General features: G+C 45.3%; 104 protein-coding genes, 1 tRNA gene and 1 riboswitch (2 of these 106 only partly in view). Of the genes, 50 read left to right on the plus strand and 55 right to left on the minus strand.

The window, feature by feature from the left end; all coding sequences use genetic code 11:
• Window positions 1-117, minus strand: the start of a protein-coding gene (folB, locus tag L3V32_RS15320) for a bifunctional dihydroneopterin aldolase/7,8-dihydroneopterin epimerase (protein ID WP_005395977.1). 243 nt of this gene lie to the left of the window's left edge; 117 of the gene's 360 nt are visible here — the first part of the coding sequence; the start codon lies at window positions 115-117; its stop codon lies off the left edge, out of view.
• 250 nt (window positions 118-367) lie between these two features.
• Here folB and plsY point away from each other — a divergent pair, with 250 nt between their 5' ends.
• A complete protein-coding gene (plsY, locus tag L3V32_RS15325) occupies window positions 368-979 on the plus strand; it encodes a glycerol-3-phosphate 1-O-acyltransferase PlsY (protein WP_005379857.1) in 612 nt (203 codons plus the stop codon).
• Window positions 980-1013: 34 nt separating this feature from the next.
• On the opposite strand, the gene L3V32_RS15330 is transcribed toward plsY, so the two are convergent.
• Both L3V32_RS15330 and tsaD read right to left on the minus strand, forming a co-directional pair.
• On the minus strand, window positions 1014-1829 hold the full coding sequence (locus tag L3V32_RS15330) for an alpha/beta fold hydrolase (protein ID WP_237284645.1): 816 nt from the start codon (window positions 1827-1829) through the stop codon (window positions 1014-1016).
• A gap of 175 nt (window positions 1830-2004) precedes the next feature.
• Window positions 2005-3021, minus strand: a complete 1017-nt coding sequence (tsaD, locus tag L3V32_RS15335; RefSeq protein WP_046874179.1) for a tRNA (adenosine(37)-N6)-threonylcarbamoyltransferase complex transferase subunit TsaD — start codon at window positions 3019-3021, stop codon at window positions 2005-2007.
• A gap of 230 nt (window positions 3022-3251) precedes the next feature.
• Between tsaD and rpsU the strand changes: the two genes are divergently transcribed.
• The 5 genes from rpsU (at window position 3252) to L3V32_RS15360 (ending at window position 8047) form a co-directional block, all read left to right on the plus strand.
• The gene (rpsU, locus tag L3V32_RS15340; RefSeq protein WP_001145625.1) at window positions 3252-3467 is read left to right on the plus strand and encodes a 30S ribosomal protein S21; all 216 of its coding nucleotides are present in this window, start codon (window positions 3252-3254) and stop codon (window positions 3465-3467) included.
• 27 nt (window positions 3468-3494) lie between these two features.
• Window positions 3495-3938 carry a GatB/YqeY domain-containing protein gene (locus tag L3V32_RS15345; protein WP_005395984.1) on the plus strand — a complete coding sequence of 148 codons (444 nt, stop codon included), beginning with the start codon at window positions 3495-3497 and terminating at the stop codon, window positions 3936-3938.
• A gap of 149 nt (window positions 3939-4087) precedes the next feature.
• Window positions 4088-5854, plus strand: a complete 1767-nt coding sequence (dnaG, locus tag L3V32_RS15350) for a DNA primase (protein ID WP_005379719.1) — start codon at window positions 4088-4090, stop codon at window positions 5852-5854.
• Window positions 5855-5953: 99 nt separating this feature from the next.
• The gene (gene rpoD, locus L3V32_RS15355) at window positions 5954-7816 is read left to right on the plus strand and encodes an RNA polymerase sigma factor RpoD (protein ID WP_005395986.1); all 1863 of its coding nucleotides are present in this window, start codon (window positions 5954-5956) and stop codon (window positions 7814-7816) included.
• 155 nt (window positions 7817-7971) lie between these two features.
• Window positions 7972-8047 (plus strand) — tRNA-Ile (locus tag L3V32_RS15360).
• Between the two features lie 222 nt (window positions 8048-8269).
• On the opposite strand, the gene L3V32_RS26095 is transcribed toward L3V32_RS15360, so the two are convergent.
• The 3 genes from L3V32_RS26095 to L3V32_RS15370 all read right to left on the minus strand — a co-directional run bounded on the left by L3V32_RS26095 (window position 8270) and on the right by L3V32_RS15370 (window position 10151).
• The gene (locus L3V32_RS26095; protein WP_017634400.1) at window positions 8270-8401 is read right to left on the minus strand and encodes a hypothetical protein; all 132 of its coding nucleotides are present in this window, start codon (window positions 8399-8401) and stop codon (window positions 8270-8272) included.
• A gap of 67 nt (window positions 8402-8468) precedes the next feature.
• Window positions 8469-9344, minus strand: a complete 876-nt coding sequence (locus tag L3V32_RS15365) for a phage integrase N-terminal domain-containing protein (protein WP_017634401.1) — start codon at window positions 9342-9344, stop codon at window positions 8469-8471.
• Window positions 9345-9893: 549 nt separating this feature from the next.
• A complete protein-coding gene (locus L3V32_RS15370; protein WP_237284646.1) occupies window positions 9894-10151 on the minus strand; it encodes a hypothetical protein in 258 nt (85 codons plus the stop codon).
• Window positions 10152-10520: 369 nt separating this feature from the next.
• Here L3V32_RS15370 and tssD point away from each other — a divergent pair, with 369 nt between their 5' ends.
• From tssD to L3V32_RS15390, 4 genes are all read left to right on the plus strand, one after another.
• A complete protein-coding gene (gene tssD / locus L3V32_RS15375; protein WP_237284647.1) occupies window positions 10521-10973 on the plus strand; it encodes a type VI secretion system tube protein TssD in 453 nt (150 codons plus the stop codon).
• Window positions 10970-11755: a DUF4225 domain-containing protein gene (locus tag L3V32_RS15380; RefSeq protein WP_237284648.1), complete on the plus strand. Its 786-nt coding sequence runs from the start codon at window positions 10970-10972 to the stop codon at window positions 11753-11755. Before tssD ends, L3V32_RS15380 begins: the two co-directional genes overlap by 4 nt.
• Window positions 11756-12139: 384 nt before the next feature.
• Window positions 12140-12388: a hypothetical protein gene (locus L3V32_RS15385; RefSeq protein ID WP_206225468.1), complete on the plus strand. Its 249-nt coding sequence runs from the start codon at window positions 12140-12142 to the stop codon at window positions 12386-12388.
• 345 nt (window positions 12389-12733) lie between these two features.
• Window positions 12734-13054, plus strand: a complete 321-nt coding sequence (locus tag L3V32_RS15390) for a hypothetical protein (RefSeq protein WP_206225466.1) — start codon at window positions 12734-12736, stop codon at window positions 13052-13054.
• 139 nt (window positions 13055-13193) lie between these two features.
• Here the strand turns inward: L3V32_RS15390 and L3V32_RS15395 are convergent, their stop codons facing one another.
• The 5 genes from L3V32_RS15395 to L3V32_RS15415 form a co-directional block, all read right to left on the minus strand.
• Complete coding sequence (locus L3V32_RS15395) at window positions 13194-13388, minus strand: AlpA family transcriptional regulator (RefSeq protein ID WP_134990532.1); 195 nt, start codon at window positions 13386-13388, stop codon at window positions 13194-13196.
• 194 nt (window positions 13389-13582) lie between these two features.
• Complete coding sequence (locus L3V32_RS15400) at window positions 13583-14851, minus strand: virulence-associated E family protein (RefSeq protein ID WP_237284649.1); 1269 nt, start codon at window positions 14849-14851, stop codon at window positions 13583-13585.
• A complete protein-coding gene (locus tag L3V32_RS15405; protein WP_017634407.1) occupies window positions 14835-15035 on the minus strand; it encodes an AlpA family transcriptional regulator in 201 nt (66 codons plus the stop codon). The genes L3V32_RS15400 and L3V32_RS15405 overlap by 17 nt, the downstream gene beginning before the upstream one ends.
• A gap of 608 nt (window positions 15036-15643) precedes the next feature.
• Window positions 15644-17389: a leucine-rich repeat domain-containing protein gene (locus L3V32_RS15410; protein ID WP_237284650.1), complete on the minus strand. Its 1746-nt coding sequence runs from the start codon at window positions 17387-17389 to the stop codon at window positions 15644-15646.
• Between the two features lie 476 nt (window positions 17390-17865).
• Window positions 17866-19161 carry a site-specific integrase gene (locus L3V32_RS15415; RefSeq protein WP_237284651.1) on the minus strand — a complete coding sequence of 432 codons (1296 nt, stop codon included), beginning with the start codon at window positions 19159-19161 and terminating at the stop codon, window positions 17866-17868.
• A 516-nt stretch (window positions 19162-19677) separates the two neighbouring features.
• On the opposite strand from L3V32_RS15415, the gene L3V32_RS15420 reads away from it, so the two are divergent.
• Window positions 19678-20493 carry a MetQ/NlpA family ABC transporter substrate-binding protein gene (locus L3V32_RS15420; protein ID WP_237284652.1) on the plus strand — a complete coding sequence of 272 codons (816 nt, stop codon included), beginning with the start codon at window positions 19678-19680 and terminating at the stop codon, window positions 20491-20493.
• A 94-nt stretch (window positions 20494-20587) separates the two neighbouring features.
• On the opposite strand, the gene L3V32_RS15425 is transcribed toward L3V32_RS15420, so the two are convergent.
• Window positions 20588-20863, minus strand: a complete 276-nt coding sequence (locus tag L3V32_RS15425; protein ID WP_237284653.1) for a D-fructose-6-phosphate amidotransferase — start codon at window positions 20861-20863, stop codon at window positions 20588-20590.
• 229 nt (window positions 20864-21092) lie between these two features.
• Here L3V32_RS15425 and L3V32_RS15430 point away from each other — a divergent pair, with 229 nt between their 5' ends.
• A complete protein-coding gene (locus tag L3V32_RS15430) occupies window positions 21093-22142 on the plus strand; it encodes a DUF4382 domain-containing protein (RefSeq protein WP_046874012.1) in 1050 nt (349 codons plus the stop codon).
• Between the two features lie 53 nt (window positions 22143-22195).
• Here the strand turns inward: L3V32_RS15430 and L3V32_RS15435 are convergent, their stop codons facing one another.
• Window positions 22196-22915 (minus strand): SIMPL domain-containing protein, encoded by a 720-nt coding sequence (locus L3V32_RS15435; protein ID WP_237284654.1) that lies wholly within the window; start codon window positions 22913-22915, stop codon window positions 22196-22198.
• Window positions 22916-23078: 163 nt separating this feature from the next.
• Between L3V32_RS15435 and L3V32_RS15440 the strand changes: the two genes are divergently transcribed.
• From L3V32_RS15440 to dhaR, 6 genes are all read left to right on the plus strand, one after another.
• A complete protein-coding gene (locus L3V32_RS15440) occupies window positions 23079-23345 on the plus strand; it encodes a hypothetical protein (RefSeq protein WP_031780245.1) in 267 nt (88 codons plus the stop codon).
• Window positions 23346-23481: 136 nt separating this feature from the next.
• Window positions 23482-25230, plus strand: coding sequence for a lysophospholipid acyltransferase family protein (locus L3V32_RS15445; protein WP_237284655.1), 1749 nt, complete (start codon window positions 23482-23484; stop codon window positions 25228-25230).
• A 603-nt stretch (window positions 25231-25833) separates the two neighbouring features.
• The gene (locus L3V32_RS15450; protein WP_237284656.1) at window positions 25834-27786 is read left to right on the plus strand and encodes a PTS mannitol transporter subunit IICBA; all 1953 of its coding nucleotides are present in this window, start codon (window positions 25834-25836) and stop codon (window positions 27784-27786) included.
• Between the two features lie 112 nt (window positions 27787-27898).
• A complete protein-coding gene (locus L3V32_RS15455; RefSeq protein WP_237284657.1) occupies window positions 27899-29047 on the plus strand; it encodes a mannitol-1-phosphate 5-dehydrogenase in 1149 nt (382 codons plus the stop codon).
• Between the two features lie 57 nt (window positions 29048-29104).
• Complete coding sequence (locus L3V32_RS15460) at window positions 29105-29635, plus strand: MltR family transcriptional regulator (protein ID WP_012841150.1); 531 nt, start codon at window positions 29105-29107, stop codon at window positions 29633-29635.
• Between the two features lie 148 nt (window positions 29636-29783).
• The gene (dhaR, locus tag L3V32_RS15465) at window positions 29784-31709 is read left to right on the plus strand and encodes a dihydroxyacetone kinase operon transcriptional regulator DhaR (RefSeq protein ID WP_114323117.1); all 1926 of its coding nucleotides are present in this window, start codon (window positions 29784-29786) and stop codon (window positions 31707-31709) included.
• A gap of 80 nt (window positions 31710-31789) precedes the next feature.
• Here the strand turns inward: dhaR and ptsP are convergent, their stop codons facing one another.
• From ptsP to dhaK, 3 genes are read right to left on the minus strand one after another with little or no spacing between them, the layout of a single operon-like run.
• Entirely contained in the window at window positions 31790-34189 is a 2400-nt protein-coding gene (gene ptsP, locus L3V32_RS15470) for a phosphoenolpyruvate--protein phosphotransferase (protein ID WP_237284658.1), read from the minus strand.
• A gap of 1 nt (window position 34190) precedes the next feature.
• On the minus strand, window positions 34191-34826 hold the full coding sequence (gene dhaL, locus L3V32_RS15475) for a dihydroxyacetone kinase subunit DhaL (protein ID WP_005379705.1): 636 nt from the start codon (window positions 34824-34826) through the stop codon (window positions 34191-34193).
• A 15-nt stretch (window positions 34827-34841) separates the two neighbouring features.
• A complete protein-coding gene (dhaK, locus tag L3V32_RS15480; RefSeq protein WP_005383055.1) occupies window positions 34842-35900 on the minus strand; it encodes a dihydroxyacetone kinase subunit DhaK in 1059 nt (352 codons plus the stop codon).
• Window positions 35901-36253: 353 nt separating this feature from the next.
• Between dhaK and L3V32_RS15485 the strand changes: the two genes are divergently transcribed.
• Complete coding sequence (locus L3V32_RS15485) at window positions 36254-37336, plus strand: glycerol dehydrogenase (RefSeq protein ID WP_005379703.1); 1083 nt, start codon at window positions 36254-36256, stop codon at window positions 37334-37336.
• Between the two features lie 54 nt (window positions 37337-37390).
• Here the strand turns inward: L3V32_RS15485 and L3V32_RS15490 are convergent, their stop codons facing one another.
• From L3V32_RS15490 to L3V32_RS15510, 5 genes are all read right to left on the minus strand, one after another.
• Window positions 37391-38776: a heavy metal sensor histidine kinase gene (locus tag L3V32_RS15490; RefSeq protein WP_237284659.1), complete on the minus strand. Its 1386-nt coding sequence runs from the start codon at window positions 38774-38776 to the stop codon at window positions 37391-37393.
• Window positions 38769-39461 (minus strand): heavy metal response regulator transcription factor, encoded by a 693-nt coding sequence (locus tag L3V32_RS15495; protein ID WP_046874021.1) that lies wholly within the window; start codon window positions 39459-39461, stop codon window positions 38769-38771. The genes L3V32_RS15490 and L3V32_RS15495 overlap by 8 nt, the downstream gene beginning before the upstream one ends.
• A 102-nt stretch (window positions 39462-39563) precedes the next feature.
• On the minus strand, window positions 39564-39941 hold the full coding sequence (locus L3V32_RS15500) for a DUF3316 domain-containing protein (protein ID WP_031815906.1): 378 nt from the start codon (window positions 39939-39941) through the stop codon (window positions 39564-39566).
• 203 nt (window positions 39942-40144) lie between these two features.
• The gene (gene glmS / locus L3V32_RS15505; RefSeq protein ID WP_005392238.1) at window positions 40145-41977 is read right to left on the minus strand and encodes a glutamine--fructose-6-phosphate transaminase (isomerizing); all 1833 of its coding nucleotides are present in this window, start codon (window positions 41975-41977) and stop codon (window positions 40145-40147) included.
• A 114-nt stretch (window positions 41978-42091) separates the two neighbouring features.
• Window positions 42092-42853 (minus strand): DeoR/GlpR family DNA-binding transcription regulator, encoded by a 762-nt coding sequence (locus L3V32_RS15510; RefSeq protein WP_005392240.1) that lies wholly within the window; start codon window positions 42851-42853, stop codon window positions 42092-42094.
• Between the two features lie 433 nt (window positions 42854-43286).
• Between L3V32_RS15510 and pykF the strand changes: the two genes are divergently transcribed.
• On the plus strand, window positions 43287-44699 hold the full coding sequence (gene pykF, locus L3V32_RS15515) for a pyruvate kinase PykF (RefSeq protein WP_005392243.1): 1413 nt from the start codon (window positions 43287-43289) through the stop codon (window positions 44697-44699).
• Window positions 44700-44856: 157 nt separating this feature from the next.
• On the plus strand, window positions 44857-45543 hold the full coding sequence (locus L3V32_RS15520) for a GntR family transcriptional regulator (RefSeq protein ID WP_006742739.1): 687 nt from the start codon (window positions 44857-44859) through the stop codon (window positions 45541-45543).
• A gap of 64 nt (window positions 45544-45607) precedes the next feature.
• Here L3V32_RS15520 and L3V32_RS15525 read toward each other — a convergent pair whose 3' ends face one another.
• The 8 genes from L3V32_RS15525 to L3V32_RS15560 all read right to left on the minus strand — a co-directional run bounded on the left by L3V32_RS15525 (window position 45608) and on the right by L3V32_RS15560 (window position 56434).
• The gene (locus tag L3V32_RS15525) at window positions 45608-47488 is read right to left on the minus strand and encodes a GGDEF domain-containing protein (RefSeq protein ID WP_237284660.1); all 1881 of its coding nucleotides are present in this window, start codon (window positions 47486-47488) and stop codon (window positions 45608-45610) included.
• A gap of 109 nt (window positions 47489-47597) precedes the next feature.
• Window positions 47598-48092, minus strand: a complete 495-nt coding sequence (gene ilvN, locus L3V32_RS15530; RefSeq protein ID WP_005392253.1) for an acetolactate synthase small subunit — start codon at window positions 48090-48092, stop codon at window positions 47598-47600.
• A 1-nt stretch (window position 48093) separates the two neighbouring features.
• A complete protein-coding gene (locus L3V32_RS15535; protein WP_005392255.1) occupies window positions 48094-49818 on the minus strand; it encodes an acetolactate synthase 3 large subunit in 1725 nt (574 codons plus the stop codon).
• A gap of 449 nt (window positions 49819-50267) precedes the next feature.
• On the minus strand, window positions 50268-52076 hold the full coding sequence (locus L3V32_RS15540; protein WP_124007415.1) for a long-chain fatty acid--CoA ligase: 1809 nt from the start codon (window positions 52074-52076) through the stop codon (window positions 50268-50270).
• Between the two features lie 293 nt (window positions 52077-52369).
• Window positions 52370-53329: a LysR family transcriptional regulator CalR gene (calR, locus tag L3V32_RS15545; protein WP_005379693.1), complete on the minus strand. Its 960-nt coding sequence runs from the start codon at window positions 53327-53329 to the stop codon at window positions 52370-52372.
• Between the two features lie 556 nt (window positions 53330-53885).
• On the minus strand, window positions 53886-54932 hold the full coding sequence (locus L3V32_RS15550) for an MJ1255/VC2487 family glycosyltransferase (protein WP_005392259.1): 1047 nt from the start codon (window positions 54930-54932) through the stop codon (window positions 53886-53888).
• 3 nt (window positions 54933-54935) lie between these two features.
• Window positions 54936-55484, minus strand: a complete 549-nt coding sequence (locus tag L3V32_RS15555) for a phosphatase PAP2 family protein (RefSeq protein WP_005392260.1) — start codon at window positions 55482-55484, stop codon at window positions 54936-54938.
• A 152-nt stretch (window positions 55485-55636) separates the two neighbouring features.
• Window positions 55637-56434, minus strand: a complete 798-nt coding sequence (locus L3V32_RS15560; protein WP_237284661.1) for an SH3 domain-containing protein — start codon at window positions 56432-56434, stop codon at window positions 55637-55639.
• Between the two features lie 514 nt (window positions 56435-56948).
• On the opposite strand from L3V32_RS15560, the gene leuA reads away from it, so the two are divergent.
• From leuA to L3V32_RS15585, 5 genes are all read left to right on the plus strand, one after another.
• Window positions 56949-58496 (plus strand): 2-isopropylmalate synthase, encoded by a 1548-nt coding sequence (leuA, locus tag L3V32_RS15565; protein WP_237284662.1) that lies wholly within the window; start codon window positions 56949-56951, stop codon window positions 58494-58496.
• 82 nt (window positions 58497-58578) lie between these two features.
• Window positions 58579-59670 (plus strand): 3-isopropylmalate dehydrogenase, encoded by a 1092-nt coding sequence (gene leuB, locus L3V32_RS15570; RefSeq protein ID WP_237284663.1) that lies wholly within the window; start codon window positions 58579-58581, stop codon window positions 59668-59670.
• Window positions 59671-59780: 110 nt separating this feature from the next.
• Window positions 59781-61181, plus strand: a complete 1401-nt coding sequence (leuC, locus tag L3V32_RS15575) for a 3-isopropylmalate dehydratase large subunit (RefSeq protein ID WP_109168754.1) — start codon at window positions 59781-59783, stop codon at window positions 61179-61181.
• 11 nt (window positions 61182-61192) lie between these two features.
• The gene (gene leuD, locus L3V32_RS15580) at window positions 61193-61795 is read left to right on the plus strand and encodes a 3-isopropylmalate dehydratase small subunit (protein WP_104971226.1); all 603 of its coding nucleotides are present in this window, start codon (window positions 61193-61195) and stop codon (window positions 61793-61795) included.
• A gap of 349 nt (window positions 61796-62144) precedes the next feature.
• On the plus strand, window positions 62145-62927 hold the full coding sequence (locus L3V32_RS15585; protein WP_237284664.1) for a DUF547 domain-containing protein: 783 nt from the start codon (window positions 62145-62147) through the stop codon (window positions 62925-62927).
• 100 nt (window positions 62928-63027) lie between these two features.
• Here the strand turns inward: L3V32_RS15585 and djlA are convergent, their stop codons facing one another.
• Window positions 63028-63882, minus strand: a complete 855-nt coding sequence (djlA, locus tag L3V32_RS15590; protein WP_005379675.1) for a co-chaperone DjlA — start codon at window positions 63880-63882, stop codon at window positions 63028-63030.
• 266 nt (window positions 63883-64148) lie between these two features.
• On the opposite strand from djlA, the gene lptD reads away from it, so the two are divergent.
• From lptD to L3V32_RS15620, 6 genes are all read left to right on the plus strand, one after another.
• On the plus strand, window positions 64149-66494 hold the full coding sequence (gene lptD, locus L3V32_RS15595; RefSeq protein ID WP_006742729.1) for an LPS assembly protein LptD: 2346 nt from the start codon (window positions 64149-64151) through the stop codon (window positions 66492-66494).
• 60 nt (window positions 66495-66554) lie between these two features.
• The gene (gene surA, locus L3V32_RS15600; protein ID WP_006742728.1) at window positions 66555-67838 is read left to right on the plus strand and encodes a peptidylprolyl isomerase SurA; all 1284 of its coding nucleotides are present in this window, start codon (window positions 66555-66557) and stop codon (window positions 67836-67838) included.
• Window positions 67828-68826, plus strand: a complete 999-nt coding sequence (gene pdxA / locus L3V32_RS15605) for a 4-hydroxythreonine-4-phosphate dehydrogenase PdxA (protein ID WP_005392286.1) — start codon at window positions 67828-67830, stop codon at window positions 68824-68826. The genes surA and pdxA overlap by 11 nt, the downstream gene beginning before the upstream one ends.
• Window positions 68823-69632 (plus strand): 16S rRNA (adenine(1518)-N(6)/adenine(1519)-N(6))-dimethyltransferase RsmA, encoded by an 810-nt coding sequence (gene rsmA, locus L3V32_RS15610; RefSeq protein WP_005379669.1) that lies wholly within the window; start codon window positions 68823-68825, stop codon window positions 69630-69632. Before pdxA ends, rsmA begins: the two co-directional genes overlap by 4 nt.
• Window positions 69633-69707: 75 nt before the next feature.
• A complete protein-coding gene (apaG, locus tag L3V32_RS15615) occupies window positions 69708-70088 on the plus strand; it encodes a Co2+/Mg2+ efflux protein ApaG (RefSeq protein ID WP_005379668.1) in 381 nt (126 codons plus the stop codon).
• 15 nt (window positions 70089-70103) lie between these two features.
• Window positions 70104-70910 carry a symmetrical bis(5'-nucleosyl)-tetraphosphatase gene (locus L3V32_RS15620; RefSeq protein ID WP_109168751.1) on the plus strand — a complete coding sequence of 269 codons (807 nt, stop codon included), beginning with the start codon at window positions 70104-70106 and terminating at the stop codon, window positions 70908-70910.
• 266 nt (window positions 70911-71176) lie between these two features.
• On the opposite strand, the gene folA is transcribed toward L3V32_RS15620, so the two are convergent.
• The 6 genes from folA to rplU all read right to left on the minus strand — a co-directional run bounded on the left by folA (window position 71177) and on the right by rplU (window position 75106).
• Window positions 71177-71656 (minus strand): type 3 dihydrofolate reductase, encoded by a 480-nt coding sequence (gene folA, locus L3V32_RS15625; protein WP_005392293.1) that lies wholly within the window; start codon window positions 71654-71656, stop codon window positions 71177-71179.
• A 9-nt stretch (window positions 71657-71665) separates the two neighbouring features.
• A complete protein-coding gene (locus L3V32_RS15630) occupies window positions 71666-72139 on the minus strand; it encodes a threonine/serine exporter family protein (protein ID WP_005392295.1) in 474 nt (157 codons plus the stop codon).
• Complete coding sequence (locus L3V32_RS15635) at window positions 72139-72939, minus strand: threonine/serine exporter family protein (RefSeq protein ID WP_048626598.1); 801 nt, start codon at window positions 72937-72939, stop codon at window positions 72139-72141. Before L3V32_RS15635 ends, L3V32_RS15630 begins: the two co-directional genes overlap by 1 nt.
• Window positions 72940-73134: 195 nt before the next feature.
• Window positions 73135-74310, minus strand: coding sequence for an Obg family GTPase CgtA (cgtA, locus tag L3V32_RS15640; protein WP_109168750.1), 1176 nt, complete (start codon window positions 74308-74310; stop codon window positions 73135-73137).
• 206 nt (window positions 74311-74516) lie between these two features.
• Window positions 74517-74774 carry a 50S ribosomal protein L27 gene (rpmA, locus tag L3V32_RS15645; protein WP_005383095.1) on the minus strand — a complete coding sequence of 86 codons (258 nt, stop codon included), beginning with the start codon at window positions 74772-74774 and terminating at the stop codon, window positions 74517-74519.
• A gap of 20 nt (window positions 74775-74794) precedes the next feature.
• A complete protein-coding gene (gene rplU / locus L3V32_RS15650; protein WP_005383096.1) occupies window positions 74795-75106 on the minus strand; it encodes a 50S ribosomal protein L21 in 312 nt (103 codons plus the stop codon).
• Between the two features lie 256 nt (window positions 75107-75362).
• On the opposite strand from rplU, the gene ispB reads away from it, so the two are divergent.
• Window positions 75363-76334 (plus strand): octaprenyl diphosphate synthase, encoded by a 972-nt coding sequence (gene ispB / locus L3V32_RS15655; protein ID WP_005392297.1) that lies wholly within the window; start codon window positions 75363-75365, stop codon window positions 76332-76334.
• A gap of 88 nt (window positions 76335-76422) precedes the next feature.
• Here ispB and L3V32_RS15660 read toward each other — a convergent pair whose 3' ends face one another.
• Together L3V32_RS15660 and mdh are read right to left on the minus strand one after the other, a co-directional pair.
• Window positions 76423-76614: a hypothetical protein gene (locus L3V32_RS15660; RefSeq protein ID WP_005392299.1), complete on the minus strand. Its 192-nt coding sequence runs from the start codon at window positions 76612-76614 to the stop codon at window positions 76423-76425.
• Between the two features lie 113 nt (window positions 76615-76727).
• Window positions 76728-77663 (minus strand): malate dehydrogenase, encoded by a 936-nt coding sequence (gene mdh, locus L3V32_RS15665; protein ID WP_005392300.1) that lies wholly within the window; start codon window positions 77661-77663, stop codon window positions 76728-76730.
• A gap of 359 nt (window positions 77664-78022) precedes the next feature.
• Here mdh and argR point away from each other — a divergent pair, with 359 nt between their 5' ends.
• From argR to L3V32_RS15685, 4 genes are all read left to right on the plus strand, one after another.
• On the plus strand, window positions 78023-78493 hold the full coding sequence (gene argR / locus L3V32_RS15670; protein WP_031780246.1) for a transcriptional regulator ArgR: 471 nt from the start codon (window positions 78023-78025) through the stop codon (window positions 78491-78493).
• Window positions 78494-78898: 405 nt separating this feature from the next.
• The gene (locus L3V32_RS15675; RefSeq protein ID WP_005392302.1) at window positions 78899-79867 is read left to right on the plus strand and encodes a TAXI family TRAP transporter solute-binding subunit; all 969 of its coding nucleotides are present in this window, start codon (window positions 78899-78901) and stop codon (window positions 79865-79867) included.
• 295 nt (window positions 79868-80162) lie between these two features.
• Window positions 80163-82742 (plus strand): TRAP transporter permease, encoded by a 2580-nt coding sequence (locus tag L3V32_RS15680; RefSeq protein WP_065644958.1) that lies wholly within the window; start codon window positions 80163-80165, stop codon window positions 82740-82742.
• A gap of 44 nt (window positions 82743-82786) precedes the next feature.
• On the plus strand, window positions 82787-83224 hold the full coding sequence (locus L3V32_RS15685) for a universal stress protein (RefSeq protein WP_005392306.1): 438 nt from the start codon (window positions 82787-82789) through the stop codon (window positions 83222-83224).
• A gap of 63 nt (window positions 83225-83287) precedes the next feature.
• Here L3V32_RS15685 and L3V32_RS15690 read toward each other — a convergent pair whose 3' ends face one another.
• On the minus strand, window positions 83288-84364 hold the full coding sequence (locus tag L3V32_RS15690; protein ID WP_005392308.1) for an alkene reductase: 1077 nt from the start codon (window positions 84362-84364) through the stop codon (window positions 83288-83290).
• Between the two features lie 92 nt (window positions 84365-84456).
• Between L3V32_RS15690 and L3V32_RS15695 the strand changes: the two genes are divergently transcribed.
• The gene (locus L3V32_RS15695) at window positions 84457-85404 is read left to right on the plus strand and encodes a LysR family transcriptional regulator (RefSeq protein ID WP_237284665.1); all 948 of its coding nucleotides are present in this window, start codon (window positions 84457-84459) and stop codon (window positions 85402-85404) included.
• An 18-nt stretch (window positions 85405-85422) separates the two neighbouring features.
• On the opposite strand, the gene thiQ is transcribed toward L3V32_RS15695, so the two are convergent.
• From thiQ to mpl, 5 genes are all read right to left on the minus strand, one after another.
• Window positions 85423-86127: a thiamine ABC transporter ATP-binding protein gene (thiQ, locus tag L3V32_RS15700; RefSeq protein ID WP_046874040.1), complete on the minus strand. Its 705-nt coding sequence runs from the start codon at window positions 86125-86127 to the stop codon at window positions 85423-85425.
• Window positions 86127-87713 carry a thiamine/thiamine pyrophosphate ABC transporter permease ThiP gene (thiP, locus tag L3V32_RS15705; RefSeq protein WP_237284666.1) on the minus strand — a complete coding sequence of 529 codons (1587 nt, stop codon included), beginning with the start codon at window positions 87711-87713 and terminating at the stop codon, window positions 86127-86129. The genes thiQ and thiP overlap by 1 nt, the downstream gene beginning before the upstream one ends.
• 41 nt (window positions 87714-87754) lie before the next feature.
• The gene (thiB, locus tag L3V32_RS15710; RefSeq protein ID WP_237284667.1) at window positions 87755-88747 is read right to left on the minus strand and encodes a thiamine ABC transporter substrate binding subunit; all 993 of its coding nucleotides are present in this window, start codon (window positions 88745-88747) and stop codon (window positions 87755-87757) included.
• Window positions 88748-88818: 71 nt separating this feature from the next.
• Window positions 88819-88955: riboswitch (TPP riboswitch) on the minus strand.
• A gap of 37 nt (window positions 88956-88992) precedes the next feature.
• Complete coding sequence (locus tag L3V32_RS15715; protein ID WP_046874042.1) at window positions 88993-89628, minus strand: flavin prenyltransferase UbiX; 636 nt, start codon at window positions 89626-89628, stop codon at window positions 88993-88995.
• Window positions 89629-89632: 4 nt separating this feature from the next.
• Window positions 89633-90991, minus strand: a complete 1359-nt coding sequence (mpl, locus tag L3V32_RS15720; protein WP_170902406.1) for a UDP-N-acetylmuramate:L-alanyl-gamma-D-glutamyl-meso-diaminopimelate ligase — start codon at window positions 90989-90991, stop codon at window positions 89633-89635.
• Window positions 90992-91303: 312 nt separating this feature from the next.
• Here mpl and fbp point away from each other — a divergent pair, with 312 nt between their 5' ends.
• Window positions 91304-92320 (plus strand): class 1 fructose-bisphosphatase, encoded by a 1017-nt coding sequence (gene fbp / locus L3V32_RS15725; protein ID WP_005392321.1) that lies wholly within the window; start codon window positions 91304-91306, stop codon window positions 92318-92320.
• Window positions 92321-92447: 127 nt separating this feature from the next.
• Entirely contained in the window at window positions 92448-92978 is a 531-nt protein-coding gene (ppa, locus tag L3V32_RS15730; protein ID WP_237284668.1) for an inorganic diphosphatase, read from the plus strand.
• A gap of 74 nt (window positions 92979-93052) precedes the next feature.
• Here ppa and L3V32_RS15735 read toward each other — a convergent pair whose 3' ends face one another.
• From L3V32_RS15735 to L3V32_RS15750, 4 genes are read right to left on the minus strand one after another with little or no spacing between them, the layout of a single operon-like run.
• A complete protein-coding gene (locus L3V32_RS15735; RefSeq protein ID WP_237284780.1) occupies window positions 93053-93415 on the minus strand; it encodes a DUF2799 domain-containing protein in 363 nt (120 codons plus the stop codon).
• A gap of 49 nt (window positions 93416-93464) precedes the next feature.
• Window positions 93465-93812, minus strand: coding sequence for a gamma-glutamylcyclotransferase (locus tag L3V32_RS15740; RefSeq protein ID WP_012841162.1), 348 nt, complete (start codon window positions 93810-93812; stop codon window positions 93465-93467).
• A gap of 45 nt (window positions 93813-93857) precedes the next feature.
• On the minus strand, window positions 93858-97622 hold the full coding sequence (locus L3V32_RS15745) for a translocation/assembly module TamB domain-containing protein (protein ID WP_237284669.1): 3765 nt from the start codon (window positions 97620-97622) through the stop codon (window positions 93858-93860).
• Window positions 97619-99331 (minus strand): autotransporter assembly complex family protein, encoded by a 1713-nt coding sequence (locus L3V32_RS15750; RefSeq protein ID WP_053809466.1) that lies wholly within the window; start codon window positions 99329-99331, stop codon window positions 97619-97621. The genes L3V32_RS15745 and L3V32_RS15750 overlap by 4 nt, the downstream gene beginning before the upstream one ends.
• Window positions 99332-99498: 167 nt before the next feature.
• On the opposite strand from L3V32_RS15750, the gene msrA reads away from it, so the two are divergent.
• Window positions 99499-100137: a peptide-methionine (S)-S-oxide reductase MsrA gene (msrA, locus tag L3V32_RS15755; RefSeq protein WP_005392333.1), complete on the plus strand. Its 639-nt coding sequence runs from the start codon at window positions 99499-99501 to the stop codon at window positions 100135-100137.
• A gap of 87 nt (window positions 100138-100224) precedes the next feature.
• Here msrA and L3V32_RS15760 read toward each other — a convergent pair whose 3' ends face one another.
• A complete protein-coding gene (locus L3V32_RS15760) occupies window positions 100225-100425 on the minus strand; it encodes a DUF1107 domain-containing protein (RefSeq protein WP_012841164.1) in 201 nt (66 codons plus the stop codon).
• Between the two features lie 214 nt (window positions 100426-100639).
• Here L3V32_RS15760 and L3V32_RS15765 point away from each other — a divergent pair, with 214 nt between their 5' ends.
• The 7 genes from L3V32_RS15765 (at window position 100640) to L3V32_RS15795 (ending at window position 106292) form a co-directional block, all read left to right on the plus strand.
• The gene (locus L3V32_RS15765) at window positions 100640-101191 is read left to right on the plus strand and encodes a YtfJ family protein (RefSeq protein WP_167426968.1); all 552 of its coding nucleotides are present in this window, start codon (window positions 100640-100642) and stop codon (window positions 101189-101191) included.
• A gap of 237 nt (window positions 101192-101428) precedes the next feature.
• Window positions 101429-101728, plus strand: a complete 300-nt coding sequence (locus L3V32_RS15770; protein ID WP_005392338.1) for a DUF2607 family protein — start codon at window positions 101429-101431, stop codon at window positions 101726-101728.
• A 134-nt stretch (window positions 101729-101862) separates the two neighbouring features.
• Complete coding sequence (locus tag L3V32_RS15775) at window positions 101863-102528, plus strand: DUF2796 domain-containing protein (protein ID WP_104969024.1); 666 nt, start codon at window positions 101863-101865, stop codon at window positions 102526-102528.
• Window positions 102529-102580: 52 nt separating this feature from the next.
• Window positions 102581-103309 carry an ABC transporter ATP-binding protein gene (locus L3V32_RS15780; protein ID WP_182036214.1) on the plus strand — a complete coding sequence of 243 codons (729 nt, stop codon included), beginning with the start codon at window positions 102581-102583 and terminating at the stop codon, window positions 103307-103309.
• Window positions 103306-104565 (plus strand): ABC transporter permease, encoded by a 1260-nt coding sequence (locus tag L3V32_RS15785; RefSeq protein ID WP_182036215.1) that lies wholly within the window; start codon window positions 103306-103308, stop codon window positions 104563-104565. The genes L3V32_RS15780 and L3V32_RS15785 overlap by 4 nt, the downstream gene beginning before the upstream one ends.
• 4 nt (window positions 104566-104569) lie before the next feature.
• Entirely contained in the window at window positions 104570-105064 is a 495-nt protein-coding gene (locus tag L3V32_RS15790; RefSeq protein WP_012841166.1) for a DUF3299 domain-containing protein, read from the plus strand.
• Between the two features lie 322 nt (window positions 105065-105386).
• Window positions 105387-106292 carry a TIGR03899 family protein gene (locus L3V32_RS15795; protein ID WP_164666526.1) on the plus strand — a complete coding sequence of 302 codons (906 nt, stop codon included), beginning with the start codon at window positions 105387-105389 and terminating at the stop codon, window positions 106290-106292.
• Between the two features lie 89 nt (window positions 106293-106381).
• Here the strand turns inward: L3V32_RS15795 and cysC are convergent, their stop codons facing one another.
• The 5 genes from cysC to cobA form a co-directional block, all read right to left on the minus strand.
• A complete protein-coding gene (cysC, locus tag L3V32_RS15800) occupies window positions 106382-106999 on the minus strand; it encodes an adenylyl-sulfate kinase (protein ID WP_005392350.1) in 618 nt (205 codons plus the stop codon).
• A 24-nt stretch (window positions 107000-107023) separates the two neighbouring features.
• Complete coding sequence (locus L3V32_RS15805; RefSeq protein ID WP_005392351.1) at window positions 107024-108748, minus strand: SLC13 family permease; 1725 nt, start codon at window positions 108746-108748, stop codon at window positions 107024-107026.
• Between the two features lie 252 nt (window positions 108749-109000).
• On the minus strand, window positions 109001-110431 hold the full coding sequence (gene cysN / locus L3V32_RS15810; protein WP_046874053.1) for a sulfate adenylyltransferase subunit CysN: 1431 nt from the start codon (window positions 110429-110431) through the stop codon (window positions 109001-109003).
• Between the two features lie 18 nt (window positions 110432-110449).
• Complete coding sequence (gene cysD / locus L3V32_RS15815) at window positions 110450-111358, minus strand: sulfate adenylyltransferase subunit CysD (protein WP_005379592.1); 909 nt, start codon at window positions 111356-111358, stop codon at window positions 110450-110452.
• 59 nt (window positions 111359-111417) lie between these two features.
• On the minus strand, window positions 111418-112293 hold the full coding sequence (gene cobA, locus L3V32_RS15820; RefSeq protein ID WP_237284670.1) for a uroporphyrinogen-III C-methyltransferase: 876 nt from the start codon (window positions 112291-112293) through the stop codon (window positions 111418-111420).
• A gap of 275 nt (window positions 112294-112568) precedes the next feature.
• Here cobA and cpdB point away from each other — a divergent pair, with 275 nt between their 5' ends.
• Together cpdB and L3V32_RS15830 are read left to right on the plus strand one after the other, a co-directional pair.
• Window positions 112569-114530: a 2',3'-cyclic-nucleotide 2'-phosphodiesterase gene (gene cpdB / locus L3V32_RS15825; protein WP_237284671.1), complete on the plus strand. Its 1962-nt coding sequence runs from the start codon at window positions 112569-112571 to the stop codon at window positions 114528-114530.
• Between the two features lie 97 nt (window positions 114531-114627).
• Window positions 114628-115206: a Crp/Fnr family transcriptional regulator gene (locus tag L3V32_RS15830; RefSeq protein ID WP_237284672.1), complete on the plus strand. Its 579-nt coding sequence runs from the start codon at window positions 114628-114630 to the stop codon at window positions 115204-115206.
• 52 nt (window positions 115207-115258) lie between these two features.
• Here the strand turns inward: L3V32_RS15830 and dbpA are convergent, their stop codons facing one another.
• Window positions 115259-115343, minus strand: partial view of an ATP-dependent RNA helicase DbpA gene (gene dbpA, locus L3V32_RS15835; RefSeq protein WP_047009023.1) — the 3' end only. It continues 1295 nt past the right edge of the window; only the last 85 of its 1380 coding nucleotides appear in the window; its start codon lies off the right edge, out of view; it ends in the stop codon at window positions 115259-115261.

A 115343-nucleotide genomic window follows, 5' to 3' on the forward strand; every position in this document is an offset into this window, starting at 1 on the left:
GTCGTGCGCCATTTCGATATCCAGAACCAACTTTTGTTTAATTTGTTGTTCCCAGTCGTACACGCCAATCGTGGTGATTACTTCTAATTGTTCAATAAAAACTTTATCCAGAGCCATCTTATGTCCTTCTATTACAGAGGTCGGATACCCGTGAGGGGTAATTTGATCGTAGTATTCTATACCTAAGTAACATTTACTTGGGTCATCACAATGTTACTTAGGTATAAACTGCGAAAGCATCTTTATATACAAGAAATCACATAATGCAAGCTCTATCACAGTGAGGATTTCTGCATTATGTGAATTCGAGGTATGATAGCAACTACGCGGGAACCGAGCATTAAATTCCAATCCATCAAGGACTTCTATGGACGCACTGGCACTGATAATGACAATGGCCGCCTATTTACTGGGTTCGGTTTCCAGTGCGGTTTTGATCTGTCGACTCTTAAAACTGCCAGATCCACGCAGTGTAGGCTCCAACAACCCTGGAGCAACGAACGTATTGCGTATTGGCGGACGAGGAGCCGCTGTTTCAGTCTTGTTGTGCGATATGCTCAAAGGCACCATCCCCGTGTGGGGCGGATACTTTCTTGGTATCGACCCTATCATTCTTGGCGTCATCGCCATTGCTGCCTGTCTTGGGCACATGTACCCCATCTTTTTCCACTTTAAAGGCGGAAAAGGTGTTGCAACCGCGCTTGGCGCTATCGCTCCAATTGGTTTGGACTTAACAGGATTAGTGATGTTAACTTGGCTGTCAGTAGCCGCGCTATTCCGCTATTCATCCTTAGCGGCTCTCGTCACGGTTTTGGTCACTCCGTTTTATACTTGGATGTTTAAACCGCAATACACGTTACCTGTTGCTATGCTGTGTTGCTTAATCGTATTTAAGCATCATCAAAATATTCGGCGGCTTTTGTCTGGCGACGAGCCAAAAATCGGCGAAAAGAAACTGACACAAAAAAACTCGGCTTAATGCCGAGTTTTTCGTTTAAAGAGGGATGCATTGGTTATGCATGAACTCGATTCAGGAAGTTCAACAACATTTGGTTGACGAACTCCGGCTGTTCTAAACAACTGATGTGTCCCGCTTGCGGAATTTCTACCAACTCACTGCCCGTGATACAGTCTTTCATTAAATACGATTCGAAAACCGGGCGAGGCTTATCTTCACAGCCCACTGCAATTAACGTCGGCAGAGCAAATTTTTCCGAATCTTCAATCACATCACGGCGACCAAACACCATACGACCAATGCGAGCCACTTCCGCCGCACGCTCACCGTTGAGGTCTTCTAAACTGCGTTTGAATGAAGCGACAAGTTCAGGGTTATCCTGATCGACGTTGTTGGCAAAGAACAGCGGCACAACGGCTTCAATAATTGGCGCAGGCACCGCTTGGACTTGGCTAATGGTATCAAGCATTGCAAAGTACTTTTTATACGTAACTTCTGGCTCCCAGCCAATGAAGGTATCCATCAATACCAGTGATTTCACACGTTGCGGTGCTTGAGCCGTCAGTTCCGCTCCCCACATGCCGCCAACAGATAAGCCCACTACAGAAAACTCTTCAATATCCAAATGATCCATCAACGCCAACATATGTTGTGCATAATCAACTAATGACTGTGTCGATGCAGGGGCCGCTTCTGACTCACCATGTGCCCACAAATCTGGCACAATACAACGATATGACTGGCTTAAAACTTCAATTTGTGGCGCCCACATTTGGCTATCCCACAAATAACTGTGACCAAACAGTAATACTGGACCATCACCTTTATCAAGGTAAGCAAGTTGCTGACCTTCAATTTCAAACTTATTCATTGTTATATCCATTTCTTATTCTTCCGCACCATCCTATCACTGAAACGATACCGAACTGCTCGCATCAGTCAGAGTGTAAACGAAGCTTTTCATTGCATAGCTAAAAATAAAGGCCTCTGATGAGCAGAGACCTTTATCGTAGTGAATCTATTTCAAACCTACCGCATAAGTTTGATTAAGCGACTGGCGTCAGTTGGTCAATCGGCCAACGTGGGCGAGCCTCTACCGACATATCGGCCACTTCGCCATTCTTCAAACGCTGCATACCAGCGTAAGCGATCATCGCACCATTATCCGTACAGAACTCAGTTCGTGGGTAGTAAACCTCGCCGCCAACTTTCTTCGCTAGCTTCTCTAACTCTGCACGTAAACGACGGTTAGCACTCACACCACCAGCAATAACAATACGCTTCATGCCTGTTTGCTCAAGCGCGCGTTTACATTTAATCGCCAATGTTGCACACACGGCTTCTTCAAATGCCAGTGCGATGTCTGCGCGAGTTTGCTCGTCATCGCCATTCGCAGCAATCGTATTTGCTGTAAAGGTTTTCAGGCCAGAGAAACTCATATCCAAGCCAGGGCGATCAGTCATTGGGCGCGGGAACTTAAAACGGCCCGGTGTACCTTTTTCCGCCAGTTTAGATAATAGTGGGCCGCCTGGGTAATCCAAACCCATTAGCTTCGCTGTTTTATCAAACGCTTCGCCCGCCGCATCATCAATCGACTCACCCAGAATTTTGTACTCACCGATGCCTCTCACTTCGACCATCATCGAGTGACCACCCGACACCAACACTGCCACAAACGGGAATGGCGGTGGGTTATCTTCCAGCATTGGAGCCAACAGGTGACCTTCCATATGATGAACAGGTACCGCTGGCACTCCCCAAGCATAAGCAATACTGCGACCAATAGTAGCGCCCACTAATAGTGCACCAACGAGACCTGGCCCCGCGGTGTACGCGACACCATCAATGTCTTTCGAAGTTAAGTTCGCTTCTTTTAGTGCCTCTTTAATAAGAGGAATGGTTTTCTTTACATGGTCACGTGAAGCCAACTCAGGCACCACACCACCGTAATCTGCGTGCAGTTTTACTTGGCTGTAAAGCTTGTGTGACAGCAGACCTTTTTCATCGTCATAAATCGCGATGCCAGTCTCGTCACAAGAGGTTTCAATACCGATAATGCGCATGGTTTTCTCAGTATGCTTTCTGTATAGAGGAAATTTGGGCGTCATATTACCTCGCCTTGGTGCTGCAAACAAATTTTGTACAGACAATAATCGACAAAAGGCTTTACAAAGTAGTTGTGATCGGATTAAAATTCCGCACCATTTTTGATCAAGCTGGTAAGAGACCAAACAATTGTGATTTGGTCTGTTGAATGCCAGCGTTAACGAATAACCCCTGAGGTGAAAGGCATATGCCAGTAGTTAAAGTACGTGAAAACGAACCGTTCGACGTTGCTCTACGTCGTTTCAAGCGCTCTTGCGAAAAAGCAGGTATCCTTTCTGAAGTGCGTCGTCGTGAGCACTACGAAAAACCAACTACAGTTCGCAAACGCGCTAAAGCAGCAGCTCAAAAGCGTCACGCTAAGAAGCTAGCTCGCGAAAACGCTCGTCGCGTTCGCCTGTACTAATAACTGAGCTCCAAAAGGAATTTAGTTATGGCTCTGATTGATCAACTCAAAGAAGAGCAAAAATTAGCGATGAAAGCCAAGGACAAATTACGCCTTGGTACTATTCGTTTAGCCCTATCAGCAATCAAGCAACGTGAAGTTGACGAGCAGATCACTCTGAACGATGACGACATTCTTGCAGTATTGACCAAAATGGTTAAACAACGTCGCGACTCTGTAGCGCAGTATGAAGCAGCGGGTCGTCAAGATCTTGCTGATGCGGAACAAGCAGAAATTACCGTTCTTGAGGACTTTATGCCTCAACCACTGACAGACGAAGAAGTAGCGGCTCTTATCGAGAACGCGATTGCTGAATCTGGCGCAGCTGGCATGCAAGACATGGGCAAAGTAATGGGCGTTCTGAAACCGCAAATTCAAGGGCGCGCAGATATGGGTAAAGTAAGCGGTTTAGTTCGCGCTAAACTGGCTTAAGATACCCCACCCAATTGCAGCAAGCCGTGCTATCCTTTGGAACGCACGGCTTGTTTGTATCTGGATGAATGGAATGAAATAAGTGAGCAACACGCTTATTCTTTTAAAGCATTCACTCCACTCATCATCTTCTTTTTTTGTTAGGTTTTATGGCTGGACACATCCCTCGCAGTTTTATCGATGACCTTCTAGCTCGACTTGATATTGTCGATATCATCGACGCACGTGTGAAACTTAAGAAAAAAGGCAAAAACTACGGCGCATGCTGCCCGTTCCACAACGAAAAGACGCCGTCATTCAGCGTCAGTCAAGAAAAACAGTTCTACCATTGTTTTGGTTGTGGTGCGCACGGAAATGCCATCGACTTTTTGATGGAATTCGACCGGCTAGAATTCGTCGAAGCCATTGAAGAACTCGCTTCATACTTGGGCTTAGATGTTCCTCGCGAACAACGTAGCGGCGGTAATGGTTCGTTCCAGTCAGGCCCACAAGCAAGCAGCAGTGAAAAACGTAATCTATACGACTTAATGGGCAGCATTGCTCAATTTTATCGTAACCAACTCAAGCAGCCAGCAAGTAAAGTGGCGATTGAGTATCTAAAAGATCGCGGCCTGTCTGGTGAAATCGTCCAGAAGTTTGGCATCGGCTATGTGGCTGATGAATGGGATTTAGTTCGTAAGAACTTTGGCCAGAATAAAGAAAACCAAGACATGCTCGTCACAGGCGGCATGTTGATTGAAAACGATAAAGGCAACCGCTACGACCGATTCCGTGGTCGAGTGATGTTTCCTATTCGAGACAGACGCGGCCGAGTAATAGGCTTTGGTGGTCGAGTATTAGGTGATGGGACACCGAAATATCTCAACTCACCCGAGACCCCGATATTTCATAAAGGTAAAGAATTGTATGGCCTTTATGAAGTACTACAAGCGTACCGTGAGCCACCACAAATTTTAGTGGTTGAAGGCTATATGGATGTTGTCGCGCTTGCTCAATATGGCGTAGATTATTCCGTTGCCTCATTGGGTACCTCTACAACGGGCGATCACTTGCAAGTATTATTCAGGCAAACAAGCACTGTCGTATGTTGTTACGACGGTGACCGCGCAGGCCGTGAAGCAGCGTGGCGTGCCATGGAAAATGCATTGCCTTACCTAACTGATGGTCGCCAGTTAAAATTCATGTTTTTGCCGGATGGAGAAGATCCCGACTCTTATATCCGACAAAACGGAAAACAAGCATTTGAACAACAAGTGTCTAATGCGATGCCCTTGTCTGAATTCATGTTCAGCTCATTGACTCAGCAAGTCGATATGAGCACGAAAGAAGGCATGGCAAAACTGAGTACCCTTGCTGTTCCTCTCATCGACAAAGTCCCTGGCGGCACTTTAAGACTATACTTGAGAGAACTGCTTGGCCGCCGTTTGGGTTTGGTTGATGAACGCCAACTACAGCAGCTAATTTCAAAACAAGGTAAAGAGGATAAAAGGCCTCAACCTCATAAAGAAATCAAGCGAACGCCGATGCGAGAAGTGATCGCGTTACTGATTCAAAACCCACAATACGTAAGTATGGTGCCAGATCTAACTAGCGTTAGAGATTTACCCATTCCTGGTCTAAGTTTATTTGTTGATGTACTTGATAAATGCCAAGCGCATCCCCATATCAACACAGGCCAATTATTAGAGCATTGGCGAAACAGCCAAAATGAGACCCTTCTGTCTCGTCTCGCGAGTTGGGACATTCCACTCGATGAGGACAACCAAGAAGAAATATTTTTAGACTCACTGGATAAAATTATTGCCCAGTGCGTAGAAAAACAAATTGAAAACCTGCAGGCCAAAGCAAGAAGTGTCGGTTTATCAGCCGAAGAGAAAAGGGAGCTGCTAGCACTTATGCTAGATTTAAAAGCGTAACCCTGTTTAATTAGTCAGCAACGATTTAATTTGTTATAGTAAGTGGTTTGCATTTCGCATACTGATTCCTTCACCAGATTACGAAGTTGGATACCGTCTATGGATCACAATCCGCAGTCACAGCTAAAGTCACTTGTTATTAAAGGCAAGGAACAAGGCTATCTGACCTACGCCGAAGTAAATGACCACCTACCTGCTGAAATCGTAGATTCAGAACAGGTAGAAGACATCATTCAGATGATCAACGACATGGGCATTAAGGTAGTAGAAACTGCTCCTGATGCTGATGATTTAGCACTGAACGATGACACAAATATTACCGATGAAGATGCAGCCGAAGCTGCAGCCGCTGCACTGTCTAGCGTAGAGAGTGAGATTGGTCGTACAACAGACCCAGTACGTATGTACATGCGTGAGATGGGTACTGTCGAACTTCTAACTCGCGAAGGCGAAATCGACATCGCAAAACGTATTGAAGAAGGTATTAACCAAGTTCAATCGTCTGTTGCTGAATACCCAGGTACGATTCCGTACATTCTTGAGCAATTTGACAAAGTTCAAGCTGAAGAACTACGTCTTACTGACCTTATTTCAGGTTTTGTAGACCCAGATGCTGACGACACCGCTGCCCCAACAGCAACACACATCGGTTCTGAACTGACTGAATCTCAGTTAGAAGAAGAAGACGATGAAGACGTTGATGACGACGAAGATAGCGATGACGATTCAGATGATTCTGAAGAAGATGTAGGTATCGATCCAGAATTAGCGCTAGAGAAATTCAACCAACTACGCAGCACCTATCAAAATCTTCAATTAGCAATCAACGAGTACGGCTATAACAGCCCGAAAGCAACCGTTGCTAATGAAATGATGCTAGACGTATTCCGCGAGTTTCGTCTAACGCCTAAACAGTTTGATCACCTAGTGAATGAACTGCGTACTGCTATGGATCGCGTTCGTACTCAAGAACGCCTGATCATGAAGTCTGTGGTTGAATACGGCAAAATGCCGAAGAAATCATTCATCGCGCTGTTCACTGGTAATGAATCAAGTGAAGCTTGGTTGGATGAAGTTCTTGCTTCAGACAAGCCATACGCTGAAAAGATCAAACGTAACGAAGAAGAAATCCGTCGTTCAATCGCTAAGCTAAAAATGATTGAAGAAGAGACTTCTCTAAACGTACAGAACATTAAAGACATCAGCCGTCGTATGTCTATCGGTGAAGCAAAAGCTCGCCGTGCGAAAAAAGAGATGGTTGAAGCGAACTTGCGTCTTGTAATTTCTATCGCGAAGAAATACACCAACCGTGGCCTACAGTTCTTGGATCTTATCCAGGAAGGTAACATCGGTCTGATGAAAGCGGTAGATAAGTTCGAATACCGTCGTGGTTACAAGTTCTCGACTTACGCAACGTGGTGGATCCGTCAGGCAATCACTCGTTCAATCGCAGACCAAGCTCGTACGATTCGTATTCCGGTACACATGATCGAAACGATCAACAAGCTAAACCGTATCTCTCGTCAAATGCTGCAAGAGATGGGTCGTGAGCCATTACCGGAAGAACTGGCTGAGCGCATGCAGATGCCAGAAGACAAGATTCGCAAAGTTCTGAAAATCGCTAAAGAACCTATCTCAATGGAGACACCAATCGGTGACGACGAAGATTCGCATCTAGGTGATTTTATCGAAGATACAACGCTAGAACTTCCGCTAGATTCTGCAACAGCAACTAGCCTTAAAGTGGCAACGAAAGACGTGCTTGCAGGTCTAACGCCACGTGAAGCGAAAGTACTTCGTATGCGCTTTGGTATTGACATGAACACTGACCATACTCTAGAAGAAGTTGGTAAGCAGTTCGACGTTACTCGTGAGCGTATCCGTCAGATCGAAGCAAAAGCACTACGTAAACTTCGTCACCCAAGCCGCTCAGAGACTCTGCGCAGCTTCCTAGACGAATAATCGCAGCGCATACAAGCTTTTAGAAATCAAAAAAGGTGACTTTAGGTCACCTTTTTTATTATCTACTGTGCTAAGTGGATAAAAACTAAGCGCAATTGCCCTAGTTGGTATCTAGACACCTTGCAACGCTTCCCCTATAATCGTTGTCCTATTAAGGCCCCTTAGCTCAGTGGTTAGAGCAGTCGACTCATAATCGATTGGTCCGCAGTTCAAGTCTGCGAGGGGCCACCATATTCTAGAAGGCGTAGCAGGTTAGTACCTGCTAGGCTTTTTTTGTACCTAGTGATTTTGGGTGTAGTTGTGGGTGTAGTTAGGAAGTTGCTTAGCTCACAATTTTGGACGCTTTGCTGAGCTTGCCAACATTTTTCCATCACGAGCAGAACAGAAAATTCGATAAGATAATAAAAAGCGCCCCCTTATATGAAAGGGGGCGCTTTTTATTATCTGCCTATTTTACTCAATTCCGTGTTTGCGATCATACCAAATAGCTAACAAAGGCAAACCGATTGTACCAACGGTAACTAGAGCTAAAAATAAAAGTTGAGCTAAAGTCATACCCGTTACATCCAAAAGTTGTACTAACATATTGAAACCCGCCCTAGTGTTCTTGTGGTTATATTTTAACCTAACAATACAAAACTTGATAATGTGCTTACCGGCCAAGATAGATAACTGTAATCTCTTCTCGCTCATGCCCTAACTCTCTACTAATAATAAGGCGAGCTTCTTTATCTGCACTTTTTTGTTCTCTACTCAGTTCTCTGCTAGTTAAACCACCCGCTTTAGGTGCATTCATTCCTGTCAGTTCTATGTATCGCTGTTGAGCATATTGATGGCGTAGACCATGGTTCTTGCATAACCCAACCTTCCTACAAGTATTTTCGTAGTGCTTTAGCTGTTGAATGTACTTTTTGCCTGCGGGAGTCAGAGAGCCTCTTGGGGCAATAGCTATAGCTCGTTCTAATACCTGCTTTTGATATTCGTTTCTGATTGGTACCTCTCGCGCCTTGCCACCTTTAGTCCAAGAACCCATTAAATGAATTCTATCTACTTTAATAGCTATACTGGGGTTAAACTTCAAAGCTTCTTCCCGCCTCAGACCGAATGCAGATTGTAGCTCTAACGCTATTTTTATATATGGGTCTGAGATTGCGTTAAACTTTACTTCATCAAGCTCTTTCGCCTTGTTGGTACTATTGTCACTGAAAACTCTCTTTCCTATCCCCAACTCTTCATTGGACTTGGGTAACAAATGCTCACGTCCAGTCTTTTCGAATACCCAACGAATATGTGCCATTCGGTTTTTTATAGTTCCAATGCTTAATCGTTGACTTTGCCAATGCTCAACCAAAAATTTTACGTGCTTTAACTTAAGTGTATTTGGAGTTAAGTGCCTGTACCCTCCTCTCTTTAATTGTTTTTCGATTTGGATGAGGATGTTTTTACGTGCAGCTTGAGAGGCATAACTCCCATCAATGTTGCGCTTCATTAACAAAACTAGGCCGTGTCGTAAATTTGGTTTGCTCATGACTCTTACTCCTAAACAAATAAGAGCCATATAGCTCATATGGCTCTATCTACTTGAAAAAATGATGGAGAAAACGTAATCAAACCACGTGAACCTGATGGTTAGTGATAAGCCCAATTCAAACTTATGGTTAGTAAGATGAATGCCTCAGAGACGATTAGGGCAAGAGTGATGGTTTGTGTATCGATAGTTACGAATGTCGTACATGATCTACTTGAAGAAGCGTGAGCATCTACGAGAAGAGCATTGTGACATCACAATGCTGGTTACGTTTCTTTCTCCTGTTGAACATTTATGATTTATGAAGAGTCTTTATAGCGACAGCTACTTTTTTATTTACGTGATGAGACTACCAATCTGTCACTTGGCTGTCACCAAGTGACCCCGCTTAAAAGAAATAACGAGAATATAGAAAAAATAAGGTGATGCGCTCGTGGTATACCTCCTGTCACTACCTATTTCACAGCTAGTGACAGGAGGGCTTTAACGTGCGTTCTTTATGCTGTTGAGCAGTGGTTCTTTGATATTATCGATACATAGAACAGCTTCTTACAAAGACGATTCGAGGCGTGGATCAAAGTAACCATACTGAACGAATATCTGACGTTTGATGTCATCAGGAGATTTCAAGTAATTGATTATGTTTTCATCTGTAAGCTTAAATGGTGGCTCTTGAATTAACATGGCCGTAATTGCTTTAGCCATGACGGCGCGATGCTGCAAGTCCAAACTCGTGACAGCATCTCTAAACATACCTTCTATGTCTTCCATGTAGCGCTTCCAAATAAATTCGTCCATCTGCACCATGCATCCCCCTTTACGTTGTTTTGTTCGCACTGCGAACATTCACTTACAGTATCACTATAAGCGAATCAGAAAATCTTAATGTGAACAAAGCCAAGAGCAATGAATAAAAAGTAATGAGATGCTCTTCTAAGCAGTAATTAGATTAATACTAAGGCCTTCTATAGAGCCTAACTAAAGAATGCGGCTGACCTTCACGAATTTGATAATACCTGCTTTTAGATCGTCTTCACGGACATTTCAACTAATAAGAACATCGATATGCAAGGTGACCCACTTAGTTTAGTTTGCTAACATTTTTTGCACGTTTAATATTCAGGAAAAACCAATGAGTACAAAAACTTACCTATCTATAGAGAGCATCATGAGTGGTTGTCTATCAACAGGCTGCAATACTTTCTATTCTATGGGAAACAGCTAGGTCATGAGGATGAGATTACCGTCCTATCTTTCTCTCATTCGATTGCACACGACAGCCGCTCGATCCATGCTCCAATTCAAATTGTTAAGAAAATTGATAAATCTTCACCAGTATTGGCTCAAGCGTGCTCCGATGGGGAAGAGTTAAAATGCCGCCTGACTTTTTATAGGCCAAATCATAAAGGTGGGGATGAGCTTTTTTATGAGATAACGTTGAGTGGTGCCCTAATTAGGTCAGTTTCATCTCATATGCCACATGTCGTCGACTTCAACGAAAGCGAGATGACAGAAACTATCGCTATTTCATACAGGGATATTAACTGGCGTCATGTTGGAGCAAACACTGCTGCTTTTGCATCTTGGATACAGCCACTTTCCGAACTTAAGGAAAAAGTAACCCAATGAGCAATATTCCTACGCACATAGAAGAAGACGAAGTAAGAGTTGCAGTTAGAGGCTTGCTTCGTCAAGCTAACATGTACAGCATGAGTCACTTGCAAGACCCAACCGTCCAACATCAATTTCGGGAAGAATATCGTTTTCTTGGTCAATGCCTATTGAATGATTACAGAGATGGGATTCTAGTAGGGAGCAAAATTGTTCGTCTGGTAAAGCAAGAACGACAAAGCTTGATTGATCAAGCTCTTGAACTGGGCAAATATGGTATTGGTCTTATAGCTGGAGTAGGACAATTATCTGCTGGATATGGTATCTGTGTTACAAGCTCTGTTTTTTCTATAGCTGGCGCATCTTGGTGCAGTGGCGTTGGTACTCCAATGATTACTCACGGGGGAAACAACATTTATGAAAACTCATACAATATAACTGGTAATATCGTTCAGAACTGGAAAGGGCGATATACCGGTGATTATGGTGACAATAATAGCTTTATACGAAAAGGGTATCACTTAGCAGCAGAACAGATGGGAATGGCACCGAGAGATGGTGATGCCGCATACGCTGCCGTAGATATCGCAACAAGCTTATATGGATTAAAAAGCACTTTAAAGGCCATCCCACATGCGAACGTGCCGAATGCTCGCCAATTTAAACTTTTTTACTACTCATCTAAAGATTTTTCGAAAGGGTGGAGAACAATGTCTAGTGGTGCATTACTCAACGAAACGTTTGGTAATTATAATACTGTGGAAGGTGCGATCTCCCCCTACCTTGAAGAGGGCCAATAATGTCAGTAGTGCAATACGCATTCATTAGTCTAATTGGACTAGGAACAAGTCACTTTTTGTCAGAGCGTTACAGAAAAAAAAATACTAATATAAGATTTATTTTATATGTTGCTGCGGCATGTGCATTTGGCCATCAGCACTACAGCATTTTGTTTGAAAAAACCATTGTCGACAATTGGTTATTCTTCATTAATTCTAACTCCGAAACTGTATCAGGCTCTCTGAGGTTTATGAGTTTTGTTTTCCTAGTGTCCACTACTGCTACATTACCACCATCTAAGTTTAGCAAGCTCTTTAATCACTTCTCTCGTCGTTATTGATTAAAGCGCTTCACAAAGTTCGGAAGCCTTATCTATAATTTGAAAGGCAATGTGAGGACGGAACATGGAAGATAAAAAAGCCCTCAGCCCACTATCAATACTCAGCATGACTTGTATTTCAATAATCGAAAGCATCATTTTAATTCTAGACGCCTCAAGAGATAGTGAAGATAGTGAGCATATAAGCTTTGACGATGGGCTATCAGACAACATCTACTTTGATGTTATCGGATGTGAGTTCGAGCGGGATTTAGAGGGTAAGTTGAGGAATAGGGTTACAGAAAAACGCCATAGAGATAATTCAGATTGGTAGCTGGGGAAAAGTGACTCAACATTTACTGTACATTAAGTCACTTCATTCTAATTATATGCTTCAGTCAAGTGTATTTGTTTGGTGATAAGAGAAAGACCATAACCAATCGCCAGCTCCCGCTTCATCTAAAGGCACTGGCTCTTGGTTTAAGCCAAAGATCATCAATTTACCGCTTCTTCCATCTACACTATGAACCAGTTTAAGGTCAACAAGCTCAACTTTCCCATTAAATCTGCAAACGTAGTAAGAGCCTTCATTTGTAGGTTGGCTCATAAACCAAGGTGAGCGCTCTGGCCCTACTGCACTAAAACAATGGATAGAGCCGTACTTTAAGGAAAAGGAATAATGCCTTTATTGGAATATATTTTACTGAGTGTTCTCGGGGTATTGATTTGCCATTATTTTTCAGGTTTCTATTCTAAAAAAAATCATATTATTGCCTTCTTGGGATACTTATTTATTTTAGGCAACTTTGGTGGGCAGCATTATAATGTATTGTTTAATAAAGAATTTATTGATAACTGGCTGTTTTTCATTGAAACAAACAATAGCTACTACACTGATACCTACAGATTTGTCGCTATGCTTTTCTTATTCTTAACAACTCTGACGTTACCACCATCTAAGTTTGGCAAACTCTTCAAGCGTATCTCTCGTCGCTCTTGATTAAGGTTCCTCGTAAATAGTAACCCTATACATTGGTCCAATATTTAACTGATGCGGAACCAAACTGCCTATCCCAACAAGTGGAATTCACGTTCGCAGTGAGAAAAAAAGCGAGGCCTATAGCCTCGCGTACATAAATTTAATCTTTAAAAGTCTGTTCTTGCTCTACTAACCAATCAACAAAGTCTCGCTCACGCCATCCCAAACAACGTCCGTTGATTTGAATTGGTTTGGGAAAACATTTGTCTTTGGCCCACCAACGCCAGATCGTCCTCGGACTCCGACCTAGTGAATCTGAAACTTCTTTAAGGGACATAATTCGCTCTCTTGCCATGAGCGTCCTCCTTTTCTCATTTGATGACTGAACCAGTATCTTTGATAAAAAGAGGCGTAACGGTTTTAAGAGGTCGATTGATTGAATTGATCAGATGTTCGCAGTGCGAACGACATAAACTTGGTTTTTCTCAATTTACTTCACTTACTCCACTTTAAGTGAGGTAAGTGAAGTAAAGTTATGAACATACAATCTCAGAAATGTGAACGATAGATGCTTGGAAACAAATACAGCCTGTAGCCATCTTTGTAACGAGTTTCAATTTTCCCCTCATCAGCTAATCGCTGTAGAGCTCTGCCGACATGAGCAACATAGTTACATGGTATGCCTAAGATCTGGCTAATTTGGCCAGGTGCAAGCCATTCAGTCTGGCTTCGATTATCATCAGCCTCCATTGATATTCGCTCCTGAAGCATTTTATACCAACGCCCTTTATCCAAATATTTATCTGATACCGTATCAACCAGAGCCTGCTCGTCCATTGACAGTACCCAAGGCTCACCAGCTTCATACATGTGCTTGACCTCCAACCAAAACTGCCGCAATGACTCGGGCTCTTCTTGGCGAAGGCTGCCAGTTCCGTTGTATTGCCACCCGAGAATCCGATTCACAGTAGTCATATCAATGGGTTCATTTAGTTCAATCACACCAAACCGAGTATTACCCGTTCTGTCCTTCAAGAAATCTTGGCCGTTTACCGTCGCTATCAAAAGCGTTTGCCTCGGTTTTTTGAGGTCGGTACGCGCATAGGGCAACCTGATTGTGTCTGCCTCTTGGGATATAAATGCTTTCAGCTGACCTTGACTGTGCTTTGTTGAAGACTCCAGTTCACCGAGTTCAACAATCCATGACTTAATAATAGGTAACACGCTATCTTTACAACGAGGATCTAAAGCCCGACCTCCAAGAAATGCCCCTTGTACGATGTCACCTATTCTTGATAAGAAAGCAGTTTTTCTAAAAGACTGCTTACTCTGAAGCACTGGCACTAACTTACTGCTAAACCGAGGCTCGTACAACGCCGCAATACAACCAACAAGCCACCTCCGCATAATTAGCTCCGTAACTTCAGGTCTCTTAGAACGGATGCACCCAATAACTTTTTTCACTCGTTCGACGCCATCCCATTTAGAGTCAGCCAGATACAAAACAATAGGGTGATATGAACGCTCTTTTGCCAAAACATGTAGATGATCACCAATTGCTGCTTTTGGTACATCGAATCTTGCACATTCGCTTATCAGCTTACTCATTAACACCTCATATTCCATAACCTTACCGTTATGGATCACTTCTATCTCAGTGTTCATCGCATTTAAGTAAGGGATATACCCTTTGTGCTCTAACAGTACCCTTAGGTTGTCATCTGTATTCAGAATAAGCTTCTTAAGCCCTTCTTTTTTCTTGTCTGGAAAATCGAGTTGATGCTCGCTCGGCTGACTTTTATCACTTGCTGCTGTCACTTTTCCCCCCTTGATTCTCCATCCAGTTATCTAGCTCAGACTCTCGCCACCCAAGGCAGCGTCCATTAATCAGAATGGGTTTCGGAAAGGTTTTCTCTTTTGCCCACCATCGCCAAATAGTTTTGGGAGTTCGTCCTAAGGCTTCAGAGACCTCTTTCAAGGACATGATTCGGTTATGTGTCATCAACTTTCTCCTTATCTCATCAAATGACAGGAGTTAGTATCTTGGAAAAAAAAGGAGGGAACGGTTTTAGGAGGCCGATTGCTTTAATTGTTCTTGTCAACAAACTGCAACCAGAGAAAACTGCTCGCAGTGCGAACAGAAGATGAAACTCGGAGCCAAAAGATTTGCTAATAAAAAGTTTGTCGTGATCGACTCAGGCTCCTTCTGGACATAAATTAATTTAGGGTTTCAGTAGCGCTTTCGCTTTCGGATAACTCTTAGTATTGCAAAACGCAATCAGGCTCCCCTTACAGCAGTACTTTAGATAGAAGAAATTGGACAATTCTGAGTCAGTGATTTTACTAATTTAGCATTTCACGGATAACTTTTAGCACCCCAAAGCACAAGCAGTCGTCGCTTCTTACAATCGAACATTAGCAAAACATGAATAAATTAAGGTATGGCAAAGTGAGTTTGCAAGTACTTGACGATTAGTTAAATCGCACTAGTTCGAAGGTTATGTTTAGGTACAGATTGTTAAACACCATTGCGTTAAATACCCATACATCTGATGAAAACACCTAATATCCAGAAACGTTGGGTACTGCCTTATGTTAAAATTTAAACTGTTAATTTCCATTAATTTTTACACCAATATCAAACGGCGCTGCCCAATGAGAAGACACCGTAGCTGGGAGAGTCACGCTGGTGAGCTGGTTGTTATAAAACGCACGACTTCCAATGGTGGTCACAGAGTCTGGTATAACCACACTGGTGAGCTTGTTGTTCATAAACGCAGTATTTTGAATGGTGGTCACCGAATCTGGTATAACCACGCTGGCGAGCTGGTTGTTCATAAACGCCCCATTTCCAATGGTGGTCACAGAGTCTGGTATAACCACACTGGTGAGCTGATTGCCTTTAAACGCATCATTTCCAATGGTGGTCACCAAATCTGGTATAACCACACTGGTGAGCTGATTGCCTTTAAACGCCCTAGTTTCAATGGTGGTCACCGAATCTGGTATAACCACATCAGTGAGCCTGTTATTAGCAAACGCCCGCTTCCCTATCGAGGTCAATGTATCAGGGAGAATTACGCTGGTGAGCATATTATCAGCGAACACACTGTCACCAAGGGAGGTCACCGAGTCAGGGATTGTCACTCTGGTGAGCTGATTCTCTCCAAACGCATACTCTCCAATTGTGGTCACCGAATTTGGGATGGTTACGCTGGTGAGGTTGTTTAAAGAAAACGCACTATTTCCAATTGTGGTCACCGAATTTGGGATGGTTACGCTGGTGAGGTTGTTTAAAGAAAACGCACTATTTCCAATTGTGGTCACCGAAGTTGGGATGGTTACGCTAGTGAGATTGTTAGAAGAAAACGCATACTCTCCAATTGTGGTCACCGAGTCAGGAATAACAATCTCCTTTCTTACTCCACCATAGGAAATTATTATCTTTTTGTTATCAGTGCCATCATCATTACGAGCAAAAATAAAACCATCTGATGGGACATTGTTAACTATTGATATTGCATTTTTATTAAATGCCCGCTCCCCAATGGAGGTCACTGAATCAGGAATAGTAACGCTGGTGAGCTGGTTGTCAAAAAATGCCCGCTCCCCAATGGAGGTCACTGAATCGGGAATAGTAACGCTGGTGAGCTGGTTGTCATGAAATGCCTTGTACTCAATAGCTGTCACCGAATCTGAGATAGTCACGCTGGTGAGATTATTTTCAGCGAACGCCCGCTCCCCAATGGAGGTCACCGAATCAGGAATAGTAACTCTGGTGAGCTGACTTTCAGCAAACATCCAACTATCAATAGTAATCACCGAATCTGGTATAGCAATCTCTTTTCTTGCCCCACCATAGGAAATTATGATCTTTTTGTTTTCAGTGCCATCATCATTACGAGCAAAAATAATACCATCTGATGGGACATTGTTAACTATTGATATTGCATTTTTATTAAATGCCCGCTCCCCAATCGAGGTCACTGAATCAGGAATAGTAACGCTGGTGAGATTATTTTCAGCGAACGCCCGCTCCCCAATGGAGGTCACCGAATCTGGTATAACCACATTAGTGAGTTTATTGTTTTCAAACGCCTGTCTTCCAATTATAGTAACCGATTTTGGGATGACCACGCTGGTGAGCTGCTTGTCATAAAATGTCCCCCCATTAATAAGTTCGACCGAATCTGGGATGACGACATCTGTGTCGTTACCGTTGTAGCCAATAAGTATTGACTTGTCATCTGAACCATCACGATTTTTGGCATATTGCAACCCTTCCGTTGCTCGTTCACAGCCAGTAAGAAAGGCTAAACAGAGTAAAGTGCCAAGAATTTGGGCTGTTGCTTTCATGAGCCTTGTTCTTGATAATGTCATGGCTGTTCCCGTATTTTATTAAGACCGTCAAATACCCTCTACCAACGCATAAAAGCGTTCACAGGTAGTCAGCTTTATTTTGAGATAAACGTAAGGTAGCAATACTTTCCGCAGTTAGTCCACTTCCAACAAGTTGTTTAGCTAGTTTCGCTACTAAAACGGACGCTTTGACAAGCAAAACATACATATAAAAGGCCCAAATCGTGAAAGTTTCATTCTACTAAATGACTTTTTGTAGGGTAAAACGCAGGCTCTTTAACTTTATAGGGTATTTGACCTAACGAATTTTGGGGCACTTCTGAGTTACGGAGTGCCAACTGTGAAAGTTCTGGACATAATCGAGTGAGAATCAATTGAGCATGAAATCGTAAGACGTTATTTACAACTCTACGATACATCAATAAAAAGAAACAAAATAATGCAGCGTTCGCAGTGCGAACATCAATCCCACTTCACCAAAGACTAACCACGTTTGAATCTGTTTCCTCTGCTCTAGATAACTTGCTTTCCCATAACTCCAAAGCATAACGCTTCTCAGCCAAATATTCGTATCTATCGTAATGTTTTGAGCTAACGTCGTTTAGAGCATGGTTTTGTAGCCTGTCTCTCAATGCCTTACTTACCCCAATCTCTCCCATCAATGTTTTACAGGTTCGACGTAAATCCCTAGGGATAAAATACTCAAATTGCGGGTGATCATCTCTATAACGAGCAATGACTTGGCTCAATGAATCTAAGCGAACGTGGTCATTGTCATCTTTATGATGCGGGAAAATAAATGGACTAGCTGAGTTGCTTTCTCTGAGCCTTTCTAAGATAGACATCGCTGATTCAGTTAAAGGGACCAAGTGGCTACGCTTGTTTTTCGAAAGGTCCGGAGTGACAAGTAACGTTCGTTCATCCCAATTGATTGCCGTCCATTTTGATGCTGCAATCTCATAAGGTCTTTGTCCACCAGTATGAATACAAAGAAGAATAAGGCATCGCATCATTTCTGAGGATCGAACTCCTTCTATATCAAACTCAATATCATGCATAAACTGATGTAATTCCGTGAACGTTAGATAGCGCTCCCCTACTCGTTCTGCATCTTTTTGTTTTGGTATAGAAGATACTGGATTAAAGACGAGACCAAACTTAGCGTCTCTCAAGTAATTCGCAGGATCATTGTCATGTGAAAGGCCATAATTAAATGCGGCATGAAGGTAGCTTCTGACTCGATTACTTTGTGTAGCGGCACCACGTTGTATCATGTGAGCTAATATCGTAACGATTTTAGACGTCGTCACATCACAAGCCTTTGTTTCTTTGGAGATAAATGGATAAACCTCTTTCTCCAGTGACCGATAAACGTTTTGATAAGTCCGCTTCCCCTCTTTTTTCATTTGGTTTACATAACTTTGAAACAGCAACTCTAAGCTTCCCTTGCTCTCCTCCTCTCTTCGAGCTACTTCACGCTTTTTCTCTGCGTTGGCTAATTCAAATTTAGGATCGAGTCCCTGCTTTAACATTAAGCCCAGTTTATGCGCCTCCTTCCGCGCATCAACAAGACTGAGCGCCGGAAATCGCCCTAACTGAATAAAGAGACGTTTACCCTCGCGGTAGTAGCGAAAGACAAACCCTTTATTTCCACTAGCAAACACTTTCACTCCAAGACGTCCAGCGCCTTTAGTTCGGTCATCATCCCAAACGTAATACGCATTACTTTTAGGCTTTAAACCCACAATTTCTTTTTGCGTAATTGCCATAACAGTTCCTTTGTTGCGCAACTACACCCAGAGTTAAATTGGGTGTAGTTGTGGGTGTAGTTAGGAGGTCTCTTAATGACAGTTTGTGAGATATCACAAGATAAGGCAAGCTAAAAAATCCACTAATTATCAATAATTTAAATACAATTTGAGATAACATGGAATTTGATAAAACAAATATTATCACGACTCATAATCGATTGGTCCGCAGTTCAAGTCTGCGAGGGGCCACCAAATTTTGAAAGGCGTAGCAGGTTAGTACCTACTACGCCTTTTTTGTGTCTGCTGACTTTGGGTACAGTTGTGTGTGTAGTAATTCGTTGCTCATATCCTCAACAACTTCAAACTTATCATCTTCCTCGATTCTACCCTCTCTTTCTTTTCGCTTATTACCAAGCTTCTATATAGTCGTAGAAACAAAATGTCTGCTCGCTATTTAAACCATTGACCCTTTTTCGGCTTCTGATAGGATGGACATGTAAACGTATGGACGTCTAAAACAAAAATGGAGTTACAATGAAAAGTATTCGTCACCTAAAGAAACTAGCTTTGGTTCTCACGGCAGTAGTTGGCTTAAGTGCTTGTGGAGAAAAAGATGACTCTGTCATTAAAGTGGGAGCAACCGTAGGGCCTCATGCTCAAGTAGTTGAAGCAGTAGCGAAGGAAGTAGCGAAGGAAGCAGCGAAGCAAGGCTTGAATGTAGAAGTCATCGAGTTTTCTGATTACGTGACACCCAATGCCGCGCTTAGCGATGGTAGCATCGACATTAACAGCTATCAGCACCAACCATTTTTAGACAACTTCAACAATAGTCATGACGCCCAATTAGTGTCGATTGGTCAATCCATTCTGATGCGCATGGGGTTTTATTCTAACAAGTATCGCTCATTACAAGAGCTTCCAAACAATGCACGCATAGCAATTCCAAACGATCCAACTAATGGTGGTCGTGGTCTATTGCTACTCGCCGATGCAGGTTTAATTGAGCTTAAACAAGGTGTTGGCCACAAAGCAGCCCTAACTGATATTAAAAAAAATGCAAAGTCGTTTGAATTTGTCGAGGTAGATGCCGCCCAGTTACCACGAACATTGGATGATGTAGACGCGGCTGCGATCACAATGAACTACGTAATGTCTTCTGGTTTAGACCCGAAGAAACAAAGTATCTATCTTGAAGCAAAAGACGCACCGCTGGCCGTCATGGTCATCGCTACTCGTGACGCAGACAAAAATAATGAAGCGTATAAAAAATTCGTTTCTATTTACCAATCTCAAGCAATTCGTGATTATCTCGATCGTACGTTCAAAGGCACAATAGAAGCAGCTTTTTAATCAATAAAGCAACGAATACTTTGCCCACGAATCAGATAGAAAAGAGGCTAATGTTTTCTCATAGCCTCTTCTTTTCATTACTCACTAAATCGACTCATTGTCGACTTTCAGCCTCTAACTTCATTGCCAAATAAGCTTGGTCAGCAGAAACCAGTTCAGGACGGTTAATCAACTTCCAGAGGAAATATGGTGGAATTAAAAATACGATGAAGTAGAGAGATTCATGGAAGAAAACATCGGCTATCGTTTGCTGATGCTCCCAAAGTGCCGTCAGTGCACAGAGCTCTAACATCACGCCTAATACGCCAAAGACGACAGAGACAACAATCGCTAAACCCAGTAGTTCTCTAATAAAGTGCTTGTATGCCATGATACTAATTCCTTCTAGCAATAAGTCATACTAACTTACGCTCATAAGAAAGAAGCCAGCTTGACTATCATCAAACTCCCCTCATCACAGTTAAGAACTTAGTTTTATAAAAAAGGACTTGTATATAGCACCATTGAAGATTGACCTCTCTATCACAATACAATGACATCATTTCTCGACTTTGAGACTAGCCTTTTACATTTATCAGCAGTGTAAACAAGAGGTCATAATGAAAAAATATACTTATCCTTTACTTGCTATCTCAGGTGGTCTTTTATTGACGGGCTGCGGTAGCGACGACTCTTCATCCGATACAGAAGCAGCCACTTTTTCTCTCAGCGTTTCCGATGCGCCTGTCGACGATGCCAACAAAGTCGTCTTAGCGTTTAAAGATGTTGTCCTTGTACCATTTGACCCAGAAACTGGCGAACAAACTGGAGAACATATTCTGTTAGATGTTAGTGACAATGGAGCACTACACCAAGTTGATCTAATGGAATATCAGGGAAGTAACGCTAAAACGATCATTAGCGAGCAAGACATCGCTCCTGGTGATTATGCTATGTGTGTGTACGCTAAAGACGGCAAACAATTAAACGATACAACGCTGTCATACGTAGAGAAGACAGACGGCAACATCAAAGGCTTAGTTGTGCCTAGCCGAGGCAGCTGTTTTGGTTTTAAACCAGATACGAGCGATCAAGGTCGCTTGAAGTTTTCGCAAAAAGGTCAGTATGTAAAAGTTCATACTGGTCATAATAGCTATGTTGTCGAGTTTGATTTGCGTAAAGGTCTGGCAGATCCAACGGGCAAAGATTACATGAACATGAACTCTAATGCGGTAAGCTTAGTAAACGCATCAGAATCAGGTCATATCGGTGGTGAAGTCAGTGAAATTCAGTATCAAGCGTGTGAAGCAGACAGTGCAGCATCAAATGCAATAAATGACGTTCCTGCCGTTCATTCAGTCTATCTTTACGCTGGTTCGATGGATCGCTCAACCATGGGCGATATGGGCGCGATGGAACCACTCCAAGCGCCAGTTGCGGTAGCTAACGTGAATGAATCGCAAGACGAAGAAGGTAATACAACCTACAGCTACGAGTTTGGTTACATGGGCCCAGGCACCTACAGTATTGGGTACACCTGTACCGCGTATGTTGATACACCAGATAACCATGAAACATCAGAAGATGGCTTCCTGATTTATCAACATTACACACCTGTTGATGTGGTCGAAGGTGAGCATACAGAGCAAGATATTAATCCTATCCTATAGCTCTCATCTTATAGAAAGCCGCTCACACGATGAGCGGCTTTTTGACTATTATTTTAATCCGATAAGTAATACTGAACGGTTGAGACCACTCGTACTTTCTTAATGTAAGGCGTGTTGCTATCTCGGTCATAAATCGAGAACTGCCCTTGCGTGGCACGTTTGATCTTACCCAGTGAACTCTGTGAGTCTTTCGCAAACTTTTGCGCCACTTCGCGGGCGTTTTTCGTCGCCTCTTCGATCATGTCTGGCTTTACATCATTTAGCTTAGTAAAGCTGTACTCAATGCGGTTCGCGTACGGGTCCTGATTCAGCAGTACACCTTGTTTTCCTAGCTCACCAATCTCATTAATTGCCGCTCGAACCACATCGACACTTTGACTATAAACCGTAACCGTCCGCGAGGCTAAATAACGAAACTCGATATCTTGCTCACTCCCGTATTGCTGTGCTTTTCGGTCAATGACAGCAGGAGAAGAAAGGGAAACGCTCGTTTCAGGGAGCCCTTTGGCACTTAAGAAATCCAGAATCAAACGCGTTTGCTGATCGATGTCATCAAACATAGCCCCCATATCAGTACTCGCTAAGGTGAACTGAATTGGCCAGATCACTGTATCGGCAGAGTACTCTCGTTCAGACAATCCCTTCACCGTTACCACTCGTTCATAGGCTTTGTATTTGACTGCCGTTTGCTGAATAAAAAAGCCCAATACTCCTAAACCAATTATCAGACACAGCCCGAGCCATATTGACGCTTTATTGGAAATCTTCTCCATTCATCCTCCTAATTTCGCCAAAAGTAACAATTCGTCGTATCGATAACATAGCTCAACTATGGCCAGAAAATGGCGACCTAAAGCCAAGTTTTTGTCATGTCGTTCGAAATGGTGAATAGAATAAATTACAATTGAACAGTGTTTTATTATGATTTTTAAGATTATGTTGAAAATAAAATGGCTGGTAGTTCTGAGCGGATTATTTGTCTCAACGGCTTGTTTGAGTACTGACGACTTAGTAATGGATGACAACTCAACACAAGCCCCCCAAGCGGGTATGTGCGATGAAGATCAATGCGAAGGGAAAAGCTTTGATGGTCGCATTCTGCTAGATAATGAACCGACCAAACAGGTCTTGAGCTCACTAGAAAGTCTCGGTGAAACGCTCAACTCTCTGAGTATCCTGATGTTTGCTGGCGACAAAACGTAACGCTAATACGTCCCTATCCCCTCGCCTTTGGTCAACAAAGCTTCACCAGTTTGTCACCAAAGGCTCATGGATTTGCCTCTGAACTGTCATCTGTAATTTCTACTATCCGATCAGCCACTTGTACGCTGAGGTAAATATGGATAGTTCGACCCCTTTTCGTCTCCCTCGTAAAACGCCGTTTGGCATTGGTGAAAACGTTGCAGAATGGGCAACAGGTTTAAGTCAGCTCGATAAATTCTACGCCCAACGCCCCGTGAATGCGGATACCAAAACTTTCTTGCGATTTACGCTGGATATTTTGGGGATCGACTATCGCATTGCCCATGGTTCGCTCGACGCAGTGCCAAAGCAAGGCGCAACCGTCATTGTGGCGAATCACCCTCTCGGTTGTGTTGAAGGCGTGATTCTCGCCGAGCTACTATTGATGATACGAGACGATATCCAAATTTTAGCGAATCAGTACCTAAAAACCGTACCAGAGCTCGACCAACTTTTTATTGGTGTCGACGTATTCGAGGGCAAAGATGCGGTCAAGTCGAACATGAAGGCACTTAGAGCAGCCAACAAACACCTTGCGAATGGCGGCTTGTTATTGGTTTTCCCTGCGGGTGAAGTGTCGCAGTTGGTGGATGCCAAACAACAGCGTTTAGAAGACAAAGAATGGAGCCGCAGTGTCAGTGCGTTAATTCGTAAGAACAAAGCCGCCACTGTTCCCATCTTCATTAGTGGGCAGAACTCAAAACGCTTCTACATGGCAGGTAAAATCCACCCTCTTTTACGCACCTTGATGTTAGGAAGAGAGCTACTCAACAAGAGCGCAAAAACCATTGAATTGTCCTTTGGGCAAGCAATCAAGTTTAAAGAACTCAATAACCTCAACGATGATCAGATCGTCAATTATCTAAGGCTCAACACCTATCTGCTTAACCGCGATGTAAGTGCCACTCAGCAAACGGTCTCAGACAATGAACTCTTACCTATTGCGGCAGGGTTACCCATAGGCCAATTGCTTGAAGAGCTGCACAGCTTACCGACAGAAACCCAATTGCTTCAAAATGGCGAGTTCGACGTGTACTGCGCCAACGCACAGCAGATCCCATCTATCCTGCATGAAATTGGCCGCTTGCGAGAACATAATTTCCGTCAAGTTGGCGAAGGGACCGGACAAGCGATAGACATCGATCATTTCGATCATGATTACCTGCACCTATTTGTGTGGGATCGTGAGAACCAATGTATGGTAGGTGCTTACCGTCTTGGATTAGTTGATCAATTATTGGCGAAATATGGCGTAGAAGGATTGTATTCGCGCACATTGTTCAACTATGACCAACGCTTTCTCGATCAAATGGGTAAGTCGATTGAAATGGGTCGTTCTGTGATTGCCGAGCAATATCAAAAAAGCATGAGTGCCCTACTCTTACTCTGGAAAGGCATAGCGACTTTTGTCCATCAACATCCCGAATACACGCACTTGTTTGGCCCAGTGAGCATCAGCAACGATTACAGCCATACCGCGCGTCAGTTGCTGGCACAATCGATGACCCTACACCACTGCGACAACGACTGCGCCGAATACGTCACTCCGTCAAACCCACTGCCAGAAACCAACTTAAACTGGAATACCAGCATGCTAACCGCATTGGGAGATTTACAGTTGCTATCTCGCGTGATCGCTCGAATTGACGAAGGCAAAGGCGTTCCGGTATTACTGCGCCAATATTTGAGTTTGAATGGTAAGTTGGTGTGTTTTAACGTCGATCCGGCGTTTAACAACGCACTGGATGGATTGATTATGGTGGATTTACGCGATGTGCCTGAGAAAACGCTTGCACGTTACATGGGCAGTGGAAACGCGCGCGAGTATTTAGCTCTGAACCATTAACCGTCGTCGGAGGTATCGCGCTGCTCAAAATCGCTCTAAACAACACAACGCGAGCAGCGTGATGCGTTATTTACCCATAAGACATTAAAAACAAAGTGTTTAGTTAAACTCATCGCAAAAAGGCCAGTCATCTCAAGCTTTAATCCACAAAACGCCAACATCGCACAAACGTTCACGTTATAAACTTTCACAAAACCTCAAAATGGTCATAGATCACATTTTCAATCAAACCTAACGTCAAACAAAATGTGACATTGATCATTTCGAGTATTTAATTTGAGTTGAAAAAGAAATTAAAGGTGATCTTAATCACAATGAATTTTAATTTTATATTTGTCAGAAGATCGAATTGATCACTAATATTTTTATTGACAGATTTGAAAGTCATTTTTTGTTATTAAGTTACATATCAATTAATTGATCATCATCACTTAAAAAATGCTTTTCATCCGAAGAAATGCGGGGGTTGATCACGAAAAACCCGTCGTCAGTTCCAATTGGAAAATGTGTGGTAAATTGATTGGGTACTAAGCAATCAAACAAGCGGTTTTGGCGAACCGTTTACGACAACATATTCATCAGAACATCGAACGGGGAATTGTTATGATATCACCAGATGCCAAGATCAAGATACAAAATTTTGGTCGTTTTCTGTCAAACATGGTAATGCCTAACATCGGCGCGTTTATCGCGTGGGGCTTTATCACTGCTCTATTTATCCCAACCGGATGGCTACCAAATGAGACGTTAGCTTCCATGGTTGGTCCTATGATCACTTACTTGCTGCCACTACTGATCGGTTACACCGGTGGTAAATTAGTGGGCGGCGATCGCGGCGCGGTCGTTGGTGCAATCACTACCATGGGTGTGATTGTCGGTACCGACATCCCAATGTTTATGGGTGCAATGATGGTCGGCCCAATGGGCGGCTGGGCAATCAAAAAATTCGATAACTACATCGACGGTAAAGTAAAAAGCGGCTTCGAGATGTTGGTGAACAACTTCTCTGCGGGCATCATTGGTATGCTGTGCGCCATTTTGGCTTTCTTCCTTATCGGTCCATTTGTCAAAGTGCTTTCAGGCGCATTGGCAGCAGGCGTAAACTTCCTTGTTTCAGCGCACCTTCTGCCACTGACTTCTATTTTTGTTGAGCCAGCGAAGATCCTGTTCCTAAATAACGCGATCAACCACGGCATCTTCTCTCCACTGGGTATTCAGCAAGCGTCTGAAACTGGTCAATCGATCTTCTTCTTGATCGAAGCGAACCCAGGTCCTGGTCTAGGTATTCTGCTGGCTTACATGGTGTTTGGTAAAGGTACGGCTCGCCAAACGGCTGGCGGTGCATCCATCATCCACTTCTTCGGCGGTATCCACGAGATTTACTTCCCTTACATCCTAATGAACCCTCGCCTAATCCTTGCGGCTATCGCAGGTGGTATGACGGGCGTATTCGTTCTAACTATGTTTAACGCAGGTATCGTTTCTCCAGCATCACCAGGCTCAATCTTCGCAATCTTGTTGATGACTCAGAAAGGTTCAATCGTTGGTGTACTAGCGTCTATCGCAGCAGCAACAGGTGTGTCATTCGCCGTAGCAGCACTGCTAATGAAGACACAAACGTCAACAGAAGAAGACGGTGATGAAGCAGCACTAGAGAAAGCAACATCACAAATGAAAGACATGAAATCTGCATCTAAAAACGATGCGGTGGTAAACAGCCAAAGCAAAGGTGACATAGACCTAGCGACAGTACAAAGCATCATTGTCGCTTGTGATGCGGGCATGGGATCGAGTGCAATGGGCGCGAGCATGCTACGCAAAAAGGTTCAAGACGCAGGTCTGAACATCCACGTAACCAACCTTGCCATTAACAGCTTACCAGAGAGTGCAGATATCGTGATTACTCATAAAGACTTAACGGATCGTGCACGTAAGCATGCTCCAAACGCACACCACATTTCATTGACTAACTTCCTAGACAGTGAAATGTACAACCAGCTAGTCACCAAACTACTAGCAGCACAAAACCAATCCGCAGCCAATGACGACCAGATGGTAAAAGTGTCAGTCATGGCGGCGAACGACGACAGCTTTGAGCCACAACAACCATCGGTATTCCAAATCCAGCGTGAGAACATTCACCTAGGTTTGAAAGCAGCCAACAAAGAAGAAGCCATTCGCTTTGCAGGCAACAAATTGGTTGAACTTGGCTACGCAGAACCAGAATACGTAGACGCGATGTTTGAGCGTGAAGCGTTGGTTCCAACTTACCTAGGCGAATCTATCGCAGTACCTCACGGTACGGTAGAAGCGAAAGATCGCGTGAAGAAAACCGGCATTGTAATCTGCCAATACCCATCGGGTATCCAATTTACTGAAGATGACGACGATGTCGCGAAACTGGTTATCGGCATTGCCGCTAAGAACGATGAGCACATCCAGGTGATCACAACCATTACGAACGCGCTCGATGAGCCGGAAGCAATTGAGAAGCTAACCAGCACCAACGATGTAGAAGAAATTCTAAACATCCTTGGCGGCCAGCAAGCGGCTTAATCACTCCTTTAATTTGCTCCTGAGGCAAACGAGGTCAGCTGTCACCCCCTATGCGGTTGGCCTCACCCTAGTTTCGTAAATCAACATTTTCAGATATTGGTAGGTAAGAATTATGAAAAACGCAGTTCATTTTGGTGCAGGTAACATCGGTCGTGGTTTCATCGGTAAACTCTTAGCAGACGCAGAAGTCGAGGTCACTTTCGCTGACGTTGATGTACCGCTAGTAGACCAGCTCAGCCACAAACAAGAATACAAAGTAAAAGTGGTCGGTACTGAGTGTCAAATCGACACCGTTACCCATGTCACAGCGGTAAACTCAGCCAGTGAAGACGTGATTGATCGCATCGTCAAAACCGATTTAGTCACCACAGCAGTTGGTCCAAACGTATTAGACATCATCGCGAAAACCATCGCGAAAGGTATCGCCAAACGTTTTGAAGCTGGCAATGACGCGCCACTTAACATCATCGCCTGTGAAAATATGGTGCGTGGCACAACGCACCTAAAAGGTGAAGTGTACAAACACTTGGATGAATCACTGCACGCAAAGGCAGACGAGTTGGTTGGCTTTGTTGATTCAGCGGTAGACCGCATCGTGCCACCAGCAGAAGCCGCCAACGATGATCCACTAGAAGTCACGGTAGAAAGCTTTAGTGAATGGATTGTGGATGAGCAACAGTTTAAGGGCGATATCCCAAATATTGCTGGCATGGAAAAAACCAACAACCTAATGGCCTTTGTCGAACGTAAGCTGTTCACCCTAAACACAGGTCACTGCATTACCGCTTATTTAGGTTGTTTGAAAGGGCACCGTACCATTCGTGAAGCAATTGAAGACCCAAGCATTCATGCCGAAGTAAAACAAGCAATGCACGAAAGTGGTGAAGTGCTGATCAAACGTTACGGCTTCGACCGCGACATGCACAATGCCTACATCGAAAAGATTTTAGGTCGCTTCGCCAACCCATATTTAGTGGATGAAGTGGATCGCGTTGGACGACAACCAATTCGTAAATTGGGTGCAAATGATAGATTAGTGAAGCCATTACTCGGTACAATCGAGTATGGCACTGAAAATCAAACACTTTTGAAAGGGATCGCGGCGGCGTTGAAATACACCAACGACACCGACCCACAAGCGGTGGAACTACAGACCTCATTAAAAGAGGTTGGCGTGACAAAAACGCTAGCAAAATACACCGGTCTGGCTGAAGACAGTGTTGAAGTGGCTCAAATAGAAGCGATTTACCACCAGCTTTAATCGAATCAAGGGGAGCTCTGCTCCCCATAAATATAATTTTAAACAGTTACTCAGTATATGGCAGATAACATCAACGAAACCGAGATCATTGAACGATTAAACAGCGCGCCATCGGTACGAGGCTTTTTTATTGCAGCAGTCGATGTGTTCAACGATTCCATCGACGGGCTAATACAAAGGATCTTTCGTAAAGATAACTTCGCCGTGCAATCGGTTGTTGGTCCCCTACTGCAAGACTCCGGACCGCTGGGCGATCTCTCTGTTCGTTTGAAACTCCTATTTGGCTTAGGCGTCCTCCCAGACGATATTTATCATGATATTGAAGACATCATTAAGCTTAAAAACCGACTCAATAGCGATGCATCCGACTACGAGTTCACTGATCCAAATATTCTAGAGCCAATCAAAAAGCTGCACCTGGTAAAGAAAATGGGCATGGTGCAATTAGAAGTCAACGAACCTGATGACGACATCGACCTTGAGTTTTATCAACTCCAACTTCAACGCCAGCAACAAATAATAAAATCAGGTCTCTCGCTCGCCATTGTCGAGATCTGTAACGAACTGGGCAAAGACAGCCCTTTTTAACCCAACCTCCGGCAAGGAACGCCTTCTCTACTAGCCTCTTTTCTTTGCGTATCCTTTCTGTATGACGTGCGTGAAAGCCATCACAGTCCATATTCGTATGTCTCTGTAATATCAGACCAATCTATCGCTGGTATTGAAACGGTATGGCATGCTTTCAATCGAAGACACTAAAACCAAATGGGAGTTTTTCCAGAAACACCATTGGGTATCTCCAGAATTTTCCCGCACTCCCGTACTTGAGTCGTGGGAGCGTTGCATAAAGCAATGCAGTCCTTACACCTGGTCAAAGCCACACATTGCCTCTGGATTTACCTTCTCATCTCTGATGAAACGCAACGAGCACCTCATCGAATGCGCCACGACCGTACTTGAAGACACTTACGACATGCTAGGGGACGAAGACCTGCTATTGATGGTGACTGACGGCAACGGCTGCGTTCTTTCCGTTGTGGGACATGACTCAATGCAACAAGAGATGCAGGTACTCGGCATTAAACAAGGCTGTTTTCTATCTGAAGGAAAAATTGGCACAAATGCGGTCAATCTTTGTATTAGTACTCATATCCCGTGTGAAGTATTCGCAGCAGAACATTTCAATCGCCACTTACATTCTTATGCCTCTGTAGCAGCACCTGTTTTCGACCAATTTGGCAAGTTACGCGGCACAACATGCCTTCTCAAAAAAGCAGAGAGCTATAAGAAAGAAAACTTGGTCATCATCGCGTCGAGCGCGAAAGAAGTCAGTTTGCAAATCCATATTCAGTCGGAACAAGAAAACATTAACCGCCTCACTTGTGCGCACAACGCAACGTTAGAATGCATGGATGATGGCCTTCTGGCCTGGGATGAAGAAAGCCGTATCACGATGGTAAATCATCAATCAGAGCGCTTGTTAAACATTGAAGCCAGTCAGGTCTTGGATAAAGAAGTCTTTTCTGTTTTACGCTTCCCGCCAAATGTCCTCAATAGTATTGAGTCGGGTGCAAGCATCAACCGAAAACTCACAACGGTAGAGGTTCGTGGAGAGTTTGTTGAGGCAATCATTACCTTGCGTCCACTCAACGACGGCACACACTTATTGTTTTTGCACCCTATCGATAAAATTCGCGAACTTGCTCAACAACAAATAGGTGGCAGTGCGCGCTATACGTTCAGTACTTTGCCTGTTATTTCACGAAAAATGAAGCATGTCATTACCGTGGCAAAACGGGCCATAAAGTCCAAATCACCGATTCTAATTACAGGTGAAGAAGGTGTAGGAAAAGCCACTCTCGCCATGGCGATTCATAACGAAAGCACCTACAAAGAAGGGCCATTCATTACGCTCAACTGTCGCTCTATCAATACAGAGCAACTGGTCAAAGAAACCCTAGGCTACGACGAAGGACAAGGCATGCCTTCTAAGTTTGAACTCGCCCATGGCGGTACGCTCTTTTTAGAGAAGGTGGAATATCTGTCGCCCGATTTACAAGCCGTGTTACTTAAGTTGTTAAAAACTGGGCTCGTCAGCCGCAGCGACAGTTTGCGATTGATCCCCGTAGACTTTCAACTTATTACGAGCACCGCTTCAGAGATCAGCGAGTATGTCACTCAGCGCTCATTTGGTCGGCAACTTTATTATGAAATCTCCTCGAACGAGCTGCATATTCCGCCACTACGAAAGCGTAAAGAAGACATTGAATTTCTCGTCCAGCAGCTTATCAGCCATTATGAACGCCGCCACAATGTGACGATCTCGATAGAGCCAGTCGCACTGGAAGCGTTGATGAATTTTCGTTGGTCAGGCAACAACTCTGAATTAAGAAACCGAACTGAGCGAATTTTGCTGAACCGCAGTTCCAACTTAATCAAGCTGAACGATATTCCTGAAGACATTAAACTGAATTCTCGCCATACCGCAGAAAATACGCCAGTAATCACGTTAGAAGAAGCCGAGAGAAGAGCTATCGTTCAGGCTTGGAATCAGTGTGATGGCAAAATGCATGATATGGCGAAAGCATTGCAAATTGGCCGCACGACCTTATGGAGAAAAATTAATAAGTTTGGGCTGCAGGAGCAAATGAAGCTGTATTAAGCCAAGAAGTGGCGTTCCTATAACAAAAGTAAAACCGGCGTAAGCACGCCGGTACACATGTACTAACGATAAGGTATCGATTAAACATCAACAGACAACTGACGAATCTGCGCTTTTAGTCCCGGTAGCAGACTAGAACTGGCGCTGAATTTTCGTAACCCCACGCGAAGCAATGTTTCTGTAGCATTTGGATCGCCAGCCATCTCACCACACATACTGACCGGTATGCCCGCGCGATCGCCTGCTGCACACGTGAGTTCAATGGCTTTTAGTACCGATGGTTCAAAGTAGTTCACCAATTCGGCAACGGCGGCGTTGCCTCGATCAGCTGCCATAACATATTGAGTCAAGTCATTGGTGCCAATAGAGAAAAAGTCGACTTCTTGGGCTAACGCATCTGCATTTAATACCGCGGCGGGTACCTCAATCATAATACCAACAGGCAAATGAGTCGCATCCAAGCCGAGTTGGGTTGCTTGATGTGCCAACAGCGCTTTTACTTTTCTCACTTCTTCAACCTGAGCCACCATCGGTATCATCAATTGAATATTCGGTTGCTCGTGAAAAGCTCTCAGAATGGCTCGAAGTTGGGCGGTAAACAATGACTCATGTTGAAGGCACAACCGCACCCCTCTCAAACCTAAAAATGGATTATCTTCCGATGGCATAGGGTAAGCGGCTAAAGGCTTATCACCGCCAACATCTAGACTACGAATCGTAAGTGGCTTATCACCAAGTGCGGCGGCAATATCACGATACACTTGGTATTGCGCTTCCTCAGTCGGCAACTCATCACTGTTTTGAAACAGAAACTCAGTCCGGAATAGACCAACCCCCTCAGCTCCTGATGTTAGTGCATCATCAATATCTTTCGGTCCACCAATATTGGCGAATACTGGAATATGGACGCCATCACAGGTGACTGCGGCTTGCTGAGCACTCGCTAGCGCACTTTGTCGGGAGATTTGCCACTCAATTTGTTGCGCTTCTAATTCCTGCTGTACGGAATCCGAAGGAGAGAACCATAAATGTCCTCGGAAGCCATCAATAGTCACCACTTGACCAGCACGCACAGCATCAAGGCAGCCCTGAGCTTTAACGATGGCAGGAATCCCCATCGCACGAGCAAGAATCGCACTGTGAGAGGTTTTCCCTCCTTCACTCAAACAGATACCAAGCACTTTCGATTTATCAAGCCCGGCCACATCAGAAGGCATCAGGTCGCGGGCCAACAAAATACTCGGTTCCTGAATGTCGATGGCATTAGGCGTTACGCCTGTCATTTCGACCATAACTTGGCGTGCGATATCATGCACATCTGCTTCGCGTTCCCGCATGTACTGACTTTCTGCCTGGCGAAACTCTTCGGCCAACGTTTGCAGTGATTCTACCCAAGCTTGCTCGGCTATCATGCCCGTTTGAATTCGCGACTCGACCGATGCCCATAATTCTGGGTCACTGAGCATCATGCTATGAGCGGAAAATATTTCCCCTTTCGGCTGCTTCGCTTGCTCCTGCAAATGTTGAACAACCACGCCTATCGCACGCTTAACCCGTTCAATTTCATCTTGTTCACTTTGGAAATCACGTTCAGGCACAGCTGGCATTTCATGAGTAAAAAGGACAACTGGAGCAGTAGCGATACCGTCATTGACTCGAATACCAACAACAGCACCTTCAATCTGATTTGGGACCATGTCATCGAGCAAAGTATCCGTGCTCTCTTCAGATTCGATAATGCCTTGCTCAACCGCCTCTTTTTCTCCGAAGTGCTCACTAGCTAAGGCTTCAAATTCCTTGATTGCTTCACTGGATTGAGAGCCGAGTGCGCACAGCGTGATCGTCTCTTGGCTACGAACGCCAAGTTTCGCAATGCTGTTTAAGCTTTTCGCGTTTACACGGCGCTCGCCTTTTTTCAACCATAATTGGCAGTCAAAAGGCGCGAGTGCACCAACAATGGCCGCAGCGGGACGAGCATGTAATCCATGCGGATTTTGCACTACCCAATCAAATGTCCGTTCTTGCTCAAAGTTCTCTGATACTGGCGCTATCTCAGCGGATGTTAGTGGCTGATCACCAAGGTGCTCCCGTTTTACGCTTAACGCATTCTGTGCCTCTTCGACTACCGTCGATAAAGGTAGCCCGGCAGCAGCAGCCACCGACGCCGCCATGGTCCCTTCAACAATGGGGGCCGAGATAAGGGTGACATTTTCCCTCACATGATCATCAATCAGATCCAGAGCCATTTCCGTGCTAAGCAACGCGCTGCCAAGATCCATCAACACAACAACCCCTTGTTGATCATGTACCTGCTCAATCGCTTCCATCACGGCTATGGCATCGGTTCCGATCGGGTTCTCTGGATCATCAATCCCAGCCGCAATCGCAAGCTTGGCTTTGCCTTGCGTCATTTGGGTGGCAAGTTCGGCCACCCCTTCCGCAAGGCGACGACTATGAGATACAACTACAATTCCCACCATCTTAATTACCTGCTATTGCCTGCTGTAGTGCTTTAATCATTAACAAAGAAGAGGTTGCGCCGGGGTCTTGGTGACCAATACTACGTTCACCTAAATAGCTTGCTCGCCCTTTTTTCGCCAACATTTCAATCGTGGCAACCGCGTTCGTTTCTGCTAGCTCAACCATTTCATTCAATAAATGGTCAGCGCTCATGCCATTTTCTAACGACGCCTTCACGCTAACTAAAACGGGTAACCAAACATCACACATGGTTTTATCACCCAGTTCTGCTTTACCACGAGACACCACGCCATCCACACCGCTTTTTAGTGCATCAACCAACTCTTCAAACGTTAGTTGCTCTCGAGTTCCGACAGCGGCAGCCGTGCGAATAAACAGCGTGCCATACAGCGGGCCACTTGCCCCACCGACACTAGAAAGCAAGGTCATGCCCGTATTCTTGAGAATGCTGCCGATATTTTGGTCCGCAAATTGCGGCAGTTTTTCAGCAACTTTTTTAAAGCCTCGGTTCATATTGAGACCATGGTCTGCGTCACCAATATCACGATCAAGGTCGGTCAGAAAATCTTGATTCTCTTGATACGTTTTTGCACATAACTCTAACCAGTGAACGATATGTTGTTTTTCAATTTGCATGTTTGCTCCCCCCTGTTACCACTTGATCGCGGCCGTATCGACAGGAGCATCAAACAGCTCCAACATCTCTTTATCTGCTTTCAGCAACGTAATTGAAACGCCTTCCATATCGAGTGATGTACAGAAGTTACCAACCATATTACGCACGATACGGAACCCCGCTTGCTCGCAGTTATGAGCAAGACGGCGATACACTCCGTAAAGCTCTGAAGTTGGCGTACCGCCCATACCATTCACCATCACAATGTAGTCGTGTTCAGCGGCGAAAGGCTCAATGCTGGACTCCACTTCATCCCATTCACCTTCGTCACGATTCCAAATACGCAATGTGCGCTGATAAGGCGTGTTTTCAGCAACTTCAGCAAACATTTCATCCACTAACGTATCGACATCGGTGTATTTCACTCGCTTGATACCTGGTTCACCATGGATACCAACACCAAACTCCACTTCATCATCTTCCAGAACAAAAGATGGTTTACCCGCCGCTGGCACAACACAAGCATTAAGCGCCACGCCAAATGAGCGACAGTGATTATTAACGCGACGAGCCAGAGCTTCACATTGCTCCAGCGAATAACCTTTGTTCGCGGCAGCCCCAACTAACTTCTCAACCAATACCGTTCCAGCAACGCCACGGCGACCAGCGGTATACAAGCTGTCTTTGACCGCAACATCGTCATCCACCAACACCGACCCAACTTTGATGCCATCGGTATGAAGCAGCTCCACGGCCGTTTCAAAGTTCAACACGTCTCCGGTGTAGTTTTTAATGATAAATAACACGCCTTCACCAGTATTCACTTGGTTGCCACATTCGTACATTTGATCAGGCGTAGGTGAAGTAAATACCTCTCCTGGGCAGGCACCTGTCAGCATGCCTTTACCAATAAAACCTGCGTGCAAAGGTTCATGACCACAGCCACCACCAGAAACCAATGCCACTTGCCCCGGCGTTTCCTCGTGCCACATGTAACGAGGCTCGTAGTTGGCTTTTAGCTCAGGGCGGGACAATGCCAGGCCTTCCATTTGCTGCAATACAACATCATCGACTTGGTTAATTAACTTTTTCATCGTTCTATCTCATTCCATTTATATTTTTATGTAGGGTATGAATTCATCTTAAACAGAGAAAAAGCGTGCTCAACAAAAATCAATCCGTTTCATATTGAAACAAAAACTTCGGCATTATTGTTTCAATATGAAACGAAAAACGACAAATTTTCTTGAATAGTGATCGTCGCCATAAAGCATGCTGATGCTTATTACTTCTGACAGTCGGTTTGACACAGAGGTCATAAAAGCATGGAACAAAACCAGAGATATCCTTCACCACTTACCACACCAAACCTAATATAAACCTTATCCCTACAATGGATATTCATTGCAGTCCAAAACACACATAAAAAAGGTTAAAGGTTTGAATTATGGACAAAATTATTATCAGCCCAAGCAAATACGTCCAAGGTGAACAAGTACTTACATCTATCGCTCACTATGTGAAAACATTGGGTGAACGTCCGTTAGTCATTGCCGATGAGTTCGTGACTAACCTGGTTGGTGATGACGTCAAACAAAGTTTTGCTGACGAAAAGCTTCCACTCACTATGAACATTTTTGGTGGCGAATGTTCGCGCGTTGAGATTGAACGCATCACGGACATTTGTGCCACTCAGAAACACGATGTCATTGTCGGTATTGGTGGTGGTAAAACGTTAGATACAGCAAAGGCTGTTGCGTTTTACACCAAAATTCCTGTCGTGGTGGTTCCTACGATTGCCTCGACTGATGCGCCAACCTCAGCGCTTGCGGTGATATACACACCTGAAGGTGAATTTGCAGAATATTTGATGATCCCTAAAAACCCAGACATGGTCATCATGGATACGTCAGTCATCGCCAAAGCCCCTGTTCGCTTACTTGTATCTGGGATGGGCGACGCGCTTTCCACCTACTTTGAAGCTCGTGCCAATATGACTTCTGGTAAGGCAACAATGGCTGGTGGGTTAGCGACGCGTTCAGCACAAGCGCTTGCGAAACTTTGCTATGAAACCTTGCTTGAAGATGGTGTAAAAGCAAAAGCTGCGGTAGAAAATGGTGTGAGCACCAAAGCGGTAGAAAACATTATTGAAGCCAATACATACCTAAGCGGTATCGGTTTTGAAAGCAGTGGTCTAGCAGGCGCTCACGCTATTCATAACGGCCTAACTAAGCTTGAAGAGTGTCATCATCTCTATCATGGTGAGAAAGTCGCGTTCGGCACACTAGTTCAGCTGGTACTAGAAAACGCAGCGATGGAAGAGATTAATACGGTTCTTGCATTCTGCCGCTCTGTAGGTCTACCAACCAACTTATTTGATATGGGCGTTAAAGAGCTTAATCACGCTAAGTTGCGCGAGGTCGCCGAAGCTTCAACGGCCGAGGGAGAAACCATCCACAATATGCCATTCCCAGTGACGGCAGAAAATGTCTACTCTGCTATTCTAACCGCTCATCAACTGGGCCAATAACCCAAATAACTTCAAACGAGTTTGAGTCTCAAAAGGCAAGCCAAGGTTTGCCTTTTATACTTCAACTGACTTATCACTTCCATTGACACCTGCCGATGGCAACATCATAACAAACCGCGTCTTGTCTTTATCTGATGTTACTTTTATCTGTCCTTCATACGCTTGCACGATAGATTGGGTAATCGGCAAACCTAGCCCTGCACCGACGCTACCTACATGTTGGCGAGATTTATCTGCGCGATAAAACCGGTCGAAAAGGTACGGTAAGTTTTGCTCGGCAATGGTGTCACCTTGGTTGCTGACCGATATCGTAACCTGTTCATCAACCGCTTGAACGTCAATCTCAATGGTTGAATCAGCATACGCATGACGAATCGCGTTGGAGAGCAAATTGCCCACTGCACGCTCAAACATGTTTTTGTCCATATAGAGCTGACCGTCGCCTGAGCTCACGATTTGCACATCGGCATCTTCGGCCAATATTTCAAAATACGCGACCAAACGGTCGATTTCCTCCTGCACCGCAAACACTTCGTCATGGCGATGAATGAGCTTGTTTTCGGCCTTGGCAATGTAGAGCAAATCGTTGATGGTTTTCGTGATGCGGTTGAGTTCTTCCAACGTTGAGGCAATCGCATCCTGATACTCTTCAGGCGTTCGACACGCACCTAAAATGACCTGATTTTGCGTAGTAATGTTGGTGAGTGGCGTTTTTAACTCATGTGCTATATCAGAAGAAAACTCGCTCAAGCGGCGAAAACCAGTTTGCAACCTATCGAGCATCGCGTTGTGTTTGTTGGATAACTCGCGCAGTTCTATTGGCAACGAATCGGGGTCGAGACGAATGCCCATTTGCTCTGGGGATATCTGTTGAATGTGCTGATTCAACCCCACAATCGGCTTCAACCCACGTTTTACAATCCAACCGCTCAACGCGGAAGAAATCACAAACGCCAAACCGAGCGCCCAAAACAAAATCCAGTCGAGTTTATCCAAAAACAAAATATGGTGGTTGATACTCATGCCGAGCACCACCTGATACTCCCCAGCTTGAAACGCAAACGCGCGGATATTCAGCGAGTCCTCACTCCATTCGATGGCGCGCTCGTGATTTAAAACCTGAGGTGAGCTAATGCTATAGGCTCGGTTCTGAGGAATCGTCAGGCTCGAATTCTGATATACGTTCTGCTTGCCTTCAAACACCCACATGTAGAGCGTGCTGTTATTCGCTTGCTTGAACACATCCTCTGGCGAGCGTTTTAACGCTTTCTCAATGGCATTGAACTTACTGGAAATATAGCTGAAATCTTGCGAATAAAAGTGGCGCTCAATGGCGTACTGTAGGATGAAAGCCAAAGAAAAATAGGTCACGAACGTCATGCTAACAAACATCAGCACGAGCTTATTTTCCATGGAAAAAGGCAGCGAAAACTTAGGCATCACAACTCTCTTCGAGTTTGTAGCCCATCCCTCTGACTGTGTGAATCAGTGGTTTATCGAACGGTTTGTCCACTTTGCTACGCAGACGTTTGACCGCCACATCAATCACATTGGTATCGCTGTCAAAGTTCATATCCCACACTAACGACGCAATAGTGGTACGTGAAAGCACTTGGCCAGTTTTGCGCATCAACAACTCAAGCAGGGCATATTCTTTGGCGGTAAGCGATATCGACTGCTCCGCGCGCGTGGCAACGCGTTTGATCATATCAAGTTCTAAATCTGCCACACGTAATGTTTGCGGCGATGCGACCACTTGCGCGGTAATATGATGACGAAATACGTTTTGAACACGCGCCAGTAGCTCCGCAAACGCGTAAGGTTTTACCACATAGTCATTGGCACCCAGCTCAAAACCGCGCACGCGATCTTCCACTTGCTCCTTCGCTGTCAGCATGATCACTGGGGTGTGAATCCCACTACTGCGCAATGTGTTAAGCACCTGCCAACCATCGAGTTTAGGCAACATAATGTCGAGGAGGATTAAGTCATATTCTTCACTGGTAGCGTGATAAAGCCCATCGACCCCATCATGCACTAAATCCACCACATACCCAGATTCAATCAAACCTTTTTGCAGATATTCTCCGGCTTTGTGCTCATCTTCGACGATCAATATTTTCAACTTTACTTACCTAGTGTGTTAGCGGGAGGATGAGAACCCAGTATAAAGCTCGAAAAAGAGCATGATGTGAACCACACCATACTCTTCCCCATTGGCAAACCATTATCGATTGTTATCGCGTTCGGCATAATGCACTTTGACATTCACTTTGCCCAAATATTCCAACTGACCATCTTCATTCATGCGTTCTTGCACGGTCACGAAGCCACCATCTTTTAAATGCGTACTGCGAGACTTCACATTAAACGTCAGGATATTGAGCTCTTTATTCAGTTCACGAGCCGTCATGGTTTTAAGTGAATTGAGTTCAGACAGTGCCTGTTGATAAGCCTCATCTGACGTTGCTGTCGGCGTAACTGAGATGGTTTTCATCTCTTCGCGGCTCACGTAGTTGCCACCAGTGAAAAGTGGTTGAGCGAATGCAGATGCGCTAGTGATTGCCATTACCGTTACAAAAAGAGCAGTTTTGATTGCGTTCATGTTGTTAACCTTTGAGTGCTTGTTTTCAATGAGGTCATTATTGAACACCGCCTCTGACACCACCCTTTCAACAACATGACATTTTTGTCATGAAAGCAACCTACTGGCGAAGGCTCTTGAGCGTTCCATTACGCTTAGAATAAGAAAAAAAAGCGGCACATACTCTCGCATGTGCCGCTTGGGATTTTTGCTGTTAAGCGTAATTACTCAACCGTTACCGCTTTCGCTAGGTTACGTGGTTGGTCTACGTCCGTACCTTTGATCAGTGCTACGTAGTAAGACAGCAACTGCATTGGGATGGTGTAGTAGATCGCCGCCGTGATTTCACTAACGTGAGGCATCGTGATGATCTTCATTGTTTCATCGCCTTCGAAGCCTGCGTCTGCATCTGCGAATACGTATAGAAGGCCGCCACGTGCACGTACTTCTTCAACGTTTGATTTTAGCTTTTCAAGTAGGTCGTTACTTGGTGCAACCACAACAACAGGCATGTCAGCGTCAATCAGAGCTAGAGGACCATGTTTCAGTTCACCCGCCGCGTAAGCTTCTGCGTGGATGTAAGAGATCTCTTTCAATTTTAGAGACGCTTCCATCGCGATTGGATAGAATTCACCACGACCTAGGAACAATGTGTGGTGCTTGTCTGCGAAATCCGTCGCTAGTGCTTCAATGTCTTTCTCGAAAGAAAGTGCCGCGTTGATTTGCTTAGGAAGTGCGTGTAGCGCTTCAACAATCTCTTTTTCTTTCTCTTTGCTAACGCGACCTTGCTCTTTACCTAACGCCGTAACCAGCATCAATAGTGCAGAAAGCTGAGTCGTGAACGCTTTGGTTGAAGCGACACCGATTTCAACACCAGCGCGAGTCATGAATGCAAAATCTGACTCACGAACCAAAGAAGAACCTGCTACGTTACAAATAGTCATCGCCGCCATGTAACCTTTTTCTTTCGCAAGACGAAGTGCTGCTAGCGTATCGGCGGTTTCACCAGACTGAGACAACGTGATCAATAGGCTGTTTGGACGAGTCACAAACTTGCGGTAACGGAACTCAGAGGCGATTTCTACGTCACAGCTCACGCCAGCAATGTCTTCAAACCAGTAACGCGCTGTCATACCTGCGTTGTAAGACGTACCACACGCAACGATTTGTACGTGTTCTACTTTGCTTAGAATGTCAGCCGCATGCACACCGATCGCATCAGTTACAACAGAGTCTGCCGTGATACGGCCTTCCATTGTGTTGATCAACGCTTTAGGTTGCTCATAGATTTCTTTTTGCATGAAGTGGCGGTATTGGCCTTTATCGCCAGCATCATGTTCTGCGTTAGATTCTACGATTTCACGCTCAACCAGCTCGCCCGTTGCGTCAAAGACAGTAACTTCACGGCGAGTGATTTCTGCCACATCACCTTCTTCTAGGTACATGAAACGGCGCGTTACATTCAGTAGCGCAAGTTGGTCAGAAGCCAGGAAGTTTTCACCCACACCAAAACCAATTACGATCGGGCTGCCTGAACGTGCAACTACGATGCGTGAAGGATCTTTGCGATCCAACGCTACCGTGCCGTATGCGCCTTCAAGTTGTTTTGCTGTTTTTTGTACTGCTTCTAGTAGCGTTTCTGAAGTGCGAAGTTCCCACTCAACCATGTGTGCGATAACTTCTGTATCCGTTTGAGATTCAAACACGTAACCACGAGATTGAAGCAATTCACGAAGCTCTTCGTGGTTTTCGATAATACCGTTATGTACAACAGCAATATCGCCGGACATATGTGGGTGTGCATTAACTTCAGATGGTTCACCGTGCGTCGCCCAGCGAGTGTGTGCAATACCCGTTCCGCCGATCACTTTTGCTTCTTCTACTGCATCAGCCAGTTCTTGCACTTTACCCAAGCGACGAACGCGCGTTAGGTTTGACTCGCCATCAACAACAGCAACGCCAGCTGAGTCGTAACCGCGGTACTCTAAGCGGCGTAGACCTTCAACCAAAATTTCTGCAACATCTCGTTGTGCTACTGCACCTACGATTCCACACATGTGTTTATCTCCGTTTGTAGTTTTGTTCTTCCCTAGCCATGTTTCAGATAGAGGCAGCAAGCAAAGGCCTGTATTCAGAGGGAAGTGAAATATGAAACTGATTACATTATTAGATTAGGCGCAAATGACTTTCACGCCATGTTGTTCAATCTGTATTTTGTGTTCTTGCTGAATATCAGCATCCGTCACTAGCACATCAATTTGATGCCAAGCGAGCTCTAAATTCGGGATCTTACGACCGATTTTTTCCGATTCGATCATGACGATCACTTCGCGCGACACTTCCGCCATTACCTTACTCAAACCAACCAATTCATTAAATGTTGTGGTGCCGCGTTCGAGGTCGATGCCATCCGCACCGATAAATAGCTGGTCAAAGTCGTAAGCTCGTAACACAGATTCGGCTACTTTGCCTTGAAAAGATTCTGAGTGCGTATCCCAAGTCCCGCCAGTCATCAGCAGTGTTGGTTCGCTCTCTAATTCATTAAGGGCGTTAGCAACATGCAACGAGTTGGTCATGACAACTAAGCCACGTTTGTCATTCAACTGTTGAATCAACGCAGCCGTCGTACTACCACTGTCGATCACGATGCGATTATGGTCTCGAATCAGTGATGCCGCTGCTTTTGCCAAGTTTAGCTTTCGAGTCGAAACATTAGCGCTCAATTCTTCGTGAATGACTTCTGTTGGGATAGCAATCGCACCGCCGTAGCGGCGTAGAAGTTGGCCATTTTTCTCTAAAGAAGCTAAATCCTTTCTAATCGTGACCTCTGAGGTTTCGAATTTCTGAGCGAGTTCGTCAACGCTGACTTCTCCTAGCTCAGAAACCAAGTTAGAAATGGCGTGTCTTCTTAGTTGAGTGTTTCGTTTCGACATTTACGCTTTGAATTTAAGTTTCGATGTGAAACTTATTATAGTCAAACCGAAACTTTCAAGTCCATTTATTTCGATCCAAAAAATTAATATTTCTCGATAAAACCTTGTCCTAAGACAATTCTTAAACAGTGATATTGGATTCATTCAGTGGTAGAATTCGCCACCGAAAAGAAAAAAAATTACAGAATTGAAGGCTATTTTTTTGCAACTTTCTGCATATAAAGTGGGATTAGTCACAAAAAGGTAACCAAAATCGCCGACCTTTTAGTCATAAAATGACTAAACTTGGTGAAAGACTTTCAGAATCTGAAGTACTGATAATGAGGCGAAAAATCGGTGGGTGACAGGCACTAAATGTCATCAATAACGCCCTAACTTCAGAGTAAACAACCGACTTTCAAATTGTAACTATACTTACCGGAGAGTATCTTCCATGAAAAAGACCAAAATCGTATGTACGATTGGCCCTAAAACTGAATCTGTAGAGAAGCTAACTGAGCTAGTGAACGCAGGCATGAACGTAATGCGTCTTAACTTCTCTCACGGTGACTACGAAGAACACGGCACTCGTATCGCGAACTTCCGTAAAGTAATGGAAGCTACTGGCAAACCACTAGCAATTCTTCTAGATACTAAAGGTCCAGAAATCCGCACTATCAAGCTAGAAGGCGGCAACGACGTTGATCTAGTAGCTGGTCAAGAATTCACTTTCACAACTGACACTTCAGTTGTAGGTAACAAAGATAAAGTTGCAGTAACTTACGCAGGTTTCGCAGCAGACCTAAACGTAGGTAACACTATCCTAGTCGACGACGGTCTAATCGAGATGGAAGTTATCTCTAAGACTGAAACAGAAGTTAAATGTAAAGTACTTAACAACGGTGCACTAGGCGAGAACAAAGGTGTTAACCTTCCTGGCGTTTCTGTAAACCTACCTGCTCTATCTGAAAAAGATAAAAACGACCTTAAATTCGGTTGTGAGCAAGGCGTTGACTTCGTAGCTGCTTCTTTCATCCGTAAAGCTTCTGACGTTCAAGAAATCCGTGAAGTTCTAGCGGCAAACGGCGGCGAGAACATCCACATCATCTCTAAGATCGAAAACCAAGAAGGTGTTGATAACTTCGACGAGATCCTAGAGCTTTCTGACGGCATCATGGTTGCTCGTGGTGACCTAGGTGTTGAAATCCCAGCTGAAGAAGTAATCTTCGCTCAGAAAATGATGATCGAGAAGTGTAACCGTGCACGTAAGATGGTTATCACTGCAACTCAAATGCTTGATTCTATGATCAACAACCCACGTCCTACTCGTGCGGAAGCAGGCGACGTTGCTAACGCAGTAATGGACGGTACTGACGCAGTAATGCTTTCTGGTGAAACAGCGAAAGGTAAGTACCCAGTTGAAGCGGTAACTATCATGGCTCAAATCGCGAACCGTACTGATTCAGCGCTAAAAGCTGAGCTAGGTTCTCGTCTAGACAGCCCACGTCTACGTATCACTGAAGCAGTATGTAAAGGCGCAGTAGACACAGCTGAGAAACTGGCTGCTCCACTTATCGTTGTTGCAACTGAAGGTGGTAAATCTGCACGTTCAGTACGTAAATACTTCCCAACTGCAAACATCCTAGCACTAACAACAAACAAGAAAACAGCAGCACAACTTGTTCTAACTAAAGGTGTGACGCCAGTTGTTGTTGATTCTATCGAAAGCACTGACGCATTCTACGTAGCAGGTAAAGAGCTTGCTCTAGAATCTGGTCTAGGTAACAAAGGCGACATCGTAGTGATGGTTTCTGGTGCTCTAGTCGCTTCAGGCACTACGAACACAGCTTCTGTACACGTACTATAATACTGAACTTTTCATACTTCAGTTGATTGATAAAGAGGGCTTATGCCCTCTTTTTTTATATGGCTTTCTTGCTCTAATAATAGCCTAACTGTATCATTCACCATGCGCAGAATTGCGTACTGTTTAATTTTGTCGTCACGATTAAAATTTCTATGAGGTGTATGTGTCCAGTCCCACTCTTACCGACAAAGTATCAAAAATGATCCGTCAGGATATTCTCGATGGCGTGCTTAAACCGGGTCAAAAACTCGTGGTTGCGGAACTCAAAGAGAAGTACAACGTAGGAGCGTCACCCATTCGCGAAGCTTTGGTGCAGTTATCGTGGAGCAAATACGTCAAACTCGAGCCGCAAAAAGGCTGCTGGGTTGCACCTGTATGTAAAGATGAGTTGAATGACTTGTACGAGAGCCTACAAATGGTCTCTGCATGCCTACTAAATAAAGCAATTGTGATTGGCGATGAAAATTGGGAACTGGACGTCCTAACCGCTTATCACAAGTTATCCCGCTCTAAATCTGGCGAAAGCTTTTGCTGGAAGGAATGGGAAGAACGCCATAATCAGTTTCTTACTGCGCTGTTTGAAGGCGCTGGCTCTGCCAATATGTTTGGGTTTTTCCGCGATCTACTCACGCAAATTAAGCGTTACCAATATTTTGCTATGCAAATGTTAGGTACTGGAAACCCAGGGCACTGTAATATCGATGAGCAAGAAATGCTGATGAAGACATCGTTAGATAAAAAGAGCCAGGATGCTTTAGGTTATCTAGAGCGTTATTTGAGACAGTCAATGCAGTGTATCGAAGCGGCCATCGACAACCAATATCGCATACTGGCTAGCGAATAACGCTGAGGCTAAAATAAGCATAAAAATCGGGGTCTATCCCCGATTTTTTGTTTTTGAAAAAGAGCTAAGCAATATCATCGAAACTATGACATAGTGATACGCAGTTACGCCCTGCACTTTTGGATTCATACAAGGCAATATCAGCACATTTATAAGTGCGCGTGCGATCGGAGGTTAAATCACTATACCCGGCGCTAACGGTAATAGCTCTATCACTGCGCAGTTGAACTGCCACACGTAACCGGTTCAATACAACTTCTGCTTCTTCGAGCGTGGTGTGCGGCATGATCACCGCAAACTCCTCACCACCGACACGAGACACAAAGTCAGTACTGCGCACCTCTTTAAGAAGAGTCTCAGCGACACTGCAAATCACTTTGTCCCCTTCATCGTGCCCAAGTTCATCGTTAATGCGCTTAAAGTGGTCAATATCAAACAACGCCAAACATGCAGGGGGACTGTCAGGATAACGCTCAATAATCCCGGCATATTGCGCTAATTGCTCTTCAAATTTTCGGCGGTTCCACAAGCCCGTCAAACCATCTTTTTCACTGAGGTTGCGTAGCTTTTCTTCCAGCTCTTTTTGCTCGGAAATATCCACCAGCGACGTGATGTAATAGCTTACTTTACCTGACTTGGTTAAGTTTGCCTGAATGCGCATAATGGCGGTAAATACGTGATTAAACTTGGTTCGACAACGAACCTCACCTTCCCAAACGTGCTCGTTCGCAAGCTTATTCCAAATATTGAGGGTCGACTCGAGATCTTCCGGTAAGAAAATTAGATTATGCGCATTCCAGCCTTGAGTATACTTGGTGGAATAGCCCATCATGTTTTCAAATTCTTGGTTCACCATAATGATTCGATGCGACGCATCTGAGATCATCACCGCAGTCATGCCATCAAGTGCAGCCCGAGCTAACTTCGACTCCATGCTATGACGTCGATAGTGCAGGGCCAGCGCAGTCGTTGGTAAAGTAAAACCAAACACCAAACTTAATACAAAAAACGCTTCTTGGATTAAGTCATCAATATCTCGCTGAGATCGAGATAGTAATTGCTCATTCGTGAGATCAATCACCAGATGAAGAGGTTCACTAGAAACAAATTGGATCGTGCTATACGCAATCAAATTCGAGCCGTTGTACTCATAGCCCGAAACTTCTGAGATCATCGTGCGCCAAATGTTGGGGTACATCCGGCCAAAATTAAATTGAGAACGAGCTGGGATAATATTGCCGTACAAGCGTGATGACTTAGGACTCGCGATATAAAAACCATCACTTTTAATTAACTCAATATGAAAATCCCGCACCGGTGAGTAGTTGAGTCGAGAAGATAAATACTCAATATCAACATTAAGAACAAGATACCCTTCGCGTTTCCCATTGAGAGAAATCGGCATCAGAATACGCAATGAAGGGCTATAAGGGTAAACAAGCTCACCATTTTCTCGCTCCAGCTCAATCCCCCACGACGCAATTTCATCATTACCTAAACCTTGCGCGTAATGAAAATAATCCCGCTCTGACTTGTCATGTAATTTGAGGGCGGGTGCAGCGATACCCGTTTTGAAATCGTAATTAATCCGTGCTTTTTCCTGACCGGTAATATCAAGAAAACGAATTTGTTTATATAGCTTTTGGTTGATCGCAACCGAGATCCACATATCTTCTAAGATAGAAAGGTTGACTCGGTTCGGCTGACGTAGATAGTCGTAAAGACTTTGGCTGTGACCGAGAAGATCGCTGATCGTCTCAATTTGATCCTGAATATTGTTGTATTCGCGACCAGTATAAGCCAGTTGGTGTAATGCTTCTTGAGCGGTATTCTCAACGTTACTCTCTAATAACGTCAGATATTTCTGATAATAGTAAACTGCAGTGAGCGCACTAAAAAATAGTGCTGTCGCCAACAATGTGCCGACTCGCTTAGGTATTTTCACGCGTCTACTGCCTATAATGCTTACTAAAACGACAATTATATCATTAATTGTTATTTTCTAAACAAAAAGCCACTTAGATTAAGTGGCTTTTCTATATGCAATTAGATAATTACGGTTTGAGTGCGCGCTCACCTCGGGCAATGCCCACTACCCCACTACGAGCAACTTCGACGACTTCAGTTACTTCAGATATCGCTTGAATGAAGGCATCCAACTTTTCACTCGTGCCCGCAAGTTGTACCGTGTATTGAGCAGCAGTGACATCCACGATCTGGCCACGGAAGATGTCTGCCGTCCGTTTCACTTCTGCTCGCGCAAAACCGCTGGCTTTCACTTTCACCATCATCAGTTCACGTTCGATGTGCTCGTACTCGGTGACTTCTTGTACTTTCAGCACATCGATCAATTTGTGTAACTGCTTCTGAATTTGCTCCAACTGCATCTCATCAGACGTCGTGGTAATGTTCATTCGCGACAGCGTTTCATCATCTGTCGGTGATACCGTCAAAGATTCAATGTTGTAACCACGTTGAGAGAACAAACCAACAACACGAGACAACGCACCCGGTTGGTTTTCCAATAGCAGTGAAATAATGTGTCTCATATTAAGTTCTCTCCGTTTTGCTTAGCCACATTTTATCCATACCCTCACCTTTAATTTGCATCGGGTATACGTGTTCGGTTTCGTCTACGTTGATGTCCACAAACACCAGACGATCTTTCATATCCAACGCTTTTTGTAGCCCTTCTTCGAGCTGATCAGGCGTTTCGATACGAATACCGACGTGACCATAAGCTTCTGCAATCGCTGCAAAATCAGGAACAGAACTCATGTAAGAATTAGAGTGACGACCTTGATAAATAATGTCTTGCCATTGTTTTACCATGCCTAGGAATCGGTTGTTCAGGTTGATGATCTTCACTGGAATATCGTATTGCATGGCTGTCGAAAGCTCTTGGATATTCATTTGAATACTGCCATCGCCCGTAACAACCACGACTTCTTCTTGTGGCATGGCAAACTTAACACCCATACCAGCCGGAAGGCCAAATCCCATAGTGCCCAATCCACCCGAGTTGATCCAACGGCGTGGTTTGTTAAATGGGTAGTAAAGTGCAGCAAACATCTGGTGCTGACCCACATCAGAAGCAACATACGCATCACCATTGGTCAGCTTGTGCAAGGTTTCAATCACTTGCTGTGGCTTAATTCGCTCTGGTGACTTCTCATAAGCCAAACAGTTGCGGTCACGCCACACCTGAATGTCATCCCACCATGCGGTGATGGCATCTTCATCGTTCCCACCTTCTTGCTCTGCCAGCAGGCCAAGCATGGTTGTAAGCACTTTTTCCGCAGAGCCTACGATAGGTAAATCCACCTTCACGTTTTTCGAGATCGATGATGGATCGATATCAATATGCATGACTTTTGCGTTTGGGCAGTATTTTTCAAGGTTGTTCGTCGTGCGATCATCAAAACGCACACCGATACCAAAAATAAGATCCGCTTCATGCATCGCCATATTGGCTTCGTAAGTACCGTGCATACCCAGCATGCCCAGTGAGTTTTTGTGCGTTCCAGGGAATGCGCCTAGTCCCATCAACGTACTGACTACTGGAAGGTTCAGCTTGTCGGAGAGCTCTAAAATATGTTCATGAGCGCCAGAAATCACCGCACCACCACCGATATAAAGCACTGGTTTTTTCGCTTCTAACAGCGATTTAAGCGCTTTTTTAATCTGGCCTTTATGACCCGACGTCGTCGGCTTGTAAGAACGCATTGAAAGCGTTTCTGGGTATTGGTAAGGCAGTTTGATTTGCGGATTCATTACATCTTTCGGCAAGTCAATCACTACTGGACCAGGTCGACCTGTGGTCGCGATATAAAACGCTTTCTTGATCGTTTCAGGAATATCTTCCGCTTTTTTCACTAAAAAGCTGTGTTTGACCACTGGGCGAGAGACACCAACGATGTCACATTCTTGGAAAGCATCATTACCAATTAGGCTATTAGGTACATTACCCGAGATAACGATCATTGGGATGGAGTCCATATAAGCCGTGGCAATACCAGTAATGGTATTGGTCGCGCCCGGACCTGAACATACCAGTACGACACCCGGTTTACCGGTAGCGCGAGCGTAACCATCTGCCATATGAGTGGCGGCTTGCTCATGCCTTACAAGTACGTGTTTGATTTGATCGGTTTTGGCATGCAGTGCATCGTAGATATCCAAAACAGAGCCACCTGGGTAGCCAAAGATCTGCTCTACGTGCTCTTCTATCAGAGATTGAACCACCATCTCTGCGCCTGACAACATTGCTGTCATAATTGCTCTCCTTAGCCAGTTTCCTCACCGTAAGGTCAACGGATTGGTCTGGTTTTACATAGTCTAGGTCTTATTCGTAGCCTAATCGAAATACTTCCACGTTTTCGGCTATGTCTTGCGTTCGTCATAACATCCCGCAAGGTTACCCAACAAATGTAACGTTTTATTATCAACGGGTCTAATGAGAGATTGGTCTACTTTTTAAACAAGATGCTAGTAATTAGAATGTTAGTAGGAATAGCAGCCACACATACCTTATTTCACAGTACAACCTAAAAATTTAACGTTCAAAAAAAGAACATTATTTCAGAACCTTTTAAGTATAGGGTGCTAAATAGCTGTATTTGGTGAGCAAAATAGAAAGAATCAACACAAACAAAAATCCCCAGTAATGCGCAATCACATCACTGGGGATATTTTCATCAATATAAAATCTAAGTCAGCTTAAGTTACTTTTTATCCGACTTTTCCTTATACATTTCTTCAATTTCATCTTGGTATTTGTCATTGATGACTTTACGACGCAGTTTTTGAGTTGGCGTTAACTCACCATCATCCATAGAGAAAGCTCTTGGTAACAGTTTAAACTTCTTCACCTGTTCAAACTTTGCCAACTCTTTTTGGAGATCGTTAACACGCTTTTCAAGCATTTCGACCACTTGGTGATGCTTAATCAATTCAACGCGATCGTGATACTTGATATTCAGCTCTTTCGCATACTCTTCAAGAGAATCAAAACACGGCACAATCAGCGCCGAGACAAACTTACGCGTGTCCGCGATAACCGCGATTTGCTCGATGAAGTGGTCTTTACCAATCGCACCTTCAATCATTTGTGGAGCGATGTATTTACCACCTGAAGTTTTCATCAACTCTTTGATACGATCAGTGATGAACAGGTTGCCATTTTCATCAATGTAACCCGCATCGCCAGTTTTTAGGAAACCGTGCTCGTCAAAGGTCTTTTCGGTCTCTTCTGGCATTTTGTAATAGCCACGCATCACCATTGGACCACGCACGAGAATCTCGTTGTTCTCACCGATCTTCACTTGCGCGCCAGGCATCGACATACCAATAGAGTCTGGATTAAAGCACTTATCATCCCAACACGATACTGTCGCCGTGGTTTCAGTCATGCCGTAACCTAACTTCACATTGATACCAATCGCGTGGAAGAATCGGCCTATGGTTTCATCTAACTTTGCACCGCCACACGGCATAAAGTTGATTTGTCCACCAAGTAACGCACGCAGCTTGCTCAGAACCAATTTATCCGCCAGGGCATATGACTTGCGCAGCATGAGAGATGGCTGACGTTTTTCTTGATGACAAGCGGCCATTTTTGCGCCCATGTTCACAGCCCAAGTAAACATGATCTTGCGATGAATTGGCGCGCGAGACACTTTCTCGTGAATCGCAGAGAAGATCTTCTCATAGAAACGCGGCACGGCACACATCACGGTAGGTTGCACTTGGCTCAGTGCATCACGTACCTGCATGGTGTCTTGCAAATAGCAGTTGGTCGCCCCTTTGTACAACACATAAAAGGTCCAAGCGCGTTCAAATACGTGTGACAGCGGAAGGAAACACAGTGACACATCACTTTGAGAAAGGCTCAAACGTTGATCGTGCCCTTCCAATTGCGCTGCAATGTTTGCGTAGTCCAACATGACACCCTTTGGTTGGCCTGTGGTACCAGAGGTGTAAATCAGCGTGAGTAGATCATCTTCCTTTGCTTGCTCTAAACGTGCGTCCAATTCAACTTGGTATGTAGTATCGCCTTTGGCGACAAATGCTTGCCAAGAGATAACGAAATCATGCTCGCCAAGTTCGATATCATCAGACATTGCAACAATGAGCTCTAACTGCTCGCACTGGTCGAAAATGCTCACTGCTGCGTCAAATTGTGGCTGCTCACCAACAAACAGCACTTTGACGTCTGCGTTGTCAATGATGTACGCCGACTGAGCGGCGGTATTGGTTGGGTAAATAGGTACTGTTACGCCGCGTAGTTGTAGCGCTGCAATATCAGCAATCGTCCATTGCGGCATGTTGTTCGAGAAAATGCCGATTTTATCTTGGACTCCTAATCCCTGAGCCAAAAGTGCAAGTGATAAAGCATCAACTTGCTGACCAAATTGCGTCCACGTAATACCTTGCCATTCCTCACCCACTTTATGCTTGAGTGCAACGCGTGTACCACCGTTCGCAATTTGTTCACGAATACGTTTAACGATATGAAAATCTAACTTGGCCATTCTTTTACTTACCTTTTGGCTTACAGGCGTAAGCTAATTGAGCGAACAAGTGTACTCACGGCTTGCTAAAACGCAACTGACCAGTATCAAACTTATCACTAATAAGAGACAACTATCACTTATACGTCGCGAACATATCCAAAACTGCTGAATGATTACTCTATTTAACTTACTGTTTCGATTGTTGATTGCTAAAACAAAAAGCCCCGAGAGACAAAATCTCTCGGGGACCAATGAATTGTAAAAATTGATGATTACCAATATGGTCTTAACCGATACGACCAAACGTCATCTTATTTTGCGGCAACCACTTCACCACAAGTGATCATCAGTTGATCGCGCAGCCAAATGTGGCCTTTATCTTTTTCACTTGATTCATGCCAACTTAAGAAGCCGCTGATTTCCTTATTTGCAAATGGGAAGTCTAGAATTTGCAGCTGATCGCTGTTTACCGCATTTTCTGCCATCCAACGTGGCGCGATAGTCACAAGCTCAGATTGACCCACCACATATAGCAGGTTGCTTAGACTAGAGCCTTCGTACGCGGCTTGGCAATCCAGTTCACGATATGCTTGTTCTGAGAAGCTACGTTGACCGTGCACTTTCGATAACTTCGCATGTTTTTCGTTAAGCAGTTGCTCGGCCGTTACACCACCTTGAATGCGTGGGTGTGTTTTTGACGCGATAACCACTAATTCATCTTTGAAAATTTCAGTACTTGAGAAACCTTGCTCATCAAAGCGAGCATAATCGATCACGAAATCAATTTCTTGATAGCGCATACGCTCAGACAACAGACGGTCAAATTCTGCATCTAGGTGAAGCTGAACATTTGGTGCTTGTTGATTCACTTTTGCCATGATCTTCGGAGCAAAACGCATGTCACAAGGGCTGCAAATCGCCAGCTTAAATAAGCGAGTCGAAGATTCTGGTTGGAATACGGAGCTAGGAAGTTCATTACGAATCAGCTGTAATGCTTGGCGAATTGGACCAAACAATTGACGAGCACGTTGCGTTGGCTGAATACCACGGCCCTGACGCATAAACAGCTCGTCGTTAAACATCACTTTTAGGCGTGCCACGGCATTACTTACTGCTGGCTGAGACATGCCTAAGTTATGTGCTGCACGAGTAATATTTTGCTCTTGCATCACAGCATCAAATACAGTCAGTAGGTTTAAATCTACACCACGCAAAGTGCTTTCCATACGGTAGCTAGCAATTGCGCTCATCGCATCTTTCTTCTCTAACATTGAGTGCGCCTCTTTTGTAATCGTCAACTTTGTTCATTAAATTCATAACGAATAGAATCCCATCTCGCACAAAAGACGGCGGCTGGATTCGAATCATTTTACGAATAGATAACCTAACTTTTTATTATATTTGCTGTCCGGATACTTCCGGCTCGAACTGTACTATCAACTAATCGATTGCGGTTTCGCAACTAGATTGATATTTAATCAGTAAATTTTAGCCGATTAGGTATTTACCCTTTAAATAACAATAACTTGATAAAAACATAAAAAACTATAAAACACGTAAAAGCGCATTCTTTGAGGAAGTATTTAGCAAATTGATGAGACGGATGGTCACCACACGCATGCATTTATCCTAGTTATTAGTCGAGGGCAAACCAACAGATGACGACTATATCTCTGAGTGAAATTTGCACTTATCAGTCAAATTATCAGCAAATACACATTGAATAGAAATGAAAGAGAAAGAATAAAAATGCAGCCTTCTAGATTGAAAGGCTGCAACAAAATCGTGTCAAAAATAGGAAGGAACAATGTACTTAGAACAACGTACTTAAATGTTCGACACGTAACTTGGGAAATCAACTTGCTCCCACAACTGTTTGGATAACTCCGCTTGTGAATCCCACGCGCCTTGCAATACCCAATGGACAATGGCCTGAGCAACGTCTGGATATTTCACACTTTCGGCTTGCTGCTCCTTTAGCCACTGACGTACTGCAGAAATGTCTAAGCTCTCCATCGACATCGCAAGCCCTAAGTCTTCTAAGGTCGCGACATTGCTTTGTTGCTCAAACTGACCTGCCAGTGGCTTAAGCAATAATTTTTTCCCTAGAGACAGAGCTTCCGAAGGGAGCTCAAATCCACCATTGGCAATGACACCACTACACCGATGCAAATGATGCTGAAAGTTGCTGTGGCATAAAGGGCGTAATTCTATGTTTTCCACTTGCTCACATTCGATCACATCGGGGTGATAACAGATGAACGCTTGCTGGTTAAAATGGAACAACAAATCCGAGATGTCTTCAATGGATTCGAACGGTAGGTAAACCAAAACAAAATCGTCATTTTCTGCTTGGCTATCGACGGTATGTACAATTGGCGGCAACAAAGGTTGATCAAAATGATGCCAATGCAAACCAAGGTGGTGTTGAGAAGGCGCAAAGTATTCAATGACGGATTTGTCTAACCAACTCGCTCCCTTTAACGGCACTGGATAACGGAAAGCATTTTGATGACTGATACCAATCGACGGCTTATTTTGTTGTTTTGCCGCCCATGCCGTAACAGGCTCGAAATCATTGAGCACGAGATCATAGGACGACAAATCAAGCTGTTTAACTTCTTTGCAAAATTGCACTAAATTGTTACTCAATGCTGTTTTCGCATAGTTCACTGAACCTTTTTCAGTGATAAAGGTGAAGCCTCGGCGAGTCTGATAATCGCCAAACGCTTCCATTGAAAAGTACTTTTCAGGCGCTCGTCCAGAAAACAAAAAATCGACCTCAACATCGTGCTCTTTAAACGCATGACTCATCGCCCTCGCACGCGCAATATGTCCGTTTCCTGTCCCTTGAACACCGTATAAGATTTTCATCAATTAGCCTCCCAGCATCGCAATCGCTAACCCACCACAAAGGCTACCTAGCAGTGCACCAATGATGACATCGGTAAAAAAGTGCACCCCCAATAAGATTCGCGCAGTTCCGATTAAACTTGCCCAAAAGAATGCAGCAATACCTAAACTCGGATAAAAGTGCTCAATCAACGTCGCCATCACGAACGCTGCGGCAGTGTGTCCTGAAGGAAGACTGTAGCGATCAGAGGGGGTAATAAAAGCAGGAAGGAGTGCACTGAGTTCTTCAGGGCGACGACGCTTAAAACTGTTTTTCAGCGTCCAATAAATTGGCAACTCGATGGCAAAAGCAAGTAAACCCGCCAGTAAAAACCAAACTCCCTGCTCTTTATCTAAATACCAAGCTAATAAACCTAGCACCAAGTACAGATGTCCGTCACCACTGTGGGAGACTCCTTTACTGATGTTGGCAACTTGCTGATTAAAACGATGCTTAAGACAAACACTAGAGAGCGCTAAATCAAACTTAGCAATGGTTGCAATTGGCTGTGTAATTGTCTCTATGGTTCGCATGTGGCCTTTCCTTACTTTGACAACGCCGTTGTGTGAAAAGTAGGAGGTTTAGGTGACAACTGCATGACGGGAGTTTGGACAATTAATGACAAATGCCAAATTAGAGTGTGCCCAATAATCTATCTATTGGGCATAACCATAAAAATAGAACATTAAGAAGGGTTTGATGGTTGCGGTTGAGGGGTGTCTATATACCAGACTTTTCTCTTCTTACGACAGGCGCGCAAAGAGCCCATCGTCATGTCGCCATCTTTTGTCAGCTCGTAGCTAAGGAAGCGGCAAGTGTAATTTCCTGACAGTTCATGCTCGATGCCCGTTTGCTCAGTTGTGCTCGAAGCAGACTCTAAAAGAGGATTAGGCTGTGTAGAAAGAATGTCACGATTTACCACATTGCTGCGCGCATAATCCTTATGGACGTAACCTTTTATCACGCCTTTCTGTTCAACAAGAAACCAAGGTTGATCCTCCACTTTTGCCAACACATTAAAAACTTCCCCTTTCGATAACACGCCAAGCTTTTCTCCTTCTAGGCTCGGCTTGGATCGCAAGTTTAATGTGGTCTTAGAGCGATAGGAGACATCCATAAACTCAACGGGGTTTGAGGTATCCACACCGTCAGCTGTTGGTCGGAAGACTTCCGCTTGTTGTTTCTCACTAGGTTGCACTCGGATCTTCCACCACGAATAGGTTTCCGGATCTTTGCCTTTAAATTTATCTCGACTGTCCGACTCAAGAGCAACGAGCATTTGATTCAAAAACGATTCACGTCCCTCGTAGCTCAAGAATCGATCCATTTGATCATTAATCACCATGACACTCTGAGAGTGATCATTAATAGCAACAGGGGAAATCTCTGCCATATAGGTTTGAGCTTGAAACAGCTGACAACCCGATAAGCTGACCAGAGTAAATACTGCGGCTGAACGTCCAAATTGTTTTGCTAACCTCATTATTCCTTAACCCTTCTTTTTACCTAGTGCAACTGCACTACTATAAATGGTCATTCAAAACTTTTGCCAAACAATTCGGGCCTTTGTGTGACAAGTCGCAATCCCAATGCTTGTTTTGGTAATGAAACGTCGCAAAATTGATGAGAACTTGCCTCTTCTAGCACGTTTCTATCGCACCATGCAGTTTCACTTAGCGCATCATTTTTCTCGAGTAAATGAAAAGACTCATCCGATATGAATAAAAAATCGACTTTAGGGTTGACGCGCTCCATGGAGTGCGGTACTAATTTGTTAACTTAATTATGTGGAAAGCTTAACAACTATGTCAGCTCATTTTTCTATTCTGCTTAGCCTCCTCCTGATCGTGACCAGTTCGCGCGGGTAGGCTGTGGAAGAAAAATAACCACACCGATTTCTAAGAACCCGCATGAGAATGCGGGTTTTTTTATATCTAAATACTGGAAGTAAACGATTAACTTGCACGTAAAGTGCAGAAATCAGGAAGGAAGCAAACATGAACGATCAGGTCATTATATTCGACACCACATTGCGTGATGGCGAGCAAGCGTTGTCAGCAAGCTTGACGGTTAAAGAAAAACTGCAAATTGCCTATGCGCTGGAAAGACTCGGCGTTGATGTTATCGAAGCTGGCTTCCCAATCTCTTCACCTGGTGATTTCGAGTCGGTACAAACCATTGCAAAAAACATCAAAAACAGTCGAGTTTGTGCCCTTTCGCGTGCCGTTGCGAAAGATATTGATGCCGCCGCTGAAGCATTAAAAGTGGCCGACCAATTCCGTATTCACACGTTTTTAGCCACTTCCACCATTCACGTAGAAGACAAACTACGCCGCAGCTACGACGATGTACTTGAAATGGCGGTCAACGCCGTTAAACATGCGCGTAACTACACCGATGATGTCGAGTTTTCTTGTGAAGATGCAGGGCGTACTCCTATCGACAACCTATGTCGCATGGTAGAAGCTGCCATCAATGCAGGTGCGAGCACAATCAACATTCCAGATACCGTTGGCTACACAGTACCAAGCGAGTTTGGTGGCATTATTCAAACCCTTTTCAACCGCGTTCCAAACATTGATAAAGCGATCATCTCCGTTCACTGTCACGACGACTTGGGGATGTCAGTTGCCAACTCTATTGCCGCCGTTCAAGCCGGCGCGCGTCAGATAGAAGGCACCATCAATGGCATTGGTGAGCGAGCGGGAAACTGTTCACTTGAAGAGATCGCAATGATCATCAAGACGCGTCAAGAGTTCTTGGGCGTTCACACTAGCATTAAACATGATGAAATTCACCGCACCAGTAAATTGGTGAGCCAGTTATGCAACATGCCAATTCAGAGCAACAAAGCGATTGTGGGCGCGAATGCCTTTAGCCACTCTTCAGGTATCCACCAGGATGGCATGTTAAAGAATAAGAATACCTACGAAATCATGACCCCTGAGTCGATTGGCCTTAAAAACCAAGCACTAAACTTAACCAGCCGTAGTGGTCGCGCAGCCGTGAAGAGCCACATGGACACCATGGGATACAACGAGGACGAGTACAACCTAGACGCTCTATACGCGGACTTCTTGAAACTTGCCGACCGCAAAGGCCAAGTGTTCGATTACGATCTAGAAGCCCTAATGCACTTCTCGAACCTGCGTGAAGAAGATGACTTCTACAAACTGAACTACCTAAGCGTGCAATCGGGCAGCGTAATGGCCACCACCAGCATCAAAATGCAATGTGGCGATGAAGAAATGTGTGAAGCGGCAGTCGGTAATGGCCCAGTTGATGCGCTATACCAATGTATCTACCGCGTGACAGGCTACGACATCGTACTGGATAAATTCGACCTAACCGCGAAAGGCGAAGGTGAAGATGGTTTGGGTCAAGCTGACATCATTGCCAACTACAAAGGTCGTAAATACCACGGTACAGGCGTTTCCACCGATATCGTTGAAGCTTCCGGCCAAGCACTATTGCACGTTATTAATAGCATCCACCGTGCAGACAAAATCGAAGAAATGAAGCAGAAAAAGATTGCGACTGTGTAATAACAACCGAGCTGCATGGCTCAGGAAAGAACACGCTCGTTGAAATAATTAAGCTCAAAATTAGAAAACTTAAAGGATTAACATGACAGACAAATCATACAAAATTGCCGTCCTACCCGGTGACGGCATCGGCCCGGAAGTAATGGCGCAAGCACACAAGGTATTGGATGCTATCGAAAAGAAGCACGGTATTGCGTTTGAGCGTGACGAGCATGATGTAGGCGGTATCGCGATCGATAATCACGGCTCTCCACTTCCAGAAAGCACAGTAAAAGCGTGTGAAGAGTCTGATGCAGTCCTATTCGGTTCAGTTGGCGGTCCGAAGTGGGAGCACTTGCCACCAAATGACCAACCTGAACGCGGTGCCCTACTACCACTACGCAAACACTTCCAACTGTTTTGTAACCTACGCCCAGCGCAAATCCACGCAGGCCTGGAAGCTTTCTCACCACTTCGTGCTGACATCTCAGGCCGTGGTTTTGACATCGTGGTGGTCCGTGAACTGACTGGTGGTATCTATTTCGGTCAACCAAAAGGCCGTGAAGGCGAAGGCGCGACAGAAAAAGCGTTTGATACTGAGGTGTACCACCGCTTTGAGATCGAACGTATTGCAAAAATCGCCTTTGAATCTGCTCGCTTGCGTCGCAAGAAAGTCTGCTCTATCGATAAAGCGAACGTTCTACAAAGTTCAATCTTATGGCGTGAAGTGGTCGAAGAAATCGCGAAAGATTACCCAGATGTCGAGCTGTCACACATGTACATCGACAACGCAACCATGCAGCTTATCAAAGACCCAGCACAGTTCGACGTCATGCTATGTTCAAACATCTTCGGCGACATCATTTCTGATGAGTGCGCAATGATCACTGGCTCAATGGGTATGCTGCCTTCAGCAAGCCTTAACGAAAGTAAGTTCGGTCTGTACGAGCCAGCAGGCGGCAGCGCACCAGATATCGCAGGTAAGAACATCGCCAACCCAGTAGCACAAATCCTATCGGCAGCACTGATGTTACGTTATAGCCTTGGCGAAGAAGCCACAGCACAAGACATCGAAGCAGCGGTGTCGAAAGCACTTTCAGCTGGCGAGCTAACAGGCGACCTTGCAGTCAACAACCCGGCACTTACAACATCAGAGATGGGCGATAAGATCGCTGAGTACATCTTAAACTCGTAATACAGAACAGATTCATAATAAATACTAAATCCTCTATCCACCAATGACTTACCTCTAAGTCATTGGTGCTAAAACAAAGCAACAAGGATAACGAGGAAAGGAAGCAAACAATGGGCAAAACACTATACGAAAAAGTCTACGACGCACACGTTGCCGTCGCAGCAGAAGGGGAAAACCCTATCTTGTACATCGACCGTCACTTGGTACATGAAGTGACGTCTCCGCAAGCATTTGACGGCTTGCGTGAAAAAGGTCGCAAAGTGCGTCAGGTCAGCAAAACTTTTGCCACTATGGACCACAACGTTTCGACAACCACCAAAGATATCAACGCATCCGGTGAGATGGCGCGTATCCAGATGGAAACGCTATCAAAAAACTGTGAAGAGTTTGGCGTTACGCTTTACGACATCAACCATAAATACCAAGGTATTGTGCACGTTATGGGCCCAGAGCTTGGTATTACCCTACCGGGCATGACGATTGTTTGTGGTGACTCGCACACGGCTACACACGGTGCATTTGGCTCGCTAGCATTTGGTATTGGTACCTCTGAAGTTGAGCACGTATTAGCAACTCAAACGCTAAAACAAGCGCGCGCTAAAACGATGAAGATCGAAGTGAAAGGCAAAGTGGCTCCGGGCATCACGGCGAAAGATATCGTGCTAGCCATCATCGGTGAAACCACAGCAGCAGGCGGTACAGGCTACGTAGTTGAATTCTGTGGTGAAGCGATCACAGACCTTTCAATGGAAGGCCGCATGACCGTATGTAACATGGCAATTGAGCTAGGTGCGAAAGCCGGTTTGATTGCGCCAGATGAAACCACGTTCGAGTACATCAAAGGCCGTAAATTCTCACCTCAAGGTGCCGACTTTGATGCAGCAGTAGAATACTGGAAGACATTAAAAACGGACCATGATGCTCAGTTTGATGCGGTCGTGACACTAAACGCAGCGGATATCAAACCACAAGTCACTTGGGGTACTAACCCAGGCCAGGTTATCGCGGTAGACCAACCGATCCCAGCACCAGAAAGCTTTGCTGACCCAGTAGAAAAAGCATCGGCAGAAAAAGCTCTGGCTTACATGGGTCTAGAAGCAGGCAAGTCATTGTCTGATTACAACGTCGATAAAGTCTTCGTTGGTTCTTGTACTAACTCACGTATCGAAGACATGCGCGCCGCGGCGGAAGTGGCGAAAGGTCGCAAAGTCGCGTCTCACGTTCAAGCGCTAATCGTTCCTGGCTCTGAGCAAGTAAAGGCGCAGGCGGAAGCAGAAGGCCTAGATGTCATCTTTAAAGAGGCGGGCTTTGAGTGGCGCCTACCAGGTTGCTCGATGTGTCTAGCAATGAACAACGACCGTTTGGGTCCACATGAACGTTGTGCGTCTACTTCAAACCGTAACTTTGAAGGCCGTCAAGGTCGTGATGGCCGTACCCACCTAGTGAGCCCTGCGATGGCAGCGGCGGCAGCAATTGCTGGTCACTTTGTAGATATTCGTGAACTAGACTAAGGAGCAAACAAATGTCAGGCTTTAAACAACACACAGGCTTAGTTGTTCCTCTAGATGCAGCGAACGTTGATACTGATGCCATCATTCCAAAGCAGTTCCTACAAAAGGTCTCCCGCCTAGGCTTTGGTAAACACTTGTTCCATGACTGGCGCTTCCTAGACGATGCTGGCGAACAGCCAAATCCAGAGTTCGTGATGAACGCACCTCGCTACCAGGGCGCGTCTATCTTGCTGGCTCGTGAAAACTTCGGCTGTGGCTCATCTCGCGAGCACGCACCGTGGGCACTGGCGGATTACGGCATAAAAGCGATGATCGCACCAAGCTTTGCCGATATCTTTTACGGCAACTCGATCAACAACCAAATGGTGCCAGTTCGTTTGACTGAACAAGAAGTGGATGAAATCTTCCAGTTTGTTGAGGCAAATGAAGGTGCAGAAGTCGAGGTCGACCTAGAAGCGAATGTGGTTCGTGCCAACGGCAAAGAGTACAGCTTTGAAATTGATGAGTTCCGTCGTCACTGTTTGTTAAATGGTTTAGACAATATTGGGCTAACGCTTCAACACGAAGATAAGATTGCTGAGTACGAAGCGAATATCCCAAGCTTCTTGCGTTAAAACGCATTAGTAAATACACAAATCAAGGGCTGGCAATTGTTGGCCCTTTTAATGTTTTAAGTGACTGATTTTATAGCGCTTTACTTACGAAATACCGAACGCCTCTGTTGAAATTCGTCATCCTGAACAGCGGCGAAGGAGCGTGATTCAGGATCGACTGCCAGAATGTACTGTGCAGATTCATACTTTCTTTACTCAAGCGTTTGTGGGGATTAGATTCCTGCTGTCGCTTATGCTCCTCGGAATGACGGAGAATAAAGGCAACTGATTACTGATTACTGATTACTGAAAGAAAACAAGCACTCAACAGGTCTACACTATCAACAATATCTCATTCAAAGGTATCTCTATGAAGCGTCTGTTATTGCTATTGTGTGCTCTGGTTTCTTTCTCAGCGTTCGCTGCTCCTAAATCTGACTTGTGGCCGTATTGGCAACAATCGAATCAGGCCAACCAAACACACATTTCGCACCAGGAATGGCAACAACTGTTAGACAATTACTTGGTTGAACAAGATGAGAATACTTTGTTCCGCTATAGCAAAGTCACGGCTTCCGACAAAGCGAAGTTAAAGCAGTACATCCGACGACTGGTAAAACTCGATCCATTGCAGTACAACCAAGCAGAGCAATACGCCTATTGGGTGAACCTTTACAACGCCATCACGGTAGATCTTATTTTGGATAACTATCCCGTCGAATCCATCACCAAGCTAGGTGGTTTATTTAGCTTTGGGCCTTGGGGAGACGATGTGGTCGTGGTCAACGGGAAGGATCTGACTTTAAACGATATTGAACATCGAATTTTGCGTCCAATTTGGAATGACCCAAGAACGCATTACGCCGTAAATTGTGCAAGTTTGGGATGCCCTAACCTACAAGCTCAAGCATTCACTGCCGAAAACACTGAAGCCTTACTTGAAAGTGCTGCCAAAGCGTTTATTAACAGCAACAAAGGCGTATCTATCCAAGGAAACACGGCGCAGCTGTCTTCCATTTATGATTGGTTTGCAGCGGACTTTGGTGGAGAAAAACAAGTCTTCAGCCACATCGCGAAGTACGCGCCACAATACAAAGACTTCTCTGGAAAAGTGAAGTACGAATACGATTGGAGTTTGAATCAAGCTGACTAATTTATCGCCACCGTTCAGCTTGCAACGCTTTTGGTCACCCGTAACCCAAAAGCTAAAAAGGGCACCAAGTGCCCTTTTTACTTTCTAGATTTTGACAAAATCACTTAAAGCCTTTGACCTTTTTAATCAGATCGTAAGCGTTTTGAATCTCTTGAGATTTTTCTTTCGCTACGTTCATCATCTCTGGTGGTAGACCTTTAGCCATCAATTTGTCTGGGTGGTGCTCGTTCATCAGTTTACGATAAGCACGCTTGACGGTTTTACTGTCGGCATCTGAAGACACATCCAGAATTTTGTACGCGTCAGCCAGTTGATCCGCTTGTGAAGCTTGTTGCCAGCTACCACCAGAAGATTGGCCTTGATGCTGACCATGAAAACCTCCTTGGCTTTGGAAACGGAATGCGGCTTCTTGCATTTGCAAGCGACGCTCTAGCTGCTCAGAAGAGAAACCCAAACCACGTGCTATTTTGTGTAACACATTTCGTTCACTAGGATGAATCGATCCATCTGCAAAGGCCGCCGAGATTTGTAGTTCAAGGAAAAATTGCAACAAGTCAAAGCGGCCTGCTGTCGAAATTTTCACACGAACAAGAACGTCTTCTAACGGAAAGTCACTGCCTTTACCTTCACGAAACGCATCTTGCGCAGCGCGGCGCTGTTCGCCATGCAAATTCATGCGATCCATCATTGCAGAAGCAAGTTGGATTTCCTCTTTGGTGACTTGGCCTTTCGCTTTTGCCACATGTCCCATTACCGCAAACGCCGCTTTAAAAAATTCTTCTTGGCGCTGAGCTTGACTCGGCCCTTTTCCAAAGCCGCCAGTTGAGAACCCGGCTTGACTCAAGCGACGTGCTTTATCGAATTGATGGCCAATAAATAAGCCAAAGAGTAAACCTAGCGGCCCGCCAAGTAACAAGCCAAAAAAGGCACCCAGAATTTTGCCAAAAATATGCATTATGTGTTCTCTATCAATGAATTTTTATCGACGACGGCGGTCTTATAGTGCCGGATGCAACGATTTCCTTTATGATAATGGAATTAGTTTTATTTCGGCTAGGCCATTTCGCCTGCTTATCTTTGCAGCTATTTTGTCGTCATTATGCCACAGTGAATCAATACGCTGGGATAAATGCGACTATAGTTGATTCATTTGGCTATTACGCTAGGGTACAACAAGCCCTATAGCCATCGAGTAGTAGTGACACAGGAAAGTTCAATTCAATGCAACATTTCTCCCGCACATGTTTAGCGGCCTCTATCAGCACCGCCTTGTTTGTACCCACCACTCAAGCTGAAGCGAATATCCATGATAGTGTGCAGGAAATGCCCGCCACAGATCAATGTTTGGTCGATACCAGTGGCGAGGAGGACGCTCTTAATACCCCAGTAGTGGTAGAAGCTGACACCCTGCAAGCCATCAATGGTGACAAAGCTCAGTACTCAGGTAATGTACAAGTCACCCAAGGCCAGAAGAAAATCACCGCAGATAGCGTAACGCTGCACCAACAAGACAACGTCGTGGTTGCCGAAGGCAACGTGACTTTCAATGACGGCCAAGTCAAAGCTCGATCTGATCGTGTTACTAATGACATCAACCAAGACACGTTTTCACTGGAGAACACCGATTATCAGTTCCTTTGCCAACAAGGTCGAGGTACAGCAGCATACATTGCGCGTACAGGTCAGTCGGTTTATGAACTCGAAGATGGTTCTATTACATCATGTCCTCAAGGCGACAATTCATGGCGTTTAGTGGCATCAGGTATTGACGTTGACCAAGATGAAGAGACGGCGACGCTGCACCATCCTCGATTTGAAGTGTTAGACGTTCCTGTTTTCTATGTGCCGTATCTAACCATGCCAATTGGAGATACGCGTAAAACGGGTTTCCTCTTCCCTTCTTTATCGTACGGTTCTAGTGATGGTATGGAAGTCGAGGTGCCATTCTATTGGAACATCGCGCCTCAATATGACATGACACTCACCACGCTCTATATGCAGCAACGTGGTACAAAACTCGATACTGATTTCCGCTACCTAACAGATGGTTGGGGAAATGGGGAAATCAAAGGCGAATACCTCAATAGCGATCGTAAATATCAGGACGAGTCTCGTTGGGGCTACCAAGTTAAACACGACGGTATCATCAATAAACAGTGGATAGTCAAAGTCGATTACTCAAAAGTGAGTGATATTGATTACTTCCTCGATCTCGACTCCGATATTGGTAACCGTGAAGATGGTCAACTGGTTCAAGAAGGACAAGTACAATATCGTTCTGATTTCTGGGATGCCTCGTTAACCGTTCGCGACTTCCAAATCTTATTGAAAGAAGAGAACCGCCCTTATCGCCTGCTTCCTCAGTTAGACTTGAACTACTACACGCCATTGTGGGGAGATTACCTCAACTTTGACGTGAAGAGCCAAGTCAGCCGCTTTGATACAAGTGATGCTGCGCGACCAAATGCGACCCGTGTTCATATTGAGCCAGGACTTACATTGCCGCTTTCAAATTCATGGGCAACGTGGACAACGGAAGCTCGCGTGCTTTCCACGTACTACTCTCAAGACTTAACGGGTCTGACAGATGTCAACTTGCAAAACCAGTTAGATGACGAAGTTTCTCGTGTTATCCCCGAGTTCCGTACGCATGCGCAACTTTACTTAGAGCGAGACACGAGTTGGATCAAGGGCTACACACAAACACTGGAGCCTCAGCTGCAGTACTTGTACGTACCTGAAGAAGATCAAACCAATATCTACAACTACGATACCACCTTGCTACAAACCGACTACTACGGGCTATTCCGCAGTCGTAAGTACAGTGGCATTGATAAAATCGCCTCTGCGAACCAGTTAAGCTACGGTGCAAGTACGCGCTTCTTTGATGATGACTATAAAGAGCGTCTTAACGTTTCATTTGGTCAGATTTACTACTTCGATAAAAAGACCAAACTGAGCAACAGCCCAAATCTTCCGGATGAGACCACCAACTACTCATCATGGGCGATTGAAGCTGATTTCAACTACAACGATTACTTGTTCTATCACGGTGGAATTCAATACGATATCGATTTGAGCTCCATGCAGTTGGCGAACAGTACCTTAGAGTACCAATTTAACGGTGGCTTTATTCAGGGTAACTATCGTTACGTCACGCGTGAATACATCGAAGATACGATCATTCTCGAAAACCTAGACACAATTACTCGTAAAGGCATTTCACAAGCAGGTATTGTAGCGGCCTACGAGTTCAACCCGAACTGGTCTGCAAGTGGTCAATACTACTACGACCTAAATGAAAATGCGGACCTAGAATGGCTAGCGAGCCTGCGTTACCAGTCTGACTGTTGGTACATTGGTGTGACTTACGCCAACCAATTGCTTGGTTGGGAAAACCAAACTATCGGCAGCACTGGCGCATCACCTGAATACGAAAATAACTTTAGCGTTAACTTCGGTATTCAAGGCTTTGCGACCAATCAGCGTGAAGACACTGCAGTCAAAGAACTGGATGGTTCTGACAACGCGATTAAGTACGGCCGCCCATTCTATCTGAACAATTAATCGAAATAGGCGTCTTAAATGAATAAGACGCCTATTCAAAAAATACTGACGGAATTTTAAATGAAAATTTGGAAATCAATCTTATTCACGACCCTACTCTCTTGCGGAGCGGTTGCAGCACCAGTAGAGATCGATAAGGTTGCGGTCATCGTGAACGACGGTGTAATTCTACAAAGCGACATCGAAACAGCGATGAAAACGCTGCAAGCCAACGCACGTCAAAGCGGAAAGAGCTTACCTTCTGCTAGCGTGTTAAAAGAACAAGTTGTTGAAAAGCTGATTATTGACACGTTGCAAGGCCAAGAAGCAGACCGTATCGGTGTGCGTATTGACGATAACCGCTTAAACCAAGCGATTGCGGAGATCGCACGTAATAATGAGCAATCGGTAGAACAACTCGCCGCTTCTGTAGAAAGTGAAGGCTTGAGTTACCCAGAATTCCGCGAACAAATTCGTAAGGAAATCGCCGCTTCAGAAGCCCGTAATGCACTGGTTCGTCGCCGTATTAATATCCTTCCAGCAGAAGTCGACAGCCTTGCTGAGCAACTATCACAAGAAACCAATGCGACCGTTCAATACAAAATTGGACACATTCAACTGCGCTTCTCTGATGACAAAGAAAAGTCTGCTGTAGAAGCAGAAGCAAAAGCGCTGGCGAAAAAGCTAAACGAAGGTGCAGACTTTACGGAGATGGCCTACACCTACTCAAAAGGTCCTAAAGCTTTACAAGGTGGTGACTGGGGTTGGATGCGTAAAGAAGAGATGCCAACCATCTTTGCCGATCAGATCAAAATGCAAAACAAAGGCAGCATCATTGGCCCATTCCGTAGTGGTGTCGGTTTCCACATCCTAAAAATTGAGGATGTAAAAGGCCTAGAAACGGTTGCGGTAACGGAAGTAAATGCGCGTCATATTTTGATTAAACCAACCGTGATTCTGAGCGATGAAGGGGCGAAGAAGCAACTGAATGAATTTGTACGCCGCATCAAAGCTGGCGAAGCCACTTTCGCTCAACTGGCAACACAATACAGCCAAGACCCTGGTTCGGCAGCGCAAGACGGTGAGCTAGGTTATCAAACGCCAGATCTGTACGTGCCAGAATTTAAACACCAAGTAGAAACTCTGCCTGTTGGCTCAATCAGCGAACCGTTCAAAACCGTTCACGGCTGGCATATCGTTGAAGTGTTGGATCGTCGCCAAGTTGACCGCACTGACTCAGCGATGAAGAATAAGGCTTACCGTATTCTATTTAACCGTAAATTTAATGAAGAAGCGGGCGCATGGATGCAAGAACTACGCGCAAGTGCGTTTGTTGAAATCGTGGATGACAACAATGACAACTAATACAATTCGTAGAATTGTCGTAACCGCAGGGGAACCTGCGGGTATCGGCCCAGACTTAGTGCTTGCCTTATCGAAGGAAGATTGGGCGCACCAAATTGTCGTCTGCGCCGATAAAAATATGCTGATGGACAGAGCCAAGCAGCTTGGCATTGAAGTCCAACTGTCTGATTACAATCCAGAAGAAGCGCCTAAAGCACAAAAAGCAGGCACGCTTATCGTTGATCATATCCAAATATCGGAACCTGCGGTCGCAGGCGAGCTCAACGAAGCGAATGGTCACTATGTACTAAAAACGCTAGAAAGAGCCGCTTTAGGCTGTATGAATGATGAATTTGATGCTATTGTCACCGGCCCTGTTCATAAGGGGGTGATTAATCGCGCAGGTGTTGCATTCAGTGGTCATACTGAGTTTTTCGCCGAGAAGTCAAAAACGCCGCTAGTCGTCATGATGCTAGCAACGAAAGGACTACGAGTGGCGCTGGTCACAACACATATTCCTTTAGCATATGTGTCCAAAGCGGTCACCGAAGAGCGATTAGAAAAAATCATCGATATTCTTCATAAAGACCTTGTAGAAAAGTTTGCTATCGCACAACCAAACATCTATGTTTGCGGGCTTAACCCTCATGCTGGCGAAGATGGCTGCTTAGGTCGTGAAGAGATCGAAACCATCACTCCGACACTGGAAAAGATTCGACAAGAAAAAGGTATCAACCTGATCGGCCCTTTGCCGGCAGATACCATTTTCAATGAAAAATATTTAAATGATGCTGATGCTGTTTTAGGCATGTACCACGACCAAGTGTTGCCAGTATTAAAATACAAAGGCTTTGGTCGTTCAGTAAACATTACTCTTGGTCTACCTTTTATTAGAACATCGGTGGATCACGGTACTGCATTAGATCTGGCAGGGACAGGTCAAGCGGATACAGGGAGTTTCCGAACAGCGCTCACGCATGCGATAGATTTGGTAGAGAAGAAACAATGAGAAATGATGTCCATTTAGGACACAAAGCGCGTAAACGTTTTGGTCAAAACTTCCTGAACGATCCATACATTATTGATGGAATCGTATCAGCGATTAACCCAAAACCAGGTCAAAACCTGGTTGAAATCGGTCCTGGTCTCGGTGCAATCACTGAGCCGGTAGGTCGTGAAGTGGATAAGTTCACAGTTATCGAATTAGACCGCGATCTGGCAGAACGCCTACGTACTCACCCTGAACTGGCGGATAAGTTGACCATCCATGAGGGTGACGCTATGCGTTTTGACTTCACTCAATTAGTGAAGCCAAACAACAAGCTACGCATTTTCGGTAACTTGCCGTACAACATCTCTACACCATTGATGTTCCACCTTTTTGAATTCCATAAAGACATTCAAGACATGCACTTTATGCTGCAAAAAGAAGTGGTAAACCGCTTAGCCGCCGGCCCTGGCAGCAAAGCTTACGGCCGTTTAACGGTAATGGCTCAGTACTACTGTAAAGTGGTACCAGTACTGGAAGTACCGCCAACGGCATTCGTTCCACCACCGAAAGTGGACTCTGCCGTTGTTCGTTTAGTGCCATACGAAGAGCTGCCATGCCCTGCGAAAGATCTGCGTTTGCTGGATCGCGTTTGTCGTGAAGGCTTTAACCAACGTCGTAAAACAGTTCGTAACTGCTACAAATCGTTGTTAAGCACAGAAGTACTAGAAGAGCTAGGTGTTAATCCAAGCATGCGTCCAGAGAACCTGACGCTAGAACAATTCGTCGCGATGGCGAACTGGCTTGCGGATAACCCGCAGCACTAAGAACTCAAACGATAAGCCAAACCCTTGCCGGTTTGGCTTATTATTATTGGGATATTACGTTTCTGAGGAGTGCACATGGACGTCATTCAACCTTGCATCAAAATTCAAGTTCACACCAAATACATCGAAGAACAGTCCAATCCTGAGCTACAACGCTACGTTTTCGCCTATATCATCACCATCAAAAACCTTAGCCAACAAACCGTGCAGTTAGTGAGCCGTCGCTGGTTAATCACAGACTCGAATGGCAAGCAAATGACGGTTGAAGGTGATGGTGTGGTGGGTCAACAACCTTTTATTCCAAGCAATGATGAATACACGTACAGTAGCGGAACCGCGTTAGAAACCCCTGTCGGCGTTATGCAAGGGCACTACAAAATGCTGGATGAAAAAGGACAGGAGTTCATCACCGAAATTGAACCATTTCGTCTTGCTGTTCCAAATGTTTTAAATTAGTAAATTGGAGATTCAGTGGCTACCTATATTGTTGGTGATATTCAAGGCTGTTTTGATGAATTGCAGCGACTACTAGAACAGGTCTCTTTCTCTGCGAAAAAAGACCAACTTTGGCTCGCTGGTGATTTGGTCGCCAGAGGGCCTAAATCACTAGAAACTTTACGCTTTGTGAAGTCGCTTGGCACAAGCGCAACCGTGGTGCTTGGTAATCACGACCTTCACCTGCTCGCCGTTGCTCACGGGATAAAAAAGGTCAAAGACAAAGATAAAACCGCGCCTATTTTCACTGCACCCGATAAAGAAGATCTATTGGCATGGATAGCTCAGCAACCTCTTATGGCCGAGCATGACGAGTTCGTGATGTGTCACGCTGGGATATCACCGCAGTGGAATCTAAAAACCGCAAGAAAATGTGCCCGCGAAGTTGAACGCATCATCCAAAGTGAAGAGCTGCCTTGGCTCTTAAAAAACATGTACAGTAATCAACCTGATTCCTGGGATGACTCTCTACAGGGTTTGGATCGATACCGTTATATTATCAATGCTTTTACGCGGATGCGCTTTTGTTTCCCCGATGGTCGTCTGGATATGGATTGTAAACTACCACCACAACAAGTTTCCGGTAACGAACTTATTCCATGGTTTGATGTACCTCAGCGCGTTCACCTCAATAAAACGGTGTTATTTGGTCACTGGGCTGCACTACAAGGCCATGTAGACGAAGAGATCATCGGTCTGGATACTGGCTGTGTTTGGGGCGGAAGCCTAACCATGCTCCGTTGGGACGATAAGAAAATCTTTACTCAGGATGCGTTAAGTTAAACACTGAATAATAGTCGATAATCCATCGTAGGGAGAATGCCTGTCACCTAACATCTCCTGTAGAGTCATTCCAGCGACTTAGCGAAACTAGGAATCTAATATCCGCACGCTGCGGGTAGATAGAGATACCTTTGACAACAAAGTACTCGTATAGAAGATCCTGAATCACGCTCCTCCGTCGCTTTCAGGATGATGGCAGGCCGGGATGGCCGCTCGGTGTTATACGAACGGCATTACCGTATTAACTACGCTGTTTTAATTTCGAATTACTTTTCTAACACAGTAAAGCGCATGTTGTAGGCGTTCTTCTCATCCGCTTGATACGTTTCTGAATAGGTTTCCTTAAATTGATCTCCCCAGTCTGGGAACTGAGTATCACCATCAATCGCGGCTTCAATGTGTGTTACATACAGTTTATTGGCCATCGGCAGACAAGCTGCGTAAATCGCACCACCACCAATGATCATCACTTCTTCCACGTCACCAGCCACGTCCAAAGCTTGCTCAATCGATGTTACTGTAGTGACGCCTTCGATCTTTAGTGTCTCATCACGGCTGATAACAATATTCAAGCGACCAGGTAAAGGGCGACCAATAGACTCATAGGTTTTGCGTCCCATCACAACCGGTTTTCCCATAGTACAACGCTTAAACCAAGCGAAATCGGCGGGAAGATGCCAAGGCATTTGATTGTCTTTGCCAATGATGCGATTGTCGGCCATCGCGGCAATCATACTAATGATCATGTTAGGTCCTTATACAATAGGTCTGCGGCGATAGAATAACAGCCCTGGAACAGCAAGACCAACAGCTAAACCTGCAATAATAAACATGGCCTTAAGAAAGTTCTCCATACAAGTTGCAACGAGCTCAGGTGAATAACCAATATGGTTGATCTCAACCATGGCTATCATTGCTTTGTAAGCAAACACGCCAGGTACCATCGGGATCAAAGCTGCCACAGTGAACACTTTTGGGTGCGCGAGAAAGCGGCGAGACCAGTACACACCAATCATCCCAACTAGCGTCGCGGCAAAAAAGGTCGCCCATTCAATGGGAATACCAAACTGCATCATCAAATAACGGCTGCCGTGTCCAATCGCGCCGCCAACAGCACAATACACTAAAGCTCTTTGTGGCACGTTAAAAACCAGTGCAAATCCAACTGCGGGAATCGCAGCGAAAAACATGTCATTCAGCAGGCCAAGCATCAAATCAAATAAACTCATTAGATTGCCCACCCCCAAATTCCAGTAACGCTCATCGCAGCAACGATGCCCAAACACGTCGCCAACGTCAGTAAGCTGGCCATCACAAACCGGGCAATACCCATGTTAATGTGCCCTTTCAGCATGTCTGCCACTGAGTTAATCAACGGGAAACCCGGTACGAGCATTAATACCGACGATGCCATTGCAACGGTGGGCATATTGCCGATTTGGTAGATTTCCGCTTGCGCAGAAATTAGGGTCGTGACAAAGGCGGTCGCTGCAAAGTTCAGTAAAGGGTTAAAGTGACGATGACCAATTTCTTGGCGAACGATCATGCCACCAGCTGATGCTAAAAAGGTCATAACAAATACCCCCCAATCGCCACCTGCCAGATGACTGAATGCCGCACATGACAAGCCAATCATAAACACCACCAGCCAGCGGTTATAACGCTCTGGACTGATGGCGTTCAGCTTTTTCTGCGCCATGGTTGCATCGAGCAGCCCACGCTCCATCATGATGCAGATACGTTGAATTTGCGTAATAACGCGCATATTAATGCCACGATCGGCACAACTTCGGGTGGTGGTGATGCAGTGTCCATCCATTACCGTCGTTACAACCAGTGCATTAGCTGATAGCGCAACCGCAACTTCATTAACCCCACAAGCAAGGCCAATACGGCGCATAATATCGCTCACCAGAGTACTTTCAGCACCATGAGCGAGTAGCATTTGCCCGGCTTGGGCAACAAGGCGAGAAATAGATCGTTGAGTGGATACCGCCAACTCTCCAGACGGTATGGTTTCTAGAGTCATAAATCAGTCTAATTCCTTTTAGGGTGTTGCTCATTCATACGCGAGAGGTCCAAACTAGCCCTCAAAAATCACGACGTATCGGCTATTGTGCCGTAAATCACACCATCTAAATATGATTTAGATACAAAAAAAGCCGCAATAAATAATTGCGGCTTAATGAATTATTGGCAAACAGGCATTGTTTGACGGTTCTGATTAGTCACGAACGTAGACAACGTGACCGTCATCTTCTTCATCGTCCCAGTCATCCCAATCGTCGTCGTCATCTTCAGTGATAACGTCTTTACCCGCCATCGCATCTTTATGGTAGTCATCCCACATGAAGTTAACTTTATCTTCTTCAGCCACTTCTTCCTCTTCGCGAGGTAGATTATCCATAAAGTCAGCCAGTTTGTAACAAAGCTCTTTAGTACCGTTGCGGTTGATCGCCGAGATCTTAAAGAACTCGTCTTCCCAGCCTAGTGCGTCTAAGATTTCTTGGATCTTCTCATTCGCTTCTTCTTCAGGCATTAAATCAACTTTGTTGAATACTAACCAGCGTGGCTTGCTTGCCAGTTTTTCACTGTATTGCTCTAGCTCATCAATGATCGTTAGTGCATTTTGCACCGGATCAGACTGATCAATTGGCATAATATCGATCATGTGCAGCAACACTCGGCAACGCTCTAAGTGCTTCAAGAATCGAATACCAAGACCAGCGCCATCTGCTGCACCTTCGATAAGACCTGGAATGTCTGCAACAACAAAGCTTTTCTCTGGTACGACACTCACTACGCCCAAGCTTGGGATCAACGTCGTGAATGGGTAATCAGCGACTTTTGGTTTTGCTGCTGAGACTGCGCGGATAAAGGTTGATTTACCTGCATTAGGTAGACCAAGCATACCAACGTCAGCAAGAAGCAATAGCTCAAGGCGAATTTCACGTACTTCACCTTTTGTGCCTAATGTTCTTTGACGAGGCGCGCGGTTTACTGAAGATTTGAAACGCGTGTTACCTAGACCGTGCCAACCGCCTTTTGCGATCATCACTTTCTTACCGTGTTCAGCAACTTCTGCCACGATTTCATTTGTGTGGATATCCACTGCGCGCGTACCTACAGGTACACGAAGAACGATGTCTTTACCACGTTTACCAGTACAGTTACCACCGCGGCCATTCTCACCACGCTCCGCTTCGTAGAAGCGCTGGAAACGATAATCAATCAGAGTGTTAAGGTTTTCATCGGCTTGGATATAAACATCACCACCGTCGCCACCATCACCGCCATCAGGGCCACCTTTAGTGATGAATTTTTCACGCCAGAAACTGACAACGCCGCTACCGCCGTCGCCAGCCTGAACTTTTACTACCGCTTCATCTACGAACTTCATCTTTTACTCCGACTACTTCGTGCGTGGATTAAATCTACTTTGTCATCTGACAATTTTAGCAGATGACAGATCTAAGCTCCCAGCCCACAAATAACGTGGAAACGAGAAACTTCGATATGTCGACTGCCATAAATAAAAAACCCCGCCGATTCGGCAGGGCTTTTGAATTCAGCTTAAAGCTATTAAGTAACTTGGTAAAAACCTAATTACTCAGCTTCGATGCTTACAAACTTACGGTTCTTAGGACCTTTCACTTCGAACTTCACTTTACCTTCAGTAAGAGCGAATAGAGTGTGGTCTTTACCGATACCTACGTTGTTACCAGCGTGGAACTTAGTACCACGTTGACGAACGATGATGTTACCTGCAAGTACAGATTCACCACCGAAACGCTTAACACCTAGACGTTTGCTTTCTGAATCGCGGCCGTTACGAGTAGAACCACCAGCTTTTTTGTGTGCCATTGTTAAACTCTCCTAATAGATTAAGCGTTGATACCAGTGATCTTCACTTCAGTGAACCACTGACGGTGACCCTGTTGCTTACGAGAGTGCTTACGACGACGGAACTTAACGATTTTAACTTTATCGCCACGACCGTGTTGTACAACTTCAGCAACAATTTTGCCGCCCTCTACAAGAGGAGCACCAACTTTGATGTCTTCGCCGTTAGCAACAAGAAGAACTTTATCAAATTCTACAGTTGCACCAGTTTCAACGTCTAATTTCTCTAAACGAAGAGTTTGACCTTCGCTTACACGGTGTTGTTTACCACCAGATTGGAAAACAGCGTACATATTTTACTCCGCTTTTTCCGCACAGCCTTTCTTGAGGGTGTGCGCTAAACTAATCATCAATAGGGCGCAGATTCTACAGAATAGATGCTCCTATGACAAGCCATATTTTGAAAAAATTGGCGAAAAGCTAATCGCCAAAGAAAAGTGCGGCAATCATGCCCTTTAGTAATGTATTAATCAACGTTTTTTAGTGTATTATTCGACAATTATATAAATCGAATAAGCCTTGCAGGGTCTAACTTCAGCCGGATATACGATGGATTTTAAAACTATCCAAGCGCTTACTGCCGATGACATGGCAAAAGTGAATGAAACAATTCAAGCCCAACTTAATTCTGATGTCTCTTTAATCAACCAGCTCGGTTTTTATATCGTGAGTGGTGGAGGCAAACGTCTGAGACCGCTTTTAGCGATACTGTCAGCCCGCGCACTTGGTTACCAAGGCAACGGTCATACCATGGCAGCTGCGTTTATTGAGTTCATCCATACAGCGACTTTGCTGCATGATGACGTGGTCGACGAATCAGACATGCGCCGCGGTAAAGCAACTGCGAATGCTGCATTTGGCAATGCTGCTAGCGTGTTAGTTGGGGACTTTATCTATACTCGCTCATTCCAAATGATGACGGAGCTAGGATCCATGAAGATCCTTAAGCTAATGAGCAACGCCGTAAATGTGATCGCCGAAGGTGAAGTTCAGCAGTTGATGAACTGTAACGATCCTGACACGACAGAAGAAAGCTACATGCAAGTCATCTACTCTAAGACGGCACGCTTATTTGAGTCCGCAACTCAAATTGGCGCAATCTTAAACGATGCTCCTGAGCATGTTGAAATCGCAATGCAAAATTACGGTAAGTATTTGGGTACTGCGTTTCAGCTTATTGATGACGTCATGGATTACACCTCTGATGGCGAAGACATGGGTAAAAATGTGGGGGATGATTTGGCTGAAGGCAAGCCAACTTTACCTCTACTTCACGCTATGCGTAATACCACGCCAGACAATGCCCTCATGATTCGCGAAGCAATTGAGAAGGCCAATGGCATGGATCGCTTAGAAGAAATTCTCGCGGTGATGAAAGAGGCCGGATCTCTGGAATACACGACGCAAAAAGCACTAGAAGAAGCAGACAAAGCAATCGAAGAACTATCAGTATTGCCGGAATCTGAATACAAGCAAGCGCTTATTACTCTGGCTCATGTCGCGGTACAACGCACGAAGTAATCATAGCAACCCATACGCAAGACTTAAAACAACAAGGAAGAGCAAGCTCTTCCTTTTTTGTATCTGATACCTAATGCCGTGATAAGCGCTAGTAATATCTGTCACTACCGCCATGCAGTTGTGGGTCATCTTCTATTTCATCAAAGCTAACCGCAATCTGCTGATCAGAACCTTGTTTCGACAACAGTACCGTCTCTGCTTCACGGTCGACCACCAATATCGTACCTACGCCCTGCTGGCATTCAACAACCATGCCTTTACGGATTCGACTTGCTTCCATCATCTTCTCCTTCACCACGTTGTTTTGATCAAGTAATTTTACGAAGCAGAGAAGCCAAAGATCAAAAAAGCCGATCATTTTGATCGGCTTTCTTCTTATTCGGGCTTTCTAGATTACTTTGCGAATTCAACACCAATATTGATGTCGCCATTTAGTGTTTCTAGCATACCGTCTAGTGCAGACTTTTCGTAGTCGCTGAGTTTGCCGTAGCTTAGTACTTCTTCTACGCCTTCTTTACCTAGTTTCACAGGCTGTGCGAAGTAAGTCGCGTGCTCACCGTCGCCTTCAACGTATGCACATTCAACTACGCCTTCTTCACCTTGAAGAGCACGAACTAGAGACAGACCAAAGCGACATGCAGCTTGGCCCATTGATAGTGTTGCACTACCACCACCCGCTTTCGCTTCTACAACTTCGGTACCTGCGTTTTGAATACGTTTCGTTAATGCTTCTACTTCTTCAGCTGTAAACTCAACGCCTTCCACTTGAGACAGTAGAGGTAAGATCGTTACGCCAGAGTGACCACCGATAACAGGTACGCGAATGTCACCTGGATCTTTGTCTTTTAGCTCTGCAACGAATGTTTCTGAACGGATAACGTCAAGTGTTGTTACACCGAACAAGCGACGCTTATCGTAAACACCCGCTTTTTTAAGTACTTCAGCGGCAATTGGCACTGTTGTATTTACCGGGTTTGTGATGATACCAACACAAGCTTTCGGACAAACAACCGCAATCTTCTCCGCTAGCGACTTAACGATACCAGCATTTACATTGAATAGATCCGCGCGATCCATACCAGGCTTACGAGCAACACCTGCAGAAATCAGCACAACATCCGCACCTTCTAGTGCTGGAGTAGGATCTTCACCCGCGTAACCTTTGATAGAAACTGGCGTCGGGATGTGGCTAAGATCAGCAGCCACACCAGGAGTTACTGGAGCAATATCGTATAGGGCTAAATCAGAACCAGCAGGAAGACGGTTCTTAAGTAGAAGGGCCAGGGCTTGCCCGATGCCACCAGCGGCACCAATAACGGCTACTTTCATGTAGTTCTCCTTGAGAGTATTTCTCTTATAAACGTATTCGTAGGGTAGTTTGTAACCAACTTAAATAAAGCTATCGGAATCACAACTTGATTACAATCAATTAACGCTAGCTTTGCGACCTCGCGCAACTCGCTGTTACCGTGCTACAAATGGGGCTTGGATTATTCTTTTATTCTGTTGAAATGACAAGGAATTCAAGAAAACAAAAACAGCCCTACTTCATATAGTTAAAGAATTCCATGTGGTATATAGTTTACAGTGACGTAACTAACATAATACTGGGACTCTTTGGCACCGCATGAATATATATGCGAGAATATGCAAAATTGCTGACCCGTAATAAGAGATTCGTAATGACTATGCGCAATTCAGAAAAACAAGACAACTTAGTCCGCGCCTTTAAAGCCCTATTAAAAGAAGAGAGCTTTGGCTCACAGGGTGAGATTGTTGATGCACTCAAACAACAAGGATTTGAAAGCATTAACCAATCGAAAGTATCACGCATGCTGACTAAATTTGGCGCCGTCCGCACACGCAATGCAAAAATGGAAATGGTTTACTGCCTTCCTGCTGAGCTAGGCGTACCGACTGTAAGCAGCTCTTTGCGTGAACTGGTGCTAGACATTGACCATAACGCGGCATTAGTTGTTATCCATACTGGCCCTGGTGCTGCGCAGTTGATTGCTCGCTTGCTTGACTCACTGGGTAAATCCGAAGGTATTCTTGGTGTTGTTGCAGGTGATGACACTATCTTTATCACTCCAACGATGGCGATTACGACTGAACAGTTGTTCAAATCAGTGTGTGAACTGTTCGAATACACTGGCTAAGTTCTTTCACATTTAGATCAGCTAACTCTTTGTGGGCTATAAAAGAAATCTCATTTTGTAGCCCATGATTTATGTAAATTCTTTGCTTATCCAGACCATTATTTAACCACCTATTTTGTGATTAACATCACGCAATTGATCTTTTTCACTTCGTTCACTTAATACTTATTAAGTGTTTGTTATAAAAAGAATTAAATCACAAATCTAACACTATCCTCCTGCACAAGATTCAGACTTATCAACTATAACATTTAACAATTGGATAATTTTCTGCCAATTTTTTGTTATGATTCGCTCGCTTTTTCAAACGATTGGATTGGAAAAGATGCCGTTTCCAAATAGGAAACTCCAGAAGTGATTTATGGTTATTTCCGGGTAAATAATGAATATAAGGAAGGGAAATTCATGGCATTTAACAAACTTCTCAAAGTAGGCGCTATCGCTGCAGCAGTAATGGGTGCAGGCGCAGTTAACGCTCAAGAGTTTATTACTATCGGTACTGGCTCTGTTACAGGTGTTTACTACCCTACTGGTGGTGCTATCTGTAAATTGGTCAATAAAGGTCGTAAAGAACACAACATTCGTTGTTCAGTAGAATCGACTGGCGGCTCTATTTACAACGTTAACACTATCCGTGCTGGCGAGTTAGATTTTGGTATCGTGCAATCGGATTGGCAGTACCACGGCTACAACGGTACGAGTAAGTTTGCGGAACAAGGCCCGTACAAAAAGCTACGTGCAATGTTCTCTCTTCATACAGAACCTTTCAACATCATTGCTCGTGCAGATTCAGGTATCGAAAACGTTGAAGACCTAAAAGGTAAGCGCGTAAACATCGGTAACCCTGGCTCTGGTGACCGTGCAACCATGGGCGTTGTTATGGAAGCGATGGGCTGGACAAACGACAGCTTCAAATTGGCTTCTGAGCTAAAGGGCTCTGAGCGTTCTCAAGCACTTTGTGACAACAAAATTGACGCATTCATTTACATGGTGGGTCACCCGAACGGTTCAATCAAAGAAGCAACAACATCATGTGATGCTAAGCTAGTTTCTGCAACAGGCCCGAAAATCGATAAGATTGTTGCTGATAACCCATACTACGCCTTTAGCTCAGTGCCAGCTGGCATGTATCGTGGCACAGACAAAGACGTAAACAGCTTTGGTGTTGCGGCAACGATGGTTACAACAGCAGACGTTTCAGACGATGTCGCTTACAACGTTGCAAAAGCCGTGTTTGAAAACTTCGATACGTTCAAACGTCTACACCCTGCGTTTGCAAACCTGAAAAAAGAAGACATGGTGAAAGCGGGTCTATCTATCCCTCTTCACCCAGGTGCAGAAAAATACTACAAAGAAGTGGGTCTACTTAAGTAACTTCCTCAGACTCCAAACTCACAGGCAGGAAAAGATGGTTTTCTGCCTGTTTGAGCATGCAGGTTGTAGCACGTGCTAACTGCATGCTTCATTCGCCAGTTTTCTTCCGAAAATTGCGAGTTCATACCCAAGAAAAACTTAAACGCCGCCTAGCAGAGTCTCCAAAATTCAACACTTTGAGTTCAGGCAGCAAAATACTCGAAAGCAAACTTCGCTCCATTCGCTACACTGATAAAGGCGAAGTGTGGTTCTCGATAAAAATCCGACAGGACCATCAATAATAAGGAAAAAGTACATGGCGACGAATCAAGCTCCGTCACAAGATGTGCAAGAAATGGTGGCTCAGGCAGACACAGGTGCACGTAGCCCCTCGGGAATGCAAGGACGAATCCTTTGGTTTGTTCCTCTGTGTTGGTCACTATTTCAATTATGGTACGCATCTCCGCTACCATTTATTTTTAATTTCGGCGTACTGAACGACACGGAAGCGCGATCAATCCACCTCACTTTCGCGATCTTCTTGGCTTTCACTGCTTATCCAGCGATGAAAAATTCCCCTCGCGATCATATCCCTCTTGTCGATTGGATATTGGCGCTAGCAGGTAGTTTTTCTGCGGCATATATTTACCTTTTTTATACCGAGCTAGCTGGACGTTCCGGTGCACCAACAACGGTAGATATCGTCGTTGCTGTCATCGGTATGGTTCTCCTTTTAGAAGCAACGCGCCGAGCGCTCGGTCCACCACTGATGGTGGTTGCTGCTGTCTTCCTTACTTACACCTTTGCCGGCCCTTACATGCCCGATGTTATCGCGCATAAAGGAGCGAGCTTAAACAAGGCCATGTCTCACTTATGGCTAACAACGGAAGGTGTATTCGGTGTCGCATTAGGCGTTTCAACCTCTTTTGTGTTCTTGTTTGTATTGTTTGGCGCCATGCTGGAACGTGCTGGCGCAGGTGCTTACTTCATTAAAGTCGCCTTTTCTTTACTGGGTCATATGAAAGGTGGTCCTGCAAAAGCGGCCGTTGTTGCATCTGGTTTATCCGGGCTTGTTTCTGGCTCTTCAATCGCAAACGTGGTAACCACTGGTACCTTTACCATCCCATTGATGAAACGTGTCGGTTTTCCGGGCACCAAAGCGGGAGCCGTTGAAGTTGCCGCCTCAACTAATGGTCAGTTAACACCACCAATCATGGGCGCAGCGGCATTCTTGATGGTGGAATATGTCGGTATCTCATACGTTGAGGTGATTAAGGCTGCCCTACTTCCGGCACTTATCTCTTACATCGCTTTGATTTACATCGTTCACCTTGAGGCGTGTAAAGCGGGTATGACAGGTCTTCCTCGTCGCCACAACCCAACGTTAGTGCAAAGTTTGCTTTCCTTTACTGGCACAATCTTAGGACTGTGTGTGATCAGCGCATTGGTTTACTACGGAGTGGGTTGGACGAAAGATGTCTTTGGTGATGCCGCGACGCCAATTGTTACGGTTGCCCTGTTAATTGCGTACGTTGGCTTGGTGAAGATCTCAGCAAATCACGTGCAAGATGGCGCAATTGAGATTGATGCAGAGTTAACAGAAGTACCAGATCCTGGCCCAACGGTTAAATCTGGTTTGCACTATCTACTGCCTATCGTTGTATTGGTTTGGTGTCTGACTGTAGAGCGCTTCTCGCCAGGTCTTTCAGCATTCTGGGCAACGGTGTTCATGATTTTCATTTTGCTGACTCAGCGTCCATTGATTGCTCTGTTATCAAAGCAAGGTGACATGATGCAGCAAACCAAAGATGGCTTCGTCGATCTGGCTGAGAGCTTGGTTGCTGGCGCTCGCAATATGATTGGTATCGGCGTTGCAACGGCAGCGGCAGGTACCGTAGTTGGGGTCGTCACCCTAACGGGTATCGGCCTGGTCATGACGGACTTCGTTGAGTTTATCTCTGGCGGTAGCATCATTCTTATGCTGCTGTTTACCGCAATAATCAGCTTGGTTCTTGGGATGGGTCTACCGACAACGGCGAACTACATCGTAGTATCTACGTTGATGGCACCGGTTATTGTCACGCTAGGTGCAGCACATGGCTTGATCATCCCACTCATTGCGGTGCACTTGTTCGTTTTCTACTTTGGTATTTTGGCCGACGACACCCCACCCGTAGGTCTTGCGGCATTTGCGGCGGCTGCGATTGCTAAATCAGACCCAATTCGTACAGGTATCCAAGGCTTTACTTACGATATTCGAACCGCCATTTTGCCATTCATGTTTGTGTTCAATACCCAGCTACTGTTGATGGGGATAGACTCTTGGTGGCATTTAGCACTCACTGTCATCTCATCGATCATTGCGATGCTGATCTTCTCCGCCGCAACACAAGGATGGTGGTTCACGCGTAACAAGTGGTGGGAAACCGTTCTATTATTAGTACTGACATTTTCGTTTTTCCGTCCTGGTTTTTGGTGGGACATGCTGTATCCAGCGAAAGTTCTTTCTCCTGGCGTTGAGGTAGCTCAAATCACGGAAACGCTAAATGTAGGAGAATCATTGGAGCTACGTGTTGCCGGCGAAAACCTTGAAGGCGACTACATCGAGAAAACGGTTCGTCTTCCATTCGAAGACAGTGCGACAACAGCGGAAGCACGCATTTCGTCTATGGGTCTGATGCTGACCGAAAGCGACAACAAAATGATTGTCGATATGGTCGAGTTTGGTAGCCCGGCAGAGTCTGCAGGTATCGACTTTGATTGGGAGATCAAGTGGGTTATCCAAGATGCAGAACGTCCGATGAAAGAATGGGTATTTGTGCCATGCTTAATGATTTTGCTGGTGCTTGCCATGAACCAAAAACGTCGTGCTCGTAAGGAACAATTGAGCGCATAACCGATTTGGCCCCGAGGACAAGGGGCCTTAGTGAGAGACATTGAATGTACAAACAAATTCTTGTTCCGGTTGATCTAAATGACCAAGGCTTTTCAGACCGAGCGGTTGAACTAGCGGTTTGGCAGGCAAAGCAAGCGAATGCGCAAATCCACCTTCTAACAGTACTACCTGGTATTCACATGTCGATGGTTGCTACATACTTCCCAAAAGATGCAGCAGCCAAAATGAAGCAAGACGTGAAGCAGCAATTAAAAGCTTTTGCCAATAAGCATATTGCTGAAGATGTGGTGTACCAAGTGCATGTTGCTGAGGGCAAAGCCTACGCGACGATTCTTGATTATGCAGAGCGCTTGGGCGCTGATCTCATCATTATGCCAAGTCACAAGCGTTCTAAAATCAATAAAGTAATGCTTGGCTCTGTCGCAAGTAAGGTCGTGGAATATTCTCCAATCAATGTGATGGTCGTGAAACCGCAAGGTTAAACAACTAAAGAAACGAAAAAGGACGCTAACATTAGCGTCCTTTTTATATTGAACAAGTAAGGATTATGCCATTACTGGGTAATCGGTATAACCTTCTGCTCCACCTAAATAAAAGTGCTCAGGTTTTGCCTCATTAAGAGGTGCATTTTTCTTAAATCGCTCAACTAAATCAGGGTTGGCGATAAATGGAACGCCAAATGCGACCACATCAACTTGATTTTCTGCAATTGCCGTTGTCGCTTCTTGTGCACTGTAGCCCACGTTGGCCATTAGGTAACCTTGATAGTTTTCGCGTGCTGGCTTGAGAACATCTGCTTTTTGTACGCCCTTTAGATCCGCACGCATCACGTGCCAATAAGCAAGATCGAAAGCATTAAGTTGCTTAGCTAAGTAACGAACCAAGCCAACCGGATCGCTGTCTTTCATGTCATTAAATCCATTTAATGGTGATGTGCGCAGCCCTACTCTTCCAGGTCCCCATACCTCGACCACTTCTTTAACTATCTCAAGTAAAAAACGGGCACGATTTTCGACTGAGCCACCGTATTCATCAGTACGTAAATTCGAACCATCACGAAGAAAGTTATCGATAAGATAACCATTGGCGCCATGTATCTCCACACCATCAAAGCCTGCTTTCTTGGCGTTTTCCGCACCTTGCTTAAACGCCGCCACAATAGAAGCTATCTCATCCACTTCGAGTGCTCGTGGTACCGTATATGCTTGCTTACCGGAAGGGGTATGGACTAACTCATCACGAATGGCTAGTGCGCTCGCTGCAACAGGCGTTTTCCCATCATTCAGTTCAGGATGACAAGCGCGTCCCGCATGCCAAATTTGCAATACGATCTTACCGCCTCTCTCATGAACCGCATCCGTTACCTTTTTCCAAGCTGCAATTTGTTCTTCGTTATAAATGCCCGGTTCTGCCATAAAAGCAGACGTTCCTTCCATCACCATGGTGCATTCAGCAATGATAAGTCCAGCACTCGCGCGTTGAGCATAGTACTCAACCATAAGGTCATTCGGGATATGATCTGCGCTGGCACGAGCGCGCGTTAAAGGGGCCATAATGGCACGGTTATCTAATGCTAATTGACCGAGTTCGATAGGAGAAAATAAGTCTACAGAGTTGGACATGTTGTTTACCTCAAATGACAATAACTTGATGGCTAAGGATGAAGAGCCAGACTATAATCAGATCAATATTGAAACAATATGGATAATTGAAAGTGATTGTTCGAAATTTAGAAACAATTGACTTTAGGACGCTCTCTATCTTTGTCACAAGCTGTCGGCTACTGAGCTTAACCAAGTGCGCGGCGGAGTTAAACCTACCAAAATCTACTGTTAGTAAAGCCATAACCAAACTCGAACAACACTTTGAAGCCAAGCTCCTAGAGCGCACGACCCGAAAGTTGGTGATTACCGAAGCTGGTCAAATGGTTTTAGAGCGTGCTGCAAGCTTAGTTGAGGAATTTCACTCGATTGGTCAAGACGTTCAGGAAATGGAACAGCAGATCCAAGGTCGGCTTCGCATTGCTGCGCCGCCAGCCTTGGATGCGTATATGGCTGAGCACATCTTTTTACCATTTTTAAAACAATGGCCAAAAGTACAAATTGCGTTAGAAGCATCGAACGATTTTGTTGATCTGTTTTCACACGGTTTTGATATGGCAATTCGAGTCGGCCAGATCGTCGATGATCGACTGATTGCTAAAAAATTGGGTTACACCACCCGAGTATTGGCCGCCAGTCCTGAGTATTTAGCTGAGTGTGGCGTACCTAAAACGCCAGAAGATCTGACAACACACAACTGTTTGAGATATCAGTATGTTTCAGAGATAGGCCCTTGGACGTTGATTTCGCAGGACAACACGGTCAACGTCTCAGTAAGCAGTAACTTCTCTAGCACCACCGTAGAAGCGGTATTAAAAGGCGCGCTCAAAGGATTGGGAATCGCTAACTTACCTATGCAAAACATGACGCAAGAGCTGAAAAATGGCTCCTTAGTCAGAGTCTTACCTCAATGGCACACGGTACCAATGCCCATTTATTTAGTCTATCGTCCTGGCGCAAACCGAACGCGACGAGTACAAGCGATGATTGACCATATCATGAGCCTAAGATCTCAATTTGAATTTGGTCCTCGACATGGTTTGTGTTGCGGAGAAGCATAACCCAGCCACCATTGAGCATTAGCGTGCGGCTCGGATAAATGCCGCAAGCTTCTCACTCGCATGCTGCTCACTCAATGCAGACATACTATCCGCCGCTTCCACTTTGCCATCAGCCACAAACACAAAGTGGCTGGCAATGGCTTTGGCATCGCTTAAATGGTGCGTGACCATCAATACGGTTATTCCCCGCTCTGCCGCCAGTTTTTTTACCAAGCTCAGCATCTCTTCACGTAAAACCGGATCAAGCGCCGAGAAAGGCTCATCCAACAGCCACATGGGATGAGGCTGAACAAAACAACGCGCCAAGGCAACACGTTGACGCTGCCCTCCAGAAAGGTGCTCAGGCAAACGGTCGAGGTACTCTGCAACGCCAACTTGCTGCGCAGCTTGTTCAACCTGACGTTTTTGGTCTACCGTGAGCTTTAGCCCTGGGTGTAAACCTAAGCCAATGTTGTCACGCACCGACAAGTGAGAAAACAAGTTATGCTCTTGGAACAGCATGGAGAAAGGACGCTGATAAGGCTCTTTACGCACAATAGACTCACCATCAACCCGAATGTCACCTTGGTCAGGATGGATAAACCCAGCCACCAACGCTAGCAACGTCGATTTTCCAGCTCCACTTGGTCCCATCAGCGACACTATCTGACCTTGCTCAATCGTTAAGTCAAAACGAAACAGTTCACGTTGGTAGGTGTACTGCACATCATCCAACACTAACATTACGCTCTCTCCTTCGTTTTCAATACTTTCTCAATCAAGACAAAACAGCCCACACTCAACAACAATAGGGTCACCGATACCACCGCTGCTGCGTCCATCTGATAACTGCCAAGCAACTGGAACAAATACAGAGGTAAGGTACGAAACTCTTGTCCACCAAACAGTGCGATGGCACTTAAATCCCCTATTGCAAACATAAAGCTAATCGCAAACGCATGTGCAAACGGCTTGCGTAGCGCCTGCCACTCCACCACTTTAAATCGTTGCCAACCACGCATGCCTAAGCTGGCACATACATACTGATACTGTTGCTCAATGTGCAGCATCGGTTGCGCTAGCGTTTTGATCACGTAAGGCAAAGCCATCAAACCGTTCACCAAAATCACGACAAAAAATGCCAAGCTAAAAACATCGGTAAATGCGCGCAGTAGTAAGAATAAACCGGTGCTAATCACCAGACCTGGAGTCACCAAAATAATGGTGCCGATTAACTCAATCTGATCGGCTCGCGTGTTTTTGTACTGCAACCGCCAACGGCGACTGGTCAATAGTATGGACACCCCTGCAGCGACCGCAAGCGCACTGGCTAACCCTGCCACTTTGAGTGAGTTAGATAACGCAGACCAAAAACGTTCATCGGTTAACACCGTCCAAACTTGTTGGTTGATGCCACTCAGTAACACCATCAATAACGGTGGTATCACCAATAAAAAGGCACCTATGATCCAAAAGCTATCCCAAGCTTTTGACCACCCATGATCCTTCGTTAAATATTGCTGTACCGATGTGCTGCCAGCACTGATAGAAACAGGCTTTGTTAACTTCTGCACTCCAATCGCAAGCAGTCCACATAACAGCATCTGCCACAGCGCCAATAACGCCCCAGCTTGTAAATCAAAATCAAACTTAATCGCTTGGTAAATTGCCAATTCAATGGTGGTGGATTTTGGCCCGCCCCCCAATGCCATTACAGTGGCGAAACTGGTAAAACACAGCATAAATACCAAACCACAAACGTGGGGAAGTTGCTGTCTTAAACGCGGCCATTCCACCCAACGAAACTTATTCCAATGGTTCATACCTAAATGCGCACACAGCTTATGTTGCTCGGCAGGAATAGATTCTAATGCTTGCAACAGCAAGCGCGCCGCGTAAGGTAAATTAAAGAACACATGGGCGAGTAAAATGCCGTTCAAACCGTAAATAGAAAATGGCAGTTTGCTATCGAAACTCTGTAGCCACTGCGCTAACAAACCGCTGTTGCCATAAATCGCTAATAGCCCGAAAACACCAACCAAAACAGGCAAAACTAGCGTCGATGCAAACAGCTTAAGCAGTAATGACTTACCCCAAAATTGGCGACGTGAAAGCGCGTGCGCAACTGGAATGGCAAAGCCAACACTGAGCAATGTGGAAAGAAAAGCTTGGTAGAAGCTGAACTTGGTGACATGTTGATAATACGGGTCGTCCCATACCACTGACACATCAAGTGAAGGGGCTTGAACCATCAAAGCACCTAGGGCAGAAACAACAAAGGTCGCGATGATCATCGCGACCCCTAAACCTATTTTTGGAACAGAATTCAAAGGTAAAACCTATCTCATTCAGATGAGGGGTGGAACGTCAGCTAAAACGTCAGTGCGCTTTGCCATTCGCGAATCCAAGACTTACGCATTTTTGCCACTTCATCAGCACTAAAGCTCAACGACTGGTTTGGAACGCTCAAGGTTTCAAAACCTTTAGGTAACTCAACGTCAGTAACAGGGTACATCCAGTTACCCGTTGGCATCGCTGACTGGAACTCATCACTTAAAATGAAATTCATAAATTGATCAGCAAGTTCTGAATTTTTTGCCCCTTTCACTTTAGCGGCGACTTCAACTTGCATGTAGTGACCTTCAGCAAAATTCGCCGTCGCAAACTTTGAATCGTTTTCCGCAATTAAGTGGTACGCAGGTGACGTAGTGTAAGAAAGCACTAAGTCCGACTCGCCGTTAAGGAACATGGAATACGCTTCTGACCAACCTTTCGTGACCGTTACGGTTTTGCTCGCTAGCTTCTGCCACGCTTGCGTCACATCGTCGCCATAGATGGATTTCATCCACAGCATCAAGCCTTGGCCCGGCGTTGACGTACGCGGATCTTGATAAATCACTTTCAAATCGTCGCGCGTTTCCACCAGCTCTTTCATGCTTTTCGGCGGATTAGCCAGTTTCTCTGTGTTGTACACAAACGCGAAGTAGCCGTAATCGTACGGTACAAACGTCGTGTCGCTCCAACCATTTGGTAACACTGTGTTGGCCGTATCCACATTGTGCTCGGTAAGCAGACCGGTTTTCTTCGCTTCTGCCATCAGGTTGTTATCCAAACCTAACACGATGTCGGCTTTGCTATTACCGCCTTCAAGACGAAGACGATTCAGGATCGACACACCATCGTCCAACGCCACGAAGTTAACGTCACAGCCACATTTTGCTTCAAAAGCTTGCTCGATTTTAGGACCCGGCCCCCAATCTGCGGCAAAAGAATCGTAGGTATAAATAGTTAATGGGTTTTCAGCAGCAAACGCTGAAGTTGAAGTAATTGCAGCTAAGGCAATCAGACTTGAAGTGGTTTTCACTGCTCGCTCTCCATGAGTATTTCAGAGAAATAAGTTGAGCGGCACAGGGTTGAGGCGGCTATTAAGGACTTCCAATATCCAGACTCAATTCCTACGCCAGCATTATCTGGTTCAGGTAATACGGGTCCCTAGTTAAGAACTTAGGTCTCAGCGCCCAAATGCATTGATTGACTCAATGCTAAATGGGTTTGCTCCCCGATGAGTTGGATGGATTGTAAAGGTATTTGAGTGGTTACACAATCAGCTCACGAACGCTGGTCATAACCCCAACGAGGCACTAAACCTTGCTCAATACCTAAGTGGTCGAGAATTCTCGCCACCATAAAATCCACTAAGTCTTCAATGCTCTTTGGCTGATGGTAGAAACCCGGAGCCGCTGGCATGATGGTCACGCCCATTTGCGATAGCTTGTGCATGTTCTCCAGATGCAGCGTTGAAAATGGCGTTTCGCGAACGACGAGCAACAACTGCCCACGCTCTTTCATCACCACGTCAGCGGCGCGCTCAATCAAGTTATCCGACATACCATGCGCAATCGCCGCAACACTTCCCGCAGAACATGGGCAAACCACCATTTGCTTTGGTGCCGCAGAGCCAGATGCTACCGGTGAGAACCAGTCATCTTTACCACAAACGGTGATGTTATCGGGATTGCAGTTCAGGTGCTCTACCAACGCTTGCTTTGCGGCTTCTGGCCCACTTGGCAGCTTAAGGTTGTGTTCGGTTGCCATCACGACACGAGCCGCCGAAGAGATCAGAACGTAGACATGATAATCCGCCGCGACCAAACATTCTAAAAGTCGCAGACCATAAGGCGCACCAGATGCTCCAGTTAACGCTAAAGTGATGGCTTTTTCTGCTTGCTGCTGTTTGTTTTGCATAAAATCAGACTTTTTGTTTAAGTTGCTCGAGGATCTTGCCGTGAATACCGCCAAAGCCACCATTACTCATCACCAGAATTTGGTCACCTGGCTGCGCTCGTTCAACGATTTTCGCTACAAAGTTATCGATGTCAGCGTCAACAAAAGCAGGTTGCTGACATTGTTCCGCGATATCTTGCACCGACCATTCGATGTTGTCTGGTTGGAATAAGAACACTTCATCTGCGCTGTGTAGTGAATCCGCGAGTGTGTTTTTGTGCACGCCGCGCTTCATAGTGGCAGAACGAGGTTCCAACACGGCAAGAATGCGTTTTTCGCCTACCTTGTTACGCAAACCACCGACGGTGAGTTCAATTGCCGTTGGGTGATGCGCAAAATCATCGTAAACCGTCACACCTTGCTCTTCACCTTTTAACTCAAGACGGCGCTTGGTGTTAATGAAACGGCCCAGAGCCTGACACGCAAGCTCCGGCGTTACGCCAACGTGTCGCGCCGCGGCAATCGCCATTAACGCATTATCAACGTTATGATCACCCACCAAATCCCATTCGACGGTACCGACCTTCTCGCCTTGTAGAGCAACTTCAAATTTTGAGCCATCGACCACTAATTTGTGCGCCTGCCAGTCGCCATCAACACCTGAAAACTGCTTTTCTGTCCAGCAACCACGCTCTAATACATCCGCCAAAGCTTGGTCTTGCTTCGGAGCTAAGATTAAGCCATTGCCGGGAACCGTTCGCACTAAATGATGGAATTGGCGCTTGATCGCCTCTAGATCATCGAAGATGTCAGCATGATCAAACTCAAGGTTGTTCATGATTAAGGTTCGAGGATGGTAGTGCACAAACTTAGAACGCTTATCGAAAAAAGCACTGTCATATTCGTCCGCTTCAACGACAAAAAACATGCTTTCGCCCAAACGAGCAGAGACTCCAAAGTTACCAAGTACTCCACCAACTAGGAAACCAGGTTGATAACCGCAGTCTTCGAGTATCCAAGCCAGCATGCTCGACGTAGTCGTTTTACCGTGTGTACCCGATACCGCCAATACCCAGCGATCGTGCAGCAAAAACTCGTTGAGCCACTGCGGACCAGAGGTGTAGCGCATGTTGGTATTGAGCACATGTTCAACACATGGGTTACCACGGCTCATGGCATTACCAATCACCACAAGGTCTGGTTGAGGGTCGAGTTGAGACGGGTCGAAGCCTTCAATAATTTCAATACCTTGAGACTCAAGCAACGTGCTCATCGGTGGGTAAACGTTGGCATCAGAACCAGTGACTTTATGCCCTAATTGGCGCGCTAAAATCGCAGCGCCGCCCATAAATGTGCCACAGATACCCAAGATATGAATGTGCATAAACTAAACCTTGTAATGCGTTCTTTAATGCTTTCATTATCGCGATCACAACCAGAAAAGCGAGAGACTTTAGCCTTCTTCTTGCAGTCCCTTTCACAAATATGACAAGGTTGAACACAGACTGTACAACCTCTTGCTTACTGATGAATCCCTCAAACAAGTCTACAAATAAATTGAGATCTCAAACAGTTACTTCATTACCATTAAAAAGATCTGCGACTTAAACTTACATCCAGCGCAATCGTTTAACATCCATAAAGAGATGCTCACTTGCGCACTACCCCCAATGAAATGAAAATGTAAGGATTAACCATGTCAGGACTGCGCACCCTAGGCGAGTTCATTGTCGAAAAACAAGCGGATTTCCCCCACGCTAGCGGTGATCTATCATCCCTTTTAGCCTCCATTCGTTTAGCTGCAAAAATCGTTAACCGCGAAATCAACGCAGCGGGCCTCGGTGATATCACTGGTGCTGTAGGCACGGAAAATGTCCAAGGTGAAGACCAACAAAAGCTCGATGTTTACGCGAACGATAAGTTCAAAGCCGCGCTTGAAGCTCGTGACCAAGTGTGTGGCGTTGCCAGTGAGGAAGAAGACGAAGCGGTTGCTTTCAACAAAGAGCTCAACCAAAACGCCAAATATGTGGTACTGATGGACCCACTTGATGGTTCTTCTAACATCGATGTGAACGTCTCTGTCGGTACTATCTTCTCTATTTATCGCCGTGTTTCACCTATTGGCACACCAGCGACAGAAGAAGATTTCCTTCAGCCTGGTCATAAGCAAGTTGCCGCTGGTTACGTGATTTACGGTTCATCAACCATGTTGGTTTACACCACGGGTAACGGCGTAAACGGCTTTACTTACGACCCATCTATCGGCAGCTTCTGCCTTTCTCATGAAAACATGATGATTCCAGAAGAAGGCAAGATTTATTCGATCAACGAAGGTAACTACATTCGCTTCCCTCAAGGGGTGAAGAAGTACATCAAGTACTGCCAAGAGAATGTGCCAGAAGACGGTCGTCCATACACTTCGCGCTACATTGGCTCATTGGTTGCTGATTTCCACCGCAACTTACTGAAAGGTGGTATCTACCTTTACCCTAGTACGCAAAGCCATCCACAGGGCAAACTGCGTCTGCTTTATGAATGTAACCCAATGGCGTTCTTAATTGAGCAAGCGGGCGGTATTGCATCAGACGGCGTCAATCGCATCATGGATATCAAACCAACCGAATTGCACCAACGTGTGCCTTTCTTTGTTGGTTCTAAGAACATGGTTCGCAAAGTTGAAGAGTTCCTTGAACTGCACCGCGACGAAGAATAATTTCAGACCTTTGTCCAACGCGGCAGGTGTTTACCTGCCGCGTTTTTGTCGCTAAAGTGAAACGCGAATTTATCATCAGATGAAGCCGCTTCTGTGTGACTCATCGTTAATGAAAAGGAATATTCTAATGAGCTTAAACCATGTGCCAGCAGGCAAGTCGCTGCCTGAAGATATCTATGTCGTGATCGAAATTCCTGCAAATGCAGATCCAATCAAGTACGAAGTAGATAAAGACTCTGGTGCGGTATTTGTTGACCGTTTCATGTCTGCACCGATGTTCTACCCATGTAACTATGGCTACGTGAACAATACGCTGTCTCTTGATGGCGACCCAGTCGACGTACTGGTACCAACACCATACCCACTTATGCCAGGTTCAGTGATTCACTGCCGTCCTGTTGGCGTTTTGAATATGACGGATGAGTCAGGTGAAGACGCAAAAGTGTTTGCGGTTCCACACACCAAAATCTCGAAAGAGTACGATCACATCCAAGATGTGGACGATATCCCAGAACTACTGAAAGCGCAGATCACGCAATTCTTTGAGCGTTACAAAGAGCTTGAAGCAGGTAAATGGGTGAAAGTGGATGGTTGGGCAGATGTTGCTGCCGCTAAAGCTGAAATCCTAGAATCTTACGAGCGCGCTCAGAAAAAATAAGCATCACGGCTGATACAAAATTAAAAAGAGCTGCTTTAGGGCAGCTCTTTTGCTTTTCATCTTGTGTAAGTCAACTAGATAGGCGCGCCTGCAGAAGACATTCGGCCGGCGTCATAGTCATGCTGAAAGAAGGGGTCTAGGTCATCACAAATACCAAAATACGGACGCCCGATAACACCAAGCATATACGCGCTTTGTTCACAATACTCTTGCTTCCCTTGCTGATAACCCGTTTGATAGGCCATGATCAGTTCAGGCGTAGCATGATTAGTACCATCCAATGCAGCGATACGATCTTCAGATAAAACTCTTAATCCATCTAAGGCAGATTGCTTACCAAACGCTTGCCAGTCGGTAACATTACTCGAGGTCGGCAGAGTTGTTTGCGCGCATGCGGCAAGAATCAACGCCATTGATACAATTACGAATACCTTCATCATGACTCCTTAGTGACCAGCTCGTCGCTATTGATAATGTCAGTATAGCTCACACCTTTTGACACCAATCTCCGGAAGCGATTTCTTCGGTCAGTTGTTCAGTATCTTGATACAAGTAGATCCAAGCTTGGCCAAACGGCGTGACGATGCTCTCTCGACGATACTCTACTGGCACATCTTCCAGCTTATCTAGCTCGGATAAGGTTTCATCATCAATCAGATACACTTCACCTTGTATCGAGCGCTGCCCGACAGACAACGCGGGATAAGGACCTAAGTCATACAGTGCGAACTGAGCATCCGTTTCATGCTGACCAAGAAACTGGGCCGAGCTCAGAAAGTGATGATTACACTCTCCTTTACGCAAGGTCCCATATACAAAAACTAAATGCTGCATAACCACTCCTTAGTCATGAACTTTATGTACGCAGGTGGACAAGCTCTAATCGAACTCAAATTGATAGAGTAGGTCAACCGCACTATCTACACCAGAAACCGCCTCTAAATACAGATCTTGCATCAATCGATAACGCACGGTGAACTCGCCTAGTGAGTTAAAGATGCCGACGCCGTATTTCACCTGTAATCCCGGCAGAATGTAACCACTGACGGTCACTTGAGAATCATCGCCCGACCCCGCCGTATCCAATTGTAAATCTTGAACCCCAAAGGCTTCACCGATTTCACCAACCACGCGTCCACTCTTTGCCAAACTTAGGCCGATCAACGTGGTCGTCATAGCATTGCCTCCCGCTTCGCCATCAATGTCTTGACCGCGAAGTAGGTAAGAGAGCGCATTCGCTTGAGGCATCGCTGGCTCAGAGAATATCTCCACATTTGGATCCGATGCTGGTCCTGTTACACGCACACCAGCAATCACGTCATCTTGGGTATTATCTGGGTTTCGAATCGCCTTAATAGAAACGTACGGCTGATCTGCTGGGCCATTCATTAAGATCTTACCTTCTTCAATCACCAAATCCTGACCAAAAGAGCGGTAAGAACCATCGACGATATTAACCTCACCAACGATGAACGGACCTTTATCTTTCTGTGTCACATTGAGGTTACCTTTCAGACCACCTTTCAAGCCAAAGGCGGCCAGTTGGAAGTCATCACCAATCTTAATGTTGATATCCGTTTCAACATCAAATGGCATTGGCTCGATATCACTCACAGGCTGTAAGTTCTGGTCCAAAATCACGGTGTCGCTTGAAACACCAACCGCACTTGGTGGCAGCTCTTCAACCACAACTCGTCCCCAAGGCAGATTAATATTACCTTCGACCTTAGCAAGCTGCGGTGTGACATCAATAGTCATGTCCGGCTCAACTTTGATTTTTACCATTGGTGGAAGATCCACCTGAAGCTCTTTCGCAAATACGCGAGCTTTGGTATGCCAATTTTGTAGATCCTGCCAATCGGCCTCACCAGTCACTTCCAACTCACCATCTGGCGTCATGATACCCGCATCAAGATCCGCTTGGTGACCTTTAAAGTTGATCGCGACCTGACCGGAGTTAATGTCTATCGGCGTGACTTCACCTTGTAGCTTCATTTGATCAATCAAGAACTGACCGTTGACTTTAGGGTGCATAACATCACCAGATATCGCCAAATCAGTATTCATGTTCGCTTTGAATAGGCTGTACTCACCTATCAACGGCGCTAAGAAATCCAGATGGAATGTCGATAGCGAGACCTTACCGTCAATCTCAGGCTGCTCAGACGTTACATCGACCAAAGAAACCTGACCTGATAAGTCACCATTGTCTCTCACATCAAATAACCACTCAGCATCTAACTTGTCTTTTGCCAGCGCCGCTTTAAAGCTAAAGCTTTCCCAACCAAGAGTTATCGGCTGCTCTAGTGCTTGCTCTACTTGACCTTTAGGCATATCAACGTTCACCGTGACTTCCGGCTTCATCTCTGGTGCCCATTTTGCTGTCGCTTGCGCGTTGACCGACCCTTGTAATTTCGTCTCTGGCGGCAGGAACTGCTTGATTTGTTCAAAGTCAAAGTCGTTCACAGCTAACTTGGCTTCGCCACTTTGACCAACACTAATATCTTCGGTCAAACAAACACTCGAATTGGCTTGCAGCCAACAATGTGCTTGAACATCAGCGATTTGTTTATCAATGGTGACTTTAACCGCCGTCGATTTCTGCAACGCCCAAGGTCCCTGCGGCGTGCTCAAAGTAAGACGACGCAATGCACCATCCCAGATCATTTGCGGCTTCTGTATGAATGAGCCTTCAATTTCTAAGCTGGTTGATACAATGTCAGACACCACATCTAGCGTCAGTTGGTGCAGTTTTTCATCCCCAGAGACTTCAAGGTCTGCACTATCAACTTTAATGTCGTCGTAGGTAATGTTGTTCGCAATGAGGCTTAAGTTCGCTTTCGGTGCTGGCAGAGGCGTCACATCCCCCTTCAAGGTTATGTTTTCAACGTTCGCTTGCTGCTGCCAGTTCACTTGGTTTAGCGCTAGGTCTAATTTGATGTCAGGCTCTTTCAAGCTACCACGCAGCGCAACATTGCCCTGCATCTTACCTGCAAGATCCGGAACACTTTTCGCAAAATCGGGGAAGTTAACCTCAACATCCATTAATATCTGCTTATCAATCTTACCCTTGGCACTCAATTGGTTAGGGCCATGAGAAAGCGCTAAACCTTGCGTGGTAAGCTGAATGTCTTCACCTTTGCCATTCTTATCAGACGCTTCCAGTTGGCCTTCCACATTCAGCGGATAACCGCGCAAAATGCCATCGATATCTAACTTAGGTAAACTGACTTGCCAACCGCCTTGTTCTGTTAAAGAACCTGAAGTCGAGAGGCTACCACTGATATCGCCTTCCGCTTCTTCCCATTGAAGCCCTGGTTGAATATGTTGCAAATTAAGGTCAGCTTGCCAGTTGATTGGCGCAGCCCAATTCGCCATCACCTGACCGGATAGCTCACCGCCCAATGTTTTAACTACCAGGCTTTCAAGATCGATTTGCTCTAATGTGCCTTTGCCGTTTAGTGCAACATCTACAGCAGGAATATCTTTACCCGAAGCTTGTGTTTCTAGTGCCACGGCGTATCCGTCCAGGGAACCTTTTGCAGATAAACTTGGTACCGATACTTGATAATCACTTTGACCGATTAACGGCCATTGCGCTTGCACATTTTTGATTGCAACATCAAAGGGTAACTGCGCTTTCAGGGGCTGAAGTTCACCTTTGATCTCCGCTTCGACTAGTTCAGATAAGGTCGCAGTGAGAGAAAGGTCTCCCACCGAACCAACAGCTGACAGCGACAGCTTTTGTCCCTTCGCATCCGCTTGCTTCACCAGCGCATCGAGCTGAGCTTTGAGAGGATAGTCGGCAGAAAGCGTTACTTGCGTGCTTAACTTACCTTCCACTTCAGGCATATCGAGCTCTAATGTTTTCACATCAACACGGTCGCCCCCCGCTTTCGCTACAGCACCAAGGTGGTGAACGATCACCGGCTTCTCACCTGCAAGCTTGAAGTTATGAATATCGAGGCGTCTTGCTTCCACAGTGAGTGGAATCCACACCTCAGGTAACACAATATCTTGCGGCGGAGCGTCAGCGTCTTTCGGCTCGTCGGTGGCGGCTTCAGGTTCAGCTTCACTTGGAGCCAGTGCAACATTGATGTCTTTTAATGCCGTCGGCGCAATCACTAAACGGTCGCCTTGCATAGAAAGCCCGGTAGAGAAATCTTGCCAATCAATTTGGTTGCCCAAAATGTTTAAGTTAATGTCATCAAAACTGACCTTATTAACAAAAATAGGGACTGGTGTACTGACTGTACGTAATGGCGGTGTCTCCTCTGGCTCTTCGCCTGCCGGAGGGAGCTCTGGCATCTGAAAGTTAACACCTTGCAGGGTTAGCTCATCGACACAGACTTTAGGATCAAAGAAACAACGGAAGTTAACCGCTAACGCTAAACGATCGACTTTTGCGTCGATGTTCAAAGATTCGTCGACAAAACTGACGTTCTGTAGCTCAAAACGAGGAAATAATGAACCCTGAACTTTCTCTATCTGTAGTTGCGGTAAAGCCTTTTCTGCTCCCCACAACGCGAGCTTAAGACCAGGGTGAGTAAATAGCACTGTCGCAACAAAAATGATGAGCAACAGCAATAGACCAATCAAACTTAGCGACAGCCATTTGGTCCACTTAAACATCATTTTGATCATAACTCAGGCCCCAATGAGAAGTGGATGCGGAACTCTCTTTCTGGTTTTTCATCCAGTCCCCACGCAAAATCAAAGCTAACCGGTCCAACCGGAGACGCCCAACGGATACCCACACCAGCACCCGATTTCCATTCAGGTGTTTCGTTAAATGCATCACCAATATCGTAGAAGGTGGCTGCCCACCAGTTTCCATACACGCGATATTGATACTCTAATGTGCTGCTGACGATGTATTTACCACCCGTCAAGGCGCCACTTTCATCCACAGGTGAAATAGACTCATATCCATAACCACGAATGTTGTTATCACCACCAGCGAAGAAACGCAGGGAAGGTGAAAGCTTTTCAAATTCCTCAGTGATGTTCGCACCACCTTCTAAACGGAACAAACCACGATGATTATCACCGATCCCGCGGATCCAAGATGATCGCCCTAATAGGCGCAATACTCGCGTTTCTGACAGCAAAGCAGGATCACCATATTCGATCGTTACACTTTGCTTATCCCCCCACATTGGCATGTTGCCACCACGGACACGAGTTCGTGAAAAAGTAGCTCCGGGTAACACAAATTGCACCCCATCATCTTGCAGACCTTGAGAGAAGTTTTCGTACAAGTGACGAACATAAATGGTTTTATGCCAGCCGCCATCGGTTAGCCAATGTCGCTCAACTGCCAGGTTGGATTCCAAACTCTCCGTATCTCGGTTATCAAGGTGCTTTAAACCAAATTGCAGTTGGTAGTATTCACGCAATACATCATCAAGCGGGATTTTGTAGCCTGCCGTGATCGTCTGTTCTGGCTTTGATAGTGATAACGCCGTATTAAAGCTGTGGCCACGTGAACTAACCCATGGTTTTTTCCATTTTAACGTGCCACGCACACCAGTATCGGTCGAGTAACCAAGACCGGTTTCTATTTGGTTTTTTGACGCTGGCGCGAGCGAGACCTTAATTGGCAATTCGCGTCCCTCATCCAATTTACTTAAATCAGGCTCCACAAAAACCGATGAAAACCAATCGGTATTAGACAGATTTTGGTTGTACTCCCCCACTTGCGAAACCAAGTAAGGTTCACCAATTTCAAAAGGTCGCATTGATTCAACACGGTTTTCCCAAATCTGACTGCCAGTAATGTTAATCGGACCAAAGTGATAACGAATACCACTGTCATAATGCAAACGCACATTCGCTTCATTGAAGTCAGGAATCACTTCAAGTTTGCTGAGCTTGTAATCACCATTGAAATAACCACGCTGCAACGCCAAGTTACGAATACCCGATTTCAGGCTATCGTATTCGCCTTGATTCAATACTTTGCCGACTTTAAGCGGTGAACGTTCAATAAGTTTGGCGAACTCTTCATCGTCTTTTGCTTCACCTGTGATCACCACATCCATGACTTTCACTTTCACAGGTAAACCCGGCTTGATGCTGACGATCAACTCATCATTCCCTTCCGGAATAGAGTATGAAATTTTTGCATGATAATACCCAAGCGCATTAAGAGCTTCAGTGATACTTTGATCTAATCTCGCTTGAAAGCGCAGAGAAGTGGAGTAGTCCTTCGCTGGAATGGACGACAGGTACGCACTGACATTCTCTTCTAAAGCGCCATCGATGCCTTTTAAAGTCAAAGAAACATCGGCATAGGCACCATGAGAAAAGGCAAACAGGCCAACAATGGTGAGGAGAGCTTTTTTTATCATGCTTTTTTGGCTGAATGAGGTTAAGTAAACGTAAATAATGATAACGCCAATTAAAGTCTAAGTCTGTAATATTAATAGGTTTAACGCGGTCTATGTCATCACAGCATCAGATACAGACGAAATGAAAAAGTTCGCAAATTTAAGACACGTATTGAAGGACAAATACCATGCTCAACAAACAAACATTGATCAGTATAGAAGATGCCTTGCCAGGTAGAGATCAACCGATGCAGGTTGAAGATCATCATTTTGTAAACAAATCTAACTTAAAGGCACCATTGGAGCCGCATCAACAACAAATTCTGCTGGGAATGGGCTGCTTTTGGGGTGCTGAGCGCGTATTTTGGCAACTGGATGGGGTTATCTCCACTTCGGTTGGCTACGCCGGTGGATATACACCCAATCCTACTTATGAAGAGGTGTGTACGGGTAAAACAGGCCATACAGAGGTAGTACGAGTCGTCTTCGATGAACGCGTGATTTCCTTAGAAAAACTACTGGCCGTTTTTTGGGAGAAACATGACCCAACCCAGGGAATGCGTCAAGGTAACGATTTGGGCACACAATACCGTTCTGCTATTTACACTTATTCCGCGAAGCAGCAAGAGAGCGCAGAAAAATCGAAGCTCTTGTATCAACAAGCACTGCAAGAGGAACTACGCGCGAATATCACCACTGAGATACAGCCAGCGGGCCCGTATTATTTTGCCGAAACTTACCACCAACAATACCTGGCTAAAAACCCTGACGGTTACTGCGGTATCGGTGGCACAGGTGTTTGCTTCCCACCCAGCTTACAAAGTTAGTTCCTACGACTAACTCAAACCAAAAAGAGCGACCGAATAGGTCGCTCTTTTTTTGAAATCGAAAACTAAATTCAAGCCAACGGGCTCTTAAACAGACAGCGAAGCAATCACTTGGTTGACTTCTTTAAAGATGGTGAGTCTTTTCTGATCGTTGACGTCAGGGAGCAAAACTTTGCCATTGTCGAACTGGAAACATCCAACCCCAGCAATAAAGAATTGACCTTTGAACAACGTTTTAACGAAACGTGCCACTTGTAATGGTCGGTATACAGCAAACTCACGTAGCATAACTCACCTCAATTCCTTTGAGAAAACACGGATTGCTTATTTATCCTCTGCAATCTTGATGCGCAATCTGCGACGAGGTTCATTTTAGCAAATTCTAAATATAACGCAATATTACACCACCCCATACGTTAAATAAATGTTATCAACAGTTCTACAAATTTCCTAGATCTGGATATATACTGGAAAACTTCCAACTCGTACGGAATATAACAATATGAAAACTAAGACTCTCCTACCTCTACTATTGGCTATAACGCCAAGCTTTGCGTTTGCACACAACCTATCTGTCGGTGAGGCCGTTCCTTCTGCCAAGGTCGCGGCTTATGGCGAGATTGTTTTGCAGGGTGAGGGCGTGGCATACCAACCATGGGCAACCCAGCATATGCAGGGTAAGGTTCGTGTTATTCAAGCAATCGCAGGTCGTAGCAGTTCAAAAGAAATGAACGCCCCTTTGATGTCAGCAATAACCGCCGCGCAATTCCCGCAAGAAAGCTACCAAACAACTACGATCATTAACCAAGATGATGCAATCTGGGGGACAGGTTCGTTCGTGAAATCTTCAGCCCAAGACAGCAAAAAAGAGTTTCCTTGGTCATCTATGGTTCTGGATGAAAATGGCGTAGTCGCCAACACTTGGGATCTTAAAGAAGAAAGCTCTGCCATTATTGTTCAAGACAAAACAGGCAAAGTGCTGTTTGTAAAAGAAGGCGCACTTGAGCAAGATGAAATTGCAAAGGTGATCGAGCTAATTAAACAGAACATCTAGTCTCGTTGCTTGGCTCCTTAATATCCGTAGTACGCAGTATAAGGAGCCATGCGACCAAACTTAAAGCTTGAGATTTTCTGTTGCCCCTAGTTTAACGCTCAGTGATTCCACCAAGGAGACTGTCTCAGATTCGGCGACATCACATGTGTTGACGTAAATTTTCCCACTAGCCAACAAAAGAGTGAACTTTTACTCATTATGGGTGTTATATTATAACAGTCGGTAAGAGGAGCTCAGATGTACCACCACCAGCAAAAGATACGGAAGCATTGGCATCGCACTGTTTTATTTTTCAGTGTCGCGTTGCTGATCGCTTGGAACTTTGCGGTAATCCTTCATCAAGTTGATCTGACTCCCGAACACCACACACACCATCATTGCCAGCTATTTTCTGGGGTTCAGCACGGCATAGCCAAAGCTCAACCGACCCTATCGACGCCAACATTTACGCGCATCCAATACCATGATGTCTTTCAGCGCCTTGTTAATAGTGAAGACATTCGTGGTGCAGCTCGTGCCCCGCCTTATTTTGCTTAATTTCCAAACTATTCCACACTCAACATAATTTGTGCGTATTCCTGCACCTAACGTGTCAACGAGTCGCACCTTAGTAAATACAAATCTGATCCGGTATTGCTCGGGTTAGTGCCAGCAAAATTAGGAAACACAAAATGTCATCGAAACATGTTTTAGCGCTTGTCATTGGTCTCTCTTTATCGACAGCAGCAAATGCGGACGAATACCGCCAGCACGGTGCTCATGTGCATGGTCACGTCGAATTTAATATCGCCCAAGATGGAAAGGATCTGTTAGTGGAGATTACTGCTCCCGGAGCCGATGTGGTCGGTTTCGAGCATGCTCCAGAAAATGAACAGCAAGAGCAAGCACTTAAACAAGCAATTGCTACCCTAGAAGACAGCAACACACTGTTTGCTATTAACGCGCAAGCCAATTGTGATATTGAAGAAGCTTACGTAAACCATAACCTCAGCACCCCTCATGAAGACCATGATCATAGCGAGCACGACCATGATGACCATACAAATCACGATCATGAAGGGCACGAACACCATGATCACCACAATGAACATCATGATGAACATGAGCACCATGACGGTCACGATGCTCACCATGAGGAGCATGAAAATGGCGGACATGGTGAGTTTTCGGTGCAATATCGATTCAGCTGTGACCAAGTTAACCAACTCAGTCACATTCAAACCGACTGGTTTAATCAATTTCCAACGACTGAGTCAATCAACGTCAATATATTCACTGACACCATGCAATCAGCCATCAAACTGAGCAAAGATAACTCCCAAATCGTAATCAAATAACACGAGTGGCGTGTAAGTACACACTTACACGCCAATGCTTTGGTGATTTAGTATGACTGAAATCATGTCAAACGTTGTTGAGCTAAATAATGCCCAGTTTGTCTGGCCCGGTTCAACACACGCAACCATTCATATTCCACAGTTACATATTGCCCAAGGTGAGCACGTATTTATCAAAGGTCCCAGTGGCTGCGGTAAATCTACGCTGCTTGCCCTACTAACTGGCATCAACACGTTAACATCAGGCTCTCTATCCGTACTGAATACTGACCTTGTTAGTTTAAGTGCAAGTCAAAGAGACAAATTTCGCGCCGATCACATTGGCTATATCTTTCAGCAGTTCAATTTATTGCCTTATTTAAACGTACTTGAAAACGTACTACTGCCTTGCCAATTCAGTCAAACACGACGTGGCCGCGCTCGTTCAAGAACGTCATCTCAAACGTTAGAAGAGCAAGCTCAAGCTCTGCTTGAAAGACTCCACCTACCCAGCGAACTTCATGCTCGTCCGGTATCGGAACTGAGCATTGGCCAACAACAACGTGTTGCGGCTGCACGAGCACTCATTGGGTATCCGGGGTTAGTGATTGCTGACGAGCCAACCTCCGCTCTAGACCACGATAACCGTAAAGCGTTTATTGAACTCCTGATGGAGCAAACGAATCAAGCCAACGCTACGCTGATCTTCGTCAGTCACGATCCAACGCTTGAGCCCTTATTTGACCGCACACTTAACCTACCAGATATTAACCAAGCATCTAACCTAGGAGCCGCATCATGAGCGCTGTTGCAAAGCTCGCGTGGAAGAGCTTAATCAATCGTAAGGCGACGGCAATATTAACCATCATGACAGTCGCGATTTCTGTCATACTCCTTTTAGGAGTAGAACGCATTCGTACTCAGGCAAAAGATAGCTTCGCCAATACAATTTCAGGCACCGACCTCATCATTGGTGGCCGTTCTGGACAAGTGAACTTGCTGCTCTACTCTGTGTTTCGCATTGGCAATGCCACCAACAACATTGACTGGAAGAGCTACCAAGAGTTTGCCAATCATCGAGCAGTAGATTGGGCGATTCCAATCTCACTTGGCGACTCGCACAAAGGGTTCCGAGTCATGGGAACCAACCACAGCTATTTTGAACACTATAAATTCGGAAGTAAGCAATCACTAACCTTTTCAGAAGGCCAAGAATTCAATGGTTTATTTGAAACCGTGCTCGGTTCTGATGTCGCAAAACAGCTGGGTTATCACGTCGGTAGTGAAATCATCATTGCCCACGGCATTAGTGATGTAGGCTTTAGCCGACATGACAACCTGCCATTCAAAGTTGTCGGGATTCTTGCGCCCACTGGCACGCCAGTCGACAAAACCGTCCATGTCTCGCTAGAAGCCATCGAAGCCATCCACGTCGGATGGGAAAGCGGTGCACGTTTAGGCCCAACACCCAAGGCACAAGACCTCAAAAACAGAGACTTTCAGCCCAAGCAAATTACCGCGATGCTGGTCGGTTTGAAATCTCGTATTCAGACTTTCGCCCTACAAAGGCAAATCAACACTTATCCCAAAGAACCGCTTAGCGCGATTATGCCCGGGATTGCGTTGCATGAACTGTGGGGAATGATGTCTGTTGCCGAGCAAGCCTTAATGGCAGTGTCTGGCTTTGTGGTGATTGCAGGATTACTCGGCATGCTAAGCAGCTTATTAACCAGCTTGCAGGAGCGCCGCCGTGAAATGGCGATTTTGCGCGCTATGGGAGCAAGACCTCGTCATGTTTTCTCATTGTTGATCAGCGAAGCCAGTCTACTTACTGCCGCCGGAATTGTGACCGGAGTGGCAGGGCTGTATGCCATTCTCGCCATCGTGCAACCCATCATTCAACAGCATTATGGAATACATCTGACTTTAAGCCTCTTATCGCCCTATGAATGGATGTTATTAGGTTTCGTACAATGCGCTGGAATTGTAATTGGTTTCATCCCGGCTTTTCGCGCCTACCGACAGTCACTAAGTGACGGAATGACAATAAGGATTTAATAAAATGTGGAGAAAAATACTCGCAAGTTGCTTGCTGATCGTCTCATTTATAGCACCAGTACTCGCAAGCGAGGAGCCATTAACGCTCGACTGGATTGATCTAGTACCTGAGAAAGAACGCAAACTGTTCGACAGCGTGGGCATGCCAGCTTCTGATCACAGTGGCGGCGCAGCGCAACAGTCTAAAATTGGTAACGTTCGACCAGAGCTAAATGGAAGCCAAGTTAAAATCCCGGGCTTTGTCATCCCGCTTGAAGGTGACGCGAATACCGTCACCGAGTTTTTGTTGGTGCCATACTTTGGAGCTTGTATCCACGTACCACCACCGCCACCAAACCAAATCATTTACGTGAAGTTTCCCAAAGGCGCACCCGTTCAAGAACTGTGGGATGTCATATATGTGGTTGGGGAGTTGAAAACCGAAACGATAAGCCACGAGCTGGCTGAAACGGCTTACGTTATTGAGGGATCGAAAATAGAAGCCTACGACGATATGTAGTTTAAGTCGTTGACATGCATCGGTACACCTAAGGCGTCACATCGGCGCCTTTTTTAGTTCTGTGTTACACGATATAACGAGACAAATACGCTAATACGCCAACATAAATAACCAAAAGAAACGCTATCGACAGGTGCTTTTTTAATTTACCTGCTTCTGAGAACTTCATTGTCCCTCCAAAATAACGATAACAATTTTAACAACTCATTATCATTTTGGATAGCCCTATTCGTTCAAAAACTGAGAACTCCTATCTGGTCGCCTGGTTAGATAAGGTGTAAATTTAAACAAGCGAACAGCGCAGTTCTTGGTAGGAAAATTAATGGCAGAACCGACAAAGCAACCTGTTGTCATCGAACATCAGTCAAACGCACAAAAAAATACGCAACAAGAAAAGAAGCAGGGCTACATCAAAGACAGTGCCAGCAAGGTAAAAACCATTGCCCAAATACACGGTCTTGATGCCTTACTGCAAACCGATCCACCAGCCAAATCCGCGCTTGAAAGAGCCCAACTGCGTGAACAGAGACGCCAAGAACAGCGACAAAAAAACCTAGAGCAGATTTTAAAGCTAGCACACAGTTCATGCCGAGATGAAACTGCCGGAGAGCCCGACCAAGACTGGTTGTATCGTTTTTTTGAAATGGCTCAAGACATCCATAACAGCGCGATGCAAAAGTTATGGGCTCAAGTGATGAAGCGTGAAGTAACAAACCCAGGCTCGACGTCTATGAAAGCGCTCAAAATCCTCAAAGATATGTCACCAAAAGAAGCGCAAACTCTGCAAAGAGCCGCCTCTCTGGCGTGCAGTTTTGGAGGGGATCACAGTCGCAAGCTGTTAATTGGTTATAAAGCGCAAGGAGGAATATTTAGCTTCGGCAAACGAGACATCGCCAACAGCTTAAACATGGGAAGTTTTCAGTTGCCCTATTCAAGTTTGTTGCTGTTGATTGAACTAGGGTTACTGCATAGTACCGAGCTTGAATCTGGCGAAATTGGTATCGAGACGCCATTGATCCTCACCTACCAAGGTAAAAACTTGTCGCTGAACGTGAACAGCAAAGGCGTCCGCCTTTTATATTACCGCTTCACGCCAACAGGCAATGAGCTCTGTACCTTGCTCGGTAACAAACCACATGCCGACTACTACGACCAAATGCTTGCGCTTTTAAATCATAGATTTAGTGTCCATAGTGACGCTAAAAGTACGGTTCATCATACCGTGTAGGCAGTTCGAGAAGCATTTGACCACCCATGATCTAAATGCTTCTTAAGCCGCTCAAAGAGCTTGAGGTCACCAATGATCCAAATGCTTATTTATCGGATCACTGCACGCGACTTAAGCGCTTCCAAGCACAAGTCCACCAGCTCATCGACGCTTTTTTCGCCCGCTGGTAAATCGACTTCCGGATTCTTCGGTGCTTGATATTCAGAATCAATACCAGTGAAGTTAGGAATTTCCCCCGCACGTGCTTTGCGGTACAAACCTTTAGGATCGCGACCTTCGCAGACTTCTAGAGATGCATTGACGAACACTTCGATAAACTCACCTTCTGGCAATAAGTCGCGCACTAGCTGTCGCTCTGCGCGATGCGGTGAAATGAACGCCGACAACACAATTAAGCCGGCATCCGCCATCAGTTTAGCCAGTTCACCAATACGACGAATGTTCTCGCGACGATCCTGTTCAGAAAAGCCCAAATCACTACACAGACCATGTCGCACATTGTCACCATCCAATAAATAAGTGTGGTAACCCAATGCTGCAAGGCGATTTTCCAACGCTCCCGCTACGGTTGATTTACCCGCTCCAGATAAGCCAGTAAACCACAATACGGCAGGTTTTTGCTTCTTTAATTCAGCACGAAACTGTTTATCGACCGAATGCTGGTGCCAAACAATGTTTTCATCTTTTACCGTCGTTTCGGCAGTCATAACGTATCCTTGTAAATATCGGAATTAAAACGGGAAGAAGACCGGAATCAAAGTAAGTACTAATACAGAGTACACAATCGAAATCGGCACACCAATTCTCACATAGTCGGTCAATTTGTAATTTCCTACGCTGTACACCAGCAAGTTGGTTTGATAACCGTAGGGAGAAATAAAGCTCGCACTAGCGCCAAACAAGACCGCCATAATGAATGGCATCGGATCAACGCCATAACCGACCGCCATGCTATAGCCAATAGGAAAAGAAAGCGCAGCCGCGGCATTATTCGTCACCAGTTCAGTAAGCACTAATGTCATGATGTAAGTTGCGACCAAGGCTCCAAACACGCCCCAGCCATTGAACGCTTCAATAAACATCGCTCCCATTCTCTCTGACAAGCCGGAAGAGATCATCAATTGAGCGATGGACAAAGCAGAGCCGACAATCACAACGATATCAATTGGGAAACGGCGGCGCAGTTCTGAAATCTGTACAATGCCAAACGCGATAAGTGCGATAAGATACGCGGCAAGGCCTTTAATAATCGGTACTAGCTCTAATAGCGCACACCCAATTACGGCAGCAAAGCCCAGTAGCACGATGGAGGATTTATTTGTATCAAGCCGAGCGCTAGAGTCCAAATCATGCACTAAAACAAACTCTTTACGATGAGCTCGGCGCTCCGATTCAAAACGCTTCCCCGGAACCAGAACTAACGTGTCACCTGGCGCTAAGGTAATGCTACCCAAACCGCCCTCTAAGCGCTCATGGCCACGACGAATAGCGACAACAACGGCATCAAAGCGATCGCGGAATCGGCTCTCTTTGAGTGTTTTATAGCAAAACGTCGCGGATGAGCTCACCACAACTTCGATAAAGTTTTGCCCATTCAAGTGCTGCTGACCAAAAAGCTTGAGGCCCGGAATTTCTTGCAGGGTCGCGACGCTCTCAACATCACCACAAAACAACAAACGGTCTTTCGCATTGAGTACGAAATCCGGTCCTACAGAGGAAACCGTCACGCCATCTCGTACAACCTCCGCAAGAAACAGTTTGCGTAGCGCACGTAAATTATTCTCGCTGACCGTGCGCCCAACTAACGGTGAACCAGGCTCTACGCGAGACTCGAGAAAGTACGGTAAATCTTCTTGGCTTTGATCATCGTAGTTCGGCAGTAAGTAACTGAGCGGGATAAGAATCAGCATTCCTCCCACCAACACCGCCAAGCCAATCATCGTGGGTGTAAAAAAGCTCAGGCTCGGCAAACCGGCATCTTCAACAAAGCTGTTGATGATTAAGTTAGTCGACGTACCTATCAAAGTTAATGTGCCACCAAAAATGGCCGCGTAAGACAGCGGGATGAGTAATTTCGAAGGCGCATGCTGCTGATTACGCTTAATCGCCCCAATCAATGAGACAACCACGGCGGTATTATTCGTGAATGAAGAGAGCAAGGCCGTTGATACACCGAGCTTAGCGATCACACTACCTAACTGGCCTTCAGAAATACTACGGCTCACCCAACTGATTAGTAACGTTTTTTCTAAAGCACACGATGCAAGAATCAACAGAACCAGAGTCAATAACGAAGAGTTGGTAAAGTTGGAAGCGATCGTGGCTGAATCCATCATTCCCGCCATGAATGCAATAAAAGCGGCACCCGCAAAGACATAACTAGGCTTAATTTTTGTGACAAGTAAACAAGTGATAATGCCAAGCAAAATCGCTAATACAAACCCTTGTTCCCACATAGCCTTTCCTTACCAAATCGCCCAAAGGGCACAACAACGGCTCATTTATCCGTGAGACACCAGACAAACGAGTAAACAGACCAAAATCAGCGCAAGCGAAAAGAACATCAGAATGCTCGGTTTTCTTGGGCTTTACCGAAGCATTCTGGTATTAGGAGAATAACCTAACTGCATTTCGCAACTCAGTTAGGCAGCGACGCCCCAAGCACAACAACAGATAGAATCAGAGCTTATTGTGCTCGGGCGCGCCAATTACTTTTTCAGCAATTGGCTGACGTCTTTTGCTTCCCAGTGTGGGAAGTGTTTACGCACAAGTGCATTCAGCTCAACTTCAAACGCAGAGATGTCCGTCAAATCGCGCTCAACCACCGCGAGGCTTTCTTTGACCATGCCTGCACCGACCGTCACGTTCGTCAGACGATCGATAATGATGAAGCCGCCGGTATCAGCACAATCTTGGTAATTGTCCAGCGCAACTGACTCATTGAGAGACCATTCACACAAGCCAATACCATTCAATGGCAGCTCTGCCGCACTATGAGTTGATAGGTTGTTGATATCATATTGGTGACGAATCGCTTCAACATGGCCCACAGTTTTCTTACCCGCGATTTTGATGTCGTAGTCACGGCCCGGTTGCAGAGGTTGCTCTGTCATCCATACCACATCGGCAAGCAAGTGGTTTGTGGTTTCCACTTGAGCATTGTCTAGGACAATCAAATCGCCACGGCTAATATCGATCTCATCGCTTAAAGTCAGAGTGACCGCCAACCCAGCACGAGCTTCCTCAATATCACCATCAAACGTAACAATGCGTGCCACAGTTGACGTTTTCCCCGATGGCAATGCTTTGATGGCATCACCGACTTTGATCGAACCTGAAGAAATCGTCCCCGCAAAACCACGGAAATCGAGGTTAGGACGGTTAACGTATTGCACAGGGAAGCGGAACTCACCCGCACCTTTTTCTTGATCCACATCGACCGTTTCAAGAAGTTCAAGCAATGACGGGCCTTTAAACCAGCTTAGGTTTTGCCCTTTATCCACCACATTGTCACCTTCAAGCGCCGAAATCGGGATGATTTGAATATCAATATCCCCGGTCAGGTTCTCAGAAAACTTAAGATACTCATCGCGGATTTCTTCAAAGCGCTCTTGAGAGTAATCCACTAAATCCATCTTGTTGATCGCCACAACAAAGTGTTTCAAACCCAGTAGGTTGGAAATAAAAGAGTGACGACGAGTTTGATCAAGAATGCCTTTACGTGCATCAACTAAGATCACCGCTAAGTCACACGTCGATGCGCCTGTTGCCATATTGCGCGTGTACTGCTCGTGTCCAGGAGTATCGGCGATGATGAACTTACGTTTCTGCGTCGAGAAATAGCGGTAAGCTACATCAATTGTGATCCCCTGCTCGCGCTCAGCTTGTAAGCCATCGACCAACAACGCAAGGTCAGGCTTTTCACCCGTGGTGCCCACACGTTGGCTGTCTGAGTGCACTGCCGCTAGCTGATCTTCATAAATTTGTTTTGAGTCATGGAGTAAGCGACCGATTAGTGTACTTTTACCGTCATCTACCGAGCCACAAGTCAAGAATCTAAGTAACGACTTGTACTGGTGTTGTGTTAAATAGCCTTCGATACCAAGCTCGGCTAATTGAGCTTCAACTGCACTGTTCATTATCTTTCCTTAGATCCTTTAGAAGTAACCTTGACGTTTTTTAAGCTCCATCGATCCTGACTGATCGTGGTCGATCGCTCGACCTTGGCGCTCACTCGACGTTGCCACCAGCATCTCTTCGATAATGCCGGTCAAAGTGTTCGCTTCAGACTCGATAGCCCCAGTTAATGGATAACAACCAAGAGTACGGAAACGCACACTCTTCTCTTCGATCACTTCACCCGGTTGAAGCTCCATACGATCATCATCAACCATGATTAGCATGCCGTCGCGTTCAACAACTGGACGTTTGTCAGCGAGATAAAGCGGTACGATCTCGATGTTTTCTAAATAGATGTATTGCCAGATATCAAGCTCCGTCCAGTTCGAAAGTGGGAATACACGAATGCTCTCACCCTTATTAACCTGGCCGTTGTACGTCTTCCATAGCTCAGGACGTTGGTTTTTAGGGTCCCATGTATGGTTCTTATCGCGGAATGAATACACGCGCTCTTTCGCCCGTGATTTCTCTTCGTCGCGGCGCGCACCACCAAAGGCCGCATCGAAGCCATATTTGTTTAGCGCCTGCTTAAGACCTTGCGTTTTCATGATGTCCGTATGCTTTGACGAGCCATGAACAAACGGACTGCAGCCCATTGCTAGACCTTCTGGGTTCTTATGTACCAAAAGCTCAAAGCCGTATTTGGCAGCGGTGCGATCGCGAAACTCAATCATCTCGCGGAATTTCCAGTCGGTATCGACATGCAAAAGTGGGAATGGAATTTTGCCCGGGTAAAACGCTTTACGCGCTAGGTGCAGCATCACTGATGAGTCTTTACCAATCGAATACATCATCACTGGGTTATCAAACTCAGCCGCAACTTCGCGGATAATATGGATACTCTCCGCTTCGAGTTGTTTAAGGTGAGTTAAACGTTGTTGGTCCATGTTTTGTATTTCCTTTTTAAGCTTGAAGGCGCATTACGTCTCTAATCTTTGGTCTGAAATTATATGGAGTTGGCAATAGCACTTTTGTTGAATTCAGTACTAGACAAAAACCAGTCTAACTTTTGAGACAGTCGCACTACCTCTCCGACAACAATCAAAGATGGCGATTGAGCTTCCTTCGATAAATCAGAGAGTTGGGAGAGCTCTCCCGTAAATACTTTTTGTTGAATCTGCGTACCACGCTCAATAATGGCAATCGGAGTCGACGCAGAACGACCATGCTTAATGAGTTGATTCTGAATATAGTGTGATTTCATCAGCCCCATGTAGATCACTAAAGTCTGATTCCCACGCGCCAACGTGGACCAATCCATCTCATCGCTTTCTTCTTTCAAGTGGCCGGTCACAAAGATGGCCGATTGCGCGTAATCGCGATGAGTCAGTGGAATCCCAGCATAGGCCGTTGCGCCAGCTGCCGCGGTAATGCCAGGGACGACCTGAAAACGCACGCCTGCATCAGCAAGCACTTCCAGCTCTTCACCGCCACGACCGAATACAAATGGATCACCACCTTTAATGCGCACTACTTTGTAGCCCTGCTTGGCAAAGTCCACCAATAGCTGGTTCGTCTTCTCCTGCGGCACACTGTGATGCCCAGCTCGTTTCCCAACGCACACAAAAATCGTATCGCTAGGGATCAAGGCCATGATTTCTTCAGACACCAAGTAGTCGTACAAAACCACATCGGCTTGCTGCAAACAGTTCAGTGCTTTCACTGTCAAAAGTTCAGGATCACCCGGCCCCGCCCCCACTAAGGCGACTTCACCAGGCTGTAGCGATTGCTTTGCAAAACGAGTAACACCAGCTACTGAGTTGTCAGAAACTAACCGGGGCTTTGGTTTAGGAAAAGAAGTGACTGAATCGTTCGTTGCCATGTGCTTGCTCATCGTCCATTGATATCGTTATGCAAGCATTATGGCGGGGCGTTTATATTACCTGAAATTCTAAAATTTCATTTTTTATTCAAAAATCTGCTAAGAAGTTTTTGTTTGGTCTCATTCAAAAGCGTGAAAAAGTCGGCGGTTAATATGAATAAGGTTCAGTAAACTGATTTATGTTCACAGTTTTCTGTATCTTTATCATTAAGTTGCACCAGCGTTTGATACATTACGCGGTACGATTCCCCCTTCCCATTGAATTGGAGCACCAAATGAAAGTGGCAGTTCACCCTATTTCCCTCGCAGTGTTAAGTGGCATGCTAACGCTTGCGGGCCCTGCGATGGCCGATACCATCAAGCTTCGTATCATCGAAACCACCGACATTCACACCAACGTGATGGATTACGATTACTACAAAGACCAACCATCACAGCAAATTGGTTTAAGTCGCGCTGCGACCATAGTGAAACAGGCTAAGTCCGAGGCAGAAAACACGGTATTAGTAGATAACGGCGATTTAATTCAGGGCAGCCCAATGGGTGATTACATGGCTGCGAAAGGGATTAACGCTGGCGATGTGCACCCAGTCTACAAGGCGATGAACCAACTAGACTACGATGTGGGCAACATTGGCAATCATGAGTTCAACTATGGCTTAGATTTTCTACAAAAAACGTTGGCGGGCGCTAACTTCCCTTACATCAACGCAAACGTATTTGATAAAAAAACCGGTGAGCATTACTTCAAGCCTTACCTCATCAAAACTCACACCTTTAAAGATACAAACGGCGAAGCGCATCAAATAAAAGTGGGTTATATCGGCTTTGTACCACCACAAATTATGGTGTGGGATAAGAAGAACTTAGAAGGCAAAGTCTTTGCTAAAGACATTAAGGAAACAGCAGAGAAACTGATTCCTCAAATGAAGAAAGAAGGCGCAGACGTGATTGTGGCGATTCCACACTCGGGCATTTCTACTGACCCATACAAGCTAGGCGCTGAAAACTCAGTTTACTACCTCACAGAAGTTGAAGGTATTGATGCGATTGCTTTTGGCCACTCTCACGCGGTCTTCCCAGGGAAAGACTTCGCAAACCTACCTGATGTTGATACCGAGAAAGGGACCATCAATGGTGTAACGTCAGTGATGCCGGGCCGCTGGGGAAGTCACGTAGGTGTGATGGATTTGATGCTGAAAGAGAAAGACGGCAGATGGCAAGTAGTTGAAGGCCAAGCAGAAGCACGCCCTATCTTCGATAAAGTAAATAAGAAGTCATTAGCTAAAGCCGATGAAGGTATTGTGAAAGCGTTAGAAGAGGATCACAAAGGCACTCGTGAATTTGTAAACCAACCAATCGGCAAAGCAAATGATGTCATGTACAGCTTCTTGGCATTAGTGCAGGATGACCCCACCATTCAGATCGTTAACCTTGCTCAGAAAGATTACGTGGAACGCTTTATTCAAGGCGACCCAGATCTCGCTGACATTCCAGTATTGAGTGCCGCAGCACCATTTAAAGTCGGGGGGCGTAAAAACGATCCGAATAACTTTACAGAAGTCGAATCCGGTCAGCTCACCTTCCGTAATGCGGCCGATCTTTATTTATATCCCAACACCTTGGTCGCGATGAAAGTGAAAGGTAAAGAGGTTCGCGAATGGCTAGAGTGCAGCGCGGGTCAATTCAACCACATCGACATCAACAATCCTGAACCGCAATCTTTGATTGATTGGGATAATTTCCGTACGTACAACTTCGATGTCATTGATGGGGTGAACTACCAGATCGATGTTACTCAACCGCCGAAGTACGATGCAGATTGTAAAGTGATCAATCCAGGTTCACAGCGTATCGTGAACCTGACTTACAACGGTAAGCCAGTTGATCCAAAACAAGACTTCATCATCGCAACCAATAACTACCGTGCTTATAGCAATACCTTCCCTGGTACGGGCCCAGACTTTATTGCGTTTGACGCACCAGATGAAAACCGCTCTGTCGTCGCCGCTTATATTTCTCGCGTGAGTGAAGAAAAAGGTGAAGTGACACCAAGCGCTGACAACAACTGGTCTTTCGCACCGATTAAATCCGATAAAAAGCTAGATATTCGCTTCGAAACGTCTCCTAGCGATAAAGCGGCGCAATTCATTAAAGATAAAGGTCAATACCCAATGAAACGTGTCGCGACTGACGACATTGGTTTCGCGATTTACCGAATCGATCTGAATAAGTAAGGCTGATTTGACAACAACGCTAAGCGGCTCTCATGAGCCGCTTTTTTGTTATCAATAAAACCCGTTAGAATAAAGAAAACCGTTTCTGAGTTATCACATGCACAGCGATCTTTTTTCAGACTTAGTCAATCATGGCTTCTTAGACACAGAAGCAAACCAACTTATCGAAAATGGTGAGTTACTCGAACTGCCTACGCGCCACATTCTTAACCACCAAGGAGAGTTTAGCTCGCACCTTTACTTCATTATTGAAGGGTTATGCCATGCAAGCTATCTCACTGAGCAGGGCAAAGAGTTCAGTAAAGAGTTTTATTGGGAGAAAGACTGGGTTATCGGCTTTGAGAGCATAATTAAGAACCAACCTTCGCCTTACTTATTGGAAACGCTGAGCGCTTGTCTGCTATTTTGCTTACCAATTGAAACGCTGCATCAATGGCGAGCAGAAAAGCACGCCATTTACTTAAAGCTACTCGAAAACCAACTGGTTAATAAAGAGAACAAAGAACGCTTTATGCTGCTCTATTCGCCAGAGGAACGATACCAATTATTTTGCGCCCACTACCCAGACTTAAAGCTACGTATTACCGATAGCCAAATAGCAGCTTATCTTGGGATCACGCCTATCAGTTTGAGCCGAATTAAAGCGCGCTTAACTAAAGATCACACATCCAAGTAAACTCGAAAAAGAAAAGGCTCTTCAAACGAAGAGCCTTTCTATGCTATTTAAGCTATTTAAGAAGCCGCGCCCGGAACTGACGCCCTTTCATCTTGCCATTACTAATGGTTTGTAGAGCCTTTTTGGCAGCTGACTTC

Origin of the sequence: Vibrio sp. J2-4, assembly GCF_021728155.1 — a bacterium.
Lineage (GTDB): Bacteria > Pseudomonadota > Gammaproteobacteria > Enterobacterales > Vibrionaceae > Vibrio > Vibrio diabolicus.

Excerpts from the sequence above, each read along its gene's own strand:
- plsY (WP_005379857.1), top strand. The coding sequence starts at position 368 with ATGGACGCACTGGCACTGATAATGACAATGGCCGCCTATTTACTGGGT.
- L3V32_RS15330 (WP_237284645.1), bottom strand. The coding sequence starts at position 1,829 with ATGAATAAGTTTGAAATTGAAGGTCAGCAACTTGCTTACCTTGATAAA.
- tsaD (WP_046874179.1), bottom strand. The coding sequence starts at position 3,021 with ATGCGCATTATCGGTATTGAAACCTCTTGTGACGAGACTGGCATCGCG.
- rpsU (WP_001145625.1), top strand. The coding sequence starts at position 3,252 with ATGCCAGTAGTTAAAGTACGTGAAAACGAACCGTTCGACGTTGCTCTA.
- L3V32_RS15345 (WP_005395984.1), top strand. The coding sequence starts at position 3,495 with ATGGCTCTGATTGATCAACTCAAAGAAGAGCAAAAATTAGCGATGAAA.
- dnaG (WP_005379719.1), top strand. The coding sequence starts at position 4,088 with ATGGCTGGACACATCCCTCGCAGTTTTATCGATGACCTTCTAGCTCGA.
- rpoD (WP_005395986.1), top strand. The coding sequence starts at position 5,954 with ATGGATCACAATCCGCAGTCACAGCTAAAGTCACTTGTTATTAAAGGC.
- L3V32_RS26095 (WP_017634400.1), bottom strand. The coding sequence starts at position 8,401 with ATGTTAGTACAACTTTTGGATGTAACGGGTATGACTTTAGCTCAACTT.
- L3V32_RS15365 (WP_017634401.1), bottom strand. The coding sequence starts at position 9,344 with ATGAGCAAACCAAATTTACGACACGGCCTAGTTTTGTTAATGAAGCGC.
- L3V32_RS15370 (WP_237284646.1), bottom strand. The coding sequence starts at position 10,151 with ATGGTGCAGATGGACGAATTTATTTGGAAGCGCTACATGGAAGACATA.
- L3V32_RS15380 (WP_237284648.1), top strand. The coding sequence starts at position 10,970 with ATGAGCAATATTCCTACGCACATAGAAGAAGACGAAGTAAGAGTTGCA.
- L3V32_RS15385 (WP_206225468.1), top strand. The coding sequence starts at position 12,140 with ATGGAAGATAAAAAAGCCCTCAGCCCACTATCAATACTCAGCATGACT.
- L3V32_RS15390 (WP_206225466.1), top strand. The coding sequence starts at position 12,734 with ATGCCTTTATTGGAATATATTTTACTGAGTGTTCTCGGGGTATTGATT.
- L3V32_RS15395 (WP_134990532.1), bottom strand. The coding sequence starts at position 13,388 with ATGGCAAGAGAGCGAATTATGTCCCTTAAAGAAGTTTCAGATTCACTA.
- L3V32_RS15405 (WP_017634407.1), bottom strand. The coding sequence starts at position 15,035 with ATGACACATAACCGAATCATGTCCTTGAAAGAGGTCTCTGAAGCCTTA.
- L3V32_RS15410 (WP_237284650.1), bottom strand. The coding sequence starts at position 17,389 with ATGAAAGCAACAGCCCAAATTCTTGGCACTTTACTCTGTTTAGCCTTT.
- L3V32_RS15415 (WP_237284651.1), bottom strand. The coding sequence starts at position 19,161 with ATGGCAATTACGCAAAAAGAAATTGTGGGTTTAAAGCCTAAAAGTAAT.
- L3V32_RS15420 (WP_237284652.1), top strand. The coding sequence starts at position 19,678 with ATGAAAAGTATTCGTCACCTAAAGAAACTAGCTTTGGTTCTCACGGCA.
- L3V32_RS15425 (WP_237284653.1), bottom strand. The coding sequence starts at position 20,863 with ATGGCATACAAGCACTTTATTAGAGAACTACTGGGTTTAGCGATTGTT.
- L3V32_RS15430 (WP_046874012.1), top strand. The coding sequence starts at position 21,093 with ATGAAAAAATATACTTATCCTTTACTTGCTATCTCAGGTGGTCTTTTA.
- L3V32_RS15435 (WP_237284654.1), bottom strand. The coding sequence starts at position 22,915 with ATGGAGAAGATTTCCAATAAAGCGTCAATATGGCTCGGGCTGTGTCTG.
- L3V32_RS15440 (WP_031780245.1), top strand. The coding sequence starts at position 23,079 with ATGTTGAAAATAAAATGGCTGGTAGTTCTGAGCGGATTATTTGTCTCA.
- L3V32_RS15445 (WP_237284655.1), top strand. The coding sequence starts at position 23,482 with ATGGATAGTTCGACCCCTTTTCGTCTCCCTCGTAAAACGCCGTTTGGC.
- L3V32_RS15450 (WP_237284656.1), top strand. The coding sequence starts at position 25,834 with ATGATATCACCAGATGCCAAGATCAAGATACAAAATTTTGGTCGTTTT.
- L3V32_RS15455 (WP_237284657.1), top strand. The coding sequence starts at position 27,899 with ATGAAAAACGCAGTTCATTTTGGTGCAGGTAACATCGGTCGTGGTTTC.
- L3V32_RS15460 (WP_012841150.1), top strand. The coding sequence starts at position 29,105 with ATGGCAGATAACATCAACGAAACCGAGATCATTGAACGATTAAACAGC.
- dhaR (WP_114323117.1), top strand. The coding sequence starts at position 29,784 with ATGCTTTCAATCGAAGACACTAAAACCAAATGGGAGTTTTTCCAGAAA.
- ptsP (WP_237284658.1), bottom strand. The coding sequence starts at position 34,189 with ATGGTGGGAATTGTAGTTGTATCTCATAGTCGTCGCCTTGCGGAAGGG.
- dhaL (WP_005379705.1), bottom strand. The coding sequence starts at position 34,826 with ATGCAAATTGAAAAACAACATATCGTTCACTGGTTAGAGTTATGTGCA.
- dhaK (WP_005383055.1), bottom strand. The coding sequence starts at position 35,900 with ATGAAAAAGTTAATTAACCAAGTCGATGATGTTGTATTGCAGCAAATG.
- L3V32_RS15485 (WP_005379703.1), top strand. The coding sequence starts at position 36,254 with ATGGACAAAATTATTATCAGCCCAAGCAAATACGTCCAAGGTGAACAA.
- L3V32_RS15490 (WP_237284659.1), bottom strand. The coding sequence starts at position 38,776 with ATGCCTAAGTTTTCGCTGCCTTTTTCCATGGAAAATAAGCTCGTGCTG.
- L3V32_RS15500 (WP_031815906.1), bottom strand. The coding sequence starts at position 39,941 with ATGAACGCAATCAAAACTGCTCTTTTTGTAACGGTAATGGCAATCACT.
- glmS (WP_005392238.1), bottom strand. The coding sequence starts at position 41,977 with ATGTGTGGAATCGTAGGTGCAGTAGCACAACGAGATGTTGCAGAAATT.
- L3V32_RS15510 (WP_005392240.1), bottom strand. The coding sequence starts at position 42,853 with ATGTCGAAACGAAACACTCAACTAAGAAGACACGCCATTTCTAACTTG.
- pykF (WP_005392243.1), top strand. The coding sequence starts at position 43,287 with ATGAAAAAGACCAAAATCGTATGTACGATTGGCCCTAAAACTGAATCT.
- ilvN (WP_005392253.1), bottom strand. The coding sequence starts at position 48,092 with ATGAGACACATTATTTCACTGCTATTGGAAAACCAACCGGGTGCGTTG.
- L3V32_RS15535 (WP_005392255.1), bottom strand. The coding sequence starts at position 49,818 with ATGACAGCAATGTTGTCAGGCGCAGAGATGGTGGTTCAATCTCTGATA.
- L3V32_RS15540 (WP_124007415.1), bottom strand. The coding sequence starts at position 52,076 with ATGGCCAAGTTAGATTTTCATATCGTTAAACGTATTCGTGAACAAATT.
- calR (WP_005379693.1), bottom strand. The coding sequence starts at position 53,329 with ATGTTAGAGAAGAAAGATGCGATGAGCGCAATTGCTAGCTACCGTATG.
- L3V32_RS15550 (WP_005392259.1), bottom strand. The coding sequence starts at position 54,932 with ATGAAAATCTTATACGGTGTTCAAGGGACAGGAAACGGACATATTGCG.
- L3V32_RS15555 (WP_005392260.1), bottom strand. The coding sequence starts at position 55,484 with ATGCGAACCATAGAGACAATTACACAGCCAATTGCAACCATTGCTAAG.
- L3V32_RS15560 (WP_237284661.1), bottom strand. The coding sequence starts at position 56,434 with ATGAGGTTAGCAAAACAATTTGGACGTTCAGCCGCAGTATTTACTCTG.
- leuA (WP_237284662.1), top strand. The coding sequence starts at position 56,949 with ATGAACGATCAGGTCATTATATTCGACACCACATTGCGTGATGGCGAG.
- leuB (WP_237284663.1), top strand. The coding sequence starts at position 58,579 with ATGACAGACAAATCATACAAAATTGCCGTCCTACCCGGTGACGGCATC.
- leuC (WP_109168754.1), top strand. The coding sequence starts at position 59,781 with ATGGGCAAAACACTATACGAAAAAGTCTACGACGCACACGTTGCCGTC.
- leuD (WP_104971226.1), top strand. The coding sequence starts at position 61,193 with ATGTCAGGCTTTAAACAACACACAGGCTTAGTTGTTCCTCTAGATGCA.
- L3V32_RS15585 (WP_237284664.1), top strand. The coding sequence starts at position 62,145 with ATGAAGCGTCTGTTATTGCTATTGTGTGCTCTGGTTTCTTTCTCAGCG.
- djlA (WP_005379675.1), bottom strand. The coding sequence starts at position 63,882 with ATGCATATTTTTGGCAAAATTCTGGGTGCCTTTTTTGGCTTGTTACTT.
- lptD (WP_006742729.1), top strand. The coding sequence starts at position 64,149 with ATGCAACATTTCTCCCGCACATGTTTAGCGGCCTCTATCAGCACCGCC.
- surA (WP_006742728.1), top strand. The coding sequence starts at position 66,555 with ATGAAAATTTGGAAATCAATCTTATTCACGACCCTACTCTCTTGCGGA.
- pdxA (WP_005392286.1), top strand. The coding sequence starts at position 67,828 with ATGACAACTAATACAATTCGTAGAATTGTCGTAACCGCAGGGGAACCT.
- rsmA (WP_005379669.1), top strand. The coding sequence starts at position 68,823 with ATGAGAAATGATGTCCATTTAGGACACAAAGCGCGTAAACGTTTTGGT.
- apaG (WP_005379668.1), top strand. The coding sequence starts at position 69,708 with ATGGACGTCATTCAACCTTGCATCAAAATTCAAGTTCACACCAAATAC.
- folA (WP_005392293.1), bottom strand. The coding sequence starts at position 71,656 with ATGATCATTAGTATGATTGCCGCGATGGCCGACAATCGCATCATTGGC.
- L3V32_RS15630 (WP_005392295.1), bottom strand. The coding sequence starts at position 72,139 with ATGAGTTTATTTGATTTGATGCTTGGCCTGCTGAATGACATGTTTTTC.
- L3V32_RS15635 (WP_048626598.1), bottom strand. The coding sequence starts at position 72,939 with ATGACTCTAGAAACCATACCGTCTGGAGAGTTGGCGGTATCCACTCAA.
- cgtA (WP_109168750.1), bottom strand. The coding sequence starts at position 74,310 with ATGAAGTTCGTAGATGAAGCGGTAGTAAAAGTTCAGGCTGGCGACGGC.
- rpmA (WP_005383095.1), bottom strand. The coding sequence starts at position 74,774 with ATGGCACACAAAAAAGCTGGTGGTTCTACTCGTAACGGCCGCGATTCA.
- rplU (WP_005383096.1), bottom strand. The coding sequence starts at position 75,106 with ATGTACGCTGTTTTCCAATCTGGTGGTAAACAACACCGTGTAAGCGAA.
- ispB (WP_005392297.1), top strand. The coding sequence starts at position 75,363 with ATGGATTTTAAAACTATCCAAGCGCTTACTGCCGATGACATGGCAAAA.
- L3V32_RS15660 (WP_005392299.1), bottom strand. The coding sequence starts at position 76,614 with ATGGAAGCAAGTCGAATCCGTAAAGGCATGGTTGTTGAATGCCAGCAG.
- mdh (WP_005392300.1), bottom strand. The coding sequence starts at position 77,663 with ATGAAAGTAGCCGTTATTGGTGCCGCTGGTGGCATCGGGCAAGCCCTG.
- argR (WP_031780246.1), top strand. The coding sequence starts at position 78,023 with ATGCGCAATTCAGAAAAACAAGACAACTTAGTCCGCGCCTTTAAAGCC.
- L3V32_RS15675 (WP_005392302.1), top strand. The coding sequence starts at position 78,899 with ATGGCATTTAACAAACTTCTCAAAGTAGGCGCTATCGCTGCAGCAGTA.
- L3V32_RS15680 (WP_065644958.1), top strand. The coding sequence starts at position 80,163 with ATGGCGACGAATCAAGCTCCGTCACAAGATGTGCAAGAAATGGTGGCT.
- L3V32_RS15685 (WP_005392306.1), top strand. The coding sequence starts at position 82,787 with ATGTACAAACAAATTCTTGTTCCGGTTGATCTAAATGACCAAGGCTTT.
- L3V32_RS15690 (WP_005392308.1), bottom strand. The coding sequence starts at position 84,364 with ATGTCCAACTCTGTAGACTTATTTTCTCCTATCGAACTCGGTCAATTA.
- thiQ (WP_046874040.1), bottom strand. The coding sequence starts at position 86,127 with ATGTTAGTGTTGGATGATGTGCAGTACACCTACCAACGTGAACTGTTT.
- L3V32_RS15715 (WP_046874042.1), bottom strand. The coding sequence starts at position 89,628 with ATGCAAAACAAACAGCAGCAAGCAGAAAAAGCCATCACTTTAGCGTTA.
- mpl (WP_170902406.1), bottom strand. The coding sequence starts at position 90,991 with ATGCACATTCATATCTTGGGTATCTGTGGCACATTTATGGGCGGCGCT.
- fbp (WP_005392321.1), top strand. The coding sequence starts at position 91,304 with ATGTCAGGACTGCGCACCCTAGGCGAGTTCATTGTCGAAAAACAAGCG.
- ppa (WP_237284668.1), top strand. The coding sequence starts at position 92,448 with ATGAGCTTAAACCATGTGCCAGCAGGCAAGTCGCTGCCTGAAGATATC.
- L3V32_RS15735 (WP_237284780.1), bottom strand. The coding sequence starts at position 93,415 with ATGAAGGTATTCGTAATTGTATCAATGGCGTTGATTCTTGCCGCATGC.
- L3V32_RS15740 (WP_012841162.1), bottom strand. The coding sequence starts at position 93,812 with ATGCAGCATTTAGTTTTTGTATATGGGACCTTGCGTAAAGGAGAGTGT.
- L3V32_RS15745 (WP_237284669.1), bottom strand. The coding sequence starts at position 97,622 with ATGATCAAAATGATGTTTAAGTGGACCAAATGGCTGTCGCTAAGTTTG.
- L3V32_RS15750 (WP_053809466.1), bottom strand. The coding sequence starts at position 99,331 with ATGATAAAAAAAGCTCTCCTCACCATTGTTGGCCTGTTTGCCTTTTCT.
- msrA (WP_005392333.1), top strand. The coding sequence starts at position 99,499 with ATGCTCAACAAACAAACATTGATCAGTATAGAAGATGCCTTGCCAGGT.
- L3V32_RS15760 (WP_012841164.1), bottom strand. The coding sequence starts at position 100,425 with ATGCTACGTGAGTTTGCTGTATACCGACCATTACAAGTGGCACGTTTC.
- L3V32_RS15765 (WP_167426968.1), top strand. The coding sequence starts at position 100,640 with ATGAAAACTAAGACTCTCCTACCTCTACTATTGGCTATAACGCCAAGC.
- L3V32_RS15770 (WP_005392338.1), top strand. The coding sequence starts at position 101,429 with ATGTACCACCACCAGCAAAAGATACGGAAGCATTGGCATCGCACTGTT.
- L3V32_RS15775 (WP_104969024.1), top strand. The coding sequence starts at position 101,863 with ATGTCATCGAAACATGTTTTAGCGCTTGTCATTGGTCTCTCTTTATCG.
- L3V32_RS15780 (WP_182036214.1), top strand. The coding sequence starts at position 102,581 with ATGACTGAAATCATGTCAAACGTTGTTGAGCTAAATAATGCCCAGTTT.
- L3V32_RS15785 (WP_182036215.1), top strand. The coding sequence starts at position 103,306 with ATGAGCGCTGTTGCAAAGCTCGCGTGGAAGAGCTTAATCAATCGTAAG.
- L3V32_RS15790 (WP_012841166.1), top strand. The coding sequence starts at position 104,570 with ATGTGGAGAAAAATACTCGCAAGTTGCTTGCTGATCGTCTCATTTATA.
- L3V32_RS15795 (WP_164666526.1), top strand. The coding sequence starts at position 105,387 with ATGGCAGAACCGACAAAGCAACCTGTTGTCATCGAACATCAGTCAAAC.
- cysC (WP_005392350.1), bottom strand. The coding sequence starts at position 106,999 with ATGACTGCCGAAACGACGGTAAAAGATGAAAACATTGTTTGGCACCAG.
- L3V32_RS15805 (WP_005392351.1), bottom strand. The coding sequence starts at position 108,748 with ATGTGGGAACAAGGGTTTGTATTAGCGATTTTGCTTGGCATTATCACT.
- cysN (WP_046874053.1), bottom strand. The coding sequence starts at position 110,431 with ATGAACAGTGCAGTTGAAGCTCAATTAGCCGAGCTTGGTATCGAAGGC.
- cysD (WP_005379592.1), bottom strand. The coding sequence starts at position 111,358 with ATGGACCAACAACGTTTAACTCACCTTAAACAACTCGAAGCGGAGAGT.
- cobA (WP_237284670.1), bottom strand. The coding sequence starts at position 112,293 with ATGGCAACGAACGATTCAGTCACTTCTTTTCCTAAACCAAAGCCCCGG.
- cpdB (WP_237284671.1), top strand. The coding sequence starts at position 112,569 with ATGAAAGTGGCAGTTCACCCTATTTCCCTCGCAGTGTTAAGTGGCATG.
- L3V32_RS15830 (WP_237284672.1), top strand. The coding sequence starts at position 114,628 with ATGCACAGCGATCTTTTTTCAGACTTAGTCAATCATGGCTTCTTAGAC.